Annotated in this window: 79 protein-coding genes, 2 tRNA genes, 2 pseudogenes and 1 riboswitch; of the genes and pseudogenes, 45 read left to right on the top strand and 38 right to left on the bottom strand. The window is 71.0% G+C overall.

From position 1 onward, the window contains the following. The 5 genes from ACIOMQ_RS37310 to ACIOMQ_RS37290 all read left to right on the top strand — a co-directional run. Positions 1-439, top strand: a 439-nt coding sequence (locus ACIOMQ_RS37310; protein WP_402192150.1) for a flavodoxin-dependent (E)-4-hydroxy-3-methylbut-2-enyl-diphosphate synthase, incomplete at its 5' end; no start/stop codon positions are given. A 26-nt stretch (positions 440-465) separates the two neighbouring features. Then, positions 466-2,367, top strand: a complete 1,902-nt coding sequence (gene dxs, locus ACIOMQ_RS37305) for a 1-deoxy-D-xylulose-5-phosphate synthase (protein ID WP_362212371.1) — start codon at positions 466-468, stop codon at positions 2,365-2,367. After that, entirely contained in the window at positions 2,364-3,761 is a 1,398-nt protein-coding gene (locus ACIOMQ_RS37300; RefSeq protein WP_401759387.1) for an aspartate aminotransferase family protein, read from the top strand. The genes dxs and ACIOMQ_RS37300 overlap by 4 nt, the downstream gene beginning before the upstream one ends. Before the next feature lie 84 nt (positions 3,762-3,845). Further along, positions 3,846-4,454, top strand: coding sequence for an XRE family transcriptional regulator (locus ACIOMQ_RS37295; RefSeq protein WP_362212376.1), 609 nt, complete (start codon positions 3,846-3,848; stop codon positions 4,452-4,454). 31 nt (positions 4,455-4,485) lie between these two features. After that, positions 4,486-4,653, top strand: a complete 168-nt coding sequence (locus ACIOMQ_RS37290) for a DUF6126 family protein (RefSeq protein ID WP_362212379.1) — start codon at positions 4,486-4,488, stop codon at positions 4,651-4,653. 23 nt (positions 4,654-4,676) lie between these two features. On the opposite strand, the gene ACIOMQ_RS37285 is transcribed toward ACIOMQ_RS37290, so the two are convergent. Further along, complete coding sequence (locus ACIOMQ_RS37285) at positions 4,677-5,489, bottom strand: tyrosine-protein phosphatase (protein ID WP_402192147.1); 813 nt, start codon at positions 5,487-5,489, stop codon at positions 4,677-4,679. Positions 5,490-5,715: 226 nt separating this feature from the next. Here ACIOMQ_RS37285 and ACIOMQ_RS37280 point away from each other — a divergent pair, with 226 nt between their 5' ends. The 3 genes from ACIOMQ_RS37280 to ACIOMQ_RS37270 all read left to right on the top strand — a co-directional run bounded on the left by ACIOMQ_RS37280 (position 5,716) and on the right by ACIOMQ_RS37270 (position 10,260). Continuing rightward, the gene (locus ACIOMQ_RS37280) at positions 5,716-7,815 is read left to right on the top strand and encodes an alpha-galactosidase (protein ID WP_402192144.1); all 2,100 of its coding nucleotides are present in this window, start codon (positions 5,716-5,718) and stop codon (positions 7,813-7,815) included. A 293-nt stretch (positions 7,816-8,108) separates the two neighbouring features. Continuing rightward, a riboswitch (cyclic di-AMP (ydaO/yuaA leader) is annotated at positions 8,109-8,263 on the top strand. 5 nt (positions 8,264-8,268) lie between these two features. Further along, positions 8,269-9,225, top strand: a complete 957-nt coding sequence (locus ACIOMQ_RS37275) for a peptidoglycan DD-metalloendopeptidase family protein (RefSeq protein ID WP_402192140.1) — start codon at positions 8,269-8,271, stop codon at positions 9,223-9,225. Positions 9,226-9,414: 189 nt separating this feature from the next. Beyond that, positions 9,415-10,260: an SGNH/GDSL hydrolase family protein gene (locus ACIOMQ_RS37270; protein ID WP_362212390.1), complete on the top strand. Its 846-nt coding sequence runs from the start codon at positions 9,415-9,417 to the stop codon at positions 10,258-10,260. Here the strand turns inward: ACIOMQ_RS37270 and ACIOMQ_RS37265 are convergent. The 8 genes from ACIOMQ_RS37265 to ACIOMQ_RS37230 form a co-directional block, all read right to left on the bottom strand. Next, positions 10,257-11,204 (bottom strand): STM4011 family radical SAM protein, encoded by a 948-nt coding sequence (locus tag ACIOMQ_RS37265; protein ID WP_362212394.1) that lies wholly within the window; start codon positions 11,202-11,204, stop codon positions 10,257-10,259. The two genes, ACIOMQ_RS37270 and ACIOMQ_RS37265, sit on opposite strands and share 4 nt — an antisense overlap. Before the next feature lie 8 nt (positions 11,205-11,212). Further along, positions 11,213-12,577: an STM4012 family radical SAM protein gene (locus tag ACIOMQ_RS37260; protein ID WP_362212397.1), complete on the bottom strand. Its 1,365-nt coding sequence runs from the start codon at positions 12,575-12,577 to the stop codon at positions 11,213-11,215. Beyond that, positions 12,574-13,389 carry an STM4013/SEN3800 family hydrolase gene (locus ACIOMQ_RS37255; protein WP_401759404.1) on the bottom strand — a complete coding sequence of 272 codons (816 nt, stop codon included), beginning with the start codon at positions 13,387-13,389 and terminating at the stop codon, positions 12,574-12,576. Before ACIOMQ_RS37255 ends, ACIOMQ_RS37260 begins: the two co-directional genes overlap by 4 nt. A gap of 37 nt (positions 13,390-13,426) precedes the next feature. Then, entirely contained in the window at positions 13,427-14,581 is a 1,155-nt protein-coding gene (locus ACIOMQ_RS37250) for an STM4014 family protein (RefSeq protein WP_362212400.1), read from the bottom strand. After that, positions 14,562-15,533 (bottom strand): STM4015 family protein, encoded by a 972-nt coding sequence (locus ACIOMQ_RS37245; protein ID WP_362212403.1) that lies wholly within the window; start codon positions 15,531-15,533, stop codon positions 14,562-14,564. The genes ACIOMQ_RS37250 and ACIOMQ_RS37245 overlap by 20 nt, the downstream gene beginning before the upstream one ends. A 6-nt stretch (positions 15,534-15,539) precedes the next feature. Further along, positions 15,540-16,496 (bottom strand): STM4015 family protein, encoded by a 957-nt coding sequence (locus tag ACIOMQ_RS37240; protein ID WP_362212405.1) that lies wholly within the window; start codon positions 16,494-16,496, stop codon positions 15,540-15,542. 180 nt (positions 16,497-16,676) lie between these two features. Continuing rightward, on the bottom strand, positions 16,677-17,072 hold the full coding sequence (locus ACIOMQ_RS37235) for a hypothetical protein (protein ID WP_402192136.1): 396 nt from the start codon (positions 17,070-17,072) through the stop codon (positions 16,677-16,679). Positions 17,073-17,129: 57 nt separating this feature from the next. Then, entirely contained in the window at positions 17,130-18,344 is a 1,215-nt protein-coding gene (locus ACIOMQ_RS37230) for an IS110 family transposase (RefSeq protein ID WP_402192132.1), read from the bottom strand. Positions 18,345-18,631: 287 nt separating this feature from the next. Here ACIOMQ_RS37230 and ACIOMQ_RS37225 point away from each other — a divergent pair, with 287 nt between their 5' ends. Together ACIOMQ_RS37225 and ACIOMQ_RS37220 are read left to right on the top strand one after the other, a co-directional pair. After that, positions 18,632-18,958 carry a hypothetical protein gene (locus tag ACIOMQ_RS37225; protein WP_362212441.1) on the top strand — a complete coding sequence of 109 codons (327 nt, stop codon included), beginning with the start codon at positions 18,632-18,634 and terminating at the stop codon, positions 18,956-18,958. Between the two features lie 267 nt (positions 18,959-19,225). After that, a complete protein-coding gene (locus ACIOMQ_RS37220) occupies positions 19,226-20,227 on the top strand; it encodes a DUF6745 domain-containing protein (RefSeq protein ID WP_401267619.1) in 1,002 nt (333 codons plus the stop codon). A gap of 29 nt (positions 20,228-20,256) precedes the next feature. Here ACIOMQ_RS37220 and ACIOMQ_RS37215 read toward each other — a convergent pair whose 3' ends face one another. The 5 genes from ACIOMQ_RS37215 to ACIOMQ_RS37195 all read right to left on the bottom strand — a co-directional run bounded on the left by ACIOMQ_RS37215 (position 20,257) and on the right by ACIOMQ_RS37195 (position 25,613). Then, a complete protein-coding gene (locus ACIOMQ_RS37215) occupies positions 20,257-21,447 on the bottom strand; it encodes a serine hydrolase (protein ID WP_362212435.1) in 1,191 nt (396 codons plus the stop codon). 85 nt (positions 21,448-21,532) lie between these two features. After that, positions 21,533-22,192, bottom strand: coding sequence for a TetR/AcrR family transcriptional regulator (locus ACIOMQ_RS37210; RefSeq protein WP_362212432.1), 660 nt, complete (start codon positions 22,190-22,192; stop codon positions 21,533-21,535). A 294-nt stretch (positions 22,193-22,486) separates the two neighbouring features. Continuing rightward, positions 22,487-23,077 (bottom strand): TetR/AcrR family transcriptional regulator, encoded by a 591-nt coding sequence (locus tag ACIOMQ_RS37205; RefSeq protein WP_362212448.1) that lies wholly within the window; start codon positions 23,075-23,077, stop codon positions 22,487-22,489. A gap of 464 nt (positions 23,078-23,541) precedes the next feature. Beyond that, positions 23,542-24,762 carry a Glu/Leu/Phe/Val dehydrogenase dimerization domain-containing protein gene (locus ACIOMQ_RS37200; protein WP_401759370.1) on the bottom strand — a complete coding sequence of 407 codons (1,221 nt, stop codon included), beginning with the start codon at positions 24,760-24,762 and terminating at the stop codon, positions 23,542-23,544. Positions 24,763-25,049: 287 nt separating this feature from the next. Next, entirely contained in the window at positions 25,050-25,613 is a 564-nt protein-coding gene (locus ACIOMQ_RS37195) for a carboxymuconolactone decarboxylase family protein (protein WP_401267626.1), read from the bottom strand. Positions 25,614-25,750: 137 nt separating this feature from the next. On the opposite strand from ACIOMQ_RS37195, the gene ACIOMQ_RS37190 reads away from it, so the two are divergent. Together ACIOMQ_RS37190 and ACIOMQ_RS37185 are read left to right on the top strand one after the other, a co-directional pair. Next, positions 25,751-26,191, top strand: a complete 441-nt coding sequence (locus ACIOMQ_RS37190; protein ID WP_402192127.1) for a PPOX class F420-dependent oxidoreductase — start codon at positions 25,751-25,753, stop codon at positions 26,189-26,191. A gap of 99 nt (positions 26,192-26,290) precedes the next feature. Beyond that, on the top strand, positions 26,291-27,532 hold the full coding sequence (locus ACIOMQ_RS37185) for an MBL fold metallo-hydrolase (RefSeq protein WP_402192124.1): 1,242 nt from the start codon (positions 26,291-26,293) through the stop codon (positions 27,530-27,532). A gap of 149 nt (positions 27,533-27,681) precedes the next feature. Here the strand turns inward: ACIOMQ_RS37185 and ACIOMQ_RS37180 are convergent, their stop codons facing one another. Together ACIOMQ_RS37180 and ACIOMQ_RS37175 are read right to left on the bottom strand one after the other, a co-directional pair. Beyond that, positions 27,682-28,299 (bottom strand): alcohol dehydrogenase catalytic domain-containing protein, encoded by a 618-nt coding sequence (locus tag ACIOMQ_RS37180; RefSeq protein WP_402192122.1) that lies wholly within the window; start codon positions 28,297-28,299, stop codon positions 27,682-27,684. Positions 28,300-28,314: 15 nt separating this feature from the next. After that, on the bottom strand, positions 28,315-28,788 hold the full coding sequence (locus ACIOMQ_RS37175; protein WP_402192158.1) for an MFS transporter: 474 nt from the start codon (positions 28,786-28,788) through the stop codon (positions 28,315-28,317). Between the two features lie 431 nt (positions 28,789-29,219). On the opposite strand from ACIOMQ_RS37175, the gene ACIOMQ_RS37170 reads away from it, so the two are divergent. From ACIOMQ_RS37170 to ACIOMQ_RS37125, 10 genes and pseudogenes are all read left to right on the top strand, one after another. After that, positions 29,220-29,873, top strand: coding sequence for a PAS domain-containing protein (locus ACIOMQ_RS37170; protein ID WP_362212415.1), 654 nt, complete (start codon positions 29,220-29,222; stop codon positions 29,871-29,873). Further along, positions 29,870-31,003, top strand: a complete 1,134-nt coding sequence (locus ACIOMQ_RS37165) for an aminotransferase class I/II-fold pyridoxal phosphate-dependent enzyme (RefSeq protein WP_402192119.1) — start codon at positions 29,870-29,872, stop codon at positions 31,001-31,003. The genes ACIOMQ_RS37170 and ACIOMQ_RS37165 overlap by 4 nt, the downstream gene beginning before the upstream one ends. Then, positions 31,000-31,941 carry an ornithine cyclodeaminase family protein gene (locus ACIOMQ_RS37160; protein WP_401759365.1) on the top strand — a complete coding sequence of 314 codons (942 nt, stop codon included), beginning with the start codon at positions 31,000-31,002 and terminating at the stop codon, positions 31,939-31,941. The genes ACIOMQ_RS37165 and ACIOMQ_RS37160 overlap by 4 nt, the downstream gene beginning before the upstream one ends. A 234-nt stretch (positions 31,942-32,175) precedes the next feature. Further along, the gene (locus ACIOMQ_RS37155) at positions 32,176-33,726 is read left to right on the top strand and encodes an alpha/beta hydrolase (protein WP_402192155.1); all 1,551 of its coding nucleotides are present in this window, start codon (positions 32,176-32,178) and stop codon (positions 33,724-33,726) included. A 338-nt stretch (positions 33,727-34,064) separates the two neighbouring features. Then, positions 34,065-34,439, top strand: a pseudogene (locus tag ACIOMQ_RS37150) (MBL fold metallo-hydrolase); the annotation flags it as partial. Between the two features lie 375 nt (positions 34,440-34,814). Next, entirely contained in the window at positions 34,815-36,776 is a 1,962-nt protein-coding gene (locus tag ACIOMQ_RS37145) for an ATP-binding protein (RefSeq protein WP_402192116.1), read from the top strand. A gap of 7 nt (positions 36,777-36,783) precedes the next feature. After that, the gene (locus tag ACIOMQ_RS37140) at positions 36,784-37,218 is read left to right on the top strand and encodes a roadblock/LC7 domain-containing protein (RefSeq protein ID WP_362211954.1); all 435 of its coding nucleotides are present in this window, start codon (positions 36,784-36,786) and stop codon (positions 37,216-37,218) included. A gap of 2 nt (positions 37,219-37,220) precedes the next feature. Then, complete coding sequence (locus ACIOMQ_RS37135; protein WP_362211957.1) at positions 37,221-37,592, top strand: DUF742 domain-containing protein; 372 nt, start codon at positions 37,221-37,223, stop codon at positions 37,590-37,592. A 298-nt stretch (positions 37,593-37,890) separates the two neighbouring features. Next, entirely contained in the window at positions 37,891-38,451 is a 561-nt protein-coding gene (locus ACIOMQ_RS37130) for an ATP/GTP-binding protein (protein WP_362211996.1), read from the top strand. Further along, positions 38,448-39,035, top strand: a complete 588-nt coding sequence (locus ACIOMQ_RS37125; protein WP_362211959.1) for a GAF domain-containing protein — start codon at positions 38,448-38,450, stop codon at positions 39,033-39,035. Before ACIOMQ_RS37130 ends, ACIOMQ_RS37125 begins: the two co-directional genes overlap by 4 nt. 6 nt (positions 39,036-39,041) lie before the next feature. Here ACIOMQ_RS37125 and ACIOMQ_RS37120 read toward each other — a convergent pair whose 3' ends face one another. The 5 genes from ACIOMQ_RS37120 to ACIOMQ_RS37100 form a co-directional block, all read right to left on the bottom strand. Next, complete coding sequence (locus ACIOMQ_RS37120) at positions 39,042-40,952, bottom strand: DUF2264 domain-containing protein (protein WP_402192114.1); 1,911 nt, start codon at positions 40,950-40,952, stop codon at positions 39,042-39,044. A gap of 37 nt (positions 40,953-40,989) precedes the next feature. Further along, entirely contained in the window at positions 40,990-43,422 is a 2,433-nt protein-coding gene (locus ACIOMQ_RS37115) for a polysaccharide lyase 8 family protein (RefSeq protein ID WP_362211964.1), read from the bottom strand. Positions 43,423-43,443: 21 nt separating this feature from the next. After that, positions 43,444-44,838: a M60 family metallopeptidase gene (locus ACIOMQ_RS37110; protein ID WP_401267643.1), complete on the bottom strand. Its 1,395-nt coding sequence runs from the start codon at positions 44,836-44,838 to the stop codon at positions 43,444-43,446. Between the two features lie 156 nt (positions 44,839-44,994). Then, the gene (locus ACIOMQ_RS37105; protein ID WP_362211969.1) at positions 44,995-46,089 is read right to left on the bottom strand and encodes a LacI family DNA-binding transcriptional regulator; all 1,095 of its coding nucleotides are present in this window, start codon (positions 46,087-46,089) and stop codon (positions 44,995-44,997) included. 62 nt (positions 46,090-46,151) lie between these two features. Then, entirely contained in the window at positions 46,152-47,138 is a 987-nt protein-coding gene (locus tag ACIOMQ_RS37100; protein ID WP_401267647.1) for a hydroxyacid dehydrogenase, read from the bottom strand. 339 nt (positions 47,139-47,477) lie between these two features. On the opposite strand from ACIOMQ_RS37100, the gene ACIOMQ_RS37095 reads away from it, so the two are divergent. From ACIOMQ_RS37095 to ACIOMQ_RS37075, 5 genes are all read left to right on the top strand, one after another. Further along, the gene (locus ACIOMQ_RS37095; RefSeq protein ID WP_362211974.1) at positions 47,478-48,491 is read left to right on the top strand and encodes an ABC transporter permease subunit; all 1,014 of its coding nucleotides are present in this window, start codon (positions 47,478-47,480) and stop codon (positions 48,489-48,491) included. A gap of 82 nt (positions 48,492-48,573) precedes the next feature. Beyond that, positions 48,574-49,434, top strand: a complete 861-nt coding sequence (locus ACIOMQ_RS37090; protein WP_362211999.1) for a carbohydrate ABC transporter permease — start codon at positions 48,574-48,576, stop codon at positions 49,432-49,434. Between the two features lie 51 nt (positions 49,435-49,485). After that, positions 49,486-51,159, top strand: a complete 1,674-nt coding sequence (locus ACIOMQ_RS37085) for a hypothetical protein (protein WP_401759352.1) — start codon at positions 49,486-49,488, stop codon at positions 51,157-51,159. After that, positions 51,156-52,622: a M1 family metallopeptidase gene (locus ACIOMQ_RS37080; RefSeq protein ID WP_401267650.1), complete on the top strand. Its 1,467-nt coding sequence runs from the start codon at positions 51,156-51,158 to the stop codon at positions 52,620-52,622. Before ACIOMQ_RS37085 ends, ACIOMQ_RS37080 begins: the two co-directional genes overlap by 4 nt. Beyond that, the gene (locus ACIOMQ_RS37075; RefSeq protein WP_401759348.1) at positions 52,619-54,835 is read left to right on the top strand and encodes a right-handed parallel beta-helix repeat-containing protein; all 2,217 of its coding nucleotides are present in this window, start codon (positions 52,619-52,621) and stop codon (positions 54,833-54,835) included. The genes ACIOMQ_RS37080 and ACIOMQ_RS37075 overlap by 4 nt, the downstream gene beginning before the upstream one ends. Positions 54,836-55,153: 318 nt before the next feature. Here the strand turns inward: ACIOMQ_RS37075 and ACIOMQ_RS37070 are convergent, their stop codons facing one another. Beyond that, on the bottom strand, positions 55,154-55,888 hold the full coding sequence (locus ACIOMQ_RS37070; RefSeq protein WP_402192153.1) for a TetR/AcrR family transcriptional regulator: 735 nt from the start codon (positions 55,886-55,888) through the stop codon (positions 55,154-55,156). Positions 55,889-56,051: 163 nt separating this feature from the next. On the opposite strand from ACIOMQ_RS37070, the gene ACIOMQ_RS37065 reads away from it, so the two are divergent. Further along, on the top strand, positions 56,052-57,005 hold the full coding sequence (locus ACIOMQ_RS37065) for an NAD-dependent epimerase/dehydratase family protein (protein ID WP_401987554.1): 954 nt from the start codon (positions 56,052-56,054) through the stop codon (positions 57,003-57,005). Between the two features lie 458 nt (positions 57,006-57,463). Here the strand turns inward: ACIOMQ_RS37065 and ACIOMQ_RS37060 are convergent, their stop codons facing one another. Further along, entirely contained in the window at positions 57,464-58,366 is a 903-nt protein-coding gene (locus ACIOMQ_RS37060; RefSeq protein WP_362211987.1) for a transketolase, read from the bottom strand. Positions 58,367-58,423: 57 nt separating this feature from the next. Next, a complete protein-coding gene (locus ACIOMQ_RS37055) occupies positions 58,424-59,125 on the bottom strand; it encodes a transketolase (RefSeq protein WP_362211990.1) in 702 nt (233 codons plus the stop codon). Between the two features lie 128 nt (positions 59,126-59,253). Between ACIOMQ_RS37055 and ACIOMQ_RS37050 the strand changes: the two genes are divergently transcribed. The 3 genes from ACIOMQ_RS37050 to ACIOMQ_RS37040 all read left to right on the top strand — a co-directional run bounded on the left by ACIOMQ_RS37050 (position 59,254) and on the right by ACIOMQ_RS37040 (position 63,879). Beyond that, positions 59,254-59,327, top strand: a tRNA-Pro gene (locus ACIOMQ_RS37050). A gap of 537 nt (positions 59,328-59,864) precedes the next feature. Continuing rightward, positions 59,865-62,177, top strand: a complete 2,313-nt coding sequence (locus ACIOMQ_RS37045) for an FdhF/YdeP family oxidoreductase (RefSeq protein WP_401987550.1) — start codon at positions 59,865-59,867, stop codon at positions 62,175-62,177. Positions 62,178-62,433: 256 nt separating this feature from the next. Next, positions 62,434-63,879, top strand: coding sequence for a glyceraldehyde-3-phosphate dehydrogenase (locus tag ACIOMQ_RS37040; protein ID WP_362212800.1), 1,446 nt, complete (start codon positions 62,434-62,436; stop codon positions 63,877-63,879). A 430-nt stretch (positions 63,880-64,309) separates the two neighbouring features. Here the strand turns inward: ACIOMQ_RS37040 and fusA are convergent, their stop codons facing one another. Beyond that, positions 64,310-66,409, bottom strand: coding sequence for an elongation factor G (fusA, locus tag ACIOMQ_RS37035; protein ID WP_362211810.1), 2,100 nt, complete (start codon positions 66,407-66,409; stop codon positions 64,310-64,312). Between the two features lie 697 nt (positions 66,410-67,106). On the opposite strand from fusA, the gene ACIOMQ_RS37030 reads away from it, so the two are divergent. Then, the gene (locus ACIOMQ_RS37030; protein ID WP_362211813.1) at positions 67,107-67,739 is read left to right on the top strand and encodes a class I SAM-dependent methyltransferase; all 633 of its coding nucleotides are present in this window, start codon (positions 67,107-67,109) and stop codon (positions 67,737-67,739) included. Positions 67,740-67,778: 39 nt separating this feature from the next. Here the strand turns inward: ACIOMQ_RS37030 and ACIOMQ_RS37025 are convergent, their stop codons facing one another. After that, positions 67,779-68,075: a hypothetical protein gene (locus tag ACIOMQ_RS37025; RefSeq protein WP_401267667.1), complete on the bottom strand. Its 297-nt coding sequence runs from the start codon at positions 68,073-68,075 to the stop codon at positions 67,779-67,781. Between the two features lie 169 nt (positions 68,076-68,244). After that, complete coding sequence (locus ACIOMQ_RS37020) at positions 68,245-69,135, bottom strand: DUF2510 domain-containing protein (RefSeq protein ID WP_402192109.1); 891 nt, start codon at positions 69,133-69,135, stop codon at positions 68,245-68,247. Between the two features lie 253 nt (positions 69,136-69,388). Between ACIOMQ_RS37020 and ACIOMQ_RS37015 the strand changes: the two genes are divergently transcribed. Then, positions 69,389-70,168, top strand: coding sequence for a crotonase/enoyl-CoA hydratase family protein (locus ACIOMQ_RS37015; RefSeq protein WP_362211822.1), 780 nt, complete (start codon positions 69,389-69,391; stop codon positions 70,166-70,168). Between the two features lie 59 nt (positions 70,169-70,227). Here the strand turns inward: ACIOMQ_RS37015 and ACIOMQ_RS37010 are convergent, their stop codons facing one another. After that, positions 70,228-71,025, bottom strand: coding sequence for a helix-turn-helix transcriptional regulator (locus tag ACIOMQ_RS37010; protein ID WP_362211825.1), 798 nt, complete (start codon positions 71,023-71,025; stop codon positions 70,228-70,230). A gap of 73 nt (positions 71,026-71,098) precedes the next feature. Between ACIOMQ_RS37010 and ACIOMQ_RS37005 the strand changes: the two genes are divergently transcribed. From ACIOMQ_RS37005 to ACIOMQ_RS36985, 5 genes are all read left to right on the top strand, one after another. Beyond that, complete coding sequence (locus ACIOMQ_RS37005; RefSeq protein ID WP_402192107.1) at positions 71,099-72,322, top strand: MFS transporter; 1,224 nt, start codon at positions 71,099-71,101, stop codon at positions 72,320-72,322. Positions 72,323-72,436: 114 nt separating this feature from the next. Beyond that, complete coding sequence (locus ACIOMQ_RS37000) at positions 72,437-73,171, top strand: FCD domain-containing protein (protein ID WP_362211831.1); 735 nt, start codon at positions 72,437-72,439, stop codon at positions 73,169-73,171. A gap of 178 nt (positions 73,172-73,349) precedes the next feature. After that, positions 73,350-74,117: a (Fe-S)-binding protein gene (locus ACIOMQ_RS36995; protein WP_401987546.1), complete on the top strand. Its 768-nt coding sequence runs from the start codon at positions 73,350-73,352 to the stop codon at positions 74,115-74,117. Further along, entirely contained in the window at positions 74,114-75,664 is a 1,551-nt protein-coding gene (locus ACIOMQ_RS36990) for a lactate utilization protein B (protein ID WP_401267674.1), read from the top strand. Before ACIOMQ_RS36995 ends, ACIOMQ_RS36990 begins: the two co-directional genes overlap by 4 nt. Then, positions 75,661-76,293: a lactate utilization protein C gene (locus ACIOMQ_RS36985; protein WP_402192105.1), complete on the top strand. Its 633-nt coding sequence runs from the start codon at positions 75,661-75,663 to the stop codon at positions 76,291-76,293. Before ACIOMQ_RS36990 ends, ACIOMQ_RS36985 begins: the two co-directional genes overlap by 4 nt. A gap of 44 nt (positions 76,294-76,337) precedes the next feature. Here ACIOMQ_RS36985 and ACIOMQ_RS36980 read toward each other — a convergent pair whose 3' ends face one another. Together ACIOMQ_RS36980 and ACIOMQ_RS36975 are read right to left on the bottom strand one after the other, a co-directional pair. Further along, positions 76,338-78,239: a DUF2264 domain-containing protein gene (locus tag ACIOMQ_RS36980; RefSeq protein ID WP_401267678.1), complete on the bottom strand. Its 1,902-nt coding sequence runs from the start codon at positions 78,237-78,239 to the stop codon at positions 76,338-76,340. Beyond that, positions 78,236-79,276 (bottom strand): hydroxyacid dehydrogenase, encoded by a 1,041-nt coding sequence (locus ACIOMQ_RS36975; protein ID WP_362211846.1) that lies wholly within the window; start codon positions 79,274-79,276, stop codon positions 78,236-78,238. Before ACIOMQ_RS36975 ends, ACIOMQ_RS36980 begins: the two co-directional genes overlap by 4 nt. 80 nt (positions 79,277-79,356) lie before the next feature. Here ACIOMQ_RS36975 and ACIOMQ_RS36970 point away from each other — a divergent pair, with 80 nt between their 5' ends. Beyond that, positions 79,357-79,488 carry a hypothetical protein gene (locus tag ACIOMQ_RS36970; protein ID WP_362211849.1) on the top strand — a complete coding sequence of 44 codons (132 nt, stop codon included), beginning with the start codon at positions 79,357-79,359 and terminating at the stop codon, positions 79,486-79,488. 169 nt (positions 79,489-79,657) lie between these two features. Here the strand turns inward: ACIOMQ_RS36970 and ACIOMQ_RS36965 are convergent, their stop codons facing one another. The 3 genes from ACIOMQ_RS36965 to ACIOMQ_RS36955 all read right to left on the bottom strand — a co-directional run bounded on the left by ACIOMQ_RS36965 (position 79,658) and on the right by ACIOMQ_RS36955 (position 83,782). After that, positions 79,658-80,842: a substrate-binding domain-containing protein gene (locus tag ACIOMQ_RS36965; protein ID WP_401757014.1), complete on the bottom strand. Its 1,185-nt coding sequence runs from the start codon at positions 80,840-80,842 to the stop codon at positions 79,658-79,660. A 309-nt stretch (positions 80,843-81,151) separates the two neighbouring features. After that, positions 81,152-82,681 carry an amino acid permease gene (locus ACIOMQ_RS36960; protein ID WP_362211855.1) on the bottom strand — a complete coding sequence of 510 codons (1,530 nt, stop codon included), beginning with the start codon at positions 82,679-82,681 and terminating at the stop codon, positions 81,152-81,154. 93 nt (positions 82,682-82,774) lie between these two features. After that, a complete protein-coding gene (locus ACIOMQ_RS36955; RefSeq protein WP_362211858.1) occupies positions 82,775-83,782 on the bottom strand; it encodes a hypothetical protein in 1,008 nt (335 codons plus the stop codon). Between the two features lie 458 nt (positions 83,783-84,240). On the opposite strand from ACIOMQ_RS36955, the gene ACIOMQ_RS36950 reads away from it, so the two are divergent. The 3 genes from ACIOMQ_RS36950 to ACIOMQ_RS36940 are packed head-to-tail and all read left to right on the top strand — an operon-like array spanning position 84,241 to position 88,024. Beyond that, complete coding sequence (locus ACIOMQ_RS36950; protein ID WP_401757016.1) at positions 84,241-85,674, top strand: FGGY family carbohydrate kinase; 1,434 nt, start codon at positions 84,241-84,243, stop codon at positions 85,672-85,674. 20 nt (positions 85,675-85,694) lie between these two features. Beyond that, the gene (locus ACIOMQ_RS36945; protein ID WP_402192103.1) at positions 85,695-87,113 is read left to right on the top strand and encodes an NAD(P)/FAD-dependent oxidoreductase; all 1,419 of its coding nucleotides are present in this window, start codon (positions 85,695-85,697) and stop codon (positions 87,111-87,113) included. Further along, positions 87,110-88,024 (top strand): oxidoreductase, encoded by a 915-nt coding sequence (locus tag ACIOMQ_RS36940; RefSeq protein ID WP_402192100.1) that lies wholly within the window; start codon positions 87,110-87,112, stop codon positions 88,022-88,024. The genes ACIOMQ_RS36945 and ACIOMQ_RS36940 overlap by 4 nt, the downstream gene beginning before the upstream one ends. 11 nt (positions 88,025-88,035) lie before the next feature. Here ACIOMQ_RS36940 and ACIOMQ_RS36935 read toward each other — a convergent pair whose 3' ends face one another. Then, positions 88,036-88,470: a hypothetical protein gene (locus ACIOMQ_RS36935; RefSeq protein ID WP_362211863.1), complete on the bottom strand. Its 435-nt coding sequence runs from the start codon at positions 88,468-88,470 to the stop codon at positions 88,036-88,038. Positions 88,471-88,550: 80 nt separating this feature from the next. Here ACIOMQ_RS36935 and ACIOMQ_RS36930 point away from each other — a divergent pair, with 80 nt between their 5' ends. Then, complete coding sequence (locus tag ACIOMQ_RS36930; protein ID WP_401987535.1) at positions 88,551-89,345, top strand: cobalt-precorrin-6A reductase; 795 nt, start codon at positions 88,551-88,553, stop codon at positions 89,343-89,345. On the opposite strand, the gene cobF is transcribed toward ACIOMQ_RS36930, so the two are convergent. After that, entirely contained in the window at positions 89,314-90,069 is a 756-nt protein-coding gene (gene cobF, locus ACIOMQ_RS36925; RefSeq protein ID WP_362211868.1) for a precorrin-6A synthase (deacetylating), read from the bottom strand. The two genes, ACIOMQ_RS36930 and cobF, sit on opposite strands and share 32 nt — an antisense overlap. Before the next feature lie 100 nt (positions 90,070-90,169). Next, on the bottom strand, positions 90,170-90,703 hold the full coding sequence (locus ACIOMQ_RS36920) for a DUF309 domain-containing protein (RefSeq protein WP_362211870.1): 534 nt from the start codon (positions 90,701-90,703) through the stop codon (positions 90,170-90,172). Positions 90,704-90,811: 108 nt separating this feature from the next. Between ACIOMQ_RS36920 and ACIOMQ_RS36915 the strand changes: the two genes are divergently transcribed. Further along, on the top strand, positions 90,812-93,445 hold the full coding sequence (locus ACIOMQ_RS36915; protein WP_401757026.1) for an ATP-binding protein: 2,634 nt from the start codon (positions 90,812-90,814) through the stop codon (positions 93,443-93,445). A 50-nt stretch (positions 93,446-93,495) separates the two neighbouring features. After that, positions 93,496-93,569: transfer RNA gene (locus tag ACIOMQ_RS36910), tRNA-Pro, on the top strand. Positions 93,570-93,657: 88 nt separating this feature from the next. Here the strand turns inward: ACIOMQ_RS36910 and ACIOMQ_RS36905 are convergent. Both ACIOMQ_RS36905 and ACIOMQ_RS36900 read right to left on the bottom strand, forming a co-directional pair. Then, positions 93,658-94,587, bottom strand: a complete 930-nt coding sequence (locus tag ACIOMQ_RS36905) for a tyrosine-type recombinase/integrase (RefSeq protein WP_402192097.1) — start codon at positions 94,585-94,587, stop codon at positions 93,658-93,660. Between the two features lie 423 nt (positions 94,588-95,010). Continuing rightward, positions 95,011-95,516, bottom strand: a pseudogene (locus ACIOMQ_RS36900) (transposase); the annotation flags it as partial.

Here is a 95,516-nt window from a genome sequence, read left to right as displayed (position 1 = left end):
TGAGGGGATCGGGGACACGATCCGGGTGTCGCTGTCGGCGCCGCCGGCCGAGGAGGTCAAGGTCGGTCTGCAGATTCTGGAGTCGTTGAATCTGAGGCAGCGGCGGTTGGAGATCGTGTCGTGTCCGTCGTGCGGGCGGGCGCAGGTGGATGTGTACAAGCTGGCGGATCAGGTCAGTGCGGGTCTTGAGGGCATGGAGGTGCCGTTGCGGGTGGCCGTGATGGGCTGTGTCGTCAATGGTCCGGGTGAGGCCCGTGAGGCGGACCTGGGTGTCGCGTCGGGCAACGGCAAGGGGCAGATCTTCGTGAAGGGCGAGGTCATCAAGACCGTGCCCGAGTCGAAGATCGTCGAGACGCTGATCGAAGAGGCCCAGAAGATCGCCGAGGGCATGGACGGCGCGGGGACACCATCGGGGGTTCCCGCCGTCACCGTGAGCTGAAACAGAACCAGAGAGGGGGCCCGAGCGTGACGATTCTGGAAAACATCCGGGGACCGCACGACCTCAAGACGCTGAGCGACGCACAACTCGGCGAACTCGCCGAGGACATCAGGCAGTTCCTCGTCCGGGCAGTGGCGAGGACCGGCGGCCATCTGGGTCCCAACCTGGGGGTGGTGGAGCTCTCGATCGCGCTGCACCGGGCCTTCGACTCGCCCGTGGACCGCATCCTGTGGGACACCGGGCACCAGAGCTATGTGCACAAGCTGCTCACCGGGCGCCAGGACTTCTCCAAGCTCCGCGGCAAGGGGGGCCTCTCCGGCTACCCCTCCCGCGAGGAGTCCGAGCACGACGTCATCGAGAACTCGCACGCCTCGACCGTCCTCGGCTGGGCCGACGGCATCGCCAAGGCCCACCAGGTGCTGGGGCGGAGCGACCACGTCGTGGCCGTCATCGGTGACGGTGCCCTCACCGGCGGAATGGCCTGGGAGGCGCTGAACAACATCGCGGCGGCGCGGGACCGGCCGCTGATCATCGTGGTCAACGACAACGAGCGTTCGTACGCCCCGACGATCGGCGGCCTCGCCAATCACCTCGCCACCCTTCGTACCACCGACGGGTACGAACGCTTCCTCTCCTGGGGCAAGGGAGTGCTCCAGCAGACGCCGGTCATCGGACAGCCGTTGTACGAGTCGCTGCACGGCGCGAAGAAGGGCTTCAAGGACGCCTTCGCCCCGCAGGGCATGTTCGAGGACCTCGGGCTCAAGTACGTCGGGCCGATCGACGGGCACGACATCGCGGCCGTCGAATCCGCCCTGCACCGGGCGAAGCGCTTCCACGGCCCGGTGCTGGTGCACTGCCTCACCGAGAAGGGGCGCGGCTATCCGCCCGCGCTCCGGGACGAGGCCGACCGCTTCCACACCGTGGGCGCGATGGACCCGCTGACCTGCGCACCGCTCGTGCCGACGGAAGCGCCGTCCTGGACCTCGGTGTTCGGGGACGAGATCGCCGAGATCGGCGCGGAGCGGCCGGACGTCGTGGCCATCACCGCGGCGATGCTGCACCCCGTCGGGCTGACCAGGTTCGCCGAGGCGTTCCCCGACCGGGTCTGGGACGTCGGGATCGCCGAACAGCACGCCGCGGTCTCCGCGGCGGGACTCGCCACCGGCGGACTGCACCCGGTCGTCGCCGTCTACGCCACCTTCCTCAACCGGGCCTTCGACCAGTTGCTGATGGACGTCGCGCTGCACAGGTGCGGGGTGACCTTCGTCCTCGACCGGGCCGGGGTCACCGGACCCGACGGGGCCTCGCACAACGGCATGTGGGACATGTCGGTGTTGCAGGTGGTCCCCGGACTGCGGATCGCCGCCCCGCGCGACGCCGGCGAACTGCGCGCCCAGCTCCGTGAGGCCGTGGACGTCGACGACGCACCCACCGTGATCCGGTTCCCCAAGGAATCGGTGGGGGAGCCGGTCCCGGCCGTCGGCCGGATCGGCGGCATGGACGTGCTGCATCGGGCGGACGCTGCCGATGTGCTGCTCGTGGCCGTCGGTGTGCTTGCTCCGGTCTGCCTGGGCGCCGCCGACCTGCTGGCGAGCGGCGGCATCCGCTGCACCGTCGTCGACCCGCGCTGGGTCAAACCGGTCGACGAACAGCTGGCCCCGCTCGCCGCACGGCACCGGCTGGTCGCCGTCGTCGAGGACAACAGCCGTGCGGGGGGCGTCGGTTCGGCCGTCGGGCAGGCGCTGCGGGATGCCGGGGTCGACGTACCGCTGCGGACGTTCGGCATCCCCGAGCAGTTCCTCGGCCACGGCAAGCGCGCCGAGGTGCTGGCCGACATCGGGCTCACACCGGTCGAGATCGCCGGGCGGATCAGCGCGGCACTGGCCGCCAAGGAAGCAGCGACAAGGAGCGAGGAGAGCGGGGCATGAAGGACGACGGGCCGAAGGGCTTCGATCTGGCGCAACTCCTCGCCGAGCGCGGCGCCGAGCGCTACGAACTGCACGCGAAGCACCTCAATCACCAGCTGCCCCGCATGCTGCGTACCATCGGCTTCGACAAGGTCTACGAACGGGCCGAGGGCGCGCACTTCTGGGACGCGGAGGGCAACGACTACCTCGACATGCTCGCCGGATTCGGGGTGATGGGCCTCGGCCGGCACCACCCCGTCGTACGCAAGGCCCTGCACGACGTCCTCGACGCGTCGCTCGCCGACCTCACCCGCTTCGACTGCCAACCGCTGCCCGGACTGCTGGCCGAGAAGCTGCTCACGCACAGCCCGCACCTGGACCGGGTCTTCTTCGGCAACAGCGGTACGGAGGCTGTCGAGACCGCCCTGAAGTTCGCCCGGTACGCCACGGGCAGGCCCAGGATCCTCTACTGCACCCACGCCTTCCACGGGCTGACGACCGGCTCGCTCTCGGTCAACGGGGAGAGCGGCTTCCGGGACGGCTTCGCACCACTGCTGCCGGACACCGCCATCGGACTCGGGGACCTCGACGCGCTGAGGCGTGAGCTGACCCACGGCGACGTGGCGGCACTGGTCGTCGAGCCGATCCAGGGCAAGGGCGTCCACGCCGCGCCGCCAGGCTTCCTGCGGGCCGCGCAGGAACTGCTGCACAAGCACAAGGCACTGCTCATCGCCGACGAGGTGCAGACCGGCCTCGGGAGAACCGGCGACTTCTACGCGTACCAGCACGAGGAGGGTGTCGAACCCGATCTGGTCTGTGTGGCCAAGGCCCTCTCCGGCGGCTACGTGCCGGTCGGAGCGACTCTCGGCAAGGACTGGATCTTCAAGAAGGTCTATTCGTCGATGGACCGGGTCCTGGTCCACTCCGCGAGCTTCGGCTCCAACGCCCAGGCGATGGCTGCCGGGCTCGCGGTCCTCGCGGTGATGGAGGACGAGGAGATCGTCGCGGGGGCGCGCCGCACCGGTGATCTGCTGCGCGAGCGGCTGGCGGCGCTGGTCGGCCGCTATGAGCTGCTGCACGAGGTGCGCGGGCGCGGGCTGATGATCGGCATCGAGTTCGGCCGGCCGTCGTCACTGAAGCTGCGCAGCCGCTGGACCATGCTGCAGGCGGCCCGCAAGGGCCTCTTCGCGCAGATGGTGGTGGTGCCCCTGCTCCAGAAGCACCGCATCCTCACCCAGGTCTCGGGCGATCACCTCGAAGTGATCAAGCTGATTCCGCCGCTGGTGATCGGGGAGCCCGAGGTCGACCGGTTCGTCACGGCGTTCACCGCGGTCATGGACGACGCGCACAGCGGCGGCGGGCTGATGTGGGACTTCGGCAGGACCCTGGTGAAACAGGCCGTCGCCAACCGCTGACCGCGCGGGCCCTTCCGGCTTCACGTCGTTTGCCTCGGAGGCAAGAAATTTGCCTCCGAGGAAAACTCCTGGCCCAATGGGTACATGAACACTCCAGACGGAGGGGTGGCCGACGAGCTGCCCGAGGTCGCGCCACGACTGCGCGACCTGCGCCGCGGCCGTGGTCTCACCCTGGAGACCGCCGCCCAGCGGGCGGGGCTGTCGCCCGCCCATCTCTCCCGGCTCGAAACGGGCCGTCGGCAGCCTTCGCTGCCGATGCTCCTCGGTCTTGCCAGGATCTACGGTACGACGGTCTCCGAACTGCTCGGCGAGACGCCCCCCGAACGGGAGGCGATCATCCGCGGCGGGAAGTTCGAGGGGGCCGAGGCCGACGGCTGGATGTACCAGCAGGCCGGCGGCTCCGGCCGGGCGATGCAGGCGCTGCGTGTCCGGGTTCCGTACGGAGCACAGGGTGATCTCGTCCGCGTCCATCCCGGCGAGGAGTGGCTGTACGTGCTCATCGGGCACCTCCGGGTCACGCTCGGCGAGACCGTCCACGATCTCGCCCCCGGTGACAGCGCGCACTTCGACTCGCTCACCCCGCACCGCATCACGGCCGTCGACCGCGACGGTGCCGAGCTGCTCTTCGTCCACACCCTGCTGCAGAGCCCCGCCGCCGAGCTGTGTCTCGGCAGCGGCATCCACCGTCGCTGACCGGCCCGTCCGGTCGTCAGAGAGGACTGTCATGTCCGATTCAGAGAACTTCGACCCGCTCGGGTCCAACAAGAACTACGAGGCCCAGGAGCGGAAGTTCCCGCGCGGCGTGGTGATCCGGCTGTTCGCCTACCTCATCGCCGGACACGTCTTCGCGGCCTTCCTCTACCTGCTCTTCGCGGTGGCCGGCAAGGGCTGACCACCGCCGCCCGGCGGTTCGCGCTACGCCTCGTCCAGAAGCCGGCCGCGCAACCGCTCCCGGGTCTCGGGGGCAAGCTTCAGCCCCTCGGAGAAATAGCGGTCCGTGCTGCCCCAGGTCTCCTCGATGGTGGCGAAGGCGGCGGTCAGGTAGTCCGCATGGGCACCGAAGAGCGGATTGAGCAGCTCCATCACCTCGGCCGACATGCCCTCCGCCGAGGCGTCGCTGCGCCGGACCTTGTAGCGGCGGTGGGCGTCGTTGGACTTCAGGTAGTCGGCCTCGATGGCATCGCGCTCGACGCCGACCGCGAGCAGTGACACCGCGATCGACAGACCGGCCCGGTCCTTGCCCGCCGCACAGTGCATCAACGCGGGAACGCTGTCCTCGGCCAGGGCGTGCAGGACCCGGCTGTGCTCGGCTGTGCGGTCCCGGATGATCGAACGGTACGAGGCGATCATGCGGTTCGCTCCCCTGCCGTCCGCGAGGATCGAGCGCAGCTGGTCGAGGTCGCCGTCGCGGACCATCCGCCAGAATTCCGCGCCGTCGGCCGGGTCGGAGAGCGGGATGCTGACATTCCGTACGCCGGGCAGCTCCACGTCCAGGCCGTCGAGCCGGTGGTCGGCCGCATTGCGGAAGTCGAAGACCGTGTGCAGACCGAGGCCGCCGAGAAAGGCCGTGTCCTCGGCGGTGGCGTGCGCGAGGTGACCACTGCGGAAGAGTCGCCCGTACCGCACCCGCCGGCCGTCGACGGTGGGCAGTCCGCCCACGTCGCGGAAGTTGCGGACGCCCGCCAGCTCGGGTTCCGTCGACGGGATCTGGGGCAACTGCTGCGTCACAGTGTCTCCTGGAGTGTCTGGCGTCGACGCGAGCCGCCGACAAGGCCACTCCCGCGACGATACGACATTGATTCCTCAGGCAATCATCTCGGCCAGTAGTTGTCGATACCCCGGTGAACCCCCGTGCCCCCGCGGTGAATCCGTCCGCCGAATTCCACGCCGGACCATTGCCCGCTCACCCGGCGATGGTTGATGATGTGCGGAACTGTTGGAATGTGGGGACAAGATGATCGAGACTGGCGACAAGGGCCGGACCTGGCTGCTCACCGGGGCGAGCAGCAGCTACGCACTGCGACTCACCGAGCGGGACGAACTGGTCCATCTGCACTGGGGGCCGCGGATCTCCCTGGCCGCTGCCGAGGCGCTGGCCGCGGCGCCGGAGCAGCCCGCCAGGGGCTTCGAGTCCCCGCTCGACGGCCACGAGGAGTACCCCGTGGAGGGCGGCCCCCGGTTCGTCCGCCCGGCTCTCTCGGTGCGCACCCCGGAGGTCCGCGGTACCGAGTGGTCCTTCTCCGGCGCCGCGGTGGACGGGGGCGAACTCCGTATCGGCTTCACCGACTCCGTGCACCGGCTCGCCCTCACCCTGCACTACCGGATGCGGGACGACTCCGATGTCGTCGAGCGCTGGGCCGCCGTCGCCCACGCCGGGCCGGACGGTCCGCCGCTGGAGCTGCTGCGCGCCGACGCGGCCGCCTGGGCGCTGCCGGCCCGCGACGCCTGGCGGTTGAGCCGGCTGCACGGCCGCTGGGCGGCGGAGTCGCGGCTCGCCCGGGCGGAGCTGATGTACGGCGAGAGCGTCATCTCCAGCAGGCGCGGCCACACCGGACACCAGTACCTGCCATGGGTCGCACTCGACGCCGACGGAGCGGCGACCGAGGAGAGCGGCGAGGTGTACGGCTGCGCGCTCGGCTGGTCCGGGTCGTGGCGGATCTCCGTGCAGCGGCTTCCCGACGGACTCGTGCAGATCACCGGCGGCGCAGGCCACGACGAATCGGGGCTGCTGCTGCTCATGCCGGGGGAGTCGTACACCACACCGGTCTTCGCCGGTCTGTGGAGCGCGGAGGGATTCGGCGGGGCGAGCCGTGCCTGGCACGCGTGGCAGCTGGCCCATGTGATCCCGGACGCCTCGAGCCCGCGGCCGGTTCTCTACAACTCCTGGGAGGCGACGGGCTTCGACGTCTCGCAGGACCAGCAGCGCGCCCTCGCCGAGCGCGCCGCCGCGATGGGCGTGGAACTGTTCGTCGTGGACGACGCGTGGTTCGGGCAGCGCACCAGCGACCGGGCGGGGCTCGGCGACTGGACACCGAATCCGGACCGCTTTCCCGGCGGACTCAAGCCGCTCGCCGACGAAGTGCACGGTCTCGGCATGCAGTTCGGTATCTGGGTCGAGCCGGAAATGGTCAACGCCGACAGCGATCTCCATCGCGCGCACCCCGACTGGGTGCAGCACTTTCCCGGGCGGACGCGGACCGAGTTCCGTAATCAACTGGTGCTCAATCTGGCCCGCACCGATGTGCAGGAATATCTCTGGGAGCAACTGGACACACTGCTCTCCAGCGCGCCCATCGACTACGTGAAATGGGACTTCAATCGCTCCTTCACCGATGCCGGCTGGCCGGGTGAGGAGTATCCGCAGAAGCTCTGGATCGAGCATGTCGACGCCCTGTACGCGTTGATCGACCGTCTCCGGGCCGCACACCCCTCGGTCGCCTTCGAGTCCTGCTCCGGCGGCGGCGGCCGGGTCGACCTGGGGATTCTGTCCCGTACGGACCAGGTGTGGACCTCGGACAACACCGACCCGCTCGACCGCCTCGCCATCCAGGAGGGCTTCGGCCAGATCCATCCGGCCCGGGTGATGGCCGCGTGGGTCACCGACAGCCCGAACGTCCAGCTCAACGGCAGGGTCAGTTCACTGCGCTTCCGCTTCGTGAGCGCGATGGCCGGCGTGCTCGGGGTCGGCGGGGACCTCACCGAGTGGAGCGAGGAGGAGCTGGCCGAGGCGCGGGCCTGGGTGGAGCTCTACAAGGAGATCCGGCCGGTGGTGCAGCACGGCGCGCTGTACCGGCTGCGCGCCCCGCGCGGCGGTCTCAGTGCGGTCCAGTACGTCCAGGGGGACGAGGTCGTGGTCCTGACGTGGCTGGAGGCGCAGAGGTACGGGGAGCTGCCCCCGGCCCTGCGGCTGCGCGGACTCGACCCCGCGGCGACGTACACCTGCCGCGACACGGGGGCGGTGCACCACGGCTCGGCACTGCTCCATCAGGGGCTGCACACCGGGCTCCGGGGAGATCTCGACGCAGGGGTGCTGAGGCTCCGACGCGAACGATGAGTGCGAAATGTCCGTAATGGGTGCATTCGGTCAAACTTGCCCCGCCTGTACGGGAGATGATCGCGCTCTCGTGAGCGGAATCATATCCGTGACGGTGTGTACCGACGGGGCGGTCGGCCATTCCGTGCGCGGCGCGGAAAGGCAAGATCCTTAATCCACGGAGTGTGACCGGAATTCTGCGCCGATTTCCTGGATCGGATTCCGGCGTGGAACCAGTGGCTTGTTCTCGCCGTCCCGACTCGCTTACGGTCACCGTCAATCCGGATGGACCGCCTAATCCTGCCGCCGTCCGGAATTCGCATCCACTCATCGTGTGGCAGGAGCGGGGGAACCAGGTAGGCCGCCGTCCGGAGGAATCCGGCCGGCTCGGGGTGAAGCCGCGCTCGGCGCGGCCGGGCATCTCCAGCCCGAACCCGACAGCTCACCTCGTAGGCGCCGGAGAGGAAGCACGTCATGCCCATATCGGGTAAGCACCGTCGTACGAAGGCCGCCATCATCGCCCGTGGCGTCGCTGCCGCAGGTGCGGGCGGCGCCGTCATCGCACTGCCGCTGTTCGGCGCCACGGGTGCCAACGCCGCGGAGCAGGCCGCCCCGGCCGCCGCCCCGCAGTCGGCCTCCGCCGCCGCGCACGCCGCCCCGGCCAAGCCGGCCGCGCAGAAGCAGGCCGCCACCACGACGTACTCCGTCGTCTCCGGCGACTGGCTGTCGAAGATCGCCGCCGACCACAAGATCGAGGGCGGCTGGCAGAAGCTGTACCAGGACAACCGCGCGGTCGTCGGCGACGACCCCGGCCTGATCTTCCCGGGCATGAAGCTGACGCTCGGCGGCAAGGCGGCGGACCACTCCGCGCCCACCGGCGCGGGCGCGGGCGCGGCCCTCCCGTCGAAGGCCCCCTCGGCTCCCTCGTCGGCGGCGGAGAAGTCCGCCCCGGCGAAGTCCGCCCCGGCCAAGGCCTCGGCGGTCACGGAGTCCAAGACCTCCGCCCCGGCCGGTCGGAGCACCGGCTCCGGCTACGCGCACCCGGTCCCCGGCAACCACACCACCGGTTACCGTGCCTCCGGCTCCAACTGGTCCAGCGGCAGCCACACCGGGATCGACTTCCCCGTCTTCACCGGCACCAGCGTGAAGGCCATCACCTCCGGCACCGTCGTCACCGCCGGCTGGGGTGGCGCCTACGGCAACCAGGTCGTCATCAAGCACGCCGACGGCCACTACTCGCAGTACGGCCACCTGTCCTCGCTCTCCGTCTCGGCGGGCCAGTCCGTGAGCACCGGTCAGCAGATCGGCCTCTCCGGCTCGACCGGCAACGCCACCGGACCGCACCTGCACTTCGAGGTCCGCACCGGCCCCGGGTACGGCTCGGACATCAACCCGATCGCCTTCCTGGCTTCGCACGGCGTCTACGTCTGAGCCGGACGGACGGGCGGCTGAGCAACACGGCATGACCTGAGCAACACGGAAGGGGCGGTGCGCGGCGGCGCACCGCCCCTTCTGCTTATTCCCCCTTTACCAAGATCTGACCGGGTGGTCTATCTCACCACCCGTCAACCCCTTATTACGGTCGCGTAGGTCACATTCGGCAGTGCAGGATAGGCGTTTGTGGCAGACGATTCGAGAAAAAATCAACGTGGCGTCATCAACCGACATGGTGTCATCGGGTCGTACGCAGCGATTGGCGACAGTTTCACCGAAGGGGTGGGCGACCCCGGTCCGGACGGGGCCTTCGTCGGCTGGGCGGACCGATTCGCGGTACTTCTCGCGGACCAGCTCCCTGACCCCGATGCGGAATCGAGCACCGAGGCTTCCGTACACGCGAATTTCAGATATGCCAATCTCGCCGTACGCGGACGCCTCCTCGACCAGATCGTCGAGGAGCAGGTGCCGCGCGCCAAGGAGCTCGCACCCGACCTGGTGAGCTTCTGCGCGGGCGGCAACGACATCATCAGGCCCGGCACCGACCCCGACGACGTGGCCGAGCGCTTCGAGCGCGCGGTCGCCGAGCTGACCGAATCGGTCGGCACCGTCATGGTCACCACCGGCTTCGACACCCGTGGCATCCCCGTGCTGCGCCATCTGCGCGGCAAGATCGCCACCTACACCGCCCATGTGCGGGCCATCGCCGACCGCTACGACTGCCCGGTCCTCGACCTGTGGTCGCTGCGATCCGTCCAGGACAGGCGCGCCTGGGACGACGACCGGCTCCATCTGTCGCCCGAGGGACACACCAGGGTCGCGCTGCGCGCCGCCCAGGTCCTCGGCCTCGACGTGCCGGCCGACCCCGACCAGGAATGGCCCCCGCAGGCACAGCGCGGCACGCTCGAAGTACGGCGTGACGACATCCACTGGGCGCGCGAGTACCTGGTGCCGTGGATCGGCCGACGGCTGCGCGGCGAGTCCTCCGGCGATCATGTCGAGGCCAAGCGGCCCGACCTGCTGCCTCTCTAGACGGGGCCGCGGCCGTGGTGTCCTCGCTCGCCGGACGGGCCTGAGCCCCGGGCCCGTCCGGCGGCTCCGGCCCGTCCGGCGAGGGAAGACAGCGGTGGCGCCGGTATCCGCTCCAGCACCCCGCCCGCGAAGACGTCGTACAGCGGCAGCGTCTCCAGATGCACATAGCCGATGTGGCAGTCGCAGACGGCCAGCGGACAGGCACGTGGGCCGAGCGAGCGCCGGTAGCTGCCGTCGTAGAGGTTGCCGAGTTCGGCCGCGACGAAATGGCAGCGCCGCACCGTGCCGTCGCCGTCCACCGACACGACCGACTCGCCCGTCCGGCAGGGCAGCCCCGCCGACCGGTGCGGATGCCGGCTGTACGGGAAGAGCGGGTCGATCGCCGTCCAGCGGTCCGCCTCCTCGTCCGTATAGGTGTGCCCCTCCGCGGCGTTCACCCAGAGGTAGACCTCGTCGGGCAGCGCGGTACGCAGCCGCCGAGCCTCTTCGAGATGGTCGTCGAGCCCGACGACACCCACGCTGTGGCGAATGCCCAGCGCGGCCAGCTCCGTGCACTTGCCGACGAACCGCTCGTACGGCGTCTGCCCCGGGTGGTACGTGCACCACAGCGCGATCTTCTCGCGGCCGGCGTTCCCCGCCTCCGCCAGCCAGCCCGTACGGCCGCTGAGGTTGGTCTGGATCGCGACCCGGCCGATGTGCGGCAACTGCGCCAGCTCGACCAGCGCGCGCCGGTACCAGGAGCGCACCAGGCCCTCGCCCCACGGGGTGAACAGGACCGAGATCCGGTCACCGGTCTGCGCCGCGGCCCACGCGGTGAACCGCTCCAGCGCGGCGCGGTCGGCGCGCAGTTGCTCCCGGCTGTCGCGCCTCTTGGCGAACGGGCAGTAGGGGCAGTCGTAGTCGCAGGAGGCGAGCGGACCGCGGTAGAGGATGGTCAGGTCCACGGGCGCGCTCACTTCAGTTCGTACGCGGCCATCGCGGCCCGCACATCGGGGGAGAAGAGTTCCGGGCCCAGCGCGTCGGAGTGGGCCAGGCCCTCGGGGGAGAGCCGTAGCAGCCCGGACGCCCCGGCCGCCGCGTCGAGCCAGCCGCGCGCCTCGAACCGGGCCAGTTCGGCCGGGAAGTCGTCGGCCGGGGAGGCGCCGAACCGCTCCCGGTAGTCGGTCAGTCGCATCCCCTCGGCCTGGAGCACCGACTGCAGGAGGTGGCGCCGGCGCGCCTCGTCGCCGTCGGCATACCGCCCGACCTCGGCGCGCGAGAAGTCCTCGGTGGCCGTGTACGCGTCGATGATCGCCCGGACCTCCCGCATCTCCACCGCGTAGTCGAAGGAGTAGTGCAGCCGCGTGGTGTACGAGCGGGCGCCGCACCCCAGGCCGATCATGCCGTCGGTCTGGCAGGCGTAGTCGTCGGGGCCGTCCGTCCGCGGGGCGTCCGCGCGGCGGAACATCCGCATGGACACCTGCTCGTAGCCGTGGGCGAGGAGATGGTCGCGGCCCGCGCGGTACAGCCGCAACCGCTGCTCGTCCCAGGCGGCGTCCGCCGCCGCCTCGCCGTCGGTGCCGAGCCGCCCGAGACCGGTCAGCGGACGCACGTACAGCGGGTAGAGGTACAGCTCCTCCGGCCGCCAGCCGAGCGCCGCATCGAGCGAGGTGCGCCAGCTCTCCTCGGTCTGCCCGTCGATGCCGTAGATCAGGTCGATGTTGAGGATCGGGATGCGGGTCTCACGTATCCGGTCCAGCGCAGCCTCCACATCGGCCCGCCGCTGCGGTCGCACGGCCGCACGCGCCTCCGCTTCGACGAAGCTCTGCACCCCGATGCTGATCCTGGTCGTACCGCGGTCGGCGAGCACGGCCAGCCGGTCGGCCGTCGCGGTCGACGGCGACGTCTCGACCGACAGCGGAACGGCCCGCAGATCGGCGCCCATCCGCTTCTCGGCGATGTCGCAGAGCCGTTCCAGCTCCGCCGCGGTCAGGAACGTGGGAGTGCCCCCGCCGAACGCCGCCGCGGCGAACCGCACCGGCTCCGCGTCGCCCAGCGCGTCCCGGACCGCGGTGGCCTGCCGGTCCAACGCGTCGAGATAGCGGGTCGTCAGCTCGTCGGGAGCGCCGATCCGGGTGAAGAGATTGCAGAAGCCGCAGCGGACCTCGCAGAACGGTATGTGGAGATAGAGCGAGAGCGCGTCCTTGCGCTCGGCCGCCCACAGCTCGCGCAGCGCCGGCCGCTCGGCGAGCGGCCGGTAGGCCGTCTTGTGCGGATAGGCGTAGACGTAGCTCTGGTACGGGCGGGTGGACCGCGCGACGGTCGTGGTGCGGCTCATGGTGCGGTGGCCCCCGGTTCCAGGAAGAAGTGCGCGTAGGGAACGGTCCAGACGGACTCGTGGCCGAGCCGGTGACCGGTGTAGCCGTCGTCCCCGTACGCCGTGCCGTGGTCGGAGCAGACGATGGCGAAACAGCGGCGGCGGCTGCTCGCGGCGGCGAAGAGCCGGCCGATGTGGGCGTCGACGTACTCCAGTGCGGCGGCGTGGGTGGCACGGGAATCGCCCGCTTCGCGAGTGGCACCCGGCTGGTGGAACCAGTTGGGCTGGTGCAGGGCGGACACATTGACGAAGAGGAACAGCCGCTGTTCGGTGGGGAGTTCGGCGACGACCCGCTCGGCACGGGCCACCTGCGCCTCGAAGGAGGTCGGCGACGCCACACCGAACTCCGGTTCCCAGTGGCTCTCCTGGAACATGCCGGGCAGCACGGAGCCCAGTGGTCCCTGCCGGTTGAAGAAGCCGACGCCGCCCACGCACACGGTGCGGTATCCCGCGCCGGCCAGGCCGGACAGCAGATCGGGGGTGTCGAAGACAAAGGTGCCCGAAGCGGTGGACTCGCTGCCCGCGAAACGTGCCGCGAACAGCCGGGGGTGCGGCCCCGGGCCGGCCGGCGTCGGTAGGAATCCAGCGAAGATCGCCTGGTGGGAGGCGTAGGTGAAGCTGCCGGGCGCATGCCGCTTCTCCCAGACACCGCCCGGCAGATGGCGCGCCAGATGCGGGATGCGCCCGGCGGCGGCGAGCTCCGCCGCCACGTCGTAGCGCAGTGTGTCGAGGGTGACGAGCAGAAGGTCGTGGCTGCCCACGACCTCGCTCATGTCCGGGTTCCGGGCCTCCGAGAGGGCGGGCGCGGTGTCAGGGAGTGGCGGTTGCACGGTGGTTCCTTGCTCTGTTCAGTACGGCGGCGACCTGCGCCGCGTAGGTGTCCCGGCCCTCGGCGCCGCTGCCGGGAAGTCCGGTCAGCCGCGGAAGCAGATCGCCGAAGGCGTTGACCTCGCCGACGGCGAAGCGCCGCCAGCCGGTCGCGGGCAGCAGATCGACGCCCACGCACAGCGTGTCCGGGAAGCACGCCGCGGCCCGTTCGCACATGGCCAGGGCCTCGGCCCAGCTGCCGCCCGCGGCCTCTACGGCCGCGCGGATGTCGTCGAGACTTCCGCGCGTGCCGCCGAGGTGAAGATTGGTCATGGGGGAGTGGCTGGTGCGCACCACGGCATGGGTGGCCCGGCCCGCCACCACCACGACCCGCAGGTCCGCCGCCCGCCCGCGCTGGGTGGCCTTGGGCAGCCAGCGTTCGATGTGCAGTCCGTCCGGTGCGAGCGCGTCGACGATCGCCGCGACCTCCCGCTCCGTCGTACAGCGGCGCACCCGCAACGAGTTGTGGAGCCGGCCCGCCGGGTCCCGTTCCACCGATGTGGTGGCCCTGACCCGGCCGGGCCCGGCCGTCTCCACGGCCAGGACCCCCGAGGCGGACGAGCCGTGCGCGAGCTTCACGAAGGCCCTGGGCATGCGGTGGGCCGTCATCCGCTCGCGTACGTCGGCCCAATCACGCACCGCGGGCGCCGCGGCCCCCGAAGTCGGCGAGGCCGGCACGCGCACTCCGGCGCTGTCCAGCACGGCGTGGCAGAGCCGCTTGTCGAAGAGCACCGCGACATCGCCGGGGTCGTCGAGCAGCACGGCGTCGGCAGCGGCGGCCGCCCGCGCCACCGCCCGTACGGCCTCGGTGAACCGGGCGTACCACAGGGCGGTCCCCTCGACCCTGGTCGGATCGTCGACCGCCCGGAGCAGCCGCTCCACCTCGGCGTCCTCACCGGGCGAGTCCATCCGTACGGTCTCACCCGGCCGGAAGGCGGCCTCGCCGCGCAGGACGTCCAGCCAGGGCACGACGCGCGCCGCCGGCAGCCCGGCGGCGCGCACGGCGTCCTGGAAGAGTGCGACCCGGCGGTTCCCGGGCACACCCACGACGGCGAAGCGCGGCGCCGGGCCGGTGGTACTACTCGCTGACGGCGACATAGCGGTCGTCGTCCTCTTCCGGATCCCAGTACTCGACCTCGTCGATCTCACCGTTCACCCGATCGGAACCGAGCAGGTTCCTGAGGCGGTCCATCAGCGCGTCGCTGATGTAGTGGTGGTGCAGATCCAGCGAGGCGAGATGGGTGAGCGGCTGGCCCGAGAGCAGCGCTTCGGCGCCCTCGTCGCCCAGAGTCCCCATCGCCAGGGAGAGCGACTCCAGCTGGGCGACGATGGGAGCGGAGGCCACCGCGGCCGCGATCTCGTCCTGGATCTCGCTGTTCTGCAGCCCCAGATGGCGCAGGGCGGGGAACGCCGCGCCGGACAGCAGCGGGGCAAGGTCCCCGACCGTCGTGTCCCCGCCGTACTCGGTGACGCCGAGCCAGAGTTCGAGGTGTTCCAGCGCGGGCAGCTCCGAGGCTCCGACCGCCCGCACGACGGCGGAAGGCAGACCACCGGACTCGAACCGCAGCTTCTTGAGCGACTCGTGCCGCACCGGCCGCAGATCGAGTGACGTCCGGCCCTCGATCCGCTCGCCGCAGCCGCGTACCGTCAGCTCCTCCAGCTGTCCGAACGCCTCGATCAACGGCGTGATGTCGGACATGACCAGCCACGACAGCTCGCACTCCTCGCTGACGACATCGGCGAGGAAGAGCGCCCGCAGGGCCGGGAAGCGGTCCGCGTGGGCGGTCAGCAGCTCGATGACCGGGGCGACGGACTCGTAGTCGTTGTGCCACCAGGGGCCGATCAGCAGGGCCCGGACACGTGAGGTGTCGACCGTGTCCAGGAAGTGCTGCCAGAGCGCGGGGAACGCCGGATCGCCGTCCCAGTCGCTCTGCAGCCGCCAGGCGACCGAGTCGGCGGCCGGGAGGGGCTCGGCGCGGGCGCCGTCAGGTCCCGGCAGGGTCAGGACGGGAAGACCGTGAAACGTCTCGGGGTGTTCGATGTCGGTCATCGCCCCTCACTCCGAAACCGCGGTGTAGCGGCCTTCGGCACCGCGGTCGCCCCAGGGTTCCGAGCGTTCCGACACATCGACCCGCACGCCGTGCGGCTCCAGTGCCTGAGTGATCCGGCGCTCCATCGGCTCGGTCATGAAGTGGTGGTGCAGATCGAGCCGTTCGAGATGGGTGAGCGGCTGGCCGTCCAGCAGCGCCGCCCCGCCCTCGTCGCCCAGCGTGCCGTTCGAGAGGTCGAGGACGCGCAACTGGGCGACGACCGGGGCGCCCGCGACGGCGGTCGCGATCTCGTTCTGCAGCTCGCTGTTGCGCAGGCCGAGGTGGGTGAGCCGGGGAAAGCGGGAACCGGACAGCAGCGGCGCCAGGTCCGCCACATCCGCATCGCCTCCGTACGCGGAGACGCCGAGCCAGAGGTCGAGCCGCTCCAGCGCGGGCAGTTCGCTGTCCAGAATGCCGCGGATCACACCGACCGGAAGGCCACCGGTCTCGATGGTCAGCGAACGCAGCCGTTCGTGCTTCGAGGGGGAGAACACCAGCTCCGAGCCGCCGCGCACACCCAGTTCGAGGAGACCCGGGAACGTCTTCAGCAGTGCGGTGACATCCGACTGCTCGATCCAGGAGATCTCGTTCTCCTCCAGGATCATGTCGCCGACGAAGACCGCCTCCAGCGAGGTGAGCCGGTCGGCCGCGGCGATGACCAGATCGATCGGGTAGGACGACGTCTCCTCGTACGACTCGCCCCACTGACCGATGATCAGCGCACGGACCCCGGCCGGGTCGACCGCCTTGAGGAACGCCTCGAACGCTTCCTCCCAGGTCATCTCGCACTCGTCGTCGTACGGATCGACCGAGATGCGCCAGGCCGCCGCATCGGCGGCCTGAGCGGGCGCCTCACCCGTCGCGTGCTGGAAGTCGACCGCGGGAAGGCCGAGCAACTCGTGCAGATGGTCCACACCGGACATGACCATGAGCTCCTGGTACTGGGGGACAGCTGATGTCTGCAAGGTTTATCAAGCCGCACTGACAACGGCGCGACCGGGACCGTGCGCGACGGCCCCGCCTCCGCCCGCCGGATCCGGCCGCCGCTCGATTGATGCTCCTATTGGCAGTCAAGGGTTGCTGAGAACCTGAGGGTGGCCCTGTCAGGTTTGGTAGGGGTGCAGGGCGACGCTCTCCGAACCGACGCTGATCTGCACCCAGGAACCGTCCGAACTGTTGGGGATGGGCGATGCCAGATCGAGCAGCACGGGCCAGTGGCCCATCTGGAGATAGGCGGCGGCGTCGTTGGTCAGGTGGAGGCGGCCGCTCATGATCACCCGATCGCCGTCCTGCCGGAGTTCCGGCTCGGCGACAGCGGCTGGCCGGGTGTTCTGGCCCCAGTGGATGTCCTCGTCGACGGTCCATTCAATGAGGTGTCGGCCGTCGGCTTCTCGCGGATCACCGCGCCAGAGCACCACGGCGGATCCGATGGGGGTGTGAACCCGAACTGTCATGTGCTGCTGCGGTGTCTGCGGCAGGCTCTCCGTGCGGACGAACATCGCCTCATCATCCATGACGTCACGTCTCAGAACCGAGGAGTTGTTGGGTCGCCGGGGTCAAGCGGCGGTGAGCCAGTCGCGGTAGGCGTCTGCGAGGTCGTCGTCGCGGCGTGTGCCGCGTTCGATGCAGGAGATCACTGCTGGCCAGACGCCGAAGTGCTCGGCGACGGTGGTGAGGGTGATGTTCTTGGCCTGGCGTGCCGGCCTGAGGTCGGAGACGTCCGGGACGGTGACCGGTGTGGTGAGACAGCGGAAGATCTCCCGGGCGATCGCCCGCTTGAGCAGGCGGATGATCTCCTTCTTCGTGCGTCCGGCGGCGGTCTGCCGGGCGACATACTCGCGGGTTCGGGCGTCGCTGGACATGCGGACGAGAGCGATCCGGTAGAGGGCTGAGTTCGCTCCGCGGTCGCCGCCCCGGGAGAGACGGTGGCGGTTGGTCCTGCCGCTGGAGGCGGGGACGGGCGCGACGCCGCAGAGCGCCGCGAAGGATGCCTCGGTGCGCAGGCGGTCGGGGTTTCCTCCGGCGGTCACCAGGAGCTGGGCCGCGGTGTCGGGGCCGACACCGAACGCGGCGCGAAGACCGGGGTTGTGCTCGGTGGCAGCGGTGTCCAGGGCGGCGGTGAGGGCATCGTGTTCCGTGGTCAGGGCCTGGACCCGGCGGGCGAGGGTCTTCAGAGCGGTCAGAAGGGCGACGCGCGGTCCGTCGCCGGTGGGACGAAGCCGGGAGATGGCGTCGACCTGTGTCTTGCCGCGCAGGGCGGTGTACTTGACGCGGATGTCGTCCGGGGCAGTGATGAGGATGTGCACGATCTGGTTCAGGGTGGCGGTGCGGGCCTTGACGGCGGACCGGGCGGCGTTGTGGAGGGCGCGTATGCCGCTGACGGTGTCGTCCTTGGGGATGACCGCTGCCCGGCCGGACAGCGCGGCGCGGGCTGCTGAGTAGGCGTCGATGGGATCGGACTTGCCGATCCGGCGCCGTTCGGCCTTGTCTGGCCGGTTGACCTCGATCACGGTGAGGCCCGCGTGGCGGGCGGCACGGGTGAACCCGAGGCCGTAGGAGGAGGTTCCCTCAACCCCGATGGCGGTCACTGTGCCGTGGGCGTTCAGGAACGCGATTGCCGCAGCGTAACCGGCCGCCGTGGTCGGGAACTCGGCGTCGGCGACGTGGCCGCCCCGGTCGGTGGTGACAGCGACGTGAATCGTGTCCGCATGGGAGTCCACTCCGCCGAACACCGCATCCTGTTCTGTGGCGGACGTGGTCGTCGTTGTCATCCTGTGAGCTGCCTTCCTGGCCGGCGGTGACACCGGCCAGGTGAGTCAGACAGGACATTGAGGGGGCCTCTGGCCAAGCTCCTATCAGGTCATGCTCCACCTGGCCGAAGCCATGGAGAACGGGTCCCGGCAGTCGGACAGAACAACTGCAGGACAGCCCAGCAGGGCGTCAGTCAGACCCTGAGCCACGACCACCGGAACCCGCTACGAGTATCAATGTCAGACCCCTCCCTTAGCGTTTTCCTCGTGGCCGGCACAGCGGGTGCGGCCACGGAGGGGAGACGTCTGTGTACCGGCAGGGCGATGTACTGATCGTGTCGTTGGAGGAGTCTGCGGTACCCGCGCACCTCGTGGACGCGCCGGGTGAACCGAGGGACGGCCGGGGGCGCATGATCCTCGCGCTGGGCGAAGTCACCGGCCACGCCCATGCGGTTCAGGGGCCGGGCCGGCTGATGCGCGAGGCGGGGGCCTTCGGACCGATGCTGCTCCACCTCCCCGAAGGCGGGCGGGTGGTGCACGAGGAGCACGCGGCGATACCGCTGTCGAAGGGCTGGTACCGCGTGGTGCGCCAGCGGGAGTACGCGCCGGGGGCGATCCGCATCGTCGCGGACTGAGCGGACTGAGCGGGCTGAGCGGGCTGAACGGACCGAGCGGGCTCACGCGGCCGGGCGCGGCGAGCAGGAGCGGTACCTCGATGGTCCGCGGCGCACAGAATCGCCGCTGGACACGAATGCACCGGCTCTGAGAGACGCTCGACACCGAGACGCACAACACCGAAACGCGAAACGGCGAGACGCACAACAGCGAATCGCGAAACGGCGAATCGCCTAACAGCGAATCGCACGACACCGAATACAGGATTCAGGGGACGGGGAAGACCGATGCAGTACGTGGACTCATGGCGGGCCGTGGCGGCGGCGACCGGCACGGCGGACCGGGCCGTGGCCGAGGACGGGCTCCGGCTCGCCTACCGCAGCGCAGGACTCGCCGAGCCGGAGCGGATCGTCTGGGTGGACTCGCCCAGGGCCGCCGTGGAGGCCGTCGAGAAGCTCGTCGACGCCGGTCGCTCGGTGCGTGACGAGGTGCGGACCCGGCCCTGGGCGCAGGAACGGCGCCGCATGTACGACGAGTTGGGCCCGGCGGGCTGGTCCGCCCTGTGGTCCGCCACCGGGGCGCAGCTCTGGGAGACCACGGCGGCGCTGGCCGAGCGGATCAGGGCCGGTGTCGTCGCGGACCTCGCGGAAAGCCCCGAGGACGAGTCCGATGTCCGGCTGCTGCTGCTCGACGCGGTCCTGGGCCAGCACGACGCGGCCTGGCTCGCCGCGTTCGACGGCCGGGGCGACCGGCTGGACGGCCTGGCCGAGGTGGCCAGGCATGCGGGCTGGTGGTGGCCCTACGAGCGCGTCGTGGTGATCAGTGAGCGCCCGGAGGCGCTTCACCGGGACGAGGCGGGCCGGCTGGACCGTGGGGACGGCCCGGCGCTCGCCTACCGGGACGGATTCGCCCTCCATGCCTGGCGCGGCATGCCCGTGCCCGCCGAGTTCCTCGCGGAACTGAACTCCCTGACCCCCAAGCGGATACGCGAGGAGGAGAACGCGGAACTGCGCCGCGTCATGCTGGAGTTCTACGGCTACGACCGCTACCTCACCGAGTCGGGTGCCGAGCCGGTCCACCGGGACGAGACGGGAGTCCTGTGGCGCATCGCGCTGGACGGCGACGAGGACGTGACGATGGTCGAGGTGGTCAACTCCACTCCGGAGCCGGACGGCACCAGCCGCACCTACTGGCTGCGGGTCCCGCCCACCACGAAGACCGCGAAGGGCGGTGTGGCCTGGACCTTCGGACTCCAGGAGGACGTGTACGCACCCGTGCGCCAGACCTGACCGCCGGAGGCCCGGCGGGCGGGGGTGTTTCAGGTCGTGGCGTCGAGGTGGTTGCCGATCTCGATGAAGGCCGGGACCAGCGGGGCCGGGGGGACCGAGGGCGACATGACCTGGGAGGCGAAGTGCACGATGACCAGGTCCAGCTTGGGGGAGATGAAGAGGCGCTGTCCGTGGATGCCGCTGGCCATGAAGGACTCGTAGGGGTCGTTCAGGATCCACCAGAGGTCGTGGTAGGAGAGCGTGGCGGGCGAGTCGGGGGGCGCCGCCGGGAAGCGGACGCGCCGGGGGTAGCCGTCCGGGGTGCCGGTGGCGATCGTCCTGGCGATGCTCTCCGGCACGATCTGCCGGTCACCGGCGGCGCCGCCGCAGCGGATCATCTCCCCGAGCCGGGCCACGTCGCGCAAGGTCGCGCTGAAGCCGCCGCACGCGGCCTCGGTTCCTTCCGGGTCGAGGATGTAGTAGGCGTCCTCCTCCGCCCCCAGCCGGGACCAGATCACCTCGCTGAGCAGGGCGGACGTACTGATGCCGGTGACGCGGCGGAGGACTTCGGCGAGGGCTTCGACATTGCCGTTCTCGTAGCGGAATTCCGTTCCGGGCTTGCCGGTGGCCCGGGCGGTGGCGAGATGTTCGCGGATGCCGGCGGGGCCGCTGTAGCCGTAGGGGCGCAACTGCGGGGCGAGGATGGCGAAGTAGCGCTGGGCCTCGATCGCCTTGTCGTACGGCCGGCCGGCGTAGCTCATCAGGGTGCCCATGTGCAGCAGATCGTCGACCCGCGCGTCGCCGAATGCCGTTCCCGCCAGTTCGGGGACGTATCGGGACGCCGGTGCGTCGCGGTCGAGCAGCCCCTGGTCCGCGAGAACCGCTGCCAGGAGGCCGATGTACGACTTCGCCGCCGAGGCGTTGAAGTGCGGTACCTGGGGCTCGTATCCGTGCAGGTAGCGCTCGTAGACCACGGTGCCGCGGTGCATGACGAGGAAGGCGTCGGTCTCGGCGGCGGCGAGGAGCGCCGGCAGGGTCAGAGACCTGCCGCCGGGCGCGGTGAATTCCAGCGTTTCGAGATCGTGCGGCGCACGGGGAAGGGCCGACGGCTGCGTGCTGCCCCGCCATACGCGGCGGCTGGGTACGGTCTCGCGGCCGGATGCGGTGTGCCGACGGACCCAGGCCGGGTCCGTGAAGCCGCGCGCCCACGTCAGATTGGCCAGCGAAAGTGTCTCGGTCATGCGCCCACTCCTGTCGGTGCTGCAATCTGATCAGTACCGTACAGCGTGTCTGGAAACGGAGCCAGGCTTTGCCCGGCAAGCGGCGTCAGGCGCCCGGTTCGACCGCCGGGGAGTCGGCGGCGCCCGGGGAGTCGAAGGCGCCCGGGGCGTCGGAGGGGGCCAGTCCGGAGGCCCAGACGCGGCCGTACACGGACAGGTCCCGGAGGTGTTCGGTGATCTCGGCGGCGCTGTATCCGGTGTCGTTCTCGACCCACCAGGTCAGCACGCCGACGAGCTCACCGGTCCAGGCCCGTGCGATGACGTCGAACGGGATGCGTGGCGTGACGCCGAGCTGGGCCGCCCGCTCGCGAAAGACGCTCTCCACCCGCTCGCAGATGATTCCGGAGAACTCCCGAAGCGCGCGCCCGTCGCCCTCTCCCCGGAGGATGACCTGGTAGACGCGCCTTTCCTGCTCCGCGTGCTGGAAGATGTAGAGCACCGGAAGGCCGGTGAATCCCTGTGTCCGGGCCTGCTCGACGGCGGGCAGGAGGCGCTCCCGGTCCTCTGCGAGATCCCGGACGATGCCGAGGAGCAGGTCCTCCTTGTCGCGGTAGTGCGCATAGAAGGTCGCACGGGCGACATCGGCGCGCTCGGTGATCTCCTCGATGCTGAGCGCGTGGAATCCCTTCTCCAGGACGAGGTCGACGAGGGCCGCGCGCAGGGCGCGGTGGGTGCGGCGGACGCGGCGGTCACCTGCGGTCTTCATGTCCTGGATTATTGCGCCTTCTTTTCGAGCCGTTGACCGTGAGGGCTGTCGCGCATTGTTTTCCGGCGCCTCCGATCGATATCAGACATCATGTTCGATATCGGAGACCGTTGCGACCCCCGCCGACGGGTGCGCCGCATCAGCAGTCACCCAACTCGAAGCGGAAGCCGTCGTATGCGACGGCACACGGCTGCTGTCGCCGCCGTCCGCCCGAACGCGACGCGGAACGGCTCTGCACCCACCACTCGCGCTGGACGGCCGCAACCCGGGGGGATCACTCGCGGGGGAGACCTGTCAGGCAGTCAGCGCCGCGCGGTCGATGCCGAGTTCGCGGGCGAGCGCCTCATCGGTCCAGGCCAGCATCGTGGCCCGGGAGAGCGGACCCACATACGACGTCATCTGCACCGCCAGGCCGTCCAGCAGGGCGGTCAGCCGCCAGGCCACGGACATCGGGTCGTCGCAGTGGAACTCACCGGCGGCGGCGCCCTCCTCGATGACCTCGGCCAGCTCCGCCTTCCACTGCTGGTCGAGATCGCCGGCCACATTGCGCAGCGCCGGGTCGCGCAGCGAGGCGGCCCAGCCCTCGATCCACAGCCGCCAGCCCTTGGCCTGGCCCGTAGGCGCGTACCAGCGGACGGCGGCGCGCAGCCGCCGCACGGCACTCGTGCGGCGGCTCAGCAGCTTGCGCAGATGGGCGAGATCGGCCTCGGCGGCATGCGCGAAGGCGGCCGCGACCAGCTTCTCCTTGGTCGAGAAGTGGTAGAGCACGAGCGCGTTGCTCACCCCGAGCACGGCGGCCACGTCCGCGATCCGTACCGCTGCGACCCCGCGCACCTCGATCTGTTCGACGGCAGCGCGCAGGAGTTCCTCGCGCCGTTCCGCCACGCTCAGCCGTACTCTCGCCACGGCGTCACCCTAACGAATGCCCGGGGTCCGGACGGGCCGGGGGCGGAGCCGCGTACGGGCCCGTCCTGTCTCCCGGCCAAGTCGCGGTCACCGCAACGCCGTAGGTGGTGCCTGCCTCGACCCGCGAGGGTTCGAGGGTGGCCTTCGTGACGGCGGAGGACCGCGCCGGCGCGGTCGGCGTCCGTGCGTCGAGGCGCGTACCGGCCGGCGCAGGCCGTTCCGGAACCGGCGATGACCGAGGGCGCAAGGGTGCCGTGGCCCTGCATGCCGTCCCCGGTGAAGTCCCGCGAGGCGACGACGGCACCCTTCGGATCGAGATGGTCCCCGCCGCAGCCGGTGTCGGGAACGGCAACTCCGGTGCCCTTCCCGGTGATCCCGGCCCGACGCACCCGGTCGGCGCCGAGCTGTGGCACGGACCTGTCGAGCGCGGCCCGCAGCGGGGATCAGCGGTACCAGCCGAAGCGCTCCGCCATCACCGGCAGCCGGTCCGCGACGATGGCGTGCGCGGCGGCCCGAGGGGTGCAGCCGTCGGTCTCGGCGCGGGCCAGCACCAGGTCGATCAGGGCCCGCATGGCGCGGCGGGTGTGCCCGAACGCCTCGTCGGCGTCCGCTCCGATGTCGCCGAACAGGGTCCACCACCACCAGGCGTTCGTACCGGAGTTGACGACGACGTCCGGCAACACCGTGATCCCGCGCGCCGCGAGCAGCTCCTCGGCCTCGGCGAGCACCGGCATGTTGGCCGCCTCGACCACCCAACGGGCCTGTACCCGGGCCTGGTTGACGGCGTCGATCGCGTAGGAGACGGCTGCCGGCACCAGTATCTCGGCTTTCTGCGCCAGCCAGGCGTCCGAGGGCAGCTCCCGGTCCCCGTCCCGGAGTGCGCCGCGGTCCACCGTCCCGTACCCGTCCCTGGCGGCCAGCAGTGCCTCGACGTCCAGGCCGGCCGGATTGGCGATCGTGCCCTTGATGTCGGCCACGGCCACCACCTTCAGCCCGGCCCGCGCCAGGAACCGCGCCGTCGCCCCGCCCATGGTGCCGAGCCCCTGTACGGAGACCCTCGCCTCCCGGTACGGGACGCCCGCCCGGTCCAGTGCCGCGAGCGCCGACTCGGCTACCCCGCAGCCGCCGACGAGTTCGTCGAGCCCGATGCCGTCCACCTCGACGGCGAACGCGTCGGCGAGCCGCCGCCGGGCCGCCGTCTCGTCGTCGAGCAGCGGATAGACGGCCTGGACCGAGGAGACGAGCCCGGCCTCGGCCGCCGCCCGGTCCACGATGTCCTGGGTGAGCCCCAGGTCCTCGCCCGTCGTCCACACGTTCTCGATGTACGGGCGCACGGCCCGCAGGTAGCGCACCAGGACGCCGTACGCCTCAGGGGCGCGCGGGTCGCAGTCGATGCCGCCCTTCGCGCCGCCGAGCGGTATGTAACGGGCCCCTGTGTCATCGGCGTCGAAGTGGAGGGCTTCCTTCATCGTCATGCCGCGGGCCAGCCCCGCCACCTCGTCCAGCGTGCATCCCGCCCGCATCCGCAGCCCGCCGCTGGCCACGCCGCGCACCAGCCGGTCCACGACCAGGTGCCCCTGACGGCCGGTGACGTGATCGGTCCAGGTGAGCGACATCAGCGGGGCGGACGGGGCGGTGGAGCGGGACACCGGAGGTGTCGTCATCGGGAGGTCTCCTCGGTCACGGTGATCACGGTGGGCCCGGGGCGGTCGGGGCAGGGGGCCGGAGCCTTCGCGGGCCCGCCGCTCGTCGGCGTGCTGCTCCCCGGCTGTGCGGGCGCGCCGCGCGTCGGCGTGCTGCTTCCCGGCTGTGCGGGCACGTTGCCTCCCTCCACGGACGGGCCTGTGCCAACAGGTAGGTCTACTGAACCGCCGGTCAGTATTGGGAGGCGGGAGTGCCCGTGTCAATGCGGCCGCTGCTGAATCGTCGTTCAGTGGCTGGACCGCATCGTTCAGAGGTTCGCCGGGCGCTCCGCCTCGCACCGGTCCTTGAACCCCTGGCTGGTCAGACCGAGGGCGGAATTGGTGCGGGAGCGCATGTTCTCCACCGAGACCATGGTCGTCAGTTCGACGAGCGCCGCTTCGCCGAGCGCGGTCCGCAGCCGCTCCACCAGCTCGTGTCCGACCTCGGGCGGGGTGAGGCTCATCGCCTCCGCGTATGCCATGACGTCACGCTCCAGCGGGGTGTACGCCTCGCTCTCGTGCCACACCGGTACGTCACGCAGCTTGCGCGGGTCCACGCCGTGGCGGTGGTTCTCCCAGTAGCCGAAGTCGATGCACCAGCTGCAGCCGACGGTCGCCGCGGACGTCATGACGGCCAGTGCCTTGAGCTGCGGATCCAGCTTCTTCCAGCGGCCCACCGCCAGCTCGAAGCGGATCCCGGCCCGCAGCACCCCGGTGTGGTGGGCGGCGGTCCGGAGCGGATCGATGACCTTGCCGTACGTCCGGTTCGAGTACCACGACACGGCGCGGAAGAGGAGGGTGCGGGGCGGGGTGAGCGAGATGCGTGCGGTCATGACCGGTCTCCTTCGGTACGGCTCGGACGCCGTCGGCGGGCTGTGTCACGGGTGTGACGGACGGGAGCCCCTCGGATGTGACACGCGAGTGCGGCCGGATCCGGAATCCTCCGGCAGGCACGGACGTTGGATCCGGCATGACGGGATTCGACGCACAGCAGGAAGCGCTGCTCGGGCTGCTCGGCGAGGAGAGCGGCGGCGTGCTCGTGACGCTCAAGCGTGACGGCAGGCCCCAGCTGTCCAATGTCAACCACTTCTACTACCCCGGGGAGCACCTGCTCCGCGTCTCGATCACCGAGGACCGGGCGAAGACGAAGAACCTCCGCCGTGACCCGCGGGCGAGCTACCACGTCACCGGCGCGGACCGCTGGGCGTGGACGGTCGTGGACGGCACGGCCGAGCTGTCCCCGGTCGCCGCCGATCCGCACGACGCGACGGTGGAGGAGCTGATCACGCTCTACCGCGACGTCCAGGGCGAACACCCCGACTGGGACGACTACCGCGAAGCGATGGTCCGCGACCGCCGGGTCGTGCTGCGGCTGCACATCGAGCACGCGTATGGGCAACCGCGTGGCTGAGGGAATCCGGTCCGGCGGTCGGCCGGCCGGCCGTTCCGCTCTCGCACTGTCGTACCCCCCGCCCATAATGAGACGACACCGACTCCCTCAGGAGATGCCGTGACCGGCGCTGACCCCCTGCCTCCGCTCCGCACCCGGCTGCGATCGCTGCGCCCCGCCGCATTCGGCGCCGATCCGGACGGTGCCCGCATGGAGCGCATCCGCCGCTCACCCAACTTCGCCGACGGCGTCTTCCGGAACCCCGTAGGGGCACGGACCAGGCCGACCGGATCCACCCTGGAGTTCGCGAAGGTCTACTTCCGCAAGGAGGAGCGGGCGCGCAGGGCCCCGGTCGGCACCGTGCCGGTGCACCCCACCACGTACGCCGACCTCGCCGAGCCGCCCGCCACCGGGCTGCGGCTCACCTGGATGGGCCATTCCAGTGTGCTCGCCGAGATCGACGGCCGGCGGGTGCTCTTCGACCCGGTGTGGGGCGAGCGCTGCTCGCCCTTCGCCTTCGCCGGGCCCAAGCGGCTGCACCCCGTGCCGTTGCCGCTCGCCGCGCTCGGCCCGCTGGACGCGGTGGTGATCTCCCACGACCACTACGACCACCTCGACCTGCCGACGATCCGCGCTCTCGCGGGCAGGGACACGGTGTTCGCCGTCCCGCTCGGAGTCGGCGCCCACCTGGAGCGATGGGGCGTGCCCGACGACCGGATGCGGGAACTGGACTGGAACGAGACCACGAAGATCGCCGGGATCGGCCTGACCGCCACCCCGGCCCGGCACTTCTGCGGCCGCGGTCTGCGCAACCAGCAGCACACGCTCTGGGCGTCCTGGGCCGTCGCGGGGCCCGAGCACCGGATCTACCACAGCGGCGACACCGGCTATTTCCCCGGCTTCAAGGACATCGGCGTCGAACACGGCCCGTTCGACGCGACCATGATCCAGATCGGGGCCTATTCCGAGTACTGGCCCAAGAACCACACGGACTGCACCCCACTCCCCGGTGGGTGGCCCGACATACATATGACGCCCGCTCAGGGGATCCAGGCGCACCTTGACCTGCAAGGGGGCAAGCCGCACGGCGTGATGATGCCCATCCACTGGGGCACGTTCAACCTCTCACTGCACCCTTGGGCAGAGCCTGGCGAGTGGACCAAGGACGCCGCCGAGGAAGCCGAGCAGCCAGCCGCATTCCCCCGGCCGGGCGAGCCCTTCGAACCTGCGGGAACGCTTCCCCTCGATCCCTGGTGGCGGTCCGTTGCTGCCCCGATTGCACACCCCTGGCGCCGCAGCGAGGCAACGGACGTTGCTCAGGGTCAGGACAATCGCGATCTTGATCTCGCAGGTGAGCGATGACTCGGGGCAGAGGTGAAAGCCTGAACGCAATGACGCAGTCGTTCGCGAAGTTGGCGGAGGCCGAACAGAAGCAGGTGATCCAGGCGCTCGACGGTCCCCCTCGACAGGGGAGGGCTGCTGAGGCACGGCACTACATCCCACTGCCCACTTCACGAAAGCCATCCGGCATCCAGGTCGGGATGCGGATGGTCAAGTCCTGACACCGAGGCCCCACCCTTCCGGCCAAAACGGCGGGGTGGGGCTTCCGTATTTCTCACTTGATCTTCAACCTGTGCGCGACGGTAGCCAGAGGTGCCTGCGCTTTCACCAGTGAATCGCACGCCGGCCACGAGGGCCGGGGCGATGCTCAGGCAGTAGCGGGGCTCGCCTTCCCTGCAGTGCTTGCACTCGCCGCAGAACGGCCAGCCGAGCACGACGTGGTCGCCGACGGCCGGGCTCGTGACGCCGGGGCCGACGGCTTCGACGATGCCGGCGCCCTCGTGACCGAGCACGCCCGGCAGCGGGAGCGGCATGTCGCAGCTGCGGGTGCTGGCGTCGGTGTGGCACACACCTGAGGCAACGATGCGTACGAGGATCTCGCCCGGACCGGGGGCATCGATCTCGAGGTCGGTGCAGGCGAAGGGAGCGCCGACCTCCTCGACGACGCCGGCACGGATCTGGATGCCCGTGATCTTCTCTTTCGTGGAGAGTGTCCCGGCCTCGTGGAAAATGAGGTGCTTGCGGCTCAGGGGCCGGGGTGGATGGTGGGCGGTCTCCGGTGACCGCATGGTGGTTGTCAGGCTTCAGCCCGCTGGTTGCGGCGTTGGAGTTGTTTCATGACCTGGAGTGGGGGGGCGACCGGCTGTCGTGTGCGTCGCCGGCAGCAGCCCGGTGCCGACGTAGAAGCAGAGCGCCTCCCAGCCGAGCATGGGGATGGCCGGGACCGCGACGGCCAGGCAGCCGCCGAGCGGCACGCCGGACATCATCACCGTGGCGACGGCCGAACGGTGCGGGCCGGAGACGAACTCCGAGGTCAGCGCGTTCGCCGACGAGGCCGGGCCACCGAGGCCGATACCAGCAACGAAGCGCAGCGCACCGAAGCTTTCCGCGTTCGGTGCGAACCCGCACGCTGCCGTAAAGACGGTGAACCGGGTGACGCAGCCGATCACGGTCCAACGGCGTCCGAGCCGGCCGGAAAGGTTGCCTGCGCCCGGAGCACCGACCGGCGTGCCCGCGAACGCGAGGCTGCCGACGGTGCCGGCAGTACCCGGGGTCAGCTGCGAGCCTGGCTCGGCGAGTGCGCGGCGTGGTCGTGGCCACAGGATGTCGGCTGTGCCGCAGAACAGGATACAAAATTCTGCTCTACAGAATATGGAGCGGGGACGAGCTCCTGACGGCGCCGCCGGCCCAAGCGATCACGAGCGTCGACCACGGTCCGGCACCTCCCGGCTCCGCTCGATCGCGGTGGACCGCATCCGCACGGGTCCCGCGCGACGGTGGCGATCCCGGCGTCAAACCCTGGCTGACCGCGCCCATTCGCAGGTCCGCCGCCGCGTGGACGAACCGGTGTACCGCCGCGAAGGCGTCGTCGTTTGCTGCGTGGCTTCTTCGGTGGCGCCTTTCAGTCGAGTGGACGCCGGAATTACCGCGAGAGGATCCCGGTGAACGGGCGTGGACTTTTTGTCCGGCCTGGATGTACTGTCCAAATGTGGAGAACGTGGAAGAGGGCCGGGACCCTCGTGTGCGGATGTGGGCGCCGGTGTGCCGGGCCGTCGCGCTGTTGCTCGGCCCGTACGCCGAGGTCGTTCTGCATGATCCTGAGACCGACCGAGTCCTGGAGATCTGGAACCCGATGACCTCCCGCCGCCCGGGGGATCCTTCGCTGCTCGGCGAACTGGACGAGCTCGACCCGTCGGCGCGGGACGTGTACGGGCCGTACGAGAAGCTGCTCGCGGACGGCCGCCGTCTGTCATCGGTCAGCGCGGTCCTGAGGGATGCGCGGGATGAGCCGTCTGCGGTGCTGTGCATCAATCTCGACCGCACTCCGCTGGAACAGGCCGCGGCGGTCCTGTCCGCCTTCGGCGCGCCGACCGCGCAGAGCCCCGAGCCGCTGTTCGAGCAGGACTGGTCCGAGCGCATCCAGCACGTGATCGGCACCTACGTCCGCGAAACGGGCCGCCCCGTCGAACGCATGACCCGCCAGGACCGCCTGGTCGTCCTCGGCCGCCTCGACGAGGCCGGGGTGTTCGCGGTGCGCCGCGCCACCCCTGCCGTCGCCGGGGCTCTGCGGGTGTCCCGGTCCACCGTCTACGGCCTGCTGGCCGAACTCAGAGCACCCAGTGCAAAGGACCGACAACCATGACCCGGCTGCCCGACTTCCGCCTGGAAACGTACTTCTCCCGCTGGGAATTCACCGCCCGCCACCACCTGACCGCCTCCGACGTCCAGACCATGACACTCAGCGAACTGCTCGCCCTGGCCGAGGACAAGGATCGCGAGGCCTTCGAGAACCTGTCCCTGGGCTACACCGAGACCTTCGGCGACCCGGCCCTGCGCGAGGTGATCGCCCAGGGCTACGAGCACGCCGACGCGGACGACGTCATCTGCTTCGCGGGTGCAGAGGAAGCCCTCTACCTGGCGATGAACGTCCTGCTCGACGCGGGCGACCACGCGGTGGTGGTGACCCCGAACTACCAGTCCGCCGAGACCGTGCCTCTGGCGCTGTGCGAGGTCACCGGCGTGGCCCTCGATCCGGACCGGGACTGGGCCCTGGACCTCGACATGGTGGCGGCGGCCATCCGGCCCAACACCCGGGTCGTGTCGGTGAACTTCCCCAACAACCCCACCGGCAAGGTCATCGACACCGCCGACTTCACCGCCCTCGCGGGCCTGTGCGACGAGCGCGGCATCCACCTGTTCAGCGACGAGGTCTACCGCGGACTCGAACGCGACCCCGCCCGCACCCTGCCGCAGGCCGCAGACCTGTCCGAGCGCGCACTGTCATTGAACGTGACCTCGAAGTCGTTGGGGCTGCCCGGGCTGCGCATCGGCTGGATCACCTGCCGCGACCGCGCCCTGCGCTCGCGTCTGGAGCGGGCCAAGCACTACACCACCATCTGCAACTCCGCGCCCAGCGAGGTCCTGGCTCGCATCGCACTGAAGGCCCGCGAGACGATCCTGGCCCGCAACTGGGCCCTGATCGCGGCCAACCTGCCGGCCTTCGAGGCGTTCTTCGCCGAGTTCGCGGACGACTTCGAGTGGCAGGCGCCGGACGGCGGATGCGTCGCCTACCCCCGCTACCTCGGCGCCGACGGGGTGGCGGAGTTCTGCACCCGCCTGGTGGAGGAAGCCGGTGTCCTGCTGCTGCCCGCGAGCATCTACCGCTCCGAACTCACCGCCACCCCCGCCGACCGGTTCCGCATCGGCATCGGCCGCCGCAACCCGGAAGAAGGCCTGACCGCCTTCGCCGAGTGGATGCGAGCGCGCCGATGACCCTCCCCGTCTTCGACACGGCCGCCGTCAAGAAGACCGCCACCTTACAACTGGTCCTCGACACCGTCCGCGACGCGCTGGTCGCGCACGCCGAGGGCCGCACCAGCGTGCCGCCGCCGCTGCACATGGACTTCCCCGAAACCGACGGGGACTGCCATGTCAAAGCCGGCTGGATCAACGGCGCCACCGACTTCACCGTCAAGATCGCCACCGGCTTCTACCGCAACCCCGCCCTCGGCCTTCCGACCAACCACGGACTGGTCTGCGTCGTCAGCGCCCGCACCGGACAGGTACGCGCGCTCCTGGACGACCGCGGTCTGCTGACCGCCTGGCGTACCGCCGCCGCGGGCGCGCTCATCACCCATGCCATGGCCCGGCCCGGCGCCGTCACCCTGGCCGTCTTCGGCACCGGCGAACAGGCCCGCCTCCAGGCGACCTGGCTGGCCGAACTCCGCCCGGTCAGCGCGGTGCTCGTCCACGGCCGCAACCCGCACAAAGCCGCCGCCCTGTGCAACGACCTCAGAGCGCGCGGCCTGCCTGCCCGGCCGGCTTCGGCACAACAGGCGGTCACCGCCGACATGGTCATCACCACGACTCCGGCGACAGTCCCCGTCCTGGATGCCGCCCAGGTACGCGAGGGAGCACACGTGACCGGCATCGGTACGGACATGCCGCACAAGAACGAGCTCCCGCCAGCGCTCTTCCACCGCGCTGAGCTCATCGCCACCGACGACCACGCCCAGTGCCTCGGCCACGGCGACTTCGGCCACGCCGTCCGCGCCGGTGCCACCGCCCCGGACGGCGACACCGCGGCCGGCCTGCTGCTCAAAACACCCGTCGACCGGCCCGACACCGCGATCACGGTCGCCGACCTCACCGGCGTCGGAGCACTCGACGCGGCACTCGCCTCAGCCGTCCTCGACCAACTTCTGCTCTGAAAGCCCAACTGGAAGGGCACGTGTGATGCAGACGGTGTGAGGCATATACGGAACAGGCCGAAGAGATCCCCCTTCGGCAGGTGTCAACCGGCCCCCGGTCCCCAGTACTTTTGGCCGCCGCGGCGGCCGGTGCGGCGGTTGCCGTACCCATGGGGAACGCGGCGCATACGTACGTACTCCCGCCCCCAGCACTCAGCATCTCAAGGAGACTTCGTGATCACCCCCAGTCCTGCCATGCGCCGCACCTCGGCCGTGGGCCTCGCCCTCGCCGCCTGCCTCGGTGCCACCCCCACCGCCACGGCAACGGCGGTCCCCACCGCGCCGAAGTACGGAGCCGGGCTCGACCGTTACTACGATCAGCGCCTGGGCTGGGGCAGCTGTGCCAAGGGTCCGGGCGACACCGAGGGCCGCGATCTGGACAAGGCAGACGTGCAGTGCGCGGACGTCACCGTGCCGCTCGACTACGCCGACCCCCGGGGCCGTACGATCACGGTCGCGATATCCCGGCTCAAGGCCACCGACACCCGGCACCGCATCGGCTCGATCCTGCTCAACAACGGCGGTCCCGGTGGCACCGCCCTTGAGTCCCCGCCGGAATTCCACGCGCGGATGAAGGAGACCGGCCCGCGTTACGACATCGTCGGCTTCGACCCGCGCTTCGTCGGCCGCAGCACCCCGCTGGACTGTGGCTGGTCCGTCGGCACCAATCTCTTCTCGGCCGGTCTCAGCCGGGCGAGCTTCGAGCGCCAGGTCGCCCTCCAGAAGGATCTGGCCGCCAAGTGCCGTGCCACCAACGCCTCCGTGCTGCCGCACGTCAGCACCCGCAACACGGCCCGCGACATGGACGTCGTCCGCGGCGCGCTCGGCGAGAAGAAGATCTCCTACTTCGGCTACTCGTACGGCACCTACCTGGGAACCGTATACACCCAGATGTTCCCCCACCGCACCGATCGCGTGGTCCTGGACGGTGCCCTCGACCCACGCCAGTACGGCCCCCGGTTGCTCAAGGACGCCGTCGGCGAGAACGAGCAGGTGCTGGCCGACTGGGCCACGTGGGCTGCCGTCCGCAACGACACCTACGGCCTCGGCCGCACCCGCGCCCAGGTCCTCGCCACCATCGACCGCGTCATTGAGGCATCCGCGCGCGGCCCGCTGACCGTCGGCACCGCCCCGGAGAGCTTCCCACTCGACGACACCCAGGTCCCGTTGGTCCTGCTCGTCGGGGGCGACAGCGACACCGACACGTCCCGGGCATCCCTCGCTGATCAGGTGTCCGTGCTGAACAAGGCCGCGGCCGGGCAGCCGACCCGGCTGTCGCCGCAGTTCGCCGCGGCCCTGCGGTTCACGATGACCGCCGAACAGTCGCACCACGGCAGCGTGCAGTCCGCGATCATCTGCGGGGACAGGGCGGTCCCGCGCGACCCCGAGGTCTACTGGCGGGACATCGAGCGCAGCCGGACCGCGTACCCGCGCTTCGGCGCGCTGACCAACAACATCAGCCCGTGCGCCTTCTGGGACCGGCCCCGCGAGGAGCCCACCGAGGTGAAGCACGACGCCAAAATGCTGATCGTGTCCGCCACCGGCGACCCGCGCACCCCGCACAAGGGTGCCGTTGCCCTGCACGGCCTGCTGCCGAGCTCCAAGCTGGTCACCCTCAAGGGCGCCAACCGGCACGCGATCTACGGCGTCTACGAGAACCGCTGCGTCGACAACAAGGTCAACCGGTACCTGGCCACCGGCAAGCTGCCCACCAACGACCAGATCTGCTCCAAGCAGGCCGGATAGTGCTGTGACTGCACAGGTTCGCCGGGTTGTTCAGGCCGCAGTTTCGAGAGGGCGTCCAAGCTCGCCGCATCCCCGAGCCTGTCTCGGAGCTCTATGGCGTCGGCAAACACCGCGAGCGCGCGACGAGACAGTGCGTTCGGGAACAAAGCGAGGATTCACCGGACGGGCGCTCGGACGGAAACAGACGACCGCAGTCGGCGGCACTGTCAGGTGGTGTGTGCAGCCCAGTCGCGCAGCGAGAATCTGGGCCTGATCCGCTTTGACGGACATCCAGGATCAGGGGTTCAGCCCCAGGAGGATGTCCATCATGGGGAGCATGGGGAAGAAGAAACCTCGCCCCGGCCGAGGGCCTGCGGGCCCATCTGGACCTCCAGGGCGGCAAGCCGCTCGGTGCGATGCTCCCGATCCACTGGGCCACCTTCAACCTCGCCCCGCACCCGTGGGCCGAGCCGGGCGAGGGCACCCTCGCCGCGGCGGAGGACGCGGGCGCCCGGGTCGCCCTGCCGCGCCCCGGTGAGCCCTTCGAGCCCACGGCGCAGGTCCTCCCCACCGAACCCCGGTGGCGCCCGGTGGCGCCGCAGCCGGTCGAGCGCCGGCCCGTGGCGGCGGCGCGGATCACGGACCTCTCCGTCGATCCGGTGAGCGGTGCGGGCCCTGCCCCCGAGGATGCGGAGGCGGAGAGCGGTCACGCCGAGGTGGTACCGACGCCGTAGAGGGTGGCCCGGCGCGGCGCGGACACCGCACAAGCGGAACATCAAGACGGCGCGGTCCGTCCGGTGCGACCGGACGGACCGCGCCGTCTCGATGTGCCCGGGGACTCCCGGCCGTAGGCCGTTCGAGTGTCGGCCGACCAGGTGTCCATGCGGAGGGAATCGGTCTCTCGTGCGAGACCTCATACCAGAGCGGGACGGATGGCGGGCAAGTTCGACAACTGCCCGTCGCGCATACGTGATTGACGACTACCGTGTGTGCCCGGCGATCAACGGTGGGCTCATGTCCTTCGAGCCCGCCCGACCGAGCCTGACCGACCACCGTAGGTGCCACCGCATGAACGCCGATTCCCGGTGCGCCGCGTACCGAGGACACTGATGTCTCAACTTCGCGCACCCGCAGCGCGACCGGAACGCCGAGAGGGCGGACGGCACGGCCGACCGGGTGCCCGTTCCCACTCGGCCACGGCCGGACCGCGCGCCGCCCAGCCGTCCCCCGAGGCGCGTATACGCCCTCAACTCCTGCGCACCGCGGTGCTGCCGACCGTCGTCGCGGTGCTGAGCGGAGCCGCAGCGGTCATCTTCACCGTCCGCTCCACCGGAACCCGGCCGTCCACCGAACTGTGGATCGCGCTGGGCGGGGCCGGCGCGCTGGCCCTGGCCGCCGTGCTGGCCGCGTACCTCGCAGCCAACCGCGTCGCCACCACCGTCTTCGCCCGCTGCCTGGCACTCCGCCGCGCCAGCGCACACGGCCAGGCCGAACTGCAACGGGTGGTGGAGCAGCTCCGCAACGGCGAACCCGTGCCCGCACGGCGCCCCGCGCAGCCCGCCGCCCCCGGCAGCGACGCCTTCGACCTGCTCGCGCAGGAGCTCGGCCGCCAGCAGGAAGTCGCCGTGGCCGCGGTCGTGCAGGCTTCCCGGCTCTCCGACCACACCGGCGAGGACCAGAAGGTCGAGGTCTTCGTCAACCTCGCCCGCCGCCTGCAGTCGCTCGTCCACCGCGAGATCCAGCTGCTCGACGAACTGGAGCACGAGGTCGAGGACCCCGATCTGCTCAAGGGCCTCTTCCACGTCGACCACCTCGCCACCCGCATCCGCAGGCACGCGGAGAACCTCGCCGTCCTCGGCGGCGCCGTCTCCCGGCGGCAGTGGAGCAATCCGGTCACCATGACCGAGGTCCTGCGCTCGGCGATCGCCGAGGTCGAGCATTACCCCCGGGTCAAACTGGTACCGCCGATCGACGGCACACTGCGCGGACACGCCGTCGCCGATGTGATCCATCTGCTGGCCGAACTGGTGGAGAACGCCACGGTGTTCTCGGCCCCGCACACCCAGGTGCTGCTGCGCGCCCAGCAGGTCACCGCCGGACTGGCCCTGGAGGTGGAGGACCGGGGCCTCGGCATGCCGGGCAACGAGCAGAAGCGGATGAACGCCCTGCTCACCGACCCCGATCAGGTCAATGTGGCCCACCTCCTGCAGGACGGCCGGATCGGTCTGTTCGTCGTCGCTTCACTCGCCAGACGGCACGGCATCGCGGTCCGTCTGCAGAGCAACATCTACGGAGGCACGCAGGCCGTACTCGTCCTCCCGCAGTCCCTGCTGGGGGTGGACGGGGACGCTCCGGCCGGGGGCGACGCGGCCCCGGCCCCGCCTCCCGGGCCCGTGCACCGTCCACCGGCCGAGGACGCCACCGGCGGGCACCGCAGGCCGGACCCGGGCCTGAATCCCGGTCCAGGTCCGGGCCCCGGCCCGATGACCGTCCCGCAGGCCGGCCCCAACCGGCAGCCGTACGTCCCCAGTCAGCCGCTGCGCCTGCACCAGCCACCCCAGCAGCCGCGACGCCAGGGCGAAGCCCCGCCGCTCCCCCTGCGCGCCGAGCGCCTCGACCGCCCCGCCCCGGCCGGGACCGGCCCCGTGCTCGGGGACACGGACGGCGCCCCCGCCCCGCCCGGCGCCGAGCCCGGCGTCGTACGCGGCACCATGAGCCGGCCCCAACTCCCCAGGCGTGCCCACCAGGAACACCTGGTCCCGCAGCTCAGGGAGGCACCGGCCCCGCGCACCGAGGACGAACAGGCCCTGCACGACCCGGGACTCGTGGCGGCCTTCCGGCGAGGCATCGAACTCGCGGAGGCCCGCACCGAATCCGAGGCGGACACGGTCGGCCCCGGCACGAACCCGGAAGCGGCGCCCCCGCAGAGCGGGCAGCCCCGGCAGCCGCCCGCACCGCTGCCGGTCCGCGGACAGACGGCGAGCGTCGCCCGGCACCACCCGGCACCGGCGTCGCATCCGGACGCGGCCCCGGCCAACGACCCTCTCGACGTGAACACCTTCAAGGAGTAGATGCACCATGGCGACCGACATGCCATCCGGTCAGGTCTCGGACCTCGACTGGCTGCTGAGCGGACTGGTCCAGCGTGTGCCGTACACACGCAGCGCAGTCCTCCTCTCCGCCGACGGGCTGGTGAAATCCCTCCACGGCATGGACGCCGACAGCGCCGACCACATGGCGGCGCTGGCCGCCGGCCTGTACTCGCTCGGCCGCAGCGCCGGCGCGCGCTTCGGTGACAACGGCGACGTACGCCAGGTCGTGGTCGAGCTCGACTCGACGCTGCTGTTCGTCTCCACCGCGGGCTCGGGCACCTGCCTCGCCGTCCTCGCCGGCCGCGAGGCGGACGCGGCGGTGCTGGGCTACGAGATGACCATGCTGGTCAAGAGCGTCCGGCCCTACCTGATGACTCCGGCGAGACAGTCGGCCGCGGCCCCGAGCGCCACGGGGCTTTGAGGGTGTCGGTTCCGCAGGACGCGCCGCTGCTCGACGACGCGGCCGGCCGGCTCATCCGCCCGTACACCGTGAGCAACGGCCGGACCCGTCCGACGGCCGTGCTCGATCTGCTCTCCCTGGTGCTGGCCACGGGGACCGAGCCGCAGATCCATCTCGGTCCCGAACACTCCGTCGCGCTGGGGCTGTGCGGCGGCCCCACCTCGGTGGCCGAGATCGCCGCCCATCTGCGGCTGCCCGCAGTCGTCACCAAGGTGCTCGTCTCCGACCTGGTGGACTGCGGAGCGGTCACCGCGCACGCGCCCGCCTTCCATGACATGCCCACCGACCGATCTCTGCTGGAGGCAGTGCTCGATGGCTTACGACGACAGCTCTGACGGCTTCGGCAGCCCCGCCACGTACGAGAACAGCGCAAGCCCCGAAGGCTTCGGAAGTCTCGGAAGCCATGTGGACCGAGGAAGCCATGGGGACCGAGGAAGCCACGAAGGCTACGGAGACCACGGCCACCCGGAAGGCCATGGCGGCTTCGAGGGTTCCTGGGGCTCCGGTGGTGCCTACGGCACCGACGACTCCTGGCGCTCCGGCGGTTCCCTTGGCCCCGGCGGTTCTCTTGACACCGGTGGCCATGAGCCCGCCGGACCCGACGACTCCGAAGGGTTTCCCGTCGCGCTCAAGGTGCTGGTGGCAGGCGGGTTCGGCGTCGGCAAGACGACCTTCGTCGGCGCGGTCAGCGAAATCGCGCCGCTGAGCACGGAAGAGCTGCTGACCCAGGTGAGCGCCGCGACCGACAGCCTCGACGGCATCGAGTCCAAGGCCTCCACCACCGTGGCGATGGACTTCGGCCGGATCACGCTCGACGAGCAGCATGTGCTCTACCTGTTCGGCACGCCCGGCCAGGAACGCTTCTGGTTCATGTGGGACGAGCTCTCCCAGGGCGCGCTGGGCGCGGTCGTGATCGCGGACACCCGCAGACTGGCGGAGTGCTTCGCCGCCGTCGACTTCTTCGAACGGCGCGGTATCGGATTCATCATTGCGGTGAACGAGTTCGACGGTGCCTACCGCTACGCCCCCGAGGAGGTGAGATCCGCACTCGACCTGGGACCGGACGTGCCGGTCGTGCTCTGCGACGCCCGGATCGCCAGCTCCGGTACCGGGGCACTGGTCACGCTGGTCCAGCACCTGATCAACGCCAGCGCCGCCCCGGCGCCGTTGTCCGGCTTCGGAGCCCACCCGTGAACCGGCACGCCGTCGGCCGGCTGCTGCTCACGCCTGTCGACCGCGACGCCCTCGTCCGTACCCAGCGACTGCGGACCCTGGGCCTGGGGGAACGCGTCGACGCCTCGTTCGACAACTTCGACGCCTTCGCCGACCGGGTGGCCGAAGTGACCGACGTGCCCTTCTCGATGGTCAACTTCATCGACGGGAACCGGCAGTTCTTCGCCGGACTGCACACTCCGGCCGGCACGCACAGGGGCTCCCACCTGGGCGCCGCGGCAGCGGGCAGTGGCCGCCGCGGCCGCTATGTGGCCCTCGACCGCGGCTACTGCCCGCACGTCGTCGTACGGCGCAAGGCGCTCGTCCTGGAGGACGTCTGCGACTACCCGCGGTTCGCCGGGAATCCGGTGGTCGACGAGATAGGCATCCGCTCCTACCTCGGTGCGCCCCTCATCGACCGCACGGGTATCGCCCTGGGTGCCGTCTGCGCGGTCGACACCGTGCCCCGCCCGTGGGGCAGGGCAGGGCTCGACATGATCAAGTCCCTGGCGCGGGAGCTGGTCGGGCACATCGACCGGCGGGAGGGAAACGGCTTCGGCATCTGATCGCGATCAGACCTCGACCGTCGTACCGTCCAGGAACGTCAGCACCACCGAATCCGCACCCGCCCGCACCCGCACCGAGTCGCGCAGCGCCTCCGGATGCACGGTGTCCCGGGAGAGGGCGACCAGCGAGACGTGGGTGCTCCGCCCGCCCGGGTGCGGTCGGCTGCGCAGATACGGGATCGCGGAACGCGGTCCGTACGCGTTGGACTGCACATCACGCGCCACAGCGGCCCCTTCGGCACCACCGTCCCAGCCGTACAGCGCGACCAGGGTGCTGCTCAGGCCGTCGGCCGTACGGGCGAGCGCCCAGTCGGGACCCGAGAGGGCGAACGGGCTCTCCGCATGAGCGACCGCGTGACCGCCCTCCCGCACCACCGCACCCTCGGGCGCCTCGACCCGATGCACCCGGATCTCCCACGGGCCGTGCAGCACACTCGTCGTCTCGATCCGGTACGGGTGATCGTCACCCGGCAGCCGGGCCGCGTACCAGGAGGCGGCGACGCGGTCCTCGCAGCGCAGCGGATGGATCCGGTTGCGCTGCGACGGGGTTCCGTCCGGGGCGACGAGTGCCAGATGACCGTCGACGGAGCGTGCCACGGCGTGCGGGGCGGCCTCGGGAGCCGTCGCCGTCGAATAGGCGAACTTTCCGTAGTGCGGGTCCGCCGTGCCCTCGGACGGGTCGGCCGCCTCGGCGTACGGCGGATTGTGGTCGCTGCCGTGATTGATCAGCCGCACGATGCCGTCGTCACGGGTGCCGTGCAGCAGCCAGCCGGGGGCGGGCAGCGCGGTGTACTGGTCGGACTCCTCGACGGGCAGCGGCAGTTCGCGCTCCGTCCACACCGGATGGTCGGCCGGGAGCAGCAGCCCGAGGAAGCCCTTGCTCGCCCAGTACGGGGAGGCGGGACCCGAGTACGGCTGGGTGCTCGGCAGGAACGTGTCGTACCAGCCGAGTGTCAGCAGCCCCCGCTCGTCCGGCACGCCGCGCTCCGCGAAGTGCCGCATCGTGCCCGAGGCGAGCCGGCGGGTGACCCCCGGCGCGAGCGGGGAGCAGTCGGCCAGTGCCCCCATCCACACCGGTGCGAGCGCGGCGAACCGGTACGTCAGCGAGCGGCCCTGATGGACCGGCGCCCCGTCGGAGCCGAAGAAGTGGGGGTAGTCCGCCAGGAACCGGCGGAGCCGCTGCCGGTAGACCTCCGACCTGCCCCCGTCGTCGGGGCCCGCGATCCGCGACCACAGCAGCGGGTACAGATGCATGGCCCAGCCGATGTAGTAGTCGAAGTTCCGGCCGTCCCCGTCGGTGTACCAGCCGTCACCGACGTACCAGTCCTCGATCCTGTCCAGATTGGTCTCGATGTCCTCGCGGCTGTAGGGGGCGCCGACCGAGGCGAGGAACTGCTCCGACACCACCTGGAAGAGCCGCCAGTTGTTGTCCCAGGTGCGTCCGCCGACGAACCCGGAGAACCAGTCGACGACCCGTTCCTGCACCCGGGCGTCCAGCCGGTCCCAGATCCACGGCCGCGTCTCGTGCAGCGCGACCGCGACCGACGCCGCCTCCACCATCTGCTGCGAACAGTCCGTCAGCCGCGGCCACGCCTCCCCGCTCCGGGGGTCGGTGCCCGCCGCCAGGCCCGCCGCGTACCGCTCGATCAACGCGGGGTCGACCGCCCCGCCCGCGCCCGCGATACGGCAGGCGGCGAGCAGGAACGACCGGGCGAAACCTTCGAGACCGTCCGAGACGACCCCCGACCAGCTGTTGCGGCCGGGCAGCCGGTACTGCGCGAAGCCGGGGGTCGCGTGCGGCACCAGTGCGTCCAGCATCCGGTCGGCCGTCGCCTCCCAGTGGGCCCGGGTCCAGCCGGTACGGGACGACAGGATCCGGTCGGGCGGCGGCAGTTGCAGATGCGGTGCGACGGACATGGTGGTGCTGCTCCTCGGAGGGGTGGGAAGGGGTGGGCTACTGGACGAGTTCGGCTCGGTGGGTGTGGCCGCGCGAGCCGCCTACGGCGACGGTGAGTACGGGCCTGCGGCCCGGGGCGAGGCTCACCGTGTCGTCGGCGTCCACCACCGACCGTACGCGGAACGGCAGCTCGACCGAGAGCGTGGTGAGCGACCGGCCCGGGTCGGCGACCGCAACGGAGACGTGCGCGCCCCGGCGCCGCACGAGCACCGACGCCGCTCCGGAGGAGGTGATCCCGGCCGCGCTTCCGGCACCCCAGAAGGTCACCGCGGTCAGTCCCGCCCGGCGCACCTCCACGGCCTGCGCGGTGGCGTCGTTGGCGACGATCCGGACCGGCCGGGAGTGCGACCAGACCGAGGTGGCCGCAGCCGATGCGCCGGGCAGCAGCACATAGGCGTACTGGGCATCGGTGGGGGAGGTGCCGTGGTCGACCCAGAGCGTGAGATAGCGGCGGTCGACGGGATCGGTGCTGCCGCCCGTGTCCGCCCCGGTGTCGATGGCCCGCCAGGTCCCGGTGCGCTGCTCACGCAGGGCGTGCAGGGCGGTCCCGTCGGGGAAGACATAGCCGCCCACGCCGTCGACATGTGCCCAACGCGCTCGGCCGAAGTTCCGGGTCCAGCCCTGCTCGACGGGCTGCCGGACGCCGTCGACCAGCAACCGGTGCCGGCCGTCCGTGCCGAGATTGCGGTTCTCGACGATCGTCTCCACCGGTCGGCCGTCGCTCGCGGTGATGCCCGCGCCGAGCGCGATCACCGCGTTGTCCAGCAGGAACCAGGACTTCCTGGTCCGCAGGGTGCTGCCCGGGGCGCCGATCACCTCCATCGCGGCGGCCCCGTACCGGCCGTCCAGCACGGCCCCGCCGGCGACGGCGTTCGCCGGACGGTAGGTGGACGTACCGGCGCCCGTGCCGAGATCGGTCCGCCGACGGGTGTCGACCGTGGTGCCGGGGAGCCGGTACGGATCGACGGTCGGCCAGAAGCCGTCGTTGAACTGCCGCAGGTCGTCGCCGTCGTACAGATAGGTCATACCGTCGCCGGTGTACCAGCCGTGCAGGTTCTCGCCGTTGCCCGCCTCGTACGCCGAGATCCGCTTCGACGACAGCGACAGCGCGCAGGCCCAGCCGGGGCGGCGATGTACGACACGGTCCATGTCGGCGAAGACGAAGGTGCCGGTCGTACGCGCCTGGGCCGCCACCGTGCGGTCGTTCAGGACGGCCTTGGCCAGGGCGAGTTGGGGGAGGGTCGCGAGAGCCGCGAAGGGGGTGGCGCGGTTGCGGGTCAGCCAGCCCTTGACCAGCGCCCGCCAGCGGTTCGCGTACTCGGCGGGTGCACCGGAGGCGAGGAGCAGGATCGCCGCGAGGGCCGTCGCGCCGTCGCGGTGGTCACCGGCGCGTTCCCGGGAGACCGCCCGGCCGCGGACCGAGTCCATCATCAGGCCGTCGAAGACCACCGGGGCGAAGGTCCGCTCGACGGCCTCGTACATCACCGACACCTTCGGGTCGGCGACCGCCCACTCGGAGCCCGCCAGCAGCGCCAGCAGCCAGGCCGTGCCGTTGAGCAGCACGATGCCGTACGAACCGGTGTAGGCGACGTCGTCGTGCTGGACGAACGAACCGTCCTCGTAGAAGCCGTCACCCGAAGCCGTGTAGCGGAACAGGCTGTTGCGGCCGGAGTCGCGTACGTCGGAGAGCGCGTCACGGGCGGAGACGAGCTTGGCGGCGTCGCGCCCGAGCAGCCCGCGCAGCGCCACGATGACGGCCTTGTCCGTGCGGTTCGCGCCGGTCTCGGCGAGCGCGGGGGAGTTGGTGCGGCGGTCCGCGTCCGGGCAGAACCGGTCGACGACCGACAGATAGTCCGCCAGATCCGCCGAGGGAAGCCGGTCGCGCAGGATCACGGAGCAGTCCATCAGGGCGCGCGGGGCGCCGATCTCCCAGAACCACCAGTTGCCGGTCTCGCGCTCGGCCGGGTTGTACGCGGTGTCGTACGTGAAGCGCAGCGCGGCGACCAGGGCATCGGCCACCTCCGTGCTCCCGGCGAGGGAGGTGCCCTCGGTGGCCCAGGCGGTCGCGAGGGTACGCAGCCGGGTGTAGCTCTGGCCGAAGTTTCCCGGGTCGGTGAGCGGGGCGAGGTCCGCCCAGAGCGCGGTCCGTCCGGGGCCGCGGTCGAGCGTGTCCCAGAGCCCCGCGGCCGTGGTGTCCAGCGTCGCGACCGCGGCGGTGAAGTCGGTGTCGCCCCGGTCGAACTCCCCGCCGGTGAGCAGCGTTTCCGCACGCTGGAGGAGGGTGTCGAAACCGGCGGTCGACGTGGCTTCGGCGGACGCGGCCGTGGCGGGCCGCGCCTGCGCGGCGCCGGCGGACGTCATGAGTGTCGTCGCGGCCGTGACGGCCGTGGCGCCGCTCGCCGCGAGAAGGGTTCTTCTGCTGAGGTTCACAGTGGCTCCTTGCCGCCGCGGTCAGTCGGTCAGGGCGGACGGGTCGACCGGGGGCGTCGGCAGGTTCAGCGCCGCCAGCTCGGCCCGGCCCGTGGCATCGATCGGGAACGCCCAGGTGTTCACGAAGAAGTCCGTGAGGTCGTAGCCCGCGACCCGGCTGGAGTAGGTGGCAAGGGCCCGGTAGCGCTTGTCGTTCTCCGTGTACTCGGACTGCGGGTTCTCCTCGCGGACCAGCTTGTGCAGCCGGGGCCAGAAGTCGTCGCCGAACGCCAGCTCCAGCTGGCGGAGCGGGACGAGCTTCTCGTACGCGCCGAACGACTTCTCGTACGTCAGCCCGGCCGTGCCGAACTTCTGCTGCGCCGAACGGAAGGAGGTGAGCCCCGTGGCCGGGTCGACGGTGAGGAGGTTGGACGGCTGCTTCAGCGTGCGCTGCGCGGCCAGCGAGTAGATGTTGACCGTGACCTCGGTCAGGCCGCCCGGCTTGTAGGCGAACTGCTGATGCAGATGGCCGAGTTCGTGGTAGAGCCCCCAGCCTCGGGTGCGCAGCCCCTCCACCGTCGTGGCCCGGTCGAGGTAGGCGCGCGGGAAGCCGTTGTAGCCGTGCGTGGCGTAGGCGCCGACACCGCTCGGGACCTTGCTGACCTCGGTGAAGTGGTACGGCCCCGCCTTGCGGCGGTGCACCGGCTTCGAGCCGTCGAGACCGCTGATCCGGGCGTGCGAGTCGATGATCGTCTCGACCAGTCCGAGCAGGGCGGCATGGTCCTCGCCGCGGTAGAGCAGCGCGCCCTCGCGGGTGAGGGTCATGATCGTGTGCGGCGCGTGGAGTTCGACGTACGGCGATGCGGTGAGCGCGTCCAGCTGCCGCTGGTAGTCGGCCTCCGTGGTATGCCCCAGCGCGAAGACCGGCATGGGGACGGCGCCGGAGCGGACCAGTACACCGGCCCGCTCGCCGCGGCCCGTCAGCGTGAGGTAGACGGGGCCGCCGTGCGGGTCCGTCACGGTGTTCGCACCCGCGGTCAGCGGATAGCTGCGGGGCTCGGTGATCTCGCCGTAGTAGTCCCAGGCTCCGATCCAGAGGGTGGGCAGCAGGCCGTCGTGCGGCTGGACGGTGAGGGAGAGGGGGGTTCCCGCCGGGACATACAGGCCGGTGGGCTGGAACTCCGAGCCGCGCAGGGCTTGTCCGAGCCGCAGCCGTTCGGCCTCGGCGGCGGGCCGGGCGGTCACGGTCAGCCGGACCGGGCGGGCTCCCCGCCGACGGGAGGAGGCATCGGCCGTCGCGGCCCGGGCCGTGGCGGCGCCGGTGCCGAGCGCGAGTGCGGTGCCGGCAGCGGCGGCGAGAACGGAACGCCGGCCGACCGGGGAGGAAACGGCGGAAAGGGCCGTGGAGGAGGCTGCGGAGTCGATGGGCATACGCATGCGGAACTCTCCCTGCGGAAATGGGTGAGGGGCGGAGGCGTGCGGAACGGTCCTGCTCGGCGTCAGCATGTAAGCGGTTGCTATGGACCCGCAAGGGGAGTCGGGAATTTACTGTTATTTTCTATGGCCAACTGCGGACAGGCGGGAAGTAACCGGTCACATGCGGGGGGAACGACCGGGCCGTGGCGCAACGGAGTCCCGGACCACGATGTGGGTGCCGAGGCGCAGAGCACCGGTCGTCGGCTCGCGCCAGTCGTCCTCGTCACCGCCGGTCACGGCGAGCCGTACCGCCTGGCGCCCCATCTCCTCCAGCGGCACATGGACGGTGGTCAGGCGCGGACGCAGCTCCTGGGCCACCGGGATGTCGTCGTACCCCACCAGGGACACGTCCTGCGGCACCCGGATCCCGGCCTCCTCCAGGGCCTGCGCCGCGCCCGCCGCCACCATGTCGTTGGCGGCGAAGACCGCGGTGAAGTCCGGCCCGTCCCGCAGCAGTTCGGACATCCGCCGATAGCCGAAGTTCCGGCTGAAGGCGCCGGGCTGGACCAGTTCGGGGTCCGGCGCGACGCCGCGCAGCTCCAGGGCCCGCTGGTGGCCGGCCAGCCGGTCGCGGGTGGTGGAGAGCCTGGGCGGGCCACCGAGGTAGAGGATCCGCTCGTGCCCCTGCATCAGCAGGTGATCGGTGATCGCGAAGGCGCCGCCCTCGTTGTCGTACTCGACCGAGGCGGTCGGGGCCTGCTCACCCAGGGGCGGCCTGCCGCACAGGACGAGCTTCGATCCGCCGGCGTCCAGCTCACGTGCCCGGCGGGCCAGTTCCGTGGTGTACCCGCGGTCCGCGAGGGAGCCGCCGACCACGACCACCGCGTCCGCCCTGCGCTCGTGCATCAGGTCGATGAAGGCCAGCTCCCGCTGCGGGTCGCCCTGGGTGCAGCAGACCAGGCAGAGCCGTCCGCCCAGCGCCGCCTCCCGTTCCACGCCGCGCGCGATGTACGCGTAGAACGGGTCGATGACCTCGTTGACGATGATGCCGACGGTGCGGTTGGAGACGCCGGCCAGCGCACGCGCGTGGGCGTTGACGACATAGCCGAGTTCGCGCATCGCGGTCTCGACACGCTCCCGAGTCGCCTCGGCGACCGGGTAGTTGCGGTTCAGTACGCGGGAGACCGTGGCCGTCGAGACGCCCGCCCGCCGCGCGACATCGGTGACCGTCGCGCGCCGTTGTCCGTCCGCGGCTGTGCTCTGCCGGGGCATCCGGCTCACCCCCTGGTGGCTGTTGTGTGACGCCGAGCCTAGAGCCTGCGCCGGGACGGACCTCATGCGATCCTCCCCAGGTCCACCCGGTGCACCGGGTGGTCGAACGGTGCGCCCTGTGCGTAGCGCGCCAGTTCCGCGACGGCGAGCGCGCCGAGCCGTCCCACCTCGTTGCCCTGGGCGCCCGCCAGATGCGGGGTGAGGAAGACGTTCGGCAGGTCCCACAGGGGGTGGCCGTCGGGCAGTGGCTCCGGCGACGTCACATCGAGAACCGCGTCCAGCCGCCCGCTGACCAGGTGCCCGGTCAGCGCCTCGGTGTCCACCAGGGGCCCGCGTGCGGTGTTGACGAGCAGGGTGCCGGGGCGCATCAGGCCAATCCGCCGGGCGTCGATGATCCCCCGGGTCTCCGGCGTGTCGGGGGCGTGGACGGTCACCACGTCGCTGCTCGCCACCAGGGTGTCGAGGTCGGTCGGGGTGACACCGAGCAGCTCCGCCTCGGCCGCGCCGACATAGGGGTCGTAGAGCAGCACCTCCGCGTCGAGGACCCGCAGCAGTTCGATGACCCGGCGGCCGATCCGGGAGGCCCCGACGACGCCGATGGTCAGCCCGTGCGTGCCGAGCCAGTGCTGGCGGTCCAGGTCGGCTCCGGTGCGGTGGGTGCGCCGGGTGCGGAAGAGCCCGGCCAGCGGGAACACTCGCTTGGCGCCCATGATGATCGCGGCCAGGGTGAACTCGGCGACGGGTACGGCATTGGCGGCGGCGGCCGAGGAGACGACGATCCCGCGGTCGAACGCGGCGGGGGACAGAAACGTTTTCACCGTGCCGGCCGCGTGGATCACGGCACGGAGCGCGGGTGCCCGGTCCAGCAGTGCGGCGTCGACGGGCGGGCAGCCCCAGCCGGTGAGCAGGACCTCGGCGGTGCCCAGTGCGGTGGAGGCGTCCGGGGAGTCGAACTCGCTGATCACGGACGGGGTGAGGAGGTCGGCGGTCTCTTCGAGACGGGCCCGTACCGGTGGCGGAAAGACGTCGTCGAGCAGCCCGGGGCTCATGGCCAGAACTGTGCGCGGCCGTCGCGGGGGCGGTGCCGCAGCATCGCTACCGGAATGAGCCGGTGCCTCTTCGGTGGTTCGCACCCTGCCTCCGGATAGTAATCGCGTTCTATGGAATGACCGGCACGCTAGGGAGCATGTGGGGCGACCGTCAAGCTCATGGGCGACTCAACTGTCCTTTTAGGGGGCATTCTTGGTGATTCATCGGGCTGGAATCGACGGTGGTTGCGTCGCGTCTCGATGACTTTCGTCAGAATCTCTTGACGCTTGGGTTAACCGCTTACTAACTTGCGGCCCCAGAAGGCCCACCATGCGCCACCCAGCCGAACAGGACGCACCATGGCTGAAACAGCACCCCCGTTGCCACGGGAGAAGCGACGGCGGAAGGCCGAAACACCTTCCCCGCCCGACGCCCGGGCCGCCGTCGCACAGCACCGGCTGACACTCCGGCAGCGGATCAAGCGGGACCGGGTGATGCTGCTGCTCACCCTGCCCGGTCTGCTGTACTTTGTCGTTTTCCATTACGTACCGCTGCTCGGATACGTGGTGGCGTTCCAGGACTACCAGCCGTACCTCGGCTACATGCACAGCGTCTGGGTGGGGTTCGCCAACTTCTCCGCGGCGTTCGGTGAGCCGGCCTTCTGGTCAGCGACGTTCAACACCCTGGAGATCGCCCTCGTCCAGCTGGTGTTCTTCTTCCCGATCCCGATCGCCCTGGCCCTGCTGCTCAACAGCATCGCCAGTGACCGGATCAGGCGCTTCGTACAGAGCGTCGTCTATCTGCCGCACTTCATCGGCTGGGTCATCATCGTCTCGATCTTCCAGCAGATCCTGGGCGGTGCGGGTCTCCTGCCCGACGTCCTCGGCGGACTGGGGCTGCCGCGCTACGACATGATGAGCGACCCCGACGCCTTCCCCTGGCTGCTGACCCTCCAGGTGGCCTGGAAGGACGCCGGCTGGGGCACGATCATCATCCTCGCCGCTCTGCTGAACATCGACCGGCAGCAGTACGAGGCCGCCGCGATCGACGGCGCGGGCCCGCGCCGCCGCCTCTGGCACGTGACCCTGCCGGGCATCGCCCCCGTACTCATCCTGCTGCTGATCCTCAACCTCGGGCAGATCCTGTCCGTCGGTTTCGAGCAGATCCTGCTCCAGCGCGACGCGGTCGGCCCGGACGCCGGTGAGGTCCTGGACACCTACGTCTACTACCACGGCATCAAGGACAACGACTGGGGCGTCGCCGCCGCCGTCGGACTCGTCAAGGCGGTCATCGGTACCGCACTCGTCCTGGGCGCGAACAAGTTCGCCCACCGACTCGGCCACGAAGGGGTGTACCGCGGTGCTGACCGCTGAGAAGACGCGCGCCACGAGCGAATCCACCGCACCGGCGCCCGCGCCCGTCACCGTCCGGAAATCCGACGGCCGGCCCCCGTGGATGGAGCGGCCGACCCGCGTCGGGCAGATCGCCAAGGCGGTCGCCGTCGTCGTGGTCGTCCTCGCCGTCGCCTACCCGCTGGTCGGCGTCATCGGCACGAGCTTCGCGTCGCAGACCGACATCATCAAGAGCTCGGGTCTCGTCCTGTGGCCCGAACACCCCACCCTGGACGCGTACCGCACCATCTTCACCGGCGGAGTCGTCACCCGCGCGCTGATCGTCTCCGTCGGCATCACCGTCGTCGGCACTCTCGCCAGCCTGCTCGTCACCGTCGGCATGGCGTACGGACTCTCCCGCCGCGACGTCACCGGATCCCGTTTCATCCTGATGACAGCCCTGTTCACGATGCTCTTCAACGCGGGCATCATCCCGAACTTCCTGCTGGTCAAGGGACTCGGCCTGTACGACACCTACGCGGCGCTCGTCATGCCCACCCTGGTCAGCGCCTTCAACCTGGTAGTCCTGCGGTCCTTCTTCATGAACCTGCCGGATGAGCTGTACGACGCCGCGAAGGTCGACGGGGCCGGCGACTTCCGCATCCTGGTGCGGATCGTCCTGCCGCTGTCCAAGGCCGTCCTCGCCGTGATCAGCCTCTTCTACGCGGTGACGTACTGGAACGCCTTCTTCAACTCGCTCCTGTACCTCAACGACTCCGACAAATGGCCGCTGCCGATGGTGCTGCGCACCTACGTCCTCCAGGGCCAGAGCCTGAACGCCGCCTCGGCCGGCGAGGCACTCGCCCCGCAGCAGGCCGTGCAGATGGCCGTCCTGGTGATCGCCGTCGTACCGATCCTCTGCGTCTACCCGTTCCTCCAGCGCTACTTCACCAAGGGCGTGCTCACAGGCGCCGTCAAGGGCTGAGCGCGGCCACCTCCCCCCACTCCTTCCCTTCCCTCTCTCAAGGAGATTCAGGTGTCGAGCTCCACCCCCATCAACCGCAGAGCACTGTTCCGCATGGGTGCGGGCGTCGGCCTCGGACTGGCCGCCGCCCCGCTGCTCGCCGCCTGCGGCGACGGCGGCACGACCGCGAAGGCGGAAGCCAAGAGCGCCTCGCTGCTCCCGGACACCGCCGTCCGCAACATCGGCCTCAAGCCCGACCTGGCAGGCACTGCCGCCGGTGTTCCGCAGGGCTTCTTCAGCTACCCGGCCAAGCCGCTGCGGGCCACGAAGAGCACCCCGCTCAAGGGGGCGAAGCCGATCAGCGCGACGATGGAGACCTTCTCCCCGCCGCCGCCCGCCCGTGGCAAGAACGCCGCGTGGCAGGAGATCGAGAAGCTCCTCGGCGCCCAGGTGGACATCACCGCCGTCCCCGCCGACGACTACGGCACCAAGTTCTCCACCATGCTCGCCAGCGACAGCCTGCCCGATCTCTTCATGTACCCCGAGGTCGGAGGCGTCGACAACAAGGCGGCCTTCCTCCAGGCCAAGTGCGCCGACCTGACCCCGTACCTCGCGGGGGACAAGGTCAAGGACTATCCCAACCTCGCCGCGATACCGAAGGGTGCCTGGCAGGCCGCCATCTTCGGCGGAAAGCTGTACGGCATCCCGATCGCCCGCACCGGCACCGGGGGCGCCGGCTTCTACCGGCACGACCTGTTCGAAGAGGTCGGCGTCACGAGCCTCGACCAGATCACCGACCTCGACCGGTTCGTCGAGGTGTGCAAGGAGCTGACCCGGCCCAAGAAGGACCGGTACGCCATCATCGCGGGTGCCACCACCATGCTGGCGATGTCCGCGGGCGCGCCCTACTACTGGCGGCTCGACGCCAAGACGGGCAAGTTCACCACCGACCTGGAGACGCCGGAGTTCCGCAAGGCCGTGGAGACCGCGCGCGGGCTCTACAAGGCGGGCTGCTTCTATCCGGGCACCCTGCAGATGTCCGGGGCGCAGAAGGCCCAGTACACGGACATGTTCAAGAACGGCAAGGGTGCCTACGTCTACGACGGCATGCCCACCTACCTGGCACCCGGCGTCGGATACATCGCCGCCATGAAGGCGATCGACAAGAAGTACGACCCGCGCCCGTTCGTCCCGGTCGGCAAGGACGCCATCGCCTGGATGGACAACGTCAAGCTGGAGAACACCCATGTGAAGAAGGCGTCCGGGGACCGGGTCAAGGAGATCCTGGCGCTCGCAGACTTCGCCGCCTCACCGTTCGGCAGCCAGGAGTACACGCTGATCAACTACGGCGTCGAGGGCAAGGACTTCACCCGTGACGCCAAGGGCAACCCGGCCCTCACCAAGCAGGGCACCCAGGACGTCACCGTGCCCTGGAAGTTCATGGCCTCCGCCGTACCGGCCATCTTCAGCGCCGACTCGGAGCAGGGCGTCCGCCACGTCCACGACGCCTTCACCAGGATGATCCCGATCATGGAGCAGGACCCGACCCTGCAGTTCTCCTCGCCCACCTGGGACTCGAAGGGCTCCGGAAGCCTCTACACGTTCAAGCAGGACGTGCTCAAGGACATCATCTCGGGCCGCAAGCCCATGTCCGCCTACGACCAGCTCGTCAAGGACTACCTGGCCAAGGGCGGCGAGAAGGCCCGCGGCGAATTCGAGGACGCCTTCCAGAAGGGGAAGAAGTGACCACGAGACGCACGGCACTCAGAATCGGCGGCGCGGCGGTCGCGGCGGCCGTCGCCGTACCCGCGCTCGGCGCGCCCGCTTCCGCGCGGCCGCACGGTTTCGATCCGAAGCCCGGCTCCGACGGCGTCGGCGACCCGCTCTTCCCGACCCTGGGGAACGGCGGCTACCAGGTCGTCCACTACGACCTGACCTTCGACTTCATCCCGGTGACCTACGACTTCACCGCCGTCGTGAAGATCAACGCCAAGGCCACCCAGGACCTCTCCGCGTTCAACCTGGACACCGACGGCCACACCATCGACTCCGTCACCGTCGCCGGCCGCCCGGCGGCCTGGGAGCTCTCGCCCGGCCAGAGCGGCCAGGAGTTCACCGTCACCCCCGCCCGCCCGCTCCACAACGGGCAGGCGTTCACCGCCGAGGTCCGCTACCGGGGCAACGGCAAGGCGCCCCGACTCGGCCTGAGCGGCTGGAAGTTCGGCACCGACGGCGGCTTCGCCTCCGCCGCCCAGTCCTCCCGCGCCGACACCTTCCTGCCCTGCAACGACACCCCGTCGGACAAGGCGACGTGGACCTTCCACATCAGCGCCCCGCAGGGCTACGTCGCCGCCGCCAACGGCGAACTGCTCCGCAAGACCCCGCGCGCCGACGGCTCCACCGTCTGGCACTTCGCCCTGCGCGAGCGCATGGCGACCGAACTCATCGGCATCGCCGTCGTCAAGGGCACCTATCTGTACGGCACCAGTCACCGCGGACTGCCGCTGCGGCACATCGTCCCGCAGGGCCAGGAGGACACGTACGCACCCGTAGTCGCCCGCACCGCGGACCATCTGGCCTGGCTGGAGGCGAAGTTCGGCCGCTACCCGTTCTCCGTCTACGGCGTCCACATCTACGACGGCTACACCGACGCCCTGGAGAACCAGACCCTCTCCCTGTTCTCCACCAACTGGTTCAAGCCCAACGCCAACGGCCGGCCCGGCTACGAGACCACGATGGTCCACGAACTGGTCCACCAGTGGTTCGGCGACTCCGTCACCCCGGACGACTGGCAGCAGGCCTGGCTCAACGAGGGCCCCGCCGTGTACTACGCCGGTCTGTACGGCGAGGAGCGCGGCTGGTCGGTCTTCGAGGACAAGATGAAGGCGACGTACGAGAAGCTCGACGCGGTCCGCGCCGCCGACGGCCCGCCCGGACGGCCCAAGGCGCTCGGCGGCACCAACATCTACGACGGCGGTGCCCTCGTCCTGTACGCGCTCAGCCTGCAGATCGGCCGGCGGAGGTTCGACCGGGTCATGCGTGAGTGGGTGAAGCGCTTCAAGGACTCCACGTACACCAGCGAGGCGTTCATCCGGCACACCGTCGACGTCACCGGCGACCCGTCCCTCGACCCGTTCCTGCGCGACTGGCTCTTCGGAGCCGTGAACCCGCCCATGCCCGGCCACCCCGACTGGAAGGCGTCCGCGTGAACCGCCGCCCCCCGAACGCCGTACGAGGAACCGCCGCTGTCGCCACCGCAACCTTCCTGGCTGCCCTCCTCGCGGCCCCGGCCGCCCACGCCGCACCCGGCGCCCGCACCCTGTACGCGGCCCCGGACGGCCGGGGCGCGTCCTGCACGGTCGCCCGCCCCTGCAGCCCCGAGGGCGCCCGCGACCGGGCCCGCACCGAGACCGGTCGCGACGTCCGCGTCCTGCTGAAGAACGGTACGTACGAGCTCGACGACCCCCTCAGGCTCGGCGCCGCAGACTCCGGGAAGAACGGCCACAACGTCACCTGGACCGCGGCCCCCGGCGCCCGCCCCGTCCTCTCCGGCGGACGGGACATCACCGGCTGGCGGCAGAACACCGACGGCACCTGGACCGCGGACGTCCCGGCAGGCGTCGACCCCCGCCAGCTCTTCGTCGACGGCAGGCGCGCGACCCGTGCCCGCGGCGAGGCCTGCGCGGCGAGCACCTGCGACGCCACGAAGACCGGCATGACCGGCGCGGTCGCCACGGGCATCGCCCAGTGGCGGCGCCCCACCGACGCCGAAGCCGTCATCCGGGTCCGCTGGCGCAACTACCACTGCCGGATCACGGGCGTGAACGGCGATGTCATGACCTTCGCCCAGCCCTGCTGGACCAACTCGGCGAGCGGCACCGACCGCACCGGACCCGCCTGGGACTCCACCGCGGTCGACTCCACCCGCTACAGCGGCGTCGCCTTCTTCGAGAACGCCCCCGAACTCCTGGACCAGCCGGGTGAGTTCGTCTGGAACTCGAAGGACCGCGCCGTCACCTACCTGCCGCGCAAGGGCGAGAACATGCGCCACGCGCGGGCCGTCACCCCGCACACCGAACAGCTGCTCGTCGTCGACGGCGCCCACGATGTCACCGTCAGCGGGATCGGCTTCGCGTACGCGGCATACGGCCGGCCCGGCACCGACGAGGGCTACGCGGGCATGCAGGCCGGTCTCACCCTGACCGGAGCCACCGGCCCCGTCGACCACGCGGGCCGTTTCTACACCAAGCCGGCCGCCGCGGTGACCGTCCGCGGCGGACAGCGCGTCAGCATCGAGAACGCCCGGTTCAGCCGGCTCGGCGGGGCGGGCGCGATCCTCGAAGCGGGCACCAAGGACAGCTCGGTGACCCGCTCCTCCTTCACCGACCTGTCCTCCGGCGCCGTCTACGTGGGCGACACCGAGCCCATGCCGTCGGCGGCGCTCGCGGGGGAGCGGAACACCGTCGCGTACAACACCATCACCCGCTCCGGCGTCGAGTACACCGACTCGGTGGGCATCTGGGCCGGATACGAGGCAGAGTTGACCGTCGACCACAACAGCCTGGACCACCTCCCGTACTCCGGGATCTCGGTCGGCTGGGGCTGGAACCAGCCCGAGGCCCAGAAGTCCGTCCTGCGCGACAACAAGGTGACGAACAACCGGATCACCGACGTCATGGAGGTCGCACAAGAGCAGCACGACGGGGGAGCGATCTACACCCAGGGCGCGCAGCCGGGCACGGTCGTCTCCGGCAACTACATCAACCGCTCCGCCTTCGGCAACACCGAGCGCGACGGCAACGGCATCTACCTCGACGAACAGTCCTCGCACATCGTCGTCGAGAAGAATGTCATCACCCGCATCGGCTACAAGTGGGTGTCCAACTGGGCGGATTACGGGATCCAGAACACCGCCCGGGGCAACTGGACCGACACCGCCGCGCCCGCGCTCGGGGGCAGCGGCTCGGTCATGACGGACAACCTCACCGGCCTGGACCGGCTGCCGGCCGAAGCGCTCACCTTCGCCGCCCGGGCAGGCGCCCACGGCGGCCCGGTCGAGCAGCTGCGGACCGACCTGGCCCGCACCGGCACGGCCACCCAGTCCTCCACCGAGGGCACGGCGGCCGCTGCGCTCGCGCTGGACGCCGACACCAACACGGACACCCGCACGCTGTCCGAGGCGGGCGCCTGGTGGCAGGTCGACCTGGGCGGCGAACGGCACATCCGTCAGGTCGAGATCTGGAACAACTCCTCCTCCACGACGGCCGACTTCGATGTCGTCACGGACGACGGGACGGTCCACGTCAGCGGAAAGGCACTGCGCCCGACCGTCCTGAACCTGGACAGCCGGACCCGCACCGTGAAGATCGTGGCCTCCGGCACGGGACGCGTGGCGCTCTCCCAGGTGCTCGTCCACCCGTAGCGGTCGCTCCCCACCGCCGGGCCGCTCACCCCGGCCCCCCGGCGCCGCCGGTCACCCGACCGGCGGCGCTTCCGTGCCCGCCCGCACCACCATTGAGCCCGCCACCCGAACGACGCGGGCCCACCGCCCGCTCCCGCAGCACCGCGCGATCACGTCCTCGCCCGTCGGGGCCGGCGGCAGCGCCACCGTGCGGAGGGGCGGTGACACTCCCGTACCAGCGCGGGACGCCGTCGAAGCCCGCGAGTGAAACGTCCTCCGGCACCGGCGGACCCTCCTCGCGCGGCGCCGCCGGCGCACCGCCGTCCGACGGCCCGCCACTCACTTCAGCCCGAAGGCGTCCGCGAGCATCTCCGTCTGCGCGCCCAGCAACGTGACGCCGCTGTGCCCCATTCCGGCGAACTGCCCCGCGGCCTCCAGCCCCGCCGAACCGTGCAGCTGCGCCCACGCCAGCACCGCACCCGCCAGCGCCCGGGCCGGTCGTCCGGCGTCGTCGGGTTCCCCGGCGGCAGGCGGCGCGTACCCGGCCACCCACGTGCCGACGGCCTCGTCCTCACCCAGCCACGCCGCCATCTCCGCCACCACCGGGGCGACCCCGGCCCCGGGTGTCCCGTCCGCGAAGACCGGGAGGAACGGTCCGAGGACGGCGCGCGCCCGGTCCAGGGTGTCGTCCGGAGCGACGTAGCCCGGCACGGGTGCGCCCTGGACCAGCAGATAGCGGTGCGGCTCCGCCACCGCCCAGGCCCGGTAGCCATCCGCCAGGGCGTGCAGTTGCGCGCGCGGGTTCCGAGAAGCGGCCGCCGCGCCGCTCGCCGCTTCGGCCATCGCCGTCGCCGCATCGTCGTACGCATCGCGGATCAGGGCGCTCAGCAGATCGTCGCGGCTGGCGAAGTAGCGGTAGAGAGCCGGTCCCGAGAGCCCCATCTCCTTGGCGATACGGGTCAGCGCCAGTGCCCCGACCCCGCCCTCCGCGAGCTGCTGAAGTGCGACGTCCTTGATCTCCGACCGGGTCTGTTCCCGGTACCGGGCGCGGGGCCCCTGCTGGGCTCGGACCATCACCGGCTCCCCTTCGCTAGGCATGCTCACTTCTGTTACGGAGTCTAACAGCGACCCTTGCGAAGGTCCTTCACGAAAGTTATGGTCCATAACCAACGCAAGGATAAGTAACTCGCCAAGCCGGACAAGAGTCCGGTCAGGAGCCGATCAAAAGGGGTATGTGATGACCGCAATACGTAATCTCCAGGTCGTTCTCGGTGCCGGTCCGGCCGGCACCGCGCTCGCCGTCGAGCTGGCCCGCCGCGGCCATCCGGTCCGGCTCGTCGACCGCGCGGGCGACGGGCCCGCGATCGAGGGCGTCGAGCGGTCCGCCGCCGATGTGTCGACCGAGGAGGGCGCCCGGTCGGCGGCGGACGGTGCCGCCGTCGTGTACCACTGCGTCAACGTCGGCTACCACCTCCAGGTCGAGGTCATGCCGCGGATCCAGGAGGCGGTTCTCGCGGCGTCCGAAGCGGTCGGAGCCCGGCTCGTCGTGCTCGACACGCTCTACCCGTACGGCGAGACGCGCGGCGCGGTCATGACCGAGGACACCCCGTGGAACGCGACCACCCGCAAGGGCAGGATGCGCGCCGAGCTGGACGCCCGCTACCTCGCCGCGCACAAGGAGGGCCGGCTCCGCGTCGTCCTCGGCCGGTCTGCCGACTTCGTCGGACCCGGTGTCCTCAACTCCACGCTCGGGGGCGCCGTTTTCCCGGCCGCGCTGACCGGGGGAGAGGTCCCGGCTCTCGGTGACATCGACCTGCCGCACAGCTATACGTACATCGGTGATGTCGCGGCCGGGCTCGCCACACTGGGAGAGAACCCGGACGGTGACGGCCGGGTCTGGCACCTGCCCACCGCCCCGGCGCTGACCACCCGTCAAATCCTTGGAATGATCGAGGAAGGTGCCGGCCGCCCCCTGAACATCGTGGCCGTCGGTGAACCGCGCCCCTTCGGCCCCTTCGACGAGGTCTTCATGGCGGAGTACGCCGAGATGTTCTATCAGCACACGGAGGCGCAGATCGTCGACTCCTCGGCCATCGGGCGGGCGTACGGACTCGTCCCCAACCCCCTTGCCGCCACGGTGGATTCGACGCTCGCCTGGTACCGGGAGCTGCTGGCCGCCCGCTCGGTCTGAGTCCCACGGACGCCCTGCCCCGGCCGGTCGACCGGCCCGCCCGGCCTCCGGCGGTCCCGCGCGTGCCGGAAGGCAGGACGGGGTGGGCCGTGGTCACGTCACGCACCCGGCGGACCCGCGCGCGTGCCGGAGGGCAGCCGTGGCAGGTCGCATGCCGCTCGACGGCTCATGGGCGCTCCCTGTGCGGCTGCTGCCGACCGCGGGATGCGGAAAGCGCCTTCTGGAGGGCATCGTTCAGCGCGGGATCAGGTTGTGACGGCGCCCATGGGCCGGAAGCCCGCTCCGTGACCTCGGGGTGACCCGCGTGCTCCCGGCGCTGCGGGGGGAGAGCGGTCGCCCGCGGTCCGGGGGTTCCCGTTGTGGGCCGCTGCTCCCGAGGGATCCCGCGGCCCGAGGGATCCCCTGGTCCGGGGCCACCGCTCCCGAGGGCACCCGCTGTCCAGGGGTTCCCGCCCCGTTCAGTGACGGAGGAACGCGCCGATTCGCTCCCGCAGCCCCCGAGGATCCAGCCCGTGGGCGGCGAGGTGCTCGTCCATCTGCCCGTACCTGCGCAGCTCCGCCCGCCCCACCCCGAGCCCCAGCACCCGGTGCGGCTGCTCGGCGAGCGCGTCATTGGCGGCGGCCGTGGACGTGCCTGCCAGATAGGGCTCGACGATCACCACATCGGCGGACCCCTGGCCGCCGACCGCTCTCCGCAGCCCGGCCCGGTCGAACGGGCGCACCGTCGTCGCGTACAGCACGGTCACGTCGAGGCCGTCGGTCGCTGCGAGGACGTTGTCGAGCATCGGTCCGACCGCGATCACCACCCCGCCCGTCCCCTCGCGCACCGAGGTGAACCCGGCCCCGGCGCCGACCGGCCTCGCCCGGCCGTTCGACTGGAGCGACAGCCGTACATACACCCGGCCCTCCCCGGCCGCGGCTTGCCGCAGCAGTTCCTCGGCCTCGTCGGGATGGCCCGGCACATGGATCGTCCAGTCGTCGAGGGTGTCCATGAGGGCGACATCGCCCGGCGACATATGGGTGAAACCGCCGGCCGGCCAGTCGTACGAGCCCCCGGCGCTCACCAGCACCCCACCCACCCCTTGATGGCCGAAGTCCAGCTTGACCTGCTCGAACGGCCGCTCCACCAGAAAGCTGGCGAAGGTGTGCACGATCGGCCGCAGTCCGGCGAGTGCCATCCCGGCGCCCGCCCCGATCAGCAGCTGTTCCCTGATGCCCACATTGATGACCCGGTCCGGATGGGCCCGCTCGGCCCGCTCGAATCCGTCCCGGCTGATCTCGGCCAGCACCAGCGCGAGGCGGGGTTCCTCGTCCAGCAGGTGCGAGGTGGTCGAGATGAATCGGTCACGCATCGTGTCCATGTGAAGTGTCCCTCTCCGTTTCGTTGTCTTCGCGTCCCGGGGCCCTGTCCGGTGGCTTCAGTACTTGGGGTCGACGCGTGCGACCACGGCTCGCGGGTGCCCGGGGTGCGGCGCGGTGAAGGCCGCGTACAGCGCCTCGTGGTCCCGTCCGTCGACGGAGTCGACCGACCAGCCGGCGGCCTCGAACCGGGCCGCGATCCCGCCGGGCCGGCCGTAGGAAGCCGACGCGTTGTCGATCACCACGGTGTGCAACTGCTCCAGCCCGGCCGGGCCCGCGTACGCGATCGCCTCGTGATTGCTGCCCTCGTCCAGCTCGGCGTCCCCGATCAGCACCCACACCCTCGGGTCGGTCAGCCCCCGCGCCCGCAGTCCGAGCACGCTCCCTACGGCCAACGGCAGTCCGTGCCCCAGTGAGCCGCTGCCGATCTCGACCCCCGGCACCAGCGTCCGGTCCGGGTGGTGCCCGAGCGGGGAGTCGTACGCCCCGAACCCCGACAGCAGTTCCTCGGCGAAGAAGCCGTGGGCGGCCAGGACCGCGTAGTACGCCATCGGGCCATGCCCCTTGGACAGCAGGAACCGGTCGCGGCCGGGCGCGTCGACGGTGCCGGGTGCCACCCGCAGCACCCGGCCGTACAGCACCCAGAGGGCGTCCAGCGTGGAGGTCGCGGCGGGACCGTGCTTCTCGTCCCCCGTCATCAGGCTCATCAGCCGGTTCATGTCGCGGTAGCCGCCCGTTGGCACGGCAGTCGTGTTCGTCATGAACCCAGCGTTGAACATCAAGCTCGGTTGAGGTCAAGTTGCGAGAAAGGCGTTCGTGACCACCCGTCCAAGTGCGGTATTGTTCTCATGCGCGTTCGGCCAGGGGAAACCCCAGGTCAGGCGGGCATCGGGACGTGGCGCAGCTTGGTAGCGCACTTGACTGGGGGTCAAGGGGTCGCAGGTTCAAATCCTGTCGTCCCGACTGTGCATTGGGCACGTCGGAGGCCGTTCTCTCATCCATGGGAGGGCGGCCTTTTCCTTACCCACCGCCGAGCCGGTAACCGTGCGTGTCGGGGCGGCCACGGCATCGCCGGACCCATGTCCACCAGGACCTTCATGACTGCCGTGACCGGCAAGGTTCCGTTGCCGACGCGCCGAGGGAGCCGACTCGGCGGCGGACGGGTGCCGGGGCTCTGCTGCCCGGCATTCTCCATGTGACGGCGGTCATGTACCGCACCCCTGCCCGCCGGCCCCATGGCCGCGACGGCCGCTCGCGGCAGAGTGGCGGCCGCATGTCCGGGGCCCCGATCCAGTCGCTCGGAGTTCCTCCCGGCCGATGCGCCCCATGTCCTGCGGCAGCCGGCATCCCTCACCCGGCCCGCCGGCCTCGTACAGGAATGACTGTTCGAGCCGATTCGGGAGTGCCTCGCGGCTGCCTCGCGGGGGTGGGACAGCGGACCTAGGCTGAGTGGAATTGCTGTTCATCGGCCCACGCCCGCGTGGCGGAAGGGTGAGAGTCTTGAGCGCGTCGAACGAGGAGCAGGAAAGGCCGGAGCCCCGTGTGGGGCCCACTCCCACGGACGGTCCGCGGTTCCGCCCCTATCGCCATCCCGCCGCCGGCTGGGGTGCCGCCAAGAGCGTGAGCCAATTCCTGGTGCGTGAGGGCGCGCTGGTGGACGGCCCGCGGGCGATCGCGCGGATGAACCACGAGAACACCGGCTTCGACTGCCCGGGATGCGCGTGGCCCGATGACACCAAGGGGCTGCACCTCGACATCTGTGAGAACGGGATCAAGCACGTCACCTGGGAGATGACCCGTAAACGGGTCGGCCGTGAGTTCTTCGCCGCCCACTCGGTGACCGAGCTGTCCGGGTGGAGCGACTACGAGCTGGAAAACCAGGGCCGGTTGACCGAACCGATGGTCTACGACCCCGATTCGGACCATTACGTCCCCATTGGCTGGAAGGACGCGTACGAGGTGGCCGGCCGTGCCCTGCGCGGGCTGGACTCCCCGAACCAGGCATCGTTCTACACCTCCGGCCGTCTCGGCAACGAGGCCACCTTCCTGTACCAGTTGATGGCCCGCGAACTGGGCACGAACAACCTGCCGGACTGCTCCAACATGTGCCACGAGGCCAGCGGCCGCGCCCTGCAGGCGTCGCTGGGCACCAGCAAGGGGACCGTCGACCTCAAGGACTGGGAGAGCGCGGACGCCCTGTTCATCCTGGGAGTCAACGCGGCCTCCAACGCGCCGCGGATGCTCACCGCCCTCTCCGACGCGCATCGCCGCGGCGCCCGGATCGTGCACATCAATCCGCTGGTCGAGGCGGCCGCCACGCGCACCATCGTCCCGCACGACTTCACGGACATGGCGCTCTTCAAGGCGACGCGGACCAGCACCTTGAACCTGCAGCCGCGCATCGGCGGCGACATGGCGCTGCTGCGCGGCATGGCCAAGGCGGTCCTGGAGCAGTCCCGAGCCGACCCCAAGGCCCTGGACCAGGAGTTCATCGCCCGCCACACCGCCTCCTTCGAGGACTACCGGGCCCTGTGCGAGTCCACGCCGTGGGAGGAGATCGAGAACCAGTCCGGGGTGAGCCGCGCCGACATCCTCGAAGCGGCGCGCGTGTACGGCGATGCCGATCGCAGCATCGTCAGCTGGTGCCTGGGCGTCAGCCAGCACGAGCACGGCGTCGACACCGTCCGGGAGATCGTCAACCTGCTTCTCCTGCGCGGCAACCTGGGACGGGAAGGAGCAGGACCCTCACCCGTACGCGGGCACAGCAACGTCCAGGGCAATCGCACCTGCGGCATCGATCACCGGCCCGGCGAGGAGTTCCTGGACCGCTTGGCCCGGGTCTGCGGGATCCAGCCGCCTCGTGAGCACGGCCTGGACACCGTCGGCACCATCCGGGCGATGCACCGGGGCGATGTGAAGGTGTTCGTCGGTATGGGCGGCAACTTCGCCCTCGCGGCGCCCGACACCCAGTACACCTGCGCGGCGCTGCGCTCCTGCGACCTCACCGTCCAGGTGAGCACCAAGCTGAACCGCAGCCATCTCGTCCACGGCCGTCAGGCCCTCATCCTGCCGTGCCTGGGCCGCACCGAGAAGGACCATCAGCGCAAGGGCGTCCAGAGCATGTCCGTCGAGGACTCGATGAGCATGGTCCACCTGTCCGTCGGCATGAAACGCCCCGCCTCCCCGCACCTGCTGTCCGAGCCCGCCATCATCGCCGGCCTGGCCCGCGCCGCACTGCCCGACAGCACCACTCCCTGGGAGCGGTACATCGAGGACTACGACCGCATCCGGGACACCATGGCCCAAGTCCTCGACGGCTTCGAGGACTTCAACCGCCGTGTGCGCCTGCCCCTCGGCTTCCGCATCAAGCAACCCGCCCGCGAACTGGTCTTCCTCACCCCGTCCGGACGCGCCGAGTTCTCCACCGCTGCCCTGCCCGACGTCGTCCCTGCCCCCGGCACCCTGGCACTGGGCACCCTGCGGTCCCACGACCAGTGGAACACCACCATCTACTCCGACAACGACCGCTACCGAGGCATCAAGAACCTGCGCACGCTCGTCTTCATGAACCGGGCCGACATGCGCGAACGCGGCATCTCCGACCTCGCTCCCGTCGACATCACCAGCACCGCCAAGGACGGCAGCAAGCGATACCTCAACGGCTTCCTCGCCATCCCCTACAACATCCCCCGAGGCTGCGCGGCCGGATACATGCCCGAGATGAACGTGCTGTGCGCGCTCTGCGACCACAGCACCCAGAGCGACCAGCCGATCATGAAACACGTCAAGGTCACCATCGGCCCCGCCGCCTGAGCGGGGAACGCGCAGGGGCGGAGCCCCGGCCGATGGGAGGGGCGGCGGTGGTGCCGGGATCACGCAGTGGGCAAAGTTGATCAAATGTGCGCAAATCGGAACGTGTCGGAACGGCTTTATGCGGCAAACCGGCCCATTCTCTGCACCGGCATGGCCGTGGGGTCGATCGCGGCATCCCGCCCAAGCCGCACCGCTTGAATGATCAAAAGTGCAGGGGGTTAGCATATGAGCGCCGCCTAGCTCGAAAGATAAGCCTGTGACTGTCAATGACGACTCGTTCACCAACTGGAAGAACCGCGAGGAGATCGCGGAGTCGATGATCCCCGTCATCGGGAAGCTGCACCGCGAGCGGGACGTGACGGTCCTGCTGCACAGCCGCTCCTTGGTGAACAAGTCGGTGGTCAGCATTCTCAAGATCCACCGATTCGCCCGCCAGATCGACGGCGAGGAACTCTCGGTCACCGAGACGCTGCCGTTCCTGCAGGCTCTCACCACGCTCGATCTCGGCCCTTCCCAGATCGACATCGGAATGCTCGCCGCGACGTTCAAGACCGACGGCCGCGGTCTCTCGGTCGAGGAGTTCACCGCCGAGGCCGTCGCCGGCGCCACGGGCGCCAACAAGATCGAGAGCCGCGAGGGACGCGATGTCGTCCTCTACGGCTTCGGCCGCATCGGCCGTCTCGTCGCCCGGCTGCTCATCGAGAAGGCCGGCTCCGGCAACGGCCTGCGGCTGCGCGCCATCGTCGTCCGCCAGGGCGGCGATCAGGACATCGTCAAGCGCGCCTCGCTGCTGCGCCGCGACTCGATCCACGGCCAGTTCCAGGGCACGATCACCGTCGACGAGGCGAACAGCACGATCGTCGCCAACGGCAACGAGATCAAGGTGATCTACGCCAACGACCCGTCGGAGATCGACTACACGGCGTACGGCATCAAGGACGCCATCCTCATCGACAACACCGGCAAGTGGCGCGACCGCGAGGGCCTGTCGAAGCACCTGCGCCCCGGAATCGACAAGGTCGTCCTGACGGCCCCGGGCAAGGGCGACGTCCCCAACATCGTGCACGGTGTCAACCACGACACGATCAAGCCGGACGAGCAGATCCTCTCCTGCGCCTCCTGCACCACCAACGCGATCGTCCCGCCGCTGAAGGCGATGGCGGACGAGTACGGCGTGCTGCGCGGGCACGTGGAGACCGTCCACTCGTTCACCAACGATCAGAACCTGCTGGACAATTACCACAAGGCCGACCGGCGTGGCCGCTCGGCGCCGCTCAACATGGTCATCACGGAGACGGGTGCCGCCTCCGCCGTCGCCAAGGCGCTGCCCGAGCTGAAGGCGCCGATCACCGGCAGCTCGATCCGCGTTCCCGTACCGGACGTCTCGATCGCGATCCTCAGCCTGCGGCTCGGCCGCGAGGCCGAGCGCGAGGAGGTCCTCGACTACCTCCGCAACGTGTCGCTGACCTCGCCGCTCAAGCGCCAGATCGACTTCACCACCGCCCCGGACGCGGTGTCGAGCGACTTCATCGGCTCGCGCCACGCCTCGATCGTCGATGCCGGCGCCACCAAGGTCGAGGGCGACAACGCGATCCTCTACCTGTGGTACGACAACGAGTTCGGCTACTCCTGCCAGGTCATTCGCGTCGTCCAGCACGTGTCCGGCGTGGAGTACCCGACCTACCCGGTTCCGCTGGTCTGATCTCGGCGGCCCCTTCGGTCCGATGCCCCGGCATGCGGGGCGGCAACCGGTTCCGACGGCATCCGGTCGCTCTCCCACCGCCACCCGCCGCCTGCGGTCCGGCGAACTCCGCGGGACCACTTCGGTGAGAAGCCGCCGAATCCTCAACTTCCGGTTTCTCCGGGGTCATTGACACCATCGTGCTCACCGGTTCGCCGTCCGGCAACGGGGAGTACGGACGGGGCCGAATGATGTCCTGGCACATCTGACCTTCAGGGAACGGTTCGCTCGCAAGAGGGTGCGCTTCCAGCGCAGATCCGCCGTGGCCGGAGTGCGGCCGCCGCCTGCCCCCGGCAGGCGGGGAGCGACCGCGTCGGCCCCCCCCCCCGGGGGGGGGGGGCCCCCCCCGGGGGCCCCCCCCCGGGGGGGGGGGGGCCCCGACCCCGGGGGTCTACCGGTCCGGTGTCCCCCGGGGCACCGTGCTCGGCACCGGGGCGTAGCCGGTGGCCCGGGTGGTGAAGGTCCCCCGGCCCCGGGTCCGGCTGCGCAGCCGGGTCGCGTAGCCGAACAGCTCCGCCAGGGGCACGGTCGCGGTGATCACCGACGCGCCGGCCCGCGCGGTCGAGGCCGAGACCCGTCCGCGCCGTGCGGCCAGGTCGCCGAGCACCCCGCCCACGGCGTCGTCGGGCACGGTGACGGTGACCTCCACCACCGGTTCCAGCAACACCATCGCGCTGTTGCGCAACGCCTCACGGAGCGCGAGCCGGCCGGCCGTGCGGAACGCCATCTCCGAGGAGTCCTTGGAGTGGGTCGCCCCGTCGGTCAGTGTGACCCGCAGCCCGGTCACCGGGTGACCGCCGAGTGGGCCCTCGGCCAGGGCGTCCCGGCAGCCGGCCTCGACCGCCCGGACGTACTCCTGCGGCACCCGGCCCCCGACGACGACCGACCGGAACACGAAGCCCACCGTGCCGCCCAAGCCGTCGCCACCCGCGGCCCGCAGCGGCTCCGCGTCCAGGACGACGTGGGCGAACTGACCGGCGCCGCCGTCCTGCTTGACGTGCCGGTACACCAGTCCGGAGACGCCGCGGACGACCGTCTCCCGGTAGGCCACCTGCGGCCGGCCGACCCCGACCTCCAGCCCGTGAGCACGGCGGATCTTCTCCACCGCGACCTCCAGATGCAGTTCCCCCATTCCCGACAGCACCGTCTGACCGGTCTCGGGGTCGGACCGGACCACCAGCGACGGGTCCTCCTCGACCAGCCGCGCCAGCGCGGACACCAACCGGTCGGTGTCGACGCTTCTGCGGGCCTCCACCGCCACGGAGACCACCGGGTCGGCGACGGAAGGCGGTTCGAGAACCAGGGGCGCCGCGGGTGCGCACAGGGTCGCCCCGGCGCGTGCCGCCTTGAGCCCGATCACCGCGACGATGTCCCCGGCCGACGCCTGGTCCACGTCCGAGTGCTGCCCGGCCCGGACCCGCAGGATCCGGCCGATGCGCTCGTTGCGCCGCGCGCCCACGTCCAGCACCGCGTCCCCCTTCCGGATCGTTCCCGAGTACACACGCAGGTAGGTCAGCCGCCCCGTGGCGGTCGAGTTCACCTTGAACACCAGCGCGGCGAACGGCGCGGCCGGGTCGGCGGGCCGCTCCTGCTCGGCGCCGTCCAGGGTGCCGCGTACCGCCGGCACATCCAGCGGCGAGGGCAGATAGGCCACGACGGCCTCCAGCAGGGGCTCGATCCCGCGGTTGCGGTAGGCCGATCCGCACACCACCACAACGCCCTCACCGCTACGGGTCAAATCGCGCAATGCGGCCGCCAGGGTCCGGGCGGAGACCGTCGAATCCGTGCAGAACTCCTCCAACGCCGTCGGATGGAGCTCCGCCACGGTCTCCTCCAGCACCCGGCGCCGCCGGTGCGCCTCTTCCCGCAGACCGTCCGGCACCGGTCCCTCCTCGAACGTGCCGCGGCCGTCGGCCCAGACCAGCGACCGCATGCGCAGCAGATCCACCACTCCGGTGAACCCGTCCTCCTTCCCGATCGGCAACTGCACCACCAGCGGGACCGTGCCCAGCCTCTCCCGTATCGACGCGACCGCCGAGTCGAGGTCGGCACCGGCGCGGTCCAGCTTGTTGACGAAGGCGATCCGAGGCACCCCGTGCCGATCGGCCTGCCGCCACACCGACTCGCTCTGCGGCTCGACCCCCGCGACGGCGTCGAACACCGCGATGGCACCGTCGAGCACCCGCAGCGAGCGCTCCACCTCGTCCGAGAAGTCGACGTGGCCCGGGGTGTCGATCAAGTTGATCCGGTGGCCGCCCCAGTCACAACTCACCGCAGCGGCGAAGATGGTGATTCCCCGGTCCCGTTCCTGGGGGTCGAAGTCGGTGACGGTCGTCCCGTCATGGACCTCGCCCCGCTTGTGGGTGGTGCCGGTGAGGTAGAGGATCCGTTCGGTGACGGTGGTCTTGCCGGCATCGACGTGGGCGAGGATGCCCAGGTTGCGAACGCCGGTCGGCGGACTGGTGGGATGACGGTGCAGTTCGGTACGCACGGCCCATGGCCTTTCGGGGTGATCCGGATGCGGGGCGGCGCGATGTCCGGACGAGCCGGCCTGCGGTCAGGCCACGCAGCAACCCCTGCCGCGGCGCACCGTATCGGCGCGCAGCCGCCCCGGCGCCTCAACGCCGATGGGACAGAGGTCAGTTGCTCGTCTCGGATCTCCGGTACCGGCCGCGCAGCGGGCACCGGGCGCTCGAAGACACCAGGATCACCTCGTACCGTGACGGGGGGACGACAACGGCGCTGCGCTCACGCATGGCCGGTCTCCCCTCGCTCGTCATGGTGCGCACGCGATGTTGCCGCCGTGTGCGCTTCGCGGCGAGTGTAGTGAGCCCGGTGCGGGCTGGTCACCGGATTTTCCGCTTGGCGTCGTATCCGGCGAAGCGCCCGGTGCGCCGGCCGGTCGAGCGGGTGGGGTGTTTCCGTGGTGGCCGCCCGTGACGATCCGGAATCCGCACCCGCCGTACCGGAACGGCGTGTCGAAAGAACGCCCCACGGCGCTGATGCCGGCGCCGTGCCCGACGGTGCCATCGCCATGGTGTGGACGGCGGTCGCACCCGCCACCGACCGGGCCCGGCGCGGACCGGCTTCCGACCGGGGTCCCCGACCGGGCGGCGGAGCGTTGAAGGCCGCTGTGAATGATGAAACGATCCCGGGGAGCCGCCGGGGCAATGGAAGGACGCGCATCGATGGACGAAGACCAAGGCCTCCCCGCCGCAACCGTGTTCGACGCTCTGGGCGCCGAGTACGAGCGGGCGTTCGCCGACTCGGCCACCCACCACGCCTCGCTGCGGTGGCTGTTGGACCGCCTCGCCCCGCACAGCCGGGTCCTGGACGTGGGCTGCGGAACGGGCCGGCCGACCGCGCGGACCCTTGCCGACGCCGGTCACGACGTGCTGGGTGTCGATGTGTCGCCCGTCATGGTGGATCTGGCGGCCCGACAGGTGCCCGGCGCGTCCTTCGAGTGCGCCGACATTCGCGGACTTCCTCTGGAGGAGCGGAGTTTCGACGCGATCTGCGTCTACTTCTCGTTGCTTCAGATGTCCCGCGACGACCAGTCCCGGCTCCTGCGGAAGCTGGGGCGGCTGCTGGTGCCCGGAGGCCACCTGGTCGTCGCCACGGTGCCGCTGGACGTCGAGGACGTCGGCGTCGTCTTCATGGGACAGAAGGTACGGGCGACCAGTTTCGGCGCCGAGGAGTTCACCCGGCTGGTCGCCGGGGCCGGGTTCACGATCATGTGGGAGCAGAGCGGCCTGTTCACCCCGGCCCACGAAGGAGCCTCGGCCGAGCCCCAGTTGTTCCTGCACTGCCGGCGGACCTGACACCCGGGGTTCCGCCCGGTGCGCCGGGCCCGTGGCCCCTCAGCGCTCGCGCGGCGGCGCCACGGGCCTGCGCGGGCGCCGTACCCCCGGGCGCCGCCGCACAAGAGAGCCCGGGCGCCTGCACACGTTCAGCGGCTCCTGCCACCTGCGCAGCGCCTGCCTGCCGCACCTGCGCCACTGTGCGGGCGAGACGGGTACGGGCTGCCCGCCCCTGGTGACCATCGCGTTGACCGGCGTCATCGGGTCCGTCGACATGGTCTTGGCCAGCAGCACCCCGATCACCAGTGGCGCCAGGGTCACGGCCAGGGCCGTTCCGGCTGTGGTGACATGCTGCATGCGGGGACGGTGCGGTGCGTCAGGAGCCATGGCGGTCATTCGATCAGCCGCGGCCCGCCGCCGGATGGGACGACGTACTCAGTCCGGCCGTCCTTTCGTACTCACCCCGTCGGCGCTCGCACGGCGGTGTATGACGCCCGCCCCGCCCACCCGGTCCTCCGCCGTGTTCCTACGCGGTGGTGCCGGGACCGGAGCCCGCTCCCGAGGCGGCCTTGATGCCCTCGGTGATGTCGTCCATGACGGACAGTTCCGGAGCCTTGGCGGCGATGTCGAAGCCGGAACGCACGACGATCAGCATGTCCTTGGCGTGGGGGGACGGGAAGGCCAGCGACTGGACGTACCCGTCGTCGCCGCTCTTCGTCACCACCTTCCAGCGCACCAGATAGCCCTGTTGGCCGGCCACGGTGACCGGACCGGACTTGAGCTGCTGATGCGAGGTGATGCCTCCGTAGATCTTCTCGCCGTAGGACTCCTCGGCGTTCGAGGAAATGTCCTTCGTCGCCGTGGCCTTCGCCGTTGTGGTGTCGAGCTTCAGGGCCTTCGCCGGCATGGAGAACACCCCGCCGCGCACGCACTGCTCGGACGTGTTGCCGGGGCAGGCGTACTCGCCGGTGGTCACTCCCGCTCCGGCGATCCCCGACGTGCCCGTCCATCCGTCGGGCACCGGGAGACTGATGCCACTGGCCAGGTCCGTGGCGAAGCCGTCCTCGGTCTGCGGCAGCTGTCGCTCGGGTGCCCCGCCCCCACCGCCGCCCCCGCGGCCGCCGCCTCCCGGCGCGCCCGGCCCGCGGCTGGGCGCGCCGGACGGCGCGGTGGCCGCATCGTCCTTCGACCCGCCTGAATGGTCCGACAGCAGGAAGAGGCCGCCTCCGACGGTCGCGAGCACCACCGCACCGGCGGTGATGCCGATGCCGATGCGCAACCGGCGGCGCCGGATCGCGGCGGGCGGTACGCGGAGGTGGTCGGTCCACTGGCCGCCGTCCCACCAGCGCTCGTGAAGGGGGCCGGTTCCTGTATGCCCGGGGTCTGGATGCCAACCGGGCGGGCTCGTCTGGGTCACGCGGCCCACCGTAGAACGGTTGCGTGAGAATCAGATGAATCCGGGCCCCGCCCGGGTGAAGACCGTCACCGCCTTCGGCTCCCTTCGAAACGAGGGCGAAGGTCTCCGATGCCGCCCCTGCCGACCGCGCCCGTGCCAGGCTGGCCGGACACGGGGTTCCGAAGACCGTGCGCTTCGTGGACGCCACCCCGTGTGTCCCGGTCGGAAAGATCCTCCGCCGGGCCCTGCGCGACCCCCTGTGGGAGGGCGGACGATGAGCGAGAAACCCGCGGTACGGATCGAGCGCGACGGCCCCGTGTTCACCGTGATCCTCAGCCGGCCCGAGGTCCGCAACGCCGTGGACGGCCCGACGGCTGGTCAACTGGCCGACGCCTTCCGTGAGTTCGATGCCGATCCGGAGGCGGCCGTCGCCGTGCTGTGGGGCGAGGGCGGTACGTTCTGCGCGGGTGCCGACCTGAAGGGCATCGGTACGGAACGCGGCAACCGGGTCCTGGCCGGGGGCGACGGGCCGATGGGGCCGACCCGTATGAACCTGAGCAAGCCCGTCATCGCGGCCGTCTCGGGGCACGCGGTGGCCGGAGGGCTGGAGTTGGCCGTCTGGTGTGATCTGCGGGTGGCCGAGGACGACGCGGTGTTCGGGGTGTACTGCCGCCGCTGGGGAGTCCCGTTGGTCGACGGCGGGACCGTACGGCTGCCACGGCTGATCGGTGAGAGCCGGGCCATGGACATGATCCTCACCGGGCGCCCCGTCCCGGCCTCGGAGGCGTACGCCATGGGGCTCGCCAACCGGATCGTCCCACCCGGCGAGGCGCGCCGCGCGGCGGAGCGGCTCGCCCGGGAGATCGCCGCGTTCCCGCAACTGTGCCTGCGCCACGACCGGCTCTCGGCGCGCGAGCAGCACGGTCTGAGCGAGCCGGACGCCCTGGCCGCGGAGTACCGGCACGGCCTGGTGCCGCTCACCGCGGGAGAGACGCAGGCCGGTGCCGACCGGTTCGGAGGCGGTGCGGGCCGCCACGGGTCCTTCGCCGACTGAACGGGCAGCGGAGCCGTCTTCGCACCGCCGAGGTGGACGGAGTACGCCGCCCGCGGTCCTCACGTACGGGGACCGGAGGCGTCGGGGCCGGCGAAATACGCCGAGGGGGTCGTGCCCAGCGCCCGGCGGAACATCGCCGTGAAGGCGCTCGGTGTCGCATATCCGAGACCGAGCGCGACCGCCGTGACCGGTGTGTTCCGGGCGAGCAGGGTGACCGCGTGAATGATCCTGGCCTGCTGCACCCAACGCGCCAGGCTCAGCCCGGTCGCGGCGGCGAACCTGCGCTGCAGGCTGCGCCGGCTCATATGCGCATGGGCGGCGGCGTCCTGCGTCGACCACGGCAGGCCCGGGTGCGCGCGGATCGCCTCGCAGAGCCCGGCCAGCTCCGGATCGGCGGGAGCCGGCAGGTGCAGTGCCGGGACGGGCCGCGGTGCGAGCTGGAGCAGCAGTAGTTCCATGACCTTGCCGTCCCGGCCCGCTCGCTCGTACTCCACGGGCAGCCGCGTCGCCTCGTCGATGAGTTCCCGCAGCAGCGGGGAGACGGAGACGACGGTCGGGTCCGCGGGCAGCTGCCAGTCCGGCTGCGCCTCGATGTACAGGGTGCGCATGGCGACCGCTCCCGCGCAGGTCATCGCATGGGTGAGGCCCGGCGGAACCCAGACGCCGCGGGTGGCGGGAACCACCCACACTCCGTGGCCGGTGGCGACGGTGATGGCGCCGGTCGTGCCGTAGATCAGCTGGGCCCGCGGGTGTTCGTGCGGCGGGATGTGATGGCCGTCGGGCAGGTCACGGGCCATCGCCGCGACGGGCCTGGGCACATCCTGGTAGTCGTCACGAAGTTCACTCTTGCCGTACATTGGCGCACTCTCGACAGGTATTGGCGCAACAACGAAAGTATGCCAGTACGGGGTCGGCCTAGCGTCGGGCCATGTGATCGAAACAGACCTCGCCCCCGACCCGGAACGCGCCACCGGTCGGCGCCTGACCGCGCTGCTCGCGGCCACCAGTGCCGTCACCGCCGCGAACGTCTACCTGAACCAGCCGCTGATGGGGGCCGCGGCAGCCGCGTTCGGGGTCGCGCCCGACGCGCTCGGGGCCGTGCCCACCGCCACGCAGCTGGGCTATGCGACGGGCATTCTGCTGCTCGTCCCCGCAGGTGACAGCCATGACCGGCGTCGGCTCATCCTGGGCCTCGGTGCCGCCTCGGCGTTGGCCCTGGCCGCCTGTGCGCTGTCACCCTCGGTGGGGTGGCTGATCGTGTCGAGCTTCGCCGTCGGGCTCCTGTCCCCGGTCCCTCAGCTGGTCACACCGCTCGCCGTCGCACTCGCCGACCGCGGGGCTCCGGGCGTCGGCCGGGGACGGATCGTCGGCATCGTGCAGGCCGGTCTGCTGACCGGGGTGCTCGCCTCCCGTGCCTACGCCGGAGCCGTGGGCGACCTGCTCGGATGGCGGGCCGTGTACGGCTGCTCGTGCGTGCTGACGCTGCTCCTGATGCTGGTGCTGCGACGTGCGCTGCCGCATGTCCCGTCGGGTAGCGGACAGGCGGCCACCGGTGCCGGCTACCGGGCCACGCTCCTCTCGTTGCCGCGGCTCTTCGCCTCGCAGCCCCTGATCCGCAGGATCACCCTCTCCGGCGCCCTGGTCGGGGTCGCGTTCGGTGCGTTCTGGACCGCGCTGACGTTCCTGCTGGAGAAGGAGTACGGATTCGGGCCGACCGGGATCGGGCTCTTCGGACTCGTGGCGGCGGCCAGTGCTCTGGCCTCGCCCCACGCGGGGAGACTGGCCGAGCGGTTCGGCCACCGGGGCGCCCTGGCCGCGCTGATCGGCCTGGTCGTCGTCGGATGGCTGCTGCTCCTGCCCGGGGGCGGCGGACTCGGCTGGATCGTCGTGGGGGTGGTCGTGCTGGACGTGGGGGTCTGGGGGAGCCAGGCCGCCAGTCAGACGGCCCTGTTCGCGCTCGACCCCGCCGTCCACAGTCGGCTCAACACCTTGTACTTCACGTTCCGCTTCCTGGGTATCGCCCTGGGGTCGCTGGCCGGAACGCTTGCCTGGGCGAACAGCGGCTGGTCCGCGGTGGCACTCGTGGGAGTGATCACGACTGCGGCCGGACTGATCGTCGCCGTGCTGCCGGTGGGCCGGCGGTCCGGGCGGTGAGCCCGGTGACGCCCTATCTTTGGTCCGACCATACGTGATGTGTGACATAGTGGAGGATCAGGCGGCAGAGGCGACGGCAACCGGACGATTCCGGCCGAGGCAGGGGGTGGCGGGATGCCCGTCGAGTGGCAACCCGTACGGCAGTCACGTACGCATGAACTCGTGCTCCAGAGCATCGAGCAGCGGGTGTTCGCCGGTGACCTCAGGGCCGGTGACCGGCTGCCGCCCGAGCGTGAGCTGGCACCGGTTCTCGGCGTCAGCCGGTCCGCGCTGCGTGAGGCGCTGAGAGTGCTGGAGACCATCGGTGTGCTCGTGGCCCAGCCGGGCCGGGGGCCGGATGCCGGGGCGCGCATCGTGCGCAATCCGGACGATGCCCTCGGTCGGCTGCTGCGTCTGCACTTCGCGCTCGGCAGCTACAGCCTCGAGGACGTACTGGAAGCGCGCGTCGTGCTGGAGAGGTCCAGCTTCGAGGCGGCCGCACAGCATGCCTCGGCGGAGGACTTCGACGAGGCGGAGGCCCTTGTCGTACGGATGGGGGAGCCGGATGTGGGCGTACCCGAGTTCAACGACCTGGACACCCGCTTCCATGTGCACATCGCCCGGAGCTCCGGTAATGAACTGACCTCCACGCTCACCTCTGCTGTACGGGAGTCGGTGCGTCCGCTGATCCTGCGCGCTCTGGAGGAGGCCGAGGACTGGCCGGCCACGGCCGCCGCGCTCAACGTGGAGCACGCGGAGCTCCTGCGGCTGGTCCGCGCGGGCAGGGGCGCGAGCGCCGCCGACCTGGTGGAGCGGCACATCCGCAGCCTCCACGGCACCCTGGTCGACGAGAACTCCGACCGGCGGTAGGGGATCCCGGCTGCGGATGCGCGTGCGCGAGTCCGGTCGGGCGGGCGGGACCCGGATGTGATTGTCAGGTGCATGACCTGCTGTGGGTGCTGTCCAGGCGCGTCGCATCCTTCACGTTCCGGACCGAGGCTAGTATGGTCGGACCATAAAAATCTGAAGAAACGATCGGAGAGACCTCATGCGCATCGGACTCTTCGCCACCTGTCTGGGAGACACGCTCTTCCCCGAGGCGGTGAAATCGACCGCGGTCCTGCTCGCCCGCCTGGGCCATGACGTGGTGTTCCCGCCGGGGCAGACCTGCTGCGGCCAGATGCACGTCAACACCGGCTACCAGCGCGAACCCGTGCCCCTGGTACGCAACTTCGCCGAGCAGTTCGGCGACGCGTCGATCGACGCCGTCGTCATGCCGTCCGGGTCGTGCGCGGGCTCGGTCCGTCATCAGCACGAGATCGTCGCCGAGCGGTACGGCGACCCGGCGCTGCGCGCGGGGGTCGCCACCGTCAAGGCCAAGACGTACGAGCTGTCGGAACTCCTCGTCGACGTCCTGGAGGTCACCGAGGTCGGCGCGTACTTCCCGCACCGTGTGACATACCACCCCACCTGTCACTCCCTGCGCATGCTCCGGGTCGGCGAGAAGCCGCTGAAGCTGCTCCGTGCCGTCGACTCCATCGACCTCGTCGAGCTTCCCGAGGCCGACGTCTGCTGCGGCTTCGGCGGCACCTTCGCCGTAAAGAACGCCGAGACGTCGACGGCGATGCTCCAGGACAAGATGCGCAACATCGCCACCACCGGGGCCGACGTCTGCACTGCCGGCGACTCCTCCTGCCTGATGCACATCGGCGGCGGACTCTCCCGCATCGCCTCGGGCACCCGCACCCTGCACCTCGCGCAGATCCTCTCCTCCACCCGCACCTCGCCGTACGTCCCGACGGAGGCCGTCCGATGAGCAGCACCTTCCTCGGCATGCCCGCCACCCCGCCCCGTTCCCCGTACGGGACCGGCAACCTTCGCGGTGACCGGAACTTCCCCGAGGCCGCCCACGACGAACTCCGCAACGAGCAATTGCGCCGCAATCTCGGCCGGGCCACCCACACGATCCGCGCCAAACGCCTGAACGTCACCGGGGAACTGCCCGACTGGGAGGAGCTGCGCGACGCCGGGTCGGCCATCAAGACCGACACCATGAACCGCCTCCCCGAACTGCTGGAACAACTGGAGCGGAAGGTCACCGAGCGCGGCGGAACCGTCCACTGGGCGCGCGACGGAGTCGAGGCCAACGAGATCGTGACCCGGCTGGTCAAGGCGACGGGCAGCAGCGACGTCATCAAGGTCAAGTCGATGGCCACCCAGGAGATCGGCCTCAACGAGCACCTCGAATCGGCCGGCATCACCCCGTACGAGACGGACCTCGCCGAACTGATCGTCCAGCTCGCGCACGACAGGCCCTCGCACATCCTGGTGCCCGCGATCCACCGCAACCGCGACGAGATCCGGCAGATCTTCCTCAAGGAGATCCCGGGCGTGGACCCGGGCCTCGACAACGTACCCGCGCATCTCGCCGCCGCGGCCCGCGCCTATCTGCGCGAGAAGTTCATGACGACGAAGGTGGCCGTCTCCGGGGCCAACTTCGGTGTCGCCGAGACCGGCACCCTGGCCGTCGTCGAGTCCGAGGGCAACGGCCGCATGTGCCTGACCCTGCCCGACACCCTGATCACCGTCATGGGCATCGAGAAGGTGCTGCCGCGCTATCAGGACCTGGAAGTCTTCCTGCAGTTGCTGCCGCGCTCCTCCACCGGCGAGCGGATGAACCCGTACACCTCGATGTGGACCGGGGTGACGCCCGGCGACGGACCGCAGGACTTCCATCTGGTGCTGCTCGACAACGGACGTACCGCGGCGCTCGCCGACCGGATCGGCCGCCAGGCGCTCAACTGCATCCGCTGCTCGGCCTGCCTCAACGTCTGCCCGGTGTACGAACGGGCCGGCGGCCATGCGTACGGATCGACATACCCCGGACCGATCGGCGCGGTCCTCACTCCGCAGCTCGCCGGGATGCACGCGGCCAAGGACGACCCCAACAGCTCGCTGCCGTACGCCTCCAGCCTCTGCGGCGCCTGCTTCGACGCCTGCCCGGTCAAGATCGACATTCCGTCTCTGCTGGTCGAACTGCGCCACCAGCACACCGAGCAGGCCGGTCTGACGGTGGAGAAGCTGGCCATGAAGGCCGCGGCCACCGTCATGAAGAAGCCGAAGCTGTTCACTGCCGCACAGAAGGGGGCGGTGATCGGCCGGATCGCCGCCGGGCGGGACGGGAAGATCTCGCATCTGCCGCCGCCGTTCAACGGCTGGAGCGACAGCCGCGACACCGCCGCGCCGCCGAAGCAGTCCTTCCGCACGTGGCTGGCATCGGACGAGGGCGCCGCGACCATGCGGCGGGCCGCGGCCGACGCGTACGAGAAGAACCGGAAGAAGAAGGAGGAGGGGGAGAAGTGACGACCGCTCGTGAAACGGTGCTCGGCAGGATCAAGGACGCCCTGGTCCTCGCCCCCGCACCGGACACCACCGTCCCGCGCGCCTACCGCACCGGCCGCACCCTCCCCGACGACGAACTCCTGGCCCTCTTCACCGACCGGCTCGTCGACTACAAGGCGCACGTGCACACCTGCACCGCCGACGGCACGGCCGCGACCGTCGCCCAGGTGCTGCGGGAACGCGGAGCCCGGCGGATCGGTGTGCCGGCCGGACTCGACCCGGCATGGCTCGGCGCGTACGACGGAGAGGTCCAGCAGGACGGCGCCGACATCCCGCCGCCCCGGCTCGACGCGCTGGACGGCGTCGTCACCGCCTCGGCCGTCAGCTGCGCCGAGACCGGCACGATCTTCCTGGACGGCTCGCCCGACCAGGGGCGCCGGGCGCTCTCCCTCGTCCCCGATCTGCATGTGTGTGTCGTCGATCTGTCGACGGTCGAGGCCGGGGTGCCGGAGGCGGTGGCCCGGCTGGTGCCGGAGCGGCCGACGACACTCATCAGCGGTCCCTCGGCCACCTCCGACATCGAGCTGGAACGGGTGGAGGGCGTGCACGGTCCGCGCACGCTGGCCGTCGTGATCCGGACGGACGTGTAGGGAGGGCGGGGTTGCGCGGCCTCCCGACCGCGCAACCCCGGTGCTCACCCGTGGGTGACCGTCATCGGCGCGAAGCCGATACGTGTCGTCGTCGCGTCCCGCGCCCAGCGGACCTCCACCGTGTCCCCGTCCACCTCCACCCCGCTCACCACCGCATCGAGCGGCGCCGCGCCGGCCTCCGCGGTCAACGAGGCGAGCGCCACCAGCACCACCGTGCCCTCCGCGGCCGCGGAGAGCCGGGGCACCTCCGCCCAGCGCGTGTACGCGGTGCCCTGCGGGGCCCGCATCACGTCCCGCGACTCCCAGCCGTGCAGGCCGTGCAGCGCGGAGGTCAGCGTGTCGTCCCGGCCGGTCGCCCAGCCCGTCTGCTCCACCCGGGCGCCCGCCGGCGCGCCGAGCACCCGGTGCACCCGCAGCTCGTACCGGCCACGCACCACGGTGACGCTCTCCACCCGCATCCCCGGCACCAGCGGGGAACCGGACGTGAACACCGGGCGGTGCCAGGACGCGGCCCACCCCCAGCCGTCACCACTCCCGGCGCCCAGCGGACGGATGACGCGGCGACCGCTGCGCGCCCCGGCGACGACCACGGCCAGATGGTTGTCCGCCGCGTTGGCCGCCGAGGTGGGGCCGGTCACCGTGGAGTACGACTGACGGCTGTACAGCGGATCGTCCGCGACCCCCGACTCGCCCTCGTGCGGGCGCACATGGTCGCTGCCGTGGTTGTGCAGCCGTACGATCCCGTCCGCCCGGGTGGACTGGACGAGCAGTCCGGGCGCGGGCAGCGCGAGCACCCGGTCGGGGCCCTCGCTCGGGGCGGGCTCCTCGGTCGCGGCCCACAGCGGATGGCCGTCCGGAGCGAGCAGCGAGACGAAGGCCTTGGACGCCCAGTACGGGGACGCGGGGGCCGAGTAGTACTGCAGAGTCGCCTCGTGCGGGCCGTGCCAGCCCAGGCTCAGCAGCCCGTCCGTGCCCGTCGCACCGCGGTCCAGGAAGTAGCGCAGCGATCCGTTGATCACCCGGCGCGAGACGCCGGGCGCGAGCGGGGTGTGCCCGGTGACGGCGCCGAGCGCGACCGACGAGGCGGCGGCGAAACGGTAGGTCAGGGACCGGCCGAAGTGGATCGGAGCACCGTCGCCGCCGAACAGCAGGGAGAAGCTCTCCAGGTGCTCGCGCAGCCGGGCGCCGTAGTGCGCGGACAGCTCGGCGTCGCCCGACAGATGCGCGTCCAGCACGGGATAGAGGTGCAGCGCCCAGCCGTTGTAGTGGTCGAAGGCGCGGCCGTCGCCGTCCGCGTACCAGCCGTCTCCGCGGTACCACCCCTCCAGCAGTCCGCGTGCGCGCTCCTTCGCCCGCGCGGTCTCCGCGTCGCCCCGGCCCACGGACTCCAGGAACGCGGCCACGGAGTAGGGGAACAGATACCAGTTGTTGGGGGAGGGGACGTGCCGCAGCGCGCCGCGCAGCCATTCCTCGGCGCGGTCCCGCACCCCGGACTCCAGGCGGTCCCAGAGCCACGGCCGGGTGAGCCGCAGTCCGATGGCGACCGACGCGGACTCGACCATGGGCTGGCCGAAGACCGTGTGGTCGCGGATCAGCGGCCACGACTCGGCGTCGTCCCGGCCGGGGGTGAGGGTGCCGGCCGCGAGCCCGTCCGCGTACCGGTCGAGCCAGCCGTGCGGGTCCTTGCCGTCCGCGCCCGCCACCCGGAAGGCGGCGGCGAGGAACGTGCGCGCGTACCCCTCCAGACCGTCGGAGCGCACACCGGACGCGGATGGCCTGCCCGGCAGGTCCAGCAGCGCGCCGCCCGGAGTGGCCCACGTCCAGGCGGCCTTGAGCAGCCCGTCGGCCGCGGCCTCCCAGTGCGCACGGGTGTAGCCGGTGTGCGGGCTCGACACCCGGTCTTCGGCGGGGAGTTCGAGGGGCGAATCCAGGTGGGGTGCGGTCATGCGAGGAATGCCAGCCTTTCGCGTCGTACGGGATGGGCGAAACCGTCGCCCGCGGCCCAGCGGCCGGCCTCGCCGACCGCCAGATCGACCAGCCGCCGCCACTCATTGCCCTGGGAGCCCGCGAGGTGCGGGGTGATCAATGCGTTGTCGCACTCCCACAGAGGGTGTGCGGCGGGCAGGGTGTCGGGCTCCGTGACGTCGAGGATCGCCCGGATCCGGTTCTGCCGGAGTACGTCCGTGAGCGCGTCCTGGTCGATGACGGCGCCCCGCGCGGTGTTGACGAGCACACTGTCCGGACGCATCGAGGTGAGCAGTTCACGGCTGACGAGACCGTGAGTGGCCGGCAGCAGCGGGGTGTGGACGCTCACCACGTCGCTGTGCGCAAACAGTTCGCCGAGGCCGACGGACCGGGCGCCGAGCGCGGCGGCCTCCGCCTCGGTGACGTACGGGTCGTGGAGCAGCACCGGCAGGTCGTACGGCCGCAGCAGTTCGATGACGCGCCGGCCGATCAGCGAGGCGGACAGGATCCCGACGGTGCGGCCGTAGTTGCCGACCTCGGTCGAGGTGGCGAGCCAGTTGTCGCGGCGGCGTTCCGTCCGGTAGTCGCGCGCCCGCTCCAGGGCCCGCTTGCCGGAGAGCAGGATCATCGCGACGGTGTACTCCGCCACCGGCAGGGCGTTGGCGGCGGCTGCCGACGACACCTCGATGCCGCGTTCCCAGCAGGCCTCGGTGATGTGGCCGCGGATGGAGCCCGCGGTGTGGACGACGGCGCGCAGGCGCGGTGCGGCGGCCAGGGCGGCCGCGTCGAGCGGCGGACAGCCCCAGCCGGTGACCAGGACCTCCGCGTCCGCCAGTAAGGCGCGGGCCCGGTCGGTGGTGAAGTCGTCGAGCACGGGCAGGGGAGCGAGGTCGTACACCTCGCCGAGTGCGGCCAGGGACCGGGCGTCGAGGAGCGCGGCCGCGGCGTCCGCCTTCATGGCGACGGCGGCGCGCGGCCGATTCCGGGTGACGGGTACGTCGGGGACGGTGCTGGACATCTCTCTCCTGGTACGGGGCGGAGGTGGTGGCCCGGCTGCCTGCCGGCGCTCGCCGTGAGCCCGCGGTGTCGTGGGTGCGGTTGAACGCGACCCCAGACGCCTGGCTGCCGCGCAGGGCAGGCCAGGCGGTGATGGGTGTGGCCCGCTTCGAGTTCCTGCTGTCCTGCTGCCCGACCCCGTCGTCGATCTGCCGCTGCCGCCGCAGGCGCTGAGCGCGCCTGTCATCGGCAGGGCGTCGATCGTGGCGAGCACGGATCGACGGCTCCGTCGGCCGGGCATGTGCGCCTCCCGCGGCTTCTGATCCGGGTCACGGGAAATCTTGATCGGCTGATCGGAACTGGTCAATAGATCGCTCAGAAGAAAATCAAAGCGGTCAAACGATCATTTCGTGGTCGGGACCCACTCCCGCGCGGATCCGCGCACCTTGAGCGTGGGCAGCAGCTCCGTCCGGTGCACCGGACCGCCCGAGCCGGCAGCCCCGGACAGCCGGTGGAGCAGCAACTCGGCGGCGGCCCGCCCGATCTCCGCCTTCGGCGGCGCCACCGCCGTCAGCGGCGTGCTGCCGAGGGCCGCGACCACGTCGTCGTAGGCCACCACCGAGCAGTCGCGCGGCACCTCGACACCGCTCTCCGCCAGCCGCTGCACCAGCATCAGTGCGTCCACGTCGCCGTGCAGCACGGCCGCCGTGGCGCCCCGTTCCCTCAGCAGGGCGGCGAGGTCGAGAGGCGTGCGGGCGCCGGCTGCGGCGACGGGCGGAGCGTCGGCTCCCGCGGCGGTGACTGCTCCCGCAGCAGGAGATTCGGGGCCGGGGCCGGGCACCGCCTCCGGAGAACTGAGCACCACCGACCAGTCCTCCACCTCCGCACGGGCTGCGGCGATCTCGGCGAAGGCGGCGCGGATGGTGCGCGCGGTCGGGCTGTCGTCGCGGGCGGCCAGCACGATACGCCGATGCCCCAGTGACACCAGGTGCTCCACGGCCAGATACGTCCCGTACCAGTGATCCGAGCAGACCGAATCCAGGGCGTGCAGCGCACTGCCCGGCCGGGGCCGGCGCTCCATCAGCACGGTCGGCACCCCCACGTCCGCGAGCCAGCCGTAGTCCAGCTCCTCCGAGCGCGCGTTGCGCCAGCGCGGCGCGATCAGCAGCCCCCGCGCGCCGTCCGCCAGTGCCCGCTCCACCAGCGGACGTTCGGTGTCGGCCGACTGGTGCGCGATGTGCAGCGCGATCCGCATCCCGGACTCCTCCAGGACGGTCCGGGCGCCGTGCAGGGTCTCGTACAGGTACGAATGCCGATCGGGGACGACCAGGGCGATCGCGCCGCCGTCCCCGGCGGACCCGTCACCCCGCGGTGCCGGCACCGCGGCGGGCGGCTGTGCCTCTCCCGCCGGCCGGGCCACGCCGTGTCCGCGCCGCAGCCGTCCCGCCCGGGCCAGTTCCTCGACGTCCCGCCGGACCGTGACCACCGAGACGTCCAGCTCGGCCGCGAGCACGCTGACCTTGACGGCGCCGCGCGACTCCACCACCGACAGGATTCGCTGCCGCCTGAGTTCAACCGGCTCCCGCATCGCTGTTGGCCCCCTCGCCGTACCGCCGCGTGTTGTTCGTTTGAACGCTTCCTGTGAGCGTTTGGGTCGCAGCATAGCCATCGCACCTCTGCTGTACATGCGCGTGGACCGCCCCGTACGCCCCACTGATCCCAGGAGGCACCCAGGCCGGCCTTGCGTGCCCGATCGGCGCGACCGCCCTTGGCGGACTCCGACTGCTGCCGCGCTGAGCGCACACGGCGTTCCGCACCACCGCACACACGTCTCAGCCCTCCCTGGGCACTCGCTGCGACCCGGGAGGGCTGAGGACGACGGGTGGGCGGGGACGGGTCAGACGATGCCTTCCTCGATCTCCGCCTGCTCGCGGGCGTTCCCGTACGCCGACGGCGTGCTGTACGAACGGCGCGCGACGAACCACCACACGGTGGCCAGGGCCAGCACCGCGACCAGCGCGATCGACGCGTAGTTCATCGAGTCGACCGTCACCGGCGACGACTGCGGAAGCAGGAACAGTACGGTCACGATGGCGACCCACACCACGGCGATCCAGCCGATCGGCTTGCTCCAGCGGCCCAGATGCCACGGCCCGCGCTCGAACCGGTCACCGGAGCGCAGCTTCAGGAAGATCGGGATCGCGTAGGCGGGCGTGATGCCGATGACATTGATCGCGGTCACCGCACCGTACGCGGTGGCGGAGTACAGCGACGGCAGTGCCAGCACGCCGGCGACGACGACCGACAGCCACACCGCGTTGACGGGAGTCTGGGTGCGGGCACTCACCTTGTGCCACAGTGCCGAGCCCGGCAGCGCGTTGTCGCGGCTGAACGCGAACACCATCCGGCTGGCGGCGGCGACCTCGGCGTTGCCGCAGAACAGCTGCGCCGCGATCACGATCAGGAGCATGGCGGTGGCCCCGGACGTGCCGAGCGCATCGATCAGGATCTGCGCCGGAGGCACCCCGGTGGCACTGTTCTGGGTGCCCGCGTAGTCCTGGATCGCGAAGGTCAGTCCGGCGAGCAGGACGAAACCGGCGACCCAGGAGACCCAGATCGCGCGGACGATGCCCTTGGCGGCCGTCACCGAGGCGTTGGACGTCTCCTCCGAGAGATGGGCGGAGGCGTCGTAGCCGCAGAAGGTGTACTGGGCGAGGAGCAGGCCGATCGCCGCCACGTACAACGGGTTGTGCCAGCCGGTGTCGTTGACGAACTCGGTGAAGACGAACGACGGCGACTGGTGGTGCGAGGGCACGATGGCCAGCACGGCGACGATCACCGCGACACCGGCGAGATGCCACCACACACTGATGGAGTTGAGCACGCTGACGAGACGGACACCGAACAGGTTCAGCACGGCATGCAGCAGCAGGATGCAGACGAAGATGATCATTGTCTTGCCCGGTGTGGGGGTGAATCCCCACTGCAGGTTCATCAGCGCACCGGTGAACAGCGCGGCACCGTAGTCGATACCGGCGATCGCGCCGAGCAGCCCGAGCAGATTAAGCCAGCCGGTGTACCAGCCCCACTTGCGGCCGCCGAGCCGGTCGGCCATGTAGTACAGCGCCCCCGATGTCGGGTAGGCGCTGGTGACTTCGGCGAGTGCCATGCCGACGCAGAGCACGAAGAGGCCGACGCCGGCCCAGCCCCAGAGCATCACCGCCGGGCCGCCGGTCGACATGCCGAAGCCGTACAGGGTCATGCAGCCGGACAGGATGGAGATGACGGAGAAGCTGATGGCGAAGTTGCCGAAGCCGCCCATGCGGCGGGCGAGCACCGGCTGGTAGCCGAGTTCACGCAGGCGCTGCTCCTCGTCCTTCTGCGGGACGGCCTCCGCACCCGACTGGGTCGGGGTGGATATGGACATGGGAAAAACCTCCATGAGGGGGTTGGGGAAGGGACGGAAAGGGATCGGTCCGGAACGAAAGAAGACGGCCGTGCGCCGGCTCGGTGTCCCGGCTCAGCCGTGCGGCCCCCGCCCGGGGTCGGGGGACACGGTGAGGCAGCGGCTCCGGGCGCGCAGGAACACTTCCTCGGCGCCTCCCGGGCTCTTGGGATCACGCGTGCGGTACACCCAGGGGACCGAGGTGAAATAGGGGCCGAGTTCCCGGAACACCGGTGCTGCGTCGGCGAATTGGAGAGCCCCCCACAGGGCGTGGGCCAGATGGTTCAGGTCGGGCAGGGAATGGGAGACCGGCGCCGTGCGGCGGAACCAGAGCTCCAGTGCCCGTGCCGCGTCCCGTTCGGCGTCCTCGGTGACCCAGTGGAGATCCAGGGCCTTCTCGTGACCGCGCTCGCGGCGGTACCGCTCGACCCGCACGTACAGGGGCAGTGCATGCAGTGCGGAGCCGTCGGGGGCCGAGGAGGACGCCCACTGGACGAAGTTGAACGCTTCGGAGAGAGTTCCGCCGGCCTTGCGCGCGTACACGAACTGGAGCATTCGGTGGTAGGCCTCGCGGTTGCACGGATCGCGCTTGTCGGCCTCGGCCAGCAGCCCCCACGGGCCGGGGAACAGCATCGGCCCCGGCGGATGGAGCCGGTGCTCCTCCAACTGCTGGTGTTCGTCCAGCTGGGACAGGGCCAGCAGGCACACCCAGGGCACCGGGTCCGCGGGCGAGGTGTGTGCGGCCGTCCGGCAGGCCCCCCACGCCTCCTGCCACAGCTCCTGCGCGCGGTGGTGGCCCTCGCGGTGGGCCCGCACGGCCCGCTCGACGACGACGCGCGCGTGCATCACGGCGGCGGCGACGCTTCGGGGCTCCTCGGCCTGCCAGGCCTGCACCGCGTCCGAACCGGCGGCGATCGCGCCGAGAACCTGTGTGCGCTGGGTCCAGAGGGTCCAGTCCGGCGTACTCTCCAGCAGGTTCCGCATGGACATCCAGCGCCCGGTGCGCAAATCCTGTACCGCGACGCGCAATTCATTGTCATGGCCGGCCGGGTGGTAGACCGGCCGGAAATCACTGTTGGCCATGGAATCGCCCTGCCCCCGTGCGACGGGACGACGTACGGCGGGACGGCATGCGACGGTTGGGGGATCTCCTCAGCACGTCACGCAACCCGGCGGTGGCATGGAACCCGTGCGGAATCGGAAGGCCCGGGAATCGAAGTCTCGGCGCTCGGGGCGGGGTGTCGGTCTCATCAATCCTCAAGGACGTGGGGGGTGAAGCAGCTGTTGAAAAACGAACTGCTCGAAAGCGTCCGGTTGTTGCTCGGCGGTGAGTGTAAGGCCAGTTGCGCCGAACGCCGGACCGATTCGCGGATCTTACTCAAGTCGACGCATACGAAGGGACGTTGACCGGAATCCGGTTGTTCCGCACATGCACCCGGTCGGCCCTTGACGTACGCGGTGGTCTGCACCAGTCTGGGCGGCACAGATCAATGATCACGATTCCGTTCAAGCCGCAGAGCTTCCGTACAGCTGGAGTGTCGATGACAGGCCCGGTACTCGCTGTGGACCAGGGCACGTCGGGAACCAAGGCTCTGGTGGTCTGTCCCGAGCGCGGCGTGATCGGTTCCGGTTCGGCGCCGGTACGGCCGCGGCACGGCGTCGGGGGAGCGGTCGAGGTCGATCCCGCCGAACTGCTCGGCTCGGTCGTCGACGCCGGACGCCGGGCCTTGCACGAAGCGGGCGAACCGGTGGTCGCCGTCGGCCTCGCCAACCAGGGCGAGACGGTGCTCGCCTGGGATCCGGACACCGGGCGGCCGCTCACCGACGCGATCGTCTGGCAGGACCGGCGTTCCGCTTCGATCTGTGCCGAACTCGCCGTGCGTGACGAAGAGTTGACGCGGATCACCGGGCTCCCGCTCGATCCGTACTTCGCCGCGCCCAAGATGGCCTGGATCCGCCGGGAGCTGACCCGCGAGGGCACCGTCACCACCAGCGACTCCTGGCTCGTCCATCAGCTGACCGGTGCGTTCGTCACGGACGCGGCGACTGCGGGACGCACCCAGTTGCTCGACCTCGACCGGGTCCGCTGGTCACCCGAGGCCCTGGACATCTTCGGCCTCGGCGACGAACGCCTCCCGGCCGTCGTCGACTGCGACGGGACGGTCGGTACGACGAGCGCCTTCGGCGGTGAACTCCCGCTGACCGGACTCCTCGTCGACCAGCAGGCCGCCCTCCTCGCCCAGAACGCCCTGGACCCGGGCAACGCCAAGTGCACCTACGGAACCGGGGCGTTCCTGCTCACCCAGACCGGGCCCGCCCCGCGCCGCGGCTCCACCGGGCTCGTCAGCTGTATCGCCTGGCGGCTCGGCGGCCGTACGAGCTACTGCCTCGACGGACAGGTCTACACCGCAGCCTCCGCCGTCGACTGGCTCGCCGGCCTGGGAGTGATCTCCGACGCGGCCGACCTCGACCCGGTCGGCGCCGGCGTCGCCGACTCCGGTGGCGTCACGTTCGTCCCCGCACTCGCCGGGCTGGCCGCTCCCTGGTGGCGCGGCGACCTGCGCGGATCGGTGACCGGTCTCGGCCTCGACACCACCGCCGGCCACCTGGTGCGTGCCCTGTGCGAAGGCATCGCCGCACAGGTCGTCGAACTCTGCGAAGCGGTCGCGACCGATCTCGGATCCCCCTTGACCTCGCTCCGTGTCGACGGCGGCCTGACCCGCTCCGCCCTGCTCATGCAGACCCAGGCCGATCTGCTGCAACGTCCCGTCGAGGTGTCCGCACTGCCCGATGTCACCGCGCTCGGCATCGGAGCCGTCGCCCGCCTCGGCCTCGACCCGCGGCTCCCGCTCCGGCAGGCCGTACCCGAATGGAAGCCCGCCGCCGTGTACGAGCCCCGGATCGGAGCCGGCGAGGCGGCCGAGCGCCTCGCCGGATTCCGTGCGGCCGTACAGACCCTGCTGGAACATGCCTGACACGTACGAGAGCCACCCCCATGAACCACACGGTCACCACCACCGGAGCACCGACGGCCGGTCCCAAGGCCCCGGTCTACGACGTGACCGTCGTCGGCGCGGGAGTCGTCGGCGCCGCCATCGCCCGCGAACTGGCCCGCTACCGGCTGCGAACCGCCCTCGTCGACGCCTCGGACGACATCGGCAACGGCACGTCGAAGGCCAACACCGCCATCCTGCACACCGGCTTCGACGCCGTACCCGGCTCGCTCGAAGCCAGGCTCGTACGCGAAGGGCAGCACAGACTCCGCGCGTACGCCGCCGAGACGGGCATCCCCGTCGAACGCGTCGGTGCCCTCCTCGTCGCCTGGGACGAGGAACAACTGGCCGCACTCCCCGGCCTGTTGGCCAAGGCCGAACGCAACGACTACCACGCGGCACGCCTCCTGGACGCCGAAGAGCTGAGGGCCCGCGAACCCCACTTGGGGCCGGGCGCCCTCGGCGCGCTCGAAATCCCCGACGAGAGCATCGTCTGCCCCTGGACGACCCCGCTCGCCTACGCCACCCAGGCCGTGCGGGCCGGAGTCCATCTCCACCTCAACTGCCGGGTGCGGCACGTCGACAGCGGCGACGGCATCCACACCCTCACCACCACCCGGGGGCCGCTGCTCACCCGCCATCTGATCAACGCCGCCGGACTGTACGCCGACGAGCTCGACCGGGAGCTCGGCAACGACGTCTTCACCGTCACCCCGCGCCGCGGCCAGCTCCTCGTCTTCGACAAGCTCGCCCGGGACCTCGTCGGCCACATCCTGCTGCCCGTGCCCACCGCCGCCGGCAAGGGCGTCCTGGTCGCACCGACCGTCTTCGGCAACGTGCTGCTCGGCCCCACCGCCGAGGAGCTCGACGACAAGACCGCCACCGGATCGACCGCGGACGGCATCGCCCTGCTGCGCGAGAAGGGCCGCCGCATCCTGCCCGCCCTGCTCGACGAGGAGGTCACGGCCGTCTACGCCGGCCTGCGCGCCGCCACCGGCCAGGAGGACTACCGCATCCAGGACCACCCGGACCGGCGCTACATCGCCGTCGGCGGCATCCGCTCCACCGGCCTCACCGCCTCCATGGCCATCGCCGCCCATGTCGTCGAACTGCTCGGCCGGTCGGGCCTCGACCTCGGCACGCCGTCCGCATTGCCGTCCGTCACCATGCCCAACCTCGGCGAGGCGTTCCCCCGCCCGTACCAGGATGCCGAACTGATCGCCCAGGACCCGGCCTACGGCACGCTCGTCTGCCACTGCGAACGGGTCTCCGCGGGCGAGATCAGGGACGCCCTCGCCGGCCCGGTCCCCCCGCGTTCGACGGACGGACTGCGGCGCAGGACAAGGGCCGGAAACGGGCGCTGCCAGGGGTTCCACTGCGGGGCCGCGGTCCGCGCACTGTTCGAGGAGGCCCGGTCATGACCCGGCGCGAGCGGACCGTCGACGTCCTGGTCATCGGCGCCCGCGAACGCCCCCGCAGCGCCCGCCTCGTACCCGGCACGCGCCCGCCCGGCGTCTACGCCACCGGCGAACTCCAGCAGGCCGTCCATCTCCACCGGCAGCGGATCGGCACCCGCGCCGTCGTCATCGGCAACGAACCCGTCAGCCGCGCCGCGACCGACACCCTGCGCGTCGCAGGGCTGGACGTCGTCGCCGTGGTCACCGACCAGCCGCCCTCCCGCCTCACGGCCCCGGTCCGGCCCCGGGACCGGCCCCCGCTCCTCACCCACGCCACCGTCACCGCCCTGACCGGCCGGGAACGGCTCACCGGAGTGCAGCTGCGGCATCACGACGGCCGGACCACCACCCTGCACTGCGACACCGTGGTCTTCACCGGCGACTGGATCCCCGACCACGAACTGGCCCGGTGCGGTGCGATCGCCCGGGACCCCGGCACCCGGGGCCCCGCGTACGACGTCGCCTGCCGCACGACCCGGGCCGGAGTCTTCGCCGTCGGCAACCCCCTGCACGGAGTGGAGAGCGCCGGCGTCGCGGCCGCCGAGGGACGGGCCGTCGCCGCGCCCGTACTGCGTCACCTGGTTGCGGAAGCCTGGCCCACGGGCCGGCCGGCCGTCGCGGTCGACCACCCGCTGCGATGGGTCGCACCGAACCTCGTCGGCCCCGGTGCTCACGCCCCGCTCCGAGGCCGCTTCAGCCTGCGCACCTCCCGCAGGCTGCACGCGCCGCTGCTCGTGGTCCGCCAGGACGGCCGTGTGCTCCACCGGCAGCGGCTGCTGCTGCCGGTGGAACCGGGCCGGCCGTTCCACCTGCGCGCCGACTGGCTCGACCGGGTCGATCCGCACGGCGCGGCCGTGCGGATCGCGGTGCGCTGACTGACCGTACGTCAGGGAATCAGCAGCCAGTCGGATCCGATCGCCGCCAGCAGGCCGATCCCCAGCAGCCAACTGCCCAGCCGGGTACGGCCGTTCCTGCTGAGTTCGATCACGATCCCGCACAGGATCAGCGCGAGCCCGTACACCCCGACCACCAGCACGGACGACCGGCTGGCGATCCGCAGTGCGAGAACCACCGCCATCGCCGCCATGCCGACCGACGAGAGCACGATGCGCAGCCGTCTCGCCTGACGCGGGGTCAGCCGCCGCTCGTCGGGCTCGGGTGCCGTCTGCGCATCGGCCCCGGAGGCGGTCTCCGGAGCGGCTTCGGTATCGCTCCCCGACTCCGAAGCCGCCTCGGAGGCCTTCTCGGAAACGGCCTCGGAAGCCGTTCCGGAAGCCTCTATCGGAAGGTCCACGGCCTGGTCCTGGTCAGAAGTGCTCATGACGCCGGATCGTAATGGCTGCGGGCGCCCCTGTTCACCGCTCCGGACGCCGGGCGGCGAAAGTGACGTAGGTTCGGTGCATGCCTGGCCACATTCTCATCCTCGGCGGTACGACCGAAGCCCGGCAGCTCGCCGCCGAGCTGACCGGGCCCGGCAGCGCCGCGACGACGCGCGTCACCACCTCGCTGGCCGGCCGGGTCGCCCGGCCCCGGATGCCCGCCGGTGCCGTGCGCATCGGCGGCTTCGGCGGCCCCGGGGGCCTCGCGGACTGGCTGCGCACCCACGGCGTGGACACCGTCGTCGACGCCACCCACCCGTTCGCCGGCACCATCAGCGCCAACGCCGCCGAGGCCGCGAAGGCCACCGGCACCCCGCTGTTCGCGCTGCGCCGTCCCGGCTGGGCGGCGGGCCCCGGCGACCGCTGGCACCCGGCCGACGACCTCGCCCACGCCGCCGAGCGGCTGCCCGCCCTGGGCCGCCGGATCTTCCTGACCACCGGCCGCCTGGGCCTGGCCGTCTTCGCCACCGCCCCCGGCGCGGACGCGCTCCACTTCCTCGTACGGTCCGTGGAGCCCCCCGAGCCGCCGCTGCCCCGCCACGCGGACGTGCTCCTCGACCGCGGCCCGTACACCGTCGAAGGGGAGACGGCGCTGCTGCGCGACCACGCCGTCGACGTCCTCGTCACCAAGGACAGCGGCGGCCCCGCCACCGCCGCGAAACTCACCGCGGCCAGGAACCTCGGTCTGCCCGTGGTCGTGGTCCGCCGCCCGCCACCGCCCGACGGCGTGACCCTCGTGCACGATGTGGCGTCGGTGCTCCGGCTGCTCCGCGTGAAAGGCCGGTTCAGCCGCGACGCAGCAGATACGTGTCCATGATCCAGCCCTTGCGGGCGCGCGCCTCGGCCCGCAACTCCTCGATCCGGTCCGACACCTCGGCGAGGCGCCCGGAGACCAGGATCTCGTCCTCGGTCCCCACGTACGCGCCCCAGTAGATGTGGAGGTCCTGGTCGAGATGGCGGGTGAACGCCTGCCGGGCGTCGAGCATCACCACCACGTCGTCGACCCCCTCGGGCCACCCCTCGGCCAGCCGCCGGCCCGTCGTGATCTGCACCGGGCGCGCCACCCGGTTCAGCCCCGTCCGGTGCCTGGCCAGCAGCGCGGAGACGCTGCTGATCCCGGGGACCACCTCGTGGTCGAACGCGACCGAACCCCGGTCGAGGATCTCTTCGAGGATGCCGAGCGTGGAGTCGTACAGGGCGGGATCGCCCCACACCAGGAATGCCCCGCACTCGTCCTCGCCGAGGTCCTCCGCGATGAACCGCTCGTACAGATCCGCGCGGCGCCGACGCCAGTCGTCCACCGCGGGTGAGTAGTCCGGCGTCCGGCGGTCCCGCTCCGGATCACGCGCCTCGACGAGCCGGTACGCGGCGTTCTCCACATGCACATCGAGGATGTCCCGGCGCAGCCCGGTCAGGTCGGACTTCTCCTCGCCCTTGTCGAGGATGAAGAACGCGTCCGCCCGGTTCAGCGCCTTGACGGCCTGCAGGGTCAGATGGTCGGGGTCGCCCGCGCCGATGCCGATGACATAGATCTTTCTCACCGCACCGAGTCTGCCCCACGCCCCACCGCACCGGGCGCCGGGGTCGGGACCGGTCCGGCGGACCGCGGACGGGTCGCGACCCCGGTCCGCCGGACCGGCCCTACCGGTCCCGGGGCCGCAGGCGGGGCGCCTCGGCGGCGGCGTCCACGGGGCGGTCGTCCGGCACCCGGCCGCCGGCCGCGTCCCCGCCGCGGGCCTCGCGCCGCTCCACCCGCGCCGCCAGCTCCCCGGCCCAGCCGATCAGCCCGTCGACCCCGATCCCATGGGGCGGGGCGGCTGCGAACTCCGCGAGCGCCGCCGCGCCGCGCCGCAACAGCCGGGCCCCGCCCGTGGCATTGCCCCGGGCCGCGTGCGTCAGCCCGACGGCCAGTTGCGCGAGCCCGCGCCACAACTCCCGCTCCGCCACCGGTCCCGACTTCCACGCGTCCTCGAACACCTCGTGCGCGTGGAACGGCATCCCCGCGTCCAGCAGCCGTTGCGCCTCCCGCAAGGTCTCCTCGGGGGTGCGGACCACCCCCTCGGGCTGCCGCTCCACTCCCGGCGTCCCGTACGGCAGCGGGCGTCCCAGCCCGTCACGGGGGCGCGCGTTGCGCGCACGGCCCCCCGCGTCGCGGTCCCTGCGAGTCTCGTCCACCCTCCGATTGTGCCCCGCACCTGCGGCGAACTGGCCGAACCACTGTCCGTGGACCCCCGTGCACGACTAGTGTCGACTGTCATCCGCACCACTTTGGGGAGGGTAGGGATGAAGCAGTCCCGGCCACTGTACGAGCGCGAACCGGAACTCGCCGCTGCCGCACAAGCCGTGGACGCCCTGTGCGGCGCCCAGGCAGCCGGCGGGCTGCTGATCTTCAGCGGCGAGGCGGGCATCGGCAAGACGGCGCTGCTCGCCGAGATCAGGGCCATGGCCGCCGACCGCTGCACCGTCTGGTCCGCACGCGGCGGCGAAACGGTCACGTCCGTGCCGTTCCATGTCGTACGCCAACTGCTGCAGCCCGCCCTCGACCAGTTCCCGCCCGACGAGGTGCGGACCCTGTTCGGGCCCTGGTACGAGATCGCCGCGCCCGCACTCGGACTCGCCGAACCGAGCGGTCCGCAGCCGGATCCGCAAGGCGTCCGGGACGGCCTCGACTTCGTCGTCTCCCGGCTCGCGTCCCGGCTGAGCCACCGTCCGCTCCTGCTCGTCATCGACGACGCGCACTGGGCGGACGGCGAATCCCTCGCCTGGCTCGCCTCGTTCACCGCCCGCCTCGGCGAACTGCCCGTTCTGGTCGTCCAGGCCCACCGGCCGGAAGAACTGGCAGCGCGGCAGAAGGAGAGCGGACCGGGCAGCGCCCATCCCGCCCAGGTCCGGGTGGCGCTGCGCGCCCTCACCCCGGACGCCACCGCGGAACTGGTCCGCGCGGCCCTCGGCGAACACGCCGACGATCCGTTCTGCCGCGAGGTGTGGGCCGTCACCGGAGGCAACCCCTACGAGGCGGTCGAACTCGTCGCCAAGGTCCAGGACCGCGAACTGGTGCCACTGGAGGAGTCGGCCGGGCTGCTGCGCGAACTCGGCGCATCGGCCCGCGGCAGCGGACTCGTCGCCCGGCTCGAACGGCTCGGTACCAACGCCAACCGGTTCGCCTGGGCCGCGGCGGTCCTCGGCACGGACATCTCGCAGGATCTCGCCGCCACCCTCGCCGGAATGAGCCCCGCCGAGGCCGCCGACTGCACGGCCCGGCTGCGCGAAGCCCGTATCGTCACCGGATTCGACCCGCTGGAGTTCGTCCACCCGCTGATCGCCACCGCGGTGTACCGCTCCATCCCGCCTGCCACCCGCACGGCCTTCCACGGCCGGGCGGCGTGGGCGATCACCCGCGCGGGGCTCGGCCCGGCGGCGGCCTCCCGCCACCTCCTCGAAGTGCACCCGGACAACGACCAGGAACTCGTCGGGCAACTCCGCGAAGCCGCCAAGCAGCACCTCGCGGTCGGCGCCCCGGAAGCCGCCCGCCGCTGCCTCGAACGCGCCCTGGAAGAACCACCGAGCCCCCGCGTAAAGGCCACCCTGCTGTACGAACTGGGCTGCGCCACACTGCTCAGCTCGCCCGCCACCACCGTCCAGCACCTGCGCGACGCCCTCGACATGCCCGGACTCTCCGGCGACCAGCGCGTCGACGCCACCTACCGGCTCGCGGCCGCGCATTCCCACAACAACCAGCTGAAGGAAGCGGCACGCGCCCTCGCCGCCGAGGCCGCGCGCACCGCCCCGGGCCCCGGCCTGATGCGGCTCCAGGCCGCCCACTTCCTCTGGGAGGGCATGCAGGCGTCCGAGGAGGACGGACCCGCCCGTTCCGGCCGGCTCGCCCGGAACGCCGACCACCTGTCCGGCCGCGACAACGCCGAGCGCGCCCTGCTCACCATCCGCGCCTTCGACGCCATGATGCGCGGCGAGAACTCCCAGCTCATCGTCGACCTCTGCGAACGCGCCCTGGTCGACGGCCATCCCGCACGCGGGCTCGGCTGGACCGATACGGAATGGGGCTTCGAACTCCCCACCCTCGTCGGCATCACCTACGCCTTCACGGACCACGTCGACCGGGCCGAGGAACTGTTCGGCGAGGCCGTCCGCGCCTTCGAGATCTCCGGCTGGAGCGGCGCGCACCTCGCGTTCGCGCACACCCTGCTCGGGCTGGTCCACCGCCGTCGCGGCCGGCTCGCCGAGGCCGAGGGCTTCCTCCGTGAGGGGCTGCGCCTCGCCGACCGTGTCGGCAGCGGACTGCCCGTCCACTGGGACGCGGCCTGTCTCCTCATCGACACCCTGGTGGCCCGCGGCCGTGTCACCGAGGCCCGCCAGATCGCCGACCGCTACGACTTCGGCTCGCCCTATCCCAGCGCGATGGTGCTGCCCGACGCCCCGTGCGTACGTGGTCGGCTGCTGCTGGCCGAAGGCCGTATGAAGGAAGCGGCCACGGAACTCGAAGCGGCCGGTCAGGCCCTCGAACCCCGTGGCAGGTACAACGGCGTATGGGCGCCCTGGGCGGGCGATCTCGCCCGTGCGCTGGCCGAGGAGGACCCGCTCCGCGCCGCCCAACTCGCCACCACGGCCCGGGTCCACGCCGAACGCTTCGGCACGGACACCGCGATCGGTGAGGCCCTGCGCTGCGTCGCCCTCTTCGCCCGCCCGGAGGATGCCACGCATCTGCTGGCCGAGTCGGTCCGCCATCTGGAGGCGTCCCCGTCCGCGTACGAACATGCCCTGGCCCTCGTCGACTACGGCATCGCCATCCGCTCCCCACGCGAACTGGCCAGGGCCCACAAACTGGCCACGGCATGCGGCGCCGAATCCCTGGCAAACCGCGCCCACCAGGCACGGGCGTCGATCCGGTCCGCAGAGTGAGGTAATGTTTGTCCTGCGCAGCCGCCCGGGAACACCGGGGGGAATCGCAGCGGGACGTGGCGCAGCTTGGTAGCGCACTTGACTGGGGGTCAAGGGGTCGCAGGTTCAAATCCTGTCGTCCCGACTTGTGTTTTCGCAGGTCACAGGCGGTATCGGAGAAATCCGGTACCGCCTTTCCGTGTTTCTTGAGGACCAGTTGGGGACCACGGGCTCTAGCGGCGCCGTCCTGCTGTCGGCTGGACGGCGAGGGGTGTGCGGATGGGGCTGAGGTGTGCGGTGAGGGCGTGGCCGGTGTTGGTGGTCTGGGTCATGTCGGGGTGGAGGTAGCGATGGGTGGTGAGGAGGGAGCCGTGTCCGGCAATTTTGCGGAGGACGTGGGCGGGGACGCCGGCGTCGGCGAACCAGGTGAGTCCTGTGTGGCGGAGGTCGTGGCGGCGCAGGCGTTCGTGGTTGAGTGAGGTGACCACCTCGTCCCAGTGGGTTGCGTCCCGTAGGGCGGCGGTGGAGATGCGCCCGCCGCGGGGGCCGGTGAAGAGCCGTGCGTCAGGGTTGGGGCCGACGGCGAGGATGCGTTCGGCGATCGTCGGGCGGATTTCCTCGATGAGGGGGACTTGGCGGGCGCGTTTGCCTTTGGTGTTCTTGTCGGTGAGTCCGCCGGGTGCGGGGGTGGTCTGTCGGCGGACGGTCCGGATCCAGTTCTCGGTGTCGATGTACCAGGCGCGGACGCCGGAGACCTTACCGATGCCGGCGGCGGTCGCGGCGGCGAAGACGACGACCTCGCGCCATCCTCGGTAGTGGTCGTGGGATCGGTCGGTGAGTGCCTGGGCGAGGCGGAGCAGGGTGGGCCAGTCGCGCAGGGCGAGGGCGCGGGGGTTGTGGAGTTCGTCCTCGGCCTGTTTGTACTCGCGCTGCCAGCCGGTGACTCGGGCGGGGTTGACGGTGATGATTCCGTCGCGGACGGCTTGTTCCATGACACGGACGAGGACGGCGAGGCTGTTCTTGACGGTGGAGCGGCCGTGTTGGTCGGCGATCCAGCCGTGGACGGTGCGGTCGACGGCGCCGTTGGTGATCATCCGGACGGGGAAGTGCCCGGGGGCCGGGACCACACGGCAGCGCGCTGATGTTGAGTCGTACCGGCGCATGGGGGTCTGGTGCTGGAGGATGTTCCGGAGATGGTGGTGGACTTCGGCATGGAGGCCCCTGGGGCAGGGTGCTGACCTGCTGATTCGTCGCCAAGGGTGGTGCTGACCTGCGGTGATTCATCTTTCGTCGCCTTTCAGCGTCGTGCGGGTTTGTGCAGCTCAAACTCCCCACGAACTCGCCGCCTCACCTGGGTACTCCCCAGCCGCTCCCCAGGGGGACCGGCTGGGGAGCGACCGACGGGGAGGTGCTGTCGGCCCATCAGCACACGGCTGACGAAAGGGGCTCGACCAGCGCGGGCCCAGACATTCCCGCGGCAGGCTGACCAGCAAGATTATGGACAGCCCCTGGCCTTCACTGTCACAGTCAGCCCCTGCAACGAAAGCCACGCACGAGGCAATGAAGCCTGTGTCTAAGCTTGGCGTTTATGGTGCCTGCCTGTCCGCGCCGACCTTCATCGTGTCGGTTTTGCTGTGTTTTCCGACGGGGCGTTCGCGGGCCCGGTTCCTGTTCTTCGAGCCGGCCGGCCGACCAGGGCCCGCGGTGCCGGATTTCGGTGCGCTGGTCAGCTGAGGGGTCTTCCTGTGGAGGCGGCGAAATCCTCGGCGGACGCGCGCGGGCGTGAGGCGTCCATGCCGTGCCGGCCGTTCCCATGGCCGACGGAGGTCTTCGGCCATGGGCCGGGCGAGGCGGAGTTGGGTATAGGCCGCGATGACCAGCCAGGTCCAGCGGTCCGCCGCGGTCGGGTCGCGGAGTTTCGGAGCGGTCCAGCCAAGGGTCCGCTTGATCATTCTGAAGGTGTGTTCAAGATCGAATCGCCGCAGAAACGATTGCCGGAGCCGGTCCACATCGGCAGCGGTGGCATCGCAACGTGACCACCACAGCCAGACCGGCTTGGGGTCCCGGTCCCCGGGCAGATGGCCGACCCGGA

Origin of the sequence: Streptomyces sp. NPDC087845 (genome assembly GCF_044742755.1) — a bacterium.
Classification (GTDB): domain Bacteria; phylum Actinomycetota; class Actinomycetes; order Streptomycetales; family Streptomycetaceae; genus Streptomyces.
Note: the sequence above shows the minus strand (reverse complement) of the source record. Positions and strands in the feature narration are given on the sequence as shown.

Excerpts from the sequence above, each read along its gene's own strand:
- ACIOMQ_RS37300 (WP_401759387.1), top strand. The coding sequence starts at position 2,364 with ATGAAGGACGACGGGCCGAAGGGCTTCGATCTGGCGCAACTCCTCGCC.
- ACIOMQ_RS37295 (WP_362212376.1), top strand. The coding sequence starts at position 3,846 with ATGAACACTCCAGACGGAGGGGTGGCCGACGAGCTGCCCGAGGTCGCG.
- ACIOMQ_RS37290 (WP_362212379.1), top strand. The coding sequence starts at position 4,486 with ATGTCCGATTCAGAGAACTTCGACCCGCTCGGGTCCAACAAGAACTAC.
- ACIOMQ_RS37280 (WP_402192144.1), top strand. The coding sequence starts at position 5,716 with ATGATCGAGACTGGCGACAAGGGCCGGACCTGGCTGCTCACCGGGGCG.
- ACIOMQ_RS37275 (WP_402192140.1), top strand. The coding sequence starts at position 8,269 with ATGCCCATATCGGGTAAGCACCGTCGTACGAAGGCCGCCATCATCGCC.
- ACIOMQ_RS37260 (WP_362212397.1), bottom strand. The coding sequence starts at position 12,577 with ATGAGCCGCACCACGACCGTCGCGCGGTCCACCCGCCCGTACCAGAGC.
- ACIOMQ_RS37255 (WP_401759404.1), bottom strand. The coding sequence starts at position 13,389 with ATGAGCGAGGTCGTGGGCAGCCACGACCTTCTGCTCGTCACCCTCGAC.
- ACIOMQ_RS37250 (WP_362212400.1), bottom strand. The coding sequence starts at position 14,581 with ATGTCGCCGTCAGCGAGTAGTACCACCGGCCCGGCGCCGCGCTTCGCC.
- ACIOMQ_RS37245 (WP_362212403.1), bottom strand. The coding sequence starts at position 15,533 with ATGACCGACATCGAACACCCCGAGACGTTTCACGGTCTTCCCGTCCTG.
- ACIOMQ_RS37240 (WP_362212405.1), bottom strand. The coding sequence starts at position 16,496 with ATGTCCGGTGTGGACCATCTGCACGAGTTGCTCGGCCTTCCCGCGGTC.
- ACIOMQ_RS37235 (WP_402192136.1), bottom strand. The coding sequence starts at position 17,072 with ATGTTCGTCCGCACGGAGAGCCTGCCGCAGACACCGCAGCAGCACATG.
- ACIOMQ_RS37230 (WP_402192132.1), bottom strand. The coding sequence starts at position 18,344 with ATGACAACGACGACCACGTCCGCCACAGAACAGGATGCGGTGTTCGGC.
- ACIOMQ_RS37220 (WP_401267619.1), top strand. The coding sequence starts at position 19,226 with ATGCAGTACGTGGACTCATGGCGGGCCGTGGCGGCGGCGACCGGCACG.
- ACIOMQ_RS37215 (WP_362212435.1), bottom strand. The coding sequence starts at position 21,447 with ATGACCGAGACACTTTCGCTGGCCAATCTGACGTGGGCGCGCGGCTTC.
- ACIOMQ_RS37210 (WP_362212432.1), bottom strand. The coding sequence starts at position 22,192 with ATGAAGACCGCAGGTGACCGCCGCGTCCGCCGCACCCACCGCGCCCTG.
- ACIOMQ_RS37200 (WP_401759370.1), bottom strand. The coding sequence starts at position 24,762 with ATGACGACACCTCCGGTGTCCCGCTCCACCGCCCCGTCCGCCCCGCTG.
- ACIOMQ_RS37195 (WP_401267626.1), bottom strand. The coding sequence starts at position 25,613 with ATGACCGCACGCATCTCGCTCACCCCGCCCCGCACCCTCCTCTTCCGC.
- ACIOMQ_RS37190 (WP_402192127.1), top strand. The coding sequence starts at position 25,751 with ATGACGGGATTCGACGCACAGCAGGAAGCGCTGCTCGGGCTGCTCGGC.
- ACIOMQ_RS37180 (WP_402192122.1), bottom strand. The coding sequence starts at position 28,299 with ATGCGGTCACCGGAGACCGCCCACCATCCACCCCGGCCCCTGAGCCGC.
- ACIOMQ_RS37165 (WP_402192119.1), top strand. The coding sequence starts at position 29,870 with ATGACCCGGCTGCCCGACTTCCGCCTGGAAACGTACTTCTCCCGCTGG.
- ACIOMQ_RS37160 (WP_401759365.1), top strand. The coding sequence starts at position 31,000 with ATGACCCTCCCCGTCTTCGACACGGCCGCCGTCAAGAAGACCGCCACC.
- ACIOMQ_RS37155 (WP_402192155.1), top strand. The coding sequence starts at position 32,176 with ATGCGCCGCACCTCGGCCGTGGGCCTCGCCCTCGCCGCCTGCCTCGGT.
- ACIOMQ_RS37145 (WP_402192116.1), top strand. The coding sequence starts at position 34,815 with ATGTCTCAACTTCGCGCACCCGCAGCGCGACCGGAACGCCGAGAGGGC.
- ACIOMQ_RS37140 (WP_362211954.1), top strand. The coding sequence starts at position 36,784 with ATGGCGACCGACATGCCATCCGGTCAGGTCTCGGACCTCGACTGGCTG.
- ACIOMQ_RS37120 (WP_402192114.1), bottom strand. The coding sequence starts at position 40,952 with ATGTCCGTCGCACCGCATCTGCAACTGCCGCCGCCCGACCGGATCCTG.
- ACIOMQ_RS37110 (WP_401267643.1), bottom strand. The coding sequence starts at position 44,838 with ATGCGTATGCCCATCGACTCCGCAGCCTCCTCCACGGCCCTTTCCGCC.
- ACIOMQ_RS37105 (WP_362211969.1), bottom strand. The coding sequence starts at position 46,089 with ATGCCCCGGCAGAGCACAGCCGCGGACGGACAACGGCGCGCGACGGTC.
- ACIOMQ_RS37100 (WP_401267647.1), bottom strand. The coding sequence starts at position 47,138 with ATGAGCCCCGGGCTGCTCGACGACGTCTTTCCGCCACCGGTACGGGCC.
- ACIOMQ_RS37095 (WP_362211974.1), top strand. The coding sequence starts at position 47,478 with ATGGCTGAAACAGCACCCCCGTTGCCACGGGAGAAGCGACGGCGGAAG.
- ACIOMQ_RS37090 (WP_362211999.1), top strand. The coding sequence starts at position 48,574 with ATGGAGCGGCCGACCCGCGTCGGGCAGATCGCCAAGGCGGTCGCCGTC.
- ACIOMQ_RS37070 (WP_402192153.1), bottom strand. The coding sequence starts at position 55,888 with ATGGTCCGAGCCCAGCAGGGGCCCCGCGCCCGGTACCGGGAACAGACC.
- ACIOMQ_RS37065 (WP_401987554.1), top strand. The coding sequence starts at position 56,052 with ATGACCGCAATACGTAATCTCCAGGTCGTTCTCGGTGCCGGTCCGGCC.
- ACIOMQ_RS37060 (WP_362211987.1), bottom strand. The coding sequence starts at position 58,366 with ATGGACACGATGCGTGACCGATTCATCTCGACCACCTCGCACCTGCTG.
- ACIOMQ_RS37055 (WP_362211990.1), bottom strand. The coding sequence starts at position 59,125 with ATGACGAACACGACTGCCGTGCCAACGGGCGGCTACCGCGACATGAAC.
- ACIOMQ_RS37030 (WP_362211813.1), top strand. The coding sequence starts at position 67,107 with ATGGACGAAGACCAAGGCCTCCCCGCCGCAACCGTGTTCGACGCTCTG.
- ACIOMQ_RS37025 (WP_401267667.1), bottom strand. The coding sequence starts at position 68,075 with ATGCAGCATGTCACCACAGCCGGAACGGCCCTGGCCGTGACCCTGGCG.
- ACIOMQ_RS37015 (WP_362211822.1), top strand. The coding sequence starts at position 69,389 with ATGAGCGAGAAACCCGCGGTACGGATCGAGCGCGACGGCCCCGTGTTC.
- ACIOMQ_RS37010 (WP_362211825.1), bottom strand. The coding sequence starts at position 71,025 with ATGTACGGCAAGAGTGAACTTCGTGACGACTACCAGGATGTGCCCAGG.
- ACIOMQ_RS37000 (WP_362211831.1), top strand. The coding sequence starts at position 72,437 with ATGCCCGTCGAGTGGCAACCCGTACGGCAGTCACGTACGCATGAACTC.
- ACIOMQ_RS36995 (WP_401987546.1), top strand. The coding sequence starts at position 73,350 with ATGCGCATCGGACTCTTCGCCACCTGTCTGGGAGACACGCTCTTCCCC.
- ACIOMQ_RS36990 (WP_401267674.1), top strand. The coding sequence starts at position 74,114 with ATGAGCAGCACCTTCCTCGGCATGCCCGCCACCCCGCCCCGTTCCCCG.
- ACIOMQ_RS36980 (WP_401267678.1), bottom strand. The coding sequence starts at position 78,239 with ATGACCGCACCCCACCTGGATTCGCCCCTCGAACTCCCCGCCGAAGAC.
- ACIOMQ_RS36975 (WP_362211846.1), bottom strand. The coding sequence starts at position 79,276 with ATGTCCAGCACCGTCCCCGACGTACCCGTCACCCGGAATCGGCCGCGC.
- ACIOMQ_RS36965 (WP_401757014.1), bottom strand. The coding sequence starts at position 80,842 with ATGCGGGAGCCGGTTGAACTCAGGCGGCAGCGAATCCTGTCGGTGGTG.
- ACIOMQ_RS36960 (WP_362211855.1), bottom strand. The coding sequence starts at position 82,681 with ATGTCCATATCCACCCCGACCCAGTCGGGTGCGGAGGCCGTCCCGCAG.
- ACIOMQ_RS36955 (WP_362211858.1), bottom strand. The coding sequence starts at position 83,782 with ATGGCCAACAGTGATTTCCGGCCGGTCTACCACCCGGCCGGCCATGAC.
- ACIOMQ_RS36950 (WP_401757016.1), top strand. The coding sequence starts at position 84,241 with ATGACAGGCCCGGTACTCGCTGTGGACCAGGGCACGTCGGGAACCAAG.
- ACIOMQ_RS36945 (WP_402192103.1), top strand. The coding sequence starts at position 85,695 with ATGAACCACACGGTCACCACCACCGGAGCACCGACGGCCGGTCCCAAG.
- ACIOMQ_RS36940 (WP_402192100.1), top strand. The coding sequence starts at position 87,110 with ATGACCCGGCGCGAGCGGACCGTCGACGTCCTGGTCATCGGCGCCCGC.
- ACIOMQ_RS36935 (WP_362211863.1), bottom strand. The coding sequence starts at position 88,470 with ATGAGCACTTCTGACCAGGACCAGGCCGTGGACCTTCCGATAGAGGCT.
- ACIOMQ_RS36930 (WP_401987535.1), top strand. The coding sequence starts at position 88,551 with ATGCCTGGCCACATTCTCATCCTCGGCGGTACGACCGAAGCCCGGCAG.
- ACIOMQ_RS36915 (WP_401757026.1), top strand. The coding sequence starts at position 90,812 with ATGAAGCAGTCCCGGCCACTGTACGAGCGCGAACCGGAACTCGCCGCT.
- ACIOMQ_RS36905 (WP_402192097.1), bottom strand. The coding sequence starts at position 94,587 with ATGCGCCGGTACGACTCAACATCAGCGCGCTGCCGTGTGGTCCCGGCC.